A 115,343-nucleotide genomic window follows, 5' to 3' on the forward strand; every position below is an offset into this window, starting at 1 on the left:
TTGCTTATGAGTTCCAGATTTTAGTTCTTTTTTTTTGCAACTCTAAATTGCTAATTTTCTGGAAACTCTTTTTCTAAATAAGTTTAAACAAGTTCGTACTTTAAAATCCTCATATCCAAAAGATTGAATTTCAAATATCTCTTCACTTTTCTCTAAAGTTATTTCTCCGTTTTCTTCTGTATTTTTGTAGTAATGTTTGTCTTTAAAAGTCAGTTTTGCATAAGAAATTGGCTTTTGACTTTCTGCATCTAAAATTTTGATTCGGTTTTGAGAAAAGGCAGTAATACTTAGAATAAAAAGGGTTACAGCTAAAAATTTGGTCATTGTTTTTATTTTGAATGTTTAACGCTTTTTCCTGAGTTTTATTGAATAAGTAAGAGAAAATGTCTCTTAAGATAGATTTATTTTGAATAAAACAAAATTAAAAATTATTGCTAGTAAAAATAAAAAAACCTCCACAAAATGCAGAGGTTCAATACTATTTATATAAATAACCAAAAAAGGTTAGGATGCCACATTTATTCTTTATCTACTTGAATTGGTTTCTTATTAGATTTATTTTTTCGATAAAAGTAAAATAATACACCTCCAATTAATAGAATCGGCCAAATTACAATGAGCCCAATCACAATTCTCTGAATTAAATAATATCCTTCAACAAAAGCATTTTTTGCACTGTAAAAGAAATCGAATTTATATTTATTATCAATGTTTTCTGAATTGGTAATAGCAATTTCTGCAATTCTAACTTTGGGTTCTTTAATGTAAATATCAATGGTACTGTATTTCAGATTGTCGGTAACATCAAGATTTGCGAGTTGCTGTTGGTTTTCTTCAGACATATTTTCATCACTCATTTTTACTTTATCTTTTGTAGTTTTGAGTTCCGAAATATTCTCGCTGGTTTTTTTGATTCTTTTGCCTTCCATTTCAGCGTATTTAATGCTTGAAGTCACATCTTCAGCATTGATAATTCTAGAATTCAGGAAGAGTTTTTTATCATTGATTAAAGTTAAAAGCTCACCCAGTTTTGAGGTGGGTACTCTTACCTGCATCGTGTTTTCGGTCTGATATTTTTTTATAAGCATTGCATTTTCGTCGGAAGTATTATAGGTGTCTTCTGAAATTACTCTGCTTTGTAGATTACTGTGAGTGATAAATCCGCCAAGTTCCTGCACCGATTTTTCGATAGAAATGGTTGTACCGTAAACTTCCTTCACTTCCATATTTACATTCGCCGTTTTGATGAATTGCTTGTCTTTCACAGACATTGTTGCTACCGATGAAACGCTATCGGAAATTTCTACTGTAGCGGAATCTGCAGCTGTTGACATTTCATAATCGCTTACGGTTGCTTCGCCTTTTTTACAGGAATAAATTCCTAATAAAAGTGCTGTTGCGATGGTTAATCTGATGTGCGTTGTTTTCATGATATTTATTTTTAATGTTTTGCTTAATCCAAAGTTCCAGCAGAATCGTTTGTAATGTTTGAATATTGCAGGTAAATATTTTGTAAATAATTATTTGAATTTAAAATATTGAATTTCAGATTTTTGTAAAAGAACTAAAGCTGCTTAGATGGTGTTTCGGATTGATTTTTGCTGATGTTTTACAAATTAAATCTCAAATAATATGTCTAAAACTTTTTCCAAAATCAGAAACGCTATAGAATTATTCAGATCAATAGATTTTGATCAGCTAAGTGCCATTTCTCAAAAGGTAGATTTGCCAAAACTGATGCAGAGTTTTTCAAAATTAGATGATAAACAACTGAAAGGATTGTCGAAAATGCTTGATCCCAACAAAAAGAAAAAGGAACTTCCGCCTATTGATGGTGATTTCTACGATATTTATCACACGTTGACACCGGAGCAAAGAGAAGTACAGCTGAAAGTAAGAGCGTTTATGGAAAAAGAAGTAAAACCTTTGGTGAATCATTATTGGTTGAGAGACGAGTTTCCACATGAACTGATTTCGAAATTCCAAAAACTTGATATTTGCGGGGTCACTTATGAAGGTTATGGTTGCAAAGGAATGCCTTTTTTGATGGAAGGAGTTATTGCAATGGAAATGGCACGAATTGATGCTTCAATCGCTACTTTTTTTGGTGTACAATCAGGTTTGGCAATGGGTTCTATTTATATCTGCGGTTCGGAAGAGCAAAAACAAAAATGGCTTCCTCAAATGCAGAAGTTTGAGAAAATTGGCGCATTTGGTTTGACCGAGCCTGAAGTGGGTTCTGGAGCAGCAGGAGGTTTGACGGCTACCTGCAAAAAAACTCCGGAAGGTTGGATTTTAAACGGTGAAAAAAAATGGATCGGAAATGCCACTTTTGCGGACGTCATTATTATTTGGGCAAGAGATCTTGATGATGGCGAAGTAAAAGGTTTTATTGTTGAAAAAGATAATCCCGGATTTTCAGTTGAAAAAATTAAAGGAAAAATGGCGCTTCGAATTGTTCAGAATGGGTTGATCACTTTGAAAGATTGTTTAATCACAGAAGAAAACAGACTTCAAAATGCCAATTCATTTAAAGACACAGCAAAAGTTCTCAGAATGACAAGAGCCGGAGTTGCCTGGATGGCGACAGGTTGTGCAAGAGGAGCCTATGAAAGTGCTTTAGCTTACACAAGAACACGGGAACAGTTTGGAAAACCGATTGCTTCATTTCAAATGATTCAAGGGCATTTGGTAGAAATGTTATCGAATTTGACGGCGATGCAAACCCTGGTTTTCAGACTTTCTGAAATGCAGGACGAAGGAATTCTAAAAGATGAACACGCTTCTTTAGCCAAAGTTTTCTGTACAATGCGTACAAGAGATGTTGTTTCCAGAGCACGGGAAGTGATGGGCGGAAACGGAATTCTGCTCGAATATGATGTGGCAAGATTTGTTGCTGACGCCGAAGCGATTTATTCTTATGAAGGAACAAAAGAAATCAATTCGCTGATTGTTGGTAGGTCGATTACAGGTTTTAGCGCATTTGTATAATTAATGTGAATGGTCAATTGTCAATTCGCTTTGCTTGTCAATTTTAAAATTCACTTGCGAAGCAATATTCACAATTGACCATTGACTTTTTTATTTCAGCAAAGCTCTATATTTTTCTTTATTATCAATAATCATCCAAAGATTAATTAAGAATAAAACGCCGGCTATTGACATTCCCATTGTTGATTTATCCATCGTGAAAACATGAATCACAATTCCTACCATTACGGGTAAAATGACAATGGCGCCCAAAGCTCTTGTTTTGGGAAAGATAAATAATAAGCCGCCGATAATTTCTACAGTTCCCACTAATGGTATCAACCAAAAGATTTTATCAAATGCGGCAAAAAGTTCCATTTGCTCGGGAGTGGGTTTTTCCATGGGCATGTAATTGAAAAACTTGTTTAATCCTGCATTGATAAACATTAATCCGAAAAGAAGACTGATAATAAGTTTAATAATTTTCATGAGGTGATTTTTTATTAAAATTAAATAAAATTCTATTTCGTTGTGAAAAAATCAATGAAAATTTAGTTTTATAGAAAATGGTTCAGTAATTATTACCAATTACTCATATCCTAATCCATTTCTTTTAAAGTAATATTCTTAGAAATTTTGTAGGATTTTTTCTTTTTATGAGGTTTTTCTTCCTCACCCAGTAATTTTCCCCAAGGTTTTAAACCGTCTACTCTTTCAAAAATAATTTTAATGATCGCAATCGCAGGAATGCAAAGAAACATTCCTGAAATTCCCCAAAGGTGTTCGCCTAAAAGAATTCCAATGAAAGAAAATAGTGCGTTGATTTTTACTTTTGAACCTACCACAAAAGGCAGTACAATATTTCCGTCGATAGCATGAACGATAACATAGCCAATTGCTACATATACGCAGGTAGAAACTGTGCCTGTTGCAAATGCAATAAAACAAGAAATCAATAACGAAATAGCAATTCCGATATAAGGAATCACATTTAATAATCCCGTCAATACACCCAGTAAAATTGCATATTTTACTCCTAAAATGGTAAGAACTATCGTGGCAAGTACAGAAACAATAATTACCTGAAGACAAAGCCCTATAATGTATCTTTTGGTCATGATTCTTACTTCTGAAACCACTTCCTGCACGCTCGCTTTATGTTTTTCGTTGAACACATTGACGATGAAATTATTTAAAATTCTTCTGTAATTTAATATGAAAACAAAAAACAAAATGAAGAATGCCAAAAATCCTAAACTTGTAGAGAATACGCCAAAAGTAAATCCTAAAATTATTCCCGAAGAAGATAAAAGTTTGTTTAAGCCTTGATCCAAATAGTCGAGTTGCTCATGAATTTTTACATTAAAGGTCTGTGATACCCAGGTTTGCAGATTATGAAAAACCAAATTAAACTGTTTGCTTAGATGTGGAAGGTCTTTGCTGAAACTTGATAGTTGTGATCCGAAGAAGTAAAACATTCCCGTAAGAATAATGAGCATGATCATGACCGAGACGATGGTAGAAACGGATCTTGGAAATCTTAATTTTCGCTCCATAAAATTAGCCATCGGTAAAAAAAGCATGGCCATTAAAAATGCCAAAAAAAACGGAGCCAAAATACTCTGTCCTAATTTGATAAGGTAACCGATTCCGATAATAGAAACCACTGCTAATGCAAGTTTCAGGAGAAATGGAAGTTTGATAAAATTCATAATTAAAAATCTGCCGTATAAAAATAATAAAACCCCACCGTTTTCAGGTGAGGTTTTATGTTTATTATTGAATATTTATTTTTCGATGGCCAGTTCCAGTACTTCTTTCATCCAGCTTACGTAGTTTACTTTCAGGTTTTTCAGGTAATCCTGTTTTATTTCTTCTACGTCTTTTCTATTGGCTTCACAAAGAATTACTTCTTTTATTCCTGCTCTTGTTGCAGCTAATAGTTTTTCTTTAATTCCGCCTACAGGAAGTACTTTTCCACGTAAAGTAATTTCACCGGTCATTGCAAGATGAGGTTTTACTTTTTTGTTTTTGAACGAAGAAACCATAGAGGTCAGCATTGCAATTCCAGCAGAAGGTCCGTCTTTTGGTGTGGCTCCTTCAGGAACGTGAACGTGGATGTTTTTCTTTTCCAGATCGTCTTCGCTGATTCCCAGATCTTCATGTTTGGCCTTAATGTATTCCAATGCAATGGTTGCCGATTCTTTCATTACCGTTCCCAGATTTCCGGTCATGGTAAGATTTCCTTTTCCGTTGCTGGTAATACTTTCGATAAATAAAATGTCTCCACCTACGCTTGTCCAAGCTAATCCGGTTACTACTCCAGGAACATCAGTTAATTCAGATAAACTTTTCGGTCTTGGAACGCCTAAAATCTCATCAACTTTGTCAACGGTAATTTTAGCATCATATTCTCTTACTAAAGCCGTTTGCAAAGCAACCCAACGTGCGATGGCAGCAATCCTTTTTTCTAAAGTTCTTACGCCACTTTCTGAAGTATGTGCTTCGATGATATGTTTAAGCTCAGGATTTCCAAGTTTGAAAGATTTTGCTGTCAAACCGTTTTCTTCCTGTTGTTTTTTAATTAAATGTCTTTTGGCAATTTCAATTTTCTCCTCTAAAGTATAACCTGCGATCTGAATGATCTCCATTCTGTCTAAAAGCGGAGTTTGAATCGTTGAAAGCGAGTTTGCTGTTGCCAGAAACATTACTTTAGACAAATCATAACCCATTTCTAAGAAGTTATCGTAGAAAGAACTGTTTTGTTCAGGATCAAGAACTTCAAGCAATGCCGAACTCGGATCACCGTGCATTCCTTTTCCTACTTTGTCGATTTCATCTAAAACAATTACAGGATTAGAAGTGCCTGATTTTTTAATAGACTGAAGAATTCTTCCGGCCATTGCGCCAATATAGGTTTTTCGGTGTCCGCGGATTTCGCTTTCGTCATGAAGTCCACCTAAAGAAACACGTACGTATTTTCTTCCCAAAGCATCGGCAACAGATTTTCCAAGAGAAGTTTTACCAACTCCGGGAGGGCCTACCAATAATAAAATTGGAGATTTCATGTTATTTTTCAATTTTAAAACAGCCATGTGTTCTAAAATCCTTTTCTTAATATCTTCTAAACCAAAATGAGCTTTATCTAAAACTTTTTCTGCCTTTTCAATATCAAAAGTATCTTTTGTGAAGGTTTCCCAAGGTAGATCTGTAAAGAAATCCAGATAGTTTCTCTGAACATTATAATCCGGAGAATTTGGGTTTTGTCTCTGTAGTCGGCCTATTTCCTTTTGAAAATGTTCTTCAACTTCTGGTTTCCAGTTTTTATCTTGTCCTTTTTTTAGTAAATCTTCAATATCGCTTTCCGGACCGCCTCCCAATTCATCCTGAATAGTTCTGATTTGTTGATTCAGGAAATATTCTCTCTGCTGTTTGTCTAAATCTTTAGAAGTTTTTTGATGAATTTGATTTCTCAATTCCAATTTGCGGAAATCCTCGTGCATCATTTCGTAGCACTTTTTGGCTCTTTCCATCAGGTTTTTTTCTTCCAGAAGCTTTTGTTTCTCCAAATAAGGAAAATTGGCATTTGTGCTCACAAAATTCAGCAAATCTTCATTATTGCTGATGTTTTTTATGGCAAAATTGGCAGCATTCGGAATATTGGGATCAAGCTCAATAATTTTTAGAGCTAAATCTTTGATATTTTCTAATAATGCTTCATATTCCTCTTTGTTTTTAGCCTTCGTATCTTTTAATTTAGATATTTCAGCTTTAAAATAAGGTTGAGATTCTACGATTTTTTTAACTTTAAATCGGTGGAATCCTTTTGTGATAGCGGTGATGTTTCCTTCAGGAAGTTTAATGATCTTAATGATTTTCGCTAAAGTGCCTGTGTGATAAAGATCTTTTTCGGTAGGTTGTTCAACGTCAGAGCTTTTCTGACTTACAATTCCGATGTAATCACCATTTTGTTGAGCTTCTTCAAGCAGTTGTATTGATGTCTTTCTTCCTGCAGTAATAGGAATTACTACATTCGGGAACATGACCATGTTTCTTACCGGAAGTATTGGGAAAATATTTTGCTCAGAGCTTTTTTCATTATCCATATCCAGGTCAGAAAGGTTGATTTCTTCGGCTACAATATTAAAACCATCGCCAAGAATATCATCAAAATTTATATCTTCAAATTCTGTCATAATAAATCGAATGACAAATTGTCATTTTCAGTTTAAGTCGTTACAATGATATTTCACAATTTGCTTAAGGAAAGCAATATGTGTGAACTGTATATTAAATTGACAATATTAATGCCATTTGTTAATCATCAAAAAATACGGTCAAAATTTCCATTTTAACAGTATTTGAATTTTAAAAATTAAAAACACCACTTATATTTCTGTAATTTCTTAAAAATGTGTATTTTCGCACACTGATATAAAAACTATATTTATAAAATGGCAATTTTAGGACAGATTAGGAGTAGACCTTGGCTTTTGATGGGAATGATCGCATTGGCGCTTTTAGCGTTTTTGGTAAACCCGGAAAGCCTTGATAAGGTTTTTGGAAAAAACCCTGATGTTTTAGGAAAAGTAAATGGTGAGAAAATTACTCGTGAAGAGTATAATGACCAACTTTTCGTATTACAACAGCAAGCAGAACAGCAAGGTCAACCAAAAAACGGACTTGAAGAACAGGCTTGGCAACTACTTGTACAGTCGAAATTGGTAAAGCAACAATTTGAAAAAATGGGCTTCGAAATGACAGATGATCTATTCTGGAATCAGCTTCAGTTTGATCAAATGTTTGCACAAAACCAACAGCTTTTTGATGAAAAAGGTAATTTCAAGCTTCAAGAGTTAAAAAAAGAAATTGAAACTCTACAAAATACAAACCCTGAAGGATACAATCAATGGTTGAAGACTAAGAAGACTATTGAGTACAGAATTATGGCAAGACAGGTTTTTGCTAATGTTTCTGCGGGTATTACTACAGGTAAAAAAGAAGCTGAAGAATTGATGAAAGAAAGAGATCAGCTTGCTGATATCGATTTTGTAAAAGTAGATTACGCTTCTTATCTTCAAAAAAATAAAATCAAAGTTACGACTGAGGATTTAGCTAATTATATCAAAGCGCATCCGGTACAGTTTAAAACTGAGCCAAGCAGAAATTTAGGAATTGCATTTTTCCCTTCTCAGCCAAGTCCAGCGGATGAAGCTGCAGTACAAAAAGATATTACTAAAATATTCTCTGGAGGTACTGATGCAAGTGGTGGAAAAGAAAACTTCCAAAACACAACTAATGACTCTATGTTTGTAATGGCAAATTCAGATATGCCTTACAATAATGCTTATGTTCAGGCTAACCAAATGCCTCAAGGGCTACAAGGGAAAATCGAAACTGCTGCAATTGGACAGGTTTTCGGACCTTATAAAGAGCAGAATCTTTATGTGTTGTCTAAATTAATTGACAAAAAACCTTCAGATTCTACATTGTCAAATCATATTTTGATCGCTTATAAAGGTGCTGAAAGATCTACAGCGACAAGATCTAAAGAAGAAGCTAAAAAAATTGCTGACAGTTTAATGGCTGGAATTAAAGCTAATCCTGCAAAATTTGCAGAAGGTCTTAAGCTTTCTGACGAGCCAGGTGCTGTTGAAAGAAAAGGAAGTGTGGGTTGGACGACTCCTCAAAGCCAGTTCGCTCCAGGTTACTTAGCATTTTTGGCAAACAATCCTAAAGGTTCTACAGGTTTAGCTGAGACTGAATTTGGTTATCATATTATTAACGTAGAAGATAAAAAAGCTGGAACGATGGGGTACAAAGTTGCTCATATCGTAAAAACAATCAAGCCTTCTGATGCTACTGAAGCTGAGGTTGATAAAAAAGCGAGAAGATTTATCCAGCAGATTCAAGGGAAATCATTCAATGATTTTGTGAACATTGCTAAAAAATCAAACTACCAATATTCTAACGCTAAATCTGCAAAAAGATTTGACGGTCAGCTTCAAGGTTTAGGAACAGATAAAGACGGTGAAATTATCGCTTGGGCTTTCGATAAAAAGAGAGAAAAAGGTGATACAGAATTCTTTACTGTAGAAGGTACAGGAGATAAAGTAGTTGTTTACTTAAACGGAAAACAAGAAAAAGGTCTTGCAGATCCAGAATCTGTAAGAGATCAGATAGAAACAATCGTTCAAAATAAATTAGCTGCTAAGCAGATTTCTGAAAAAATCGGTACTGCAGGTAGTTTAGATCAGGTGGCTACAAAATTTGCTGCAACAAAACAATCTGCGCAGGTTAATATGCTTAACCCTTCAGTAGCGGGTTCTATGGAACCTAAAGTTGCAGGTGCTGCTTTTGGTATCACAAAAGGAAAAGTTTCAAACCCAATTGAAGGAGGTACAGGTGTTTATGTTATCGTTAAAAAGAATGAAACAATTAATAAGCAACCAGGCGATGTAAAACAATTTACAGAGTCAGTTACTCAAAGAAATGCGGGAATGTTTGGTCAGTCTTGGTTAAAGAGTTTGCAAGATAATGCAGATATCGATGATTACAGAATTGAGATTTGGAGTAAAATGGGAAATCAACAGTAGGATTTTAATCTGAAAAATATAAAAGCGCCAAAGTAATTTGGCGCTTTTTTTGTATTTAACCCACTGCATTAAAGAGAAACATTAATTTAAAATGTGCTATATTTGCTACATTAGAAAAAATTTACCAAGTGAAATTCAGTAAAGAATTAAAGGCTGGTTTAATCGCGATTTTAGCTATTGTTGGCTTCGTGATTTTATTTCAGTTTATGAAAGGGAGAAGCCTTTTTACTACCGACAATATATTTTACGCAAAATATGATAATGTGGAAGGACTTACGCAGTCTTCTCCAGTTTCCATTAATGGTCTGAAGGTAGGGCAGGTTGATAAAATAATTCCTCAGACAACTAGTGACGGAAAAATACATTTCATCGTAAAGGTTACCGTGGATAATAATTTTGAGTTTTCAAAAAATTCCAACTTAGAAATTTTTGAGCCAAGCTTAATGGGCGGTAAAGAAATGAGAGTAAATCTTTTTTATGGTGGCCCAACTGCAAAAGATGGAGATACTTTAAAAGGTGCTTTCAAATTAGGAATGATGAACAGTCTTTCTTCACAGGTTGGTCCTGTAAAAGACCAGCTGCAAACTGTTTTACATAGAGTAGATTCTTTGATGGCAAATGCTAATCAGGTAATGAATGCTCAAAACAGAGAAGAAATCAAAGTATTGCTTCATAACCTAAACAAAACAGTAGGTGCGTTAGAAACTACTGCTGGAAGCGTTAACAAATTGGTTGGTAATAATGATCCTAAACTTCAGAAAGTTTTAGATGAAGCCAGCTTAACGATGAAGAGCGGTAAAGTTACTTTAGATAAATACGGAAATCTTGCAGAAAGTATCGATACAAAACAACTGAATCAAACGATTGCTAATCTTGATGCAACAGTTGGAAAGTTGAATGGTGTAATTTCCGGAATTGACAAAGGCGAAGGTAGTTTAGGCAAGTTGATGAAAGATGATCAGTTGTACAACAACCTGAACTCTGCATCTACCAATCTGAATTCTTTAATTGAGGATATGAAAGCGAATCCTAAGAGATATATTAATTTCTCGGTTTTCGGTAAGAACAGTAAAGACTAAAAATCTACGATATGCAGTATCTTGATAATGTATTTTTTCTGATTTTGTTGATTGCTGGCTTCGGACTTTTTGGAAAAAGTCTTCTGAAGATCTATAGAAATATCAGATTAGGACGAGAAATTAATCGCAGCGACAGAAAATCTGAACGTTGGGAAACCATGGCAAGAGTCGCAATGGGACAAAGCAGAATGACTGCAAGACCTGTTGCAGGTGTTTTGCACCTTTTTGTATATGTTGGTTTCGTAATTATTAATATTGAATTAATTGAAATCATTGTTGACGGAATATTCGGTACTCACCGTTTTCTATCTACAATTTTCGGACATACTTTCTATAATTTTTTCACCGCAACATTAGAAGTTTTAGCACTTTTAGTAATTGTAGGGGTTGTTCTTTTCTTTATCCGTAGAAATTTTTATGGAGTGAAAAGATTAACAATGAAAGAACTTTTCGGATGGCCAAAAAATGACGCCAACTGGATTTTGATCATTGAATTTGCTTTAATGGTTGCTTTCTTCACAATGAATTCTTCAGACTTCATCTTACAGCAAAGAGGAGTTTTGGCGGCTCATGGAAGTTTTCCAATTAGTGAGATGACCTTGGTTCCGTTTTTAGAAATTTTCAGTTTTGATAGTATATTTTTAGAAGTTATTGAAAGAGGAGCTTGGTGGTTTCACTTCGTGGGAATTCTGTTCTTTATGAATTACCTTTATTATTCTAAACATTTACACATCATTCTTGCATTTCCAAGTACTTGGTATGCCAATCTTGATTTGTATGGGAAATTCAATAACCTTGAATCAGTTACCAAAGAAATAAAATTGATGATGGATCCGAATGCAGATCCTTACGCCGCTCCGGTTGAAGGTGCTGAAGAAGCTCCGTCAAAATTTGGCGCAGAAGATGTTTTTGATTTGAATCAGGTTCAGTTATTAAATGCCTATTCTTGTACGGAATGTGGAAGATGTACTTCTGTTTGTCCGGCAAATATTACAGGTAAAAAGCTTTCACCGAGGGCTATTTTAATGAAAACAAGAGACCGTTTGGAGGAAGTTGGTAGAAATATTGATAAAAACGGAAAGTTTGAAGACGATGGTAAAAAATTGTTGAATGATTACATAACGAAAGAAGAACTTTGGGCTTGTACCACTTGTAATGCGTGTACTCAGGCTTGTCCGATACTTTTAGATCCGCTTTCTATTATTTTCGAAATGAGAAGATTCTTGGTGATGGAGCAATCTGCAGCACCCCAGGAACTGAATCTGATGATGACCAATGTAGAAAACAATGCCGCACCTTGGCAATACAATCAGGCTGACCGTCTGAATTGGGCAAAAGACTAATTAGATAATTAATCAATTTGAAAATTTGAAAATTGACTAATCTAAGGCATTTTCAAATTCTCAAATTCTCAAATTAAAAAAAATGGATTTCAATATAAAAACAATGGCGGATTACGCAATGGAAGGCAAATCTCCGGAAGTTCTTTTCTGGGTGGGTTGTGCTGGAAGTTTCGATGACAGAGCCAAAAAAATAACTAAAGCGTTCTGCAAAATTTTAAATAAAATAGGTGTTGAATTCGCTGTTTTAGGACAGGAAGAAAGCTGTACTGGTGATCCCGCAAAACGTGCAGGGAACGAGTTTGTTTTCCAGATGATGGCAATGACGAACATTGAAGTTCTGAATGCTTATGAAGTGAAGAAGATCGTTACGGCTTGTCCGCACTGTTTCAATACGCTTAAAAATGAATATCCTAATTTAGGTGGAAACTATGAAGTAATTCATCATACTCAATTTTTAAAGGAATTGATGAATGAAGGAAGACTGAAGATTGAAGGCGGAAGTTTTAAAGGTAAAAAAATCACTTTCCACGATCCTTGTTATTTAGGAAGAGCCAATGATGAGTATGAAGCTCCAAGAATGCTTTTAGAAAAGTTGGATGCCGAATTGGTTGAAATGAAACGTTGCAAAACCAATGGTCTTTGCTGCGGTGCAGGTGGAGCACAGATGTTTAAAGAACCTGAAAAAGGTAAAAAAGATATTAATGTAGAAAGAACAGAAGAAGCGCTTTCTTTCGAGCCGAAGATCATTGCAACAGGTTGCCCTTTCTGTAATACCATGTTGACTGATGGTGTGAAACATTTTAATAAAAATAACGAAGTTGAAGTAAAAGATATTGTAGAACTTTTAGCTGAAGCTGAAGATCTGTAAATATTTATTTCCAGAAAGGATAAATCTTGCGTTATGAAATTAAAATGGGGTTTATCCTTTCTTTTTTTTATTATAGGTTTAAGTTTTCTTACTTTTTCCTGCTATCAGAATAGGGTTTACGATTGGGATATGCCTGGATATTTAGGCAGTGTTTATTCCTGGGAATTTCCTGATGATGCAAAAAAAGCACACGAAAAGGTGTATTCTGATATTGAAAAAGAAGCTTCAAAAACAGAATTCAACGACATTCTTCATTATAATCATGCCAATGAAGTTTTCTACGCAGATTATAAAGCCTTTGGCGAGCAATTGCCCTATTATAAGATTAAAATAGGTTTTAATGCTGCAGTTTATGTATTGTATAAACTAGGATTTACAGGGCCTCATTCGGTTCTTATGGTCAATATTTTCTCCTATTTTATTTGTGGTTTACTAATGTTTTACATTGTAAAACTATTGTTTCCCAAAAACTATTTTATTGCGCCACTACTTTCCTTGTTTGTTTTCTGGTTTCCTCCGGTAAGAGATATGGCACAAAATCCAACACCGGATATGTTCGTTTTTGTCTTTCTAATGCTTTTTATCATTAGTCTTCTGCAAAAAAAATCAGAATTACTACAATTTATTTTCCTTCTTTGCTGCGTTTTAATCAGACCAGATTATGTGCTGTTTGCAATGAGCTATCTTTTTGTAGTTTTTCTTTTTAAATATTTTAAAGAAAATAAACAGATCAATTATAGTTTAATTCTTCAAGGATTTTCAATTGCTGTAATTTATGTTGCGATTATTAAATACTACAATTATCCAGGCTGGAAAGACCTTTTTTATGACAGTTTCTTTTACAGAAGACCAATAATTTCGGCTGAAAAAGCAGATTTTACTTTTCAGAAGTATTTTGATTTTCTACTATTTAAATTAATCAACTTTAAAAAAATAACGCTGTCTTCACTTATTTTAGTAGGATTAACTTTTTATTTTTCAAAAGATTGGTGGATCCGGATCTTGTCTTTATTGTTCTTTATCAATATTTATATCAAGTTTGTATTTTTCCCGGACAGTGCTAATCTGAGATTCTTTTTAGGCTTTGTTCTTCTGCTTTTTATTGTACTTCTGTATGCATTAAGCAAAAAATACAATGGTTTCCAACTCAGGAAAATTCCGTAATTTTACTCTTTAAATTTATTCAGAATGAAAATTGAAGAATCTAATATTGTTGAAGCAAACGATTACAGAGTTATTATATATCCCGCATCAAGACCGTTCACTACAAAAGAAGCCAAAGTAATTACCGAAAAATTATACGATTTCTTGGCAGGGTGGGCAGCGCACGGAAAACCACTTTCATCATCTTTTAAAATTGAAAAAAATCAGTTTATCGTCATCTGTGTAGACGAAGAAAAAGAAATGGCTTCAGGCTGCAGCATCGATGCTTTAGGCAAAATAATGAGAGAGATCGATGAAGAATACCAGTTGGGATTATTCGACAGAATGAAAGCCAGCTTCGTAGAAAACGGAGAAGTAAAGACCTTAAAGCTTATCGATTTTAAAAATAAAATCAGAAGTGGAGAACTTTCAAAAGAAATTGAAGTTTTTGATTTCTCAAAAAATACCTATTTAGAATTTTTAGGAAACTTTTTATTGCCTTTCAGCAAAAGTTGGGCAGTTACCATAAAATAATTCCTTAATAAAATAATGAAAATTCCTCTTGGTTTCTGATTCGTAGAAACTGATGAGGAATTTTTTGAATACGCACTTCCATGCCAAAAATTTTATTCTTAACCACGGCACATAATTTTGATGATGACAGAATCTTTTTTCATCAGGCAAAAGAATTGATTACATCTGGTTTTGAAGTGAAAATTTGTAGTTTAACAACCGAATTTAAAGGGGAAATCGATGGTATTGAGATAGAATCTTTTGATATTTTAAATGAATCTGTACAGACAAAAATTCAGAAATTTACGGAAGTCTGCAATTCTTTTCAGCCGGATTGTATCATCTGTTCTGAACCTATTGCCGTATTTGCAGCAAACAAATTTCATAAAACTAAAAAAGTAAGTATCGTTTACGATATCACGGAATGGTATCCTGCGATGTCGATGCTTCAGAATTACAATTTTTTGATGAAATGGGTTCATGGATTCAAATTTTTTCTGATTCAGTTGTATGCTGGTTTTTTAAGTACTCATTTTATCTTTGGTGAAGAAACTAAAAAGTTCCCATTGGCTTATTTTTTTCCTTTTAAAAAGAAAATCATCCTGCCGTATTATCCTCACGAACGATTCGTTTCTGAAAACATTAAGGAATTAAAGCCAAATGAAATAACGCTTTGTTACACAGGCGCAATTTCAGAAGATAAAGGAATCGGAAATTTTTTCAATGCAGTTGAAGAACTTCATAAAAGAAATCCTCAGTTAAATATCAAAATTTTGATTGTTGGTTCTGCGAGAAAAATAGCGGACGAAATTTATTTCTCGGATATTCTTGCTCAATCTTCAGTCAAAAATATCGAGATCAGAAAACCGACTTCTTTCGAAGAATTTACAAATGCTTTTGCTGATGCAGATATTTGTTTTGACTTAAGGAATTTTAATTTTGAAAATCATCATTCGCTTCCGATTAAACTTTTCTATTATATCGGAGCGGGAAAACCCATTATTTATTCAAATTTAAAAGGAATCAGAAAGCATATGGATGTTTCTGAATTTGGATATTTGGTTAGTCCTAAAGATTTTAATAAAATTGCAGATTATATTGAAGCTTATCTTAAAAATCCAAAATTATATCACCTTCATGCAACTAATGCAGCGGAAGAATTTCAAAGGAATTATAATTGGGATGTAATCAAAAATTCTTTTGTTAACTTTATTAAAAATTCTTTATCAAAAAATAACCCATGAAGCAGCTCAAAGTTGTTCAGACTTTCATTTCGAGGTTCTTGATTTTGATATTGAGCTTTGGTCTGGTCATCTTTTCCACCAATATGTGGGGAAGTGAAGGAAAAGGTACCATTTCGATTGTAATTGCGAATGTTGCTCTGGTTAGTTTTTTCAGCAGTATTTTTTCGGGAAGTAGCACCTCTTATTTTGCGCGAAAATTTAAAGTAGAGCAGGTTTTGGTTTACTCTTATCTTTGGTCATTCATTGTAGGAACTGCAGTTCCTTTGATATTCAGTTTTGCGGCCATTCAGAATGAGTTTCTATATTATTTGATTGGTATTTCTGTTCTTTCATCACTTTTATCGACCAATATTAGTCTGTTTATTGGGACGCAGAATATTCGCTTTTTCAATATTTATACTGTTTTACAGCAGCTTGTTCATGTTTTATTTATCGCAATTCTGATTTATATTGTTAAACTGAAAGATGTTTCGGTTTACTTTTTAGCTCAGATTTTCTGCTTAGCATTTTTATTTCTAACCAGTTTTTTTCTGATTCTTAAAAAATGTAAGCTTTCAGAATTTTCTTTCTCAAAATCAGTCTTTCTTAATATGTTTGAATATGGGTGGAAAACCCAGTTGAGTGCATTTATTCAGTTTTTAAACTACAGACTTTCTTTTTATTTTTTAGAATATTTTGAAGGAATCGCAGTTGTCGGAATCTTTTCTATCGGAATTACATTTTCAGAAGCAATATGGACGATTACAAGAAGTATCGCGGTCGTTCTCTATTCTGATGTCGTAAATAGCGAAAGTAGGGAAGAATCTATTGTTAAAACGAAATCATCACTTAAGCTTTCATTCACATTAATACTTGTTTTTGTCTTAGGAATTCTGATTATTCCGGACTTTGTGTATCCTTTTATTTTTGGAAAAGAATTTAATGAAACCAAACTCATTATGCTTTTATTAGCTCCCGGAATTATGGCAATTGCAGTAAGTGATATGATTGGCTATTATTTTTCAGGAATTAAAGAATTGAAAATATTAAATATTAAATCGATTGTAGGATTATTGATAACGGTTATTTTTTCATTTTTTGCCATTCCAAAATGGGGAATTTGGGGTGCCTGTTTTGTAACGACCTTATCGTATGTAGTTTCAGCAAGCATATTATTCTGGAAATTTTATCAATCTACCGATTTTAAAATTAGAGATTATATTATTTCTAAAGATGAAATCAATGCTCTTATCAAAACTTTTTCAAGGAAATAAACAGTTAATGTTCTCGTATTTTGCTGTAAAAATAGCATTATTAAAAAACATTTGATTTGAATAAAATTCTTTTCTTACGTTAAATTCTTATTTTTACCACTCAATGTAAGAGTTTTCAGATAAGCTTCTGAAAATATCAAATAATATCTGCTGTGCATTTAAAAAAAAAATTGCTAGAGATTCGTCAATTCGAGTGTTTATTCATAGCGAAGTGGAGAAAAAATGTATCGAGAATTGAATTTATCTCTAGAATTACGAGCTTCTCGATACGATTTTTTTCAAAAATCTACTCGAAGTGACGATAGCGAGTCAAGATACGCAATGGGTTTAATAATATATTTTTGTTACATTGAATTTAAGTCCATCAACTGTCAACTAAAAACCATCAACAACTTATGTGCGGCATCTGCGGTTATTATTCATTTAAGAACGAAATTTCTTCTGAAAATATTTTAGAGATGAATAGCGCAATCCGTCATCGCGGTCCGGATGATGAAGGTTTCTGGATTTCTGATGGGTCGAAAGGAGAATCTTTTTCCGGAAGCGATTCTACGAAAAAAATTAAAGAAACTTTTCCTGTTTTAAATAAAACAAATTCGAAAATTGCGTTAGGTTTTCGCAGACTTTCAATTGTAGATTTATCTGAAAAAGGTCATCAACCGATGCTTTCAGATGATGAGAAAATTACAATTACATTCAATGGAGAGATTTATAATTTTAAAAAAATCAGACAAGAGCTTAAAAGTTTAGGCTATCATTTTAAAAGCAATTCAGATACAGAAGTTATTTTAAAATCATACGAAGAATGGGGAACGGAAATGTTTACCCGATTTGACGGAATGTTTGCAATCGCTCTAGTCGATTTAGAAAAACAAAAGCTGATTCTTGGAAGAGATAGAGTAGGTTTAAAGCCTTTGTTTTATTTTAAAAATGAAAATGCTTTAGTTTGGGCTTCCGAAATAAAATCTATTTTGAAGAATGAATACATCAAGCCTGAAATCAATTGGAATGGAGTTTATACCAATTTTCTTTTTCAAGCTACATTAGCGCCGGAAACTTGTTTTAAAAATATATTTTCATTAGATCCTGCTTCTTTTTTAATTTTAGATTTAAATGATTTTACCTTTTCAAAACAGTTTTATTGGAATTTCCCGACTGAAAAATTAGAAAATGTAACAGAAGAAGAAGCGGCTGCAAAAGTAGATGGTTTACTTACTGAAAGTATTAAAGAACAGCTTTTTGCTGACGTTCCGGTCACAAGTATGATGAGTGGCGGAATAGATTCTACCCTGATTACTGCAAAAGTCAAACCTTTTAAAAATGATATTAATGCATTCACAATTTCCTATCAATTTTCGGAAAGTGAAGTGAAAAATGCTTCTTTAATGGCTGAAAAGATTGACATTCAGCATGATGTGAAAAAAGTTTCTGATGAAGAGATTTTAAACCAATTAAAAGAAAATATTCAGCATTTTGAAGAACCTTACAGCAGTCTTGAAGTTCTGATGAACGCTGCGGAATTTGCAAAGAATAGAGGATTTAAAGTTGTTTTAAGCGGAAATGGAGCCGATGAGCTTTTTGCGGGATATTCTCATTCTTTAAAGCTTAATAAATGGCTTTCGATGAGAAAGTTTAATGCAGTCCGTCATTTTATTTTTACCAATGATGATTTTTCAAGAAAAGTAAAAAATTATTTTTCTCAGGATGATATGCTTGATTTTTTCAGACAAAGTCAGGTCGGAATGAAGCCTTTTGAAACTAAAAGTATTTTTTCTGATGCTATTTTTAATACTATTAAAACGAATTTAAAAGATAAAAAATTATCAGAAACTAAAGATTATCACGGTCTTTTTGAATATGATATGAAATATTCTCTGTCTTCGCATCATGTTTTCAGAGATGATTTGAGCGCAATGAAATACGGTGTAGAATTTCGTTATCCTTATCTGAGCAATGATTTGATTGAATATGTTTCTTCTTTACCTGAGAAATTACGATACAACGGAATTCAGAATAAACCGCTTTTAAGAAAAGTTGCAGACCAATATCTTCCTTCAGAAATTTTGAAAATGCCAAAGCGCGGATTTTCTTTTCCACTTGCTCATTTTATTAAAACCGAGCCGAAAGTAAGAACATTTATTATTGAAAATCTAAATAGTTTAAAAAAGCGTAATTTTTTCAATTCTGAAGTCATTGATGAGTGGTGGAACAACCAAAAAAATGAATATGATTTTGTGAAAATCTGGCAATTGGTTACTTTTGAGCTTTGGTATCAGAAATATTTTGAAAATCACTAAACTTATTTTTCATTAATATTTTATCTTTGTAAGAATGAAGAAATTATTTCTTGTTTTGACGCTTATCAGTCTCACCCTTCTTAGCTGCGGAAGTGATGAAGATTCTCTGCAGAAAATTGATCAGCTTTTAAATCTTTATATCAAAGATTCATCCGGAACAGACCTGTTGAAACCTACAGAAATTGGATCTTATACTGGAGTTTCTTTTACTGATCAATTGGCGGAAAAAGATAATGTGAATGTAAGCTATAACCGAAAAATGCTTGAAGACTCTACCTATTATCTCGAGTATCTTGCGGGCGCAACAAGACAGTTTGTAGAAGATACACCGGATGGAAATAAAATTTATAAATCTGAAATTCGAGTTTCTTTGACCAAGAAAATATCAGAAACGCAGAATGATCCTGTAGTTCAGGATAAACTCGAAATATTTTACCGTTCCTCACCCACAGTTTTTGAAGTTTCGAGAGTACTTTATAACAACCAATTGGTGTTTATAAAAGTTCCCGACCAGCCAAATGTGGCTACAATCGTAAAATAATCTTAAATTTGCATAATCGCGGGATATTGATGCTTGAAGACAGACGTTTTATTAAAATTCTTCTTCTTCAGATTAGCATTAAACACCCATCATCAAACACCCAACAACTAACTTATGTTACAGGTTAATTTTTTGCGCGACAATAAAGAACGCGTTTTAGAAGGTCTTAAGAAAAGACAATTCAAGAATCTTGAGTTGGTAGACGAGGCTATCGTTACCGATGAAGAAAGAAAAAGAATTCAGTTTGAATTAGATTCGCAACTTTCCGAGATCAATAAAATTTCCAAAGAAATTGGTATTTTAATGAAAGAAGGAAAAAGAGAAGAAGCTGAAGCATCCAAATCTAAAACAGCACAGTTCAAAGAGTCGAGTAAAGAATTACAGACACAGCTAGAAAACATTGAGAAATCTTTGCTTACTATTTTGTATCAGATTCCAAACGTTCCTTACGAATTGGTAAAAGCAGGGGTTTCCGCAGATGATAACGAAATTATTTATCAGTCCCATGATGTGGAAGGTTTAGATGAAGGAGCCATTCCTCACTGGGAACTGGCAAAAAAATACAACCTGATTGATTTTGAATTGGGTGTGAAAATTGCCGGAGCTGGTTTTCCTGTGTACTTTGGGAAAGGAGCAAGATTGCAGAGAGCTTTGGTTCAATATTTCTTAGATAAAAATACTGATGCAGGTTATCTTGAAGTAAATCCGCCACACGTTGTGAATGAAGCTTCAGGTTACGGAACGGGGCAGTTGCCGGATAAAGAAGGGCAAATGTATTATATCAACGCAGATGATCTATATTTAATTCCTACAGCGGAAGTTCCGGTAACAAATTTATACCGTGATGTTTTGTTGGATGAAAAAGATCTTCCAATTAAAAATACGGCGTTCTCTCAGTGTTACAGAAGAGAAGCGGGAAGTTATGGAGCTCATGTAAGAGGTCTGAACCGTCTTCACCAGTTTGAAAAAGTAGAAATTGTAAGATTAGAAAAGCCTGAGAATTCTTATGCTGTTTTGGAAGAAATGGTAGAGCACATCAAAGGAATTTTAGAAGATCTTGAATTGCCATACAGAGTGTTAAGACTTTGTGGTGGAGATACAGGTTTTGCTGCTGCCATGACTTACGATTTTGAAGTATGGAGTGCTGCTCAGGAAAAATGGTTGGAGGTAAGTTCGGTTTCTAATTTTGAAACTTTCCAGGCAAATCGATTGAAATGCCGTTACAAAGCAGACGGAAAATCTCAGTTAGTGCATACATTGAATGGTTCTGCAATGGCATTGCCAAGAATTATGGCAGCTTTGCTTGAAAATAATCAGACTGAAGAAGGAATTAAGCTTCCTAAAAAGATCGCTGAATATGCGAGATTTGAATTGATTAATTAGAATTTAGAATTTATTTTATATAATGAAACCACCGAAATTCGGTGGTTTTATCTTTGTTGGTAAATTGTAAATTATTGATTTTCAGCTTGAAAAATAATTCTTTTTTTGTTGAAAAAATAAGTATTTTAGTCGCAAATTTTTAATGATGAAATACAAATTTTTATTTTTTACCTTAATGGTAATGATTCTTAATTCATGTGGCGGAAGTGATTCTGATGATTCTACATTTATCAATATTCCAAATCCTATTCCTTCGACACCTCCGAAAACAATCAGTTTACGTACAACAACAGAAATATTTCCTACATCGGCAGTATTCAGAGCTAATATTGTACAACAAGATGGACAAGGTGAAACTCCCGGATTTGTTTATGGTACAACACCAAATCCTACGGTTATCAACAATACTTCTGTGACAACTATTGCACAAGGTTCTACAAACTTTGAGGTAAAGTCTGGAACGTTACAACCCAATACAACCTATTATGTGAGAGGATTCATAAAAACAGGTGAAGGTATTTATACATACACTGCGGAGACAAGTTTTAAAACAACAGGCTATTTCGGACCTGGAGGCGGATATGTTGGTTATGATAAAGGCGAATATGTAAATGGATGGAGGTTTATGGAAATTCATCCTACAACACTTAATTACAGTTCTGGCGGAGTAGGAGGACAATGGGGAAATATGGGCACATTTATTTCCGGTACTTATCCTGATTTCGGAAAAGGTCTTGAAAATACGAATATTATTGTTAGTGCAAATTCTGGCGCTAACTGTGCTGCGAAACTTTGTGATAACCTTGTGCTGAATGGACAATCTGATTGGTTCCTGCCTTCCAGTCAGGAATTGTTAACACTTTATAAAGAACTAAAGAAGGGAAATATTTCCATAAGCTCGAGTGCATGGTCTTCTACGCAAGTTGACGGAAACTCGGCGTATTCTATTTTTTATCAAACATTCGGAATTCCTACTCCTGAAGTTATTTTATCATCAACCCTTAAAAGTATGGGAACTACTATACTTCCGGTAAGAAGGTATTAATTATTATTAAATAATAATGAAAGCCACCTGATTTAGGTGGCTTTTTTTGAAAAAAAATGAATGGATTTGTGATTCTAATTTAAAATTAATACTTGTAACATTAAAACTCCAGTGTCATGAAAAAAGAATTAATTCTATTCTTATTAATTTTTATTTCATTTAAAAATTTTGGATAAAACGATAATTGTAACGAAAATCTAAGATTTAAAGAAGCTTTTTTTTATCACATTAAAATTGTGGAAAGTAATATTGCTATTTCTCAAGATGAAACATTCAGAAAATCAGTTATTTTCATTTATAATTATGCGCCACTATCAGTGGAGCATATTATGAATTATTCCAGAACTTATCCCATTGGTGTATTTAAAAAAGACAAAATAGAGTGGTTGAAATGGTATGAAGAGAATAAGTGTGAAAACATTCAAATTAAAACTGCATATGCAATACCAGAAGTTTATCAACTATCAAATAATAAATGACTAAAACTTTGTTATCTATATTTCTATTTTTAGATTATAAATAATTTTTGAGTGTAAAATTATTATTTTCTGATGAAATAACGCTGACTAGGTAATTCAAATCGTTTGCAATATTATTTGTTCTGTAAACTAAAAAAGTTCCCATAGAAATGATTGATTAATGACAGGTTGCCGGATTATGCTTATGATTCGGGTCTGTGTTGTGACAATTCACATCATGTTCAGTAGAAACCTTCATTGCTTCCGATGGTGGAGAAATGTAAGGTATCCCAAGTTCAAGACCTCTTAGAATAAACAATCCACCAAGGATAATCATTACAACAGGAATTGCTTTTAAAATTTTAATTCTAAATGCCTGATTCATTAGATTTCCTACCAAAACAACGGTGAACATAAATGGAAGTGTTCCTAATCCAAATAATGCCATAAAAGAAGCTCCCTGCCAGATTCCTCCACTTGCAAGACTTGCGGTAAGAGCCATGTAGACCATCCCGCAAGGTAAAAAACCGTTTAGAATTCCTGTGGTAAATCTAGAGCGGTAATCTGCTTTTTGGAGCAGTTTCCCCAGGTTTGATTTAACTTTAAAAAGGAATTTAGAGATAAAAGGAATTTTTGAAGCAAAATCTTTTCCGCCAAACGAAAACAAAGCCATAATAATCAGCAATACGCCCACTCCAATCGTAAGGTATTGTTGAAAACCCGCCATTTCAAATCCCTGACCTACAATTCCTAAAACCGCACCTAAAAAAGCGTAAGTTGCAATTCTTCCAAACTGATAGGTTAGATTTTGAAGATAGTAATTCGTAGCCTGCTTTTTGGTTAAACCCATTGATAACGCAATGGGACCGCACATTCCGATACAGTGAAAACCGGATGCGAAGCCTAAACCAATTGCAGATATGATCAATGCTATTTCCATATCACATCATAATCGAGTCTGTAGTCGATTTTATCTTTTATCCAATGCAGTCTTAAGGTGTAATTTCCATTTTTCAAAACTGAAGCAGGAATGATGAATGCTTGATTGGCATCGAGCTTCACTGTTTTTTTAATATCTAAATTCTGATCATCCGATCTGTTTAACACAAAACTTACCACAGAATTTGAATTGTCGATCCCTTTTGGAAATGTTAATTTAATTCCTTCAGCGGATTGAGAATACGCCGGTTTTTCTTCAAGTAAATCTGCTCTTTTCTTAGCATCAATTACAGACTGGTAAAGAAGTTCTTCTTCATAATATTTGTCGGTCACCATTTCAGAGTTTTTCTGTCCGTTTGGAAAAAGAAAAATCATTGATAAAATAAATATAATAAATGAGGCTAAAGCTAAAAAAATACCGTGTCCCCAAGTGAAATTTTTCATAATTTAAAAATTTAAAACTGTAATTTAAAAGGTCCTTCGAAATACGTTTGATAAGAATCGATCAATTTTCCTTTCATATCATAAACGCCGATGGTAATGTTTTGTTTAGACAAATTCATTTCCGATTCGGGAAAGCTGATGTTGATGGTTCCTTTAGAAATCTTGTCTCGCTCTACAATAATTTTGCTCGATGCGCTGTAACCCACTTCTGCATGAGCAGGTTCTATTACTTTGATCGTAACAATCTTTTTGTCGTTTGTTTTATTCAGGAAAGTATAATTGTAAGTATTGAGAATTTTTCCGTCTCTTACAAAGAAAGTACTTCCTGCAGGTTTGATGAATTTTGCTTCCATTTCTCCACGGCTTGAAAGTAAGTATCCTAAGAATCCTACCAGTAAAACCAATACGACTGCAAAGCCTTTCATTCTTCCGGTAAATTTATACGGCGCTCCGGTTTCTATTTCTTTTTCAGATGCATAGCGTACCAAACCTTTCGGTAAGCCTACTTTTTCCATAACTTCATCACAAGCATCGATACAGGCAGTACAGTTTACACATTCTAACTGTTGTCCGTCTCTGATGTCAATTCCTGTAGGACATACTACAACACACTGATAACAGTCGATACAATCTCCTTTTCCTGCCGCTTTTCTGTCTTCACCTTTTCTCCATTTAGAACGGTTTTCACCTCTTTTAAAATCGTAGAATACGTTGATGGTTTCTTTATCAATTAAAACACCCTGTAATCTTCCGTATGGACAAACCAATGTACAAACCTGCTCTCTGAACCATGCAAATACAAAGTAAAAAGCAGCCGTAAAAAGAATCATTACAATAAAGTTGGTAGGATTGGCAAATGGTCCTTCAGAAATGATATTAAATACCTGCTCATATCCCACAATATACATAAACATAAAGTGGGTAATAATTAAAGAAATAATAACGTAAACAGACCACTTTAAACTTCTTTTCCAGATTTTCTCTGTATTCCACTCCTGTCTATCCAGCTTCATTTGCTTATTTCGGTCTCCTTCAATCAGATATTCTATTTTACGAAAGACAGATTCCAAAAAAATTGTCTGAGGGCAAATCCACCCGCAGAAAATTCTTCCGAATGCGATCGTAAAAATAATAATGAAAATAAGAGATGCAATAGCGCCTAAGGTAAGGATGAAAAAATCTTGCGGATAAAAAGGCTGTCCTGCGATAAAAAATTCTCTATCGATAACGTTAAACAAAAAGAAAGGGTTTCCATTGATTTTAATAAATGGAATGGCAAAATATACGATTAACAGCGTATAACTTACGAGATTTCTGTAATTGGTATACTTACCTTTTGGTTTTTTTGGAAAAACCCATTTTCTTTTACCGGATTGTTCCATTGTGCCTATAGAATCTCTATAGGTTTCAGGGTCTAAAACCTGCCCCTGTCCACCGCGAGCGATGTCTTCATCTATTTTTGACATTTTTACTAGGTTTTAAAAAACGAAAAAACATAATTCGTTACTATTTTTATCTAATAACAAATTATGTTTTTCATATGCTTTATATTTTTTTTAATTACTGTTTTTCCCAATGAGCCTCATCACCGTATGGTGGTGCGCCTCCGTCTTTAGGAGTAATTGGTTTTTTGAGCTGGTTGATAGAGTAAACATATGCTGCAACTTTTTCAATATCACCTCCTGTAAGAACTCCATTTTTACCCCAAGCTTGCATTGCTGTTCCTGTAACACCATTTTCAACTACGTGGAATACGTTTTTAAATAATGTTTTCTCAGGTTGGTTGTGCCAGAAATTATCTGTAAGGTTTGGTCCGATACCTCCTTTACCACCATCTGAATGACAAGATACACAGTTGGTTTTGAAGATTTCTTCACCTGCTGCAATATTATCTTCAGAGAAAGCTGCCGATTCTATAGTTACCGGTGGCTGATCTTTAAGGTATTGTGCAATAGCTGCTTCTTGTTCTTTATATTCTTTATCGTATTCGCTTATAGGGTGTGCAAAATCTGTAAAAGCATAAGCACAGATATAAACGATACAGAATACAGTTCCGAAATAGAATAAACCTAACCACCATTTTGGTAATTGATTATCTAATTCCATAATTCCGTCGAAACCGTGGTCGATAAGAATATCTTTTTCGTGAGTGTCTGATTGCTTTTTGAAAGCTGCATCATACTGTCTTCTCAAGAAAGGGATTTTCTTTTCAGCTAAGTAAGCCGATTTTTCTTCAGCCGTTAATTTTTTAAATTTATTGTTCTCAATCAAATCTCCGATAGCGCTGTGAATGTATGCCAAAATAGCACTGATCACAACAGTTCCCCAGAAATATGGTGAAGCTAAAAACGAGTAGCTCTGAACAAATAAATAATAAAATATTACTAATAATACTGTTATTATTAAAATGTTTACAACAACCGGTGTTCTTTGTCTCATAATAAATAGTTTAATTTTTTAAATTAAAATCATCTTCGTCATCCCCAAGTGGAGCGTGCTCTTCTTCTTTGTAATATTTTTTAGGCCTGCTAAAAACATAGATTATCAAAGCTATGAAAAACAACATAAAGAAAATCAGAGCCAATGTTTGATACAAACCTGCATTTTCAGTATTGGATAATATATCTTTAAAGTTTTGAGGAATCATAGTAAACTTTTAATTTTATTAGTTACTAGCTGTTTTTATTTCTGTCGTTTTAATATCGGTACCCAATCTCTGAAGATAAGCAATAAGAGCAATAATCTCTTTTTTCTCTAGTTCTCCCTGAGGTTTTTTAGCATAAGCTTCTTTAAGGTCAGCCGCTTCTACAAAGATATCTTTTACAATTTTAGCTGCCTGATTATCTGCCCATTTATCTGCAGTATCAATCTGAGCTTTTGTATAAGGTACATCGTAGGTATTTTTCATAAACTTGATCTTGTCTACCATTTGAGAACGGTCAAGGTTATTTGAAATCAACCAAGGGTAACGTGGCATAATAGAACCTGCAGACGTTTGTCTTGGGTTATACATATGCTTATAATGCCAAGAACTTGGGTTTTTACCACCTTCTCTATGTAAATCTGGTCCGGTTCTTTTAGATCCCCAAAGGAAAGGTCTGTCGTAAACAAATTCTCCAGCTTTAGAGTACTGTCCGTTTTTACCGTTAAATCTTACGATCTCATCTCTGAATGGTCTTACCATTTGTGAGTGACAAGCGTTACAACCTTCACGGATATATAGATCTCTACCTTCTAATTCTAATGGTGAATAAGGTTTCACCGCAGAAATTGTAGGTACACTTTTCTTTAATGATAAAGTAGGAATGATTTCTACCATACTACCTATAGAAATAGTAAGTAATGCTAAAACCGTCATCAAAATTGGCATTCTTTCTAACCAAAGGTGAAGACCTTCTCCTTCTTTACGTCTGTTGCTGATGTTAGCCAAAGCTGGTGCTTCTGCAGGAACTTCTTTTTGGAAAGATCCTTTTTTGATTGTCATATAAACATTCACTACCATTAAAAGACCTCCTGAAAGATAGAATAATCCACCTAAGAATCTCATTTTAAAGTAAGGAATAATTGCAGTAACGGTATCTAACCAGTTTTTCCATAATAATGTTCCGTCCGGGTTGAATTGTTTCCACATCAAACCTTGAGTAAATCCTGCGATATACATTGGTACTGCGTAGAAAATAATCCCTAAAGTACCCAACCAGAAATGCCAGTTAGCTAATTTTACAGACCACATTTTGGTTCTCCACATGATCGGTACCAAATAATAGATAACACCGAATGCCATGAAACCATTCCATCCTAATGCTCCTAAATGTACGTGACCGATAACCCAGTCTGTAAAGTGACCAATTTTATTGATGTTTTTTGTTGCCAAAAGAGGACCTTCAAAAGTTGCCATACCATAACAAGTAACTGCAACGACGAAGAATTTCAAAATAGGATTTTCTCTTACTTTATCCCAAGCTCCTCTTAAAGTAAGAAGACCATTCAGCATCCCTCCCCAAGATGGTGCGATAAGCATAATTGAGAATCCAGTTCCCACTGCTTGAGCCCATGCCGGTAATGCTGTATACTGAAGGTGGTGAGGACCAGCCCAGATATATACGAAAATCAATGACCAAAAGTGAATGATTGATAGTTTGTATGAAAATACAGGTCTGTCAGCCGCTTTAGGTAAGAAATAATACATTAAACCTAAAACCGGAGTCGTTAATACGAATGCTACCGCATTGTGACCATACCACCATTGTACGATGGCATCTTTTGCTCCTGCATACGCTGAATAAGATTTCCAGCCAGAGAACGTTAAAGGTACTTCTAAGTTGTTGAATATGTGAAGCATCGCTACAGCAACCCAAGTTCCAAGATAGAACCAAATGGCTACGTAAAGATGTCTTACTCTTCTTTTTGCAATCGTTAAAATCATGTTCGCTCCGAAAATGATCCACGAAACTGCGATTAATATATCGATTGGCCACTCATGCTCAGCATATTCTTTTGAAGTGTTGATCCCCATAAAGAATGTGATAAACGTAGCAACAATCATAAATTGCCATGTCCAGAAATGAATCCACGATAAAGTATCGCTGTACATTCTTGTTTTTAATAATCTTTGGGTAGAGTAGTAAACCCCTACATAAACGATATTACATACGAATGCAAAGATTACCGTGTTGGTGTGTAGCATTCTTATTCTACCAAACCCTAACGCACCGTTGGTATTAATTAACCCTTGTATGTTTCCTGATGCAAGACTGTTGATTGTTGTATCGTCAGTTCCAAACAAAAACTCAGGAAGCTCAGGATAGAAAAGCATCAATGCTGCCGTAAGTCCAAACACGAAACCTATAATTCCAAAAACTATGGTCGCGTATAGGAATGCACGAACAATACTGTTGTCATAACTAAACTTTTGTGTCTCCATATTAACTATTCACTTTTTTCTTCAAATTTATTATTATCTCCTTTTTTCTTATCGTTGTTGTTGCCAGTGCCTTCTTTTTCCTTTATTTCACCGGAATCAAAAAGTATTCTTACAGCTGGAGACTCGTCGTCCTCAAACTGCCCTTTTCTGGCGAAAACTATAAATACGACCAGAAAAACTACAGCCAAAGAAACGCTGCATAAGATCATTAAATATAGAATATCCATTTGACAACAAAATTAACCTATTTTCGGGGTTCAAAATTAGTGAAAAATAATGACAATTATCACGAAATACTAGGTTTGGCTAATTTAAAATCAGTCTAAATAAGGGGTTTTAAAGCTGTTTTTTGAAATATTTCCTCCCAAGAATCCAGGTGGAAATCGTAGTGAACGAAATAACAGTAATCGAACTTGCAGGCATAATTAAAGCTGCAAATAGAGGGCTCATATTTCCTGTAACGGCAAAGGTTAACCCCACTACATTGTATAAAAAACTAATTAAGAAGGTCAATTTTACGATTGTAATAGAACCTTTGCATACATTCAGATAGTTGTCAAGCTGCGATACTTTTTCTCCGTTCATAATGACATCCGAAGATGGTGTAAAGCTGTTACTGTCGTCAGAAATTGCGATTCCTACGTTACTTTGTTTTAAAGCTCCGGCATCATTTAAACCGTCACCAAGCATGATTACTTTTAAACCTTTATCCTGAAGTTCTTTAATGTAATTCAGTTTGTCTTCAGGGTTTTGGTTAAATGCCATCGAACTGTAATTCGGAATAATTTCTTTAAGCTGGTTTTCTTCAGAAGCGTTGTCTCCGCTCAAAATGAAGATTTTATAATGGGTCAGTTTTGCAAAAAGGTTTTTAAGGTTTTCACGGTATTCATTTTTAAAAATAAATTTTCCGATAAACGCATTATTTTTGCTGATGTAGACAGCTGTTTCAAGATTTTTAGATTCTTGATTGTTGTATTTTGCTGAACCTATTTTATAAATGTTACCTCGTACGCTCGCTTCGTATCCTTTTCCTGAGATTTCTTCAAAGTTGTCAACAGGGAAATAATCATCTTGTACTTCCAAAAAATCATATAGAGATTTTGAAAGCGGATGGTTTGAGTTTTTAACTAAACTTTTAATATTTAATAAGTCGAATTCCTGAATTTCAGAACCGTCATATCTGATGTTTGATTTTTTTCTGTGGGTAATCGTTCCGGTCTTATCGAAAACTAAAGCGTCAACTTTTGCAATTTTCTCAATCGTTATGGTGTCTTTTACATAAAATTTATTTCGGCCTAAAATTCTCATAATGTGTCCGAAAGTAAATGGTGAAGACAGTGCTAAAGCGCAAGGACAAGCGATAATCAAAACGGCAGAAATAACCTGGAACATCGTTTCCAGATCAATGAAATACCAATAAATTCCTGCAACAAGTGCAATTCCTAAAATAATAAAGGTGAAATATTTACTGATGTCGTTGATTAATGTATCAAGTCCTGTTTCGTGTTTTTTGAAAGCTTCTTTATTCCAGAGTTGGGTAAGGTAACTTTGGTCGACGTTTTTAATGACTTCGAGCTCCAAAGATGAACCAATTTGCTTTCCTCCTGCAAAGATCTTGTCTCCCGGGTTTTTAGAAATGCTTTCGCTTTCACCTGTAATAAAACTATTGTCAATATTACCATTTCCGCTGATCAAAATAGCATCAACCGGAATGATTTCGTGATTTCTTACTAAAATTCGATCCCCGATTTTAATCTCTGAAAGTAAAATGTTTTCCTGTTTTCCGTTAAAATCAACTTTAGTTACCGCAATCGGATAGAACGATTTGTAATCTCTGTCGTAAGAAAGCGAACTGTACGTTCTTTTCTGGAAAATTTTCCCTAAAAGCATGAAAAATAGAAGTCCGCACAAGGTGTCAAAATATCCTGGACCGTAATCGGTAGCGATTTCATAAATACTTCTTCCGAATAGTACAAAAATACCCAAAACAATAGGAACATCGATATTGACGATTTTGTTTTTTAAACCATACCAAGCTGATTTGTAGTAGTCTGATGCAGAGTAAAATACAACCGGTACAGAAAGTAAGAACATTAAAATCCTGAATAAACCTTTGTAATGTTCCATCCAATAATCTTCTCCGCCGATATATTCCGGGAAGGCTAAAAACATTCCGTTTCCAAAAGCAAACCCTGCAATTGCAAGTTTTATCAATAAAGATTTGTCGAGAGTGTCTTCGTTCTTGTCAACCGTCTCAAGATTAATGGCGGGTTTGTACCCAAGGTTGGTTAGGAATTTAGCTAATTCGCTTAATTTTAGTTCGTTATGATTAAAAGAAACCTGTAAAGTTTTTCTTGTAAAATTAACCTGAGAATAGTGAATGTCTTTATGTAAAGTATGAAGGCTTTCTAATAACCAAATACAAGAAGAGCAGTGGATTACCGGAATCCTGAACGTGACAAGACTTGTATTGCCTTCAGAAAAATCAGTGACTCTGTCAAAAATTTCTTTGGTGTCTAGATAGTCAAATTGAGAAGAGTTTTCTTCAGGCCTGATGCCCGCTTTTTTATTTAATTCGTAAAAATTACTAAGGTTATTAGTATTCAGAATTTCATAAACAGATTTGCAGCCCGTACAGCAGAAAATTTTTTCGTCAAAAGAAATTCTTTCCTTTTCTATCCCTTGTCCGCAATGAAAACAGTTCTCGCTCACCTTCATAAATTATTGACTTACAAAATTATAACATTTTTTTTTTGTTTATCGGTTTAAAATGTTCTATTTTTGTGACAAATGTCATAAAAAATGTCGCAGGAACAACAAATTGCTATTGAGGATAGATTTGCAAGAGTTTTTAATGATAAATCGTTTAAAGAAAGGCTAAACAGCGCAGATTTTGAAAAATATTTTAAAGCTAAAAAAAGCTTGAGTTTTCAGAAGAACGATATTATTTTTGAGGATGGAGAAACGCCAAGAGGGGTGTATTTTTTGGAAAAAGGAGCAGCAAAGCTTTCAAAATCAGGAGCTTTTGGTAAAGATCAGATTTTAAGATTTATTAAAGAAGGAGATATCATTGGGTATAGATCTTTGCTTTGCGGAGAAAATTTTCAGGCTAAAGCTGAGGCGATGACTGATATTGAAGCTACTTTCTTACCTGCAGAAGTTTTTATGTATTTGCTAGAAGTAGATTCGCAATTATCTTTTGTGATGCTTCAGAAAATAGCATACGAACTGGGAGAATCTTCTAATACAATCACATTTCTTGCTCAAAAAACAGTAAGAGAGAGACTTGCGGAAATTCTTATCCTTTTGGAGCAGAAACTAGGAACTGATCCTGAAGGTTTTATCAAAATTTCTTTAACGAGAGAAGAGATTGCAAACATTATTGGAACGGCTACCGAAAGTGCTATTCGATTGATTTCCGAATTTAAAGGAGACAGTCTCATCGAAGTAGACGGTAGAAATATCAAAATTCTCAACCACGATAAATTAATGAAACTAGGACACGTAGTTTTGTAAAATCAAAATATCTAAGTCGGCGAAAGCCGACTTTTTAACTTAAAACAATCATATACATTATGTCTGTTCATTCCGAAATTAAAAGAGTTACTACAGAAACTTTGCGAAAAATGAAATTCGACAAAGAGAAAATAACAATGCTTACCGCTTACGATTTTACGACGGCAAAGATGGTTGATGCAGGTGGTGTAGATACCATTCTTATTGGCGATTCTGCGGCGAATGTAATGGCGGGTTTTGAAACAACACTTCCTATTACTTTAGATCAGATGATTTATCATACTCAAAGTGTGGTGAGAGGGGTAGAAAGAGCATTGGTAATTGCAGATCTTCCTTTCGGAACCTACCAAAGTAATCCTGATATTGCATTAGAATCTGCGGTAAGAATGATGAAAGAAGGTGGCGCTCATGCGATTAAAATTGAAGGTGGAAAAGAAATTTCGAAATCAATTAAAAAGATCATCAATGCCGGAATTCCTATTATGGGACATTTGGGATTAACGCCGCAGTCTATTTATCAATTTGGAACCTATAAAGTAAGAGCTAAAGAAGAAGCTGAAGCTGAAAAACTAATCAATGATGCAAAATTGCTTGAAGAATTAGGTTGTTTTGGAGTTGTTCTTGAAAAAATTCCTGCAGATCTGGCGAAAAGAGTAACGGAAAGTATCTCAATTCCAACAATCGGAATTGGAGCCGGACCTCATTGTGACGGACAGGTTTTGGTATATCATGATATGGTGGGAATGAACAAAGGTTTCTCTCCAAAATTCTTAAGAAGATACCTAGATTTATATACAGAAATTACGGGAGCAGTTTCTCAATACGTGAAAGACGTGAAAAATGCTGATTTCCCTAACCAAAATGAAAGCTATTAATGAAAAGTAATTTACAGGCAACACAAGGAATTTTATCAATTTTAGCAATCGTTTGTTTAGCAGCGGGTTGGTTTAAAATTTTCCCGGATAATATTAACTATCTTCTTTCAGCAAGATTATTTTATATTTTAATTGGAATCAGCTTTATCGTTCAGGGAAGAATGTTGATGCATACTAAATTTATGTATCCTATGTACGCTGCGGCGGGTTTATGTATCATTGGAGCATTTTTACCGATGGATTCAAGTCTTAACGTTATAAAAACGATTGGTCTTTTAGGTGGAGTGGTTATTTCTTTTGTGAGCAGATCACAGAATCGTTAAGGTAGTATGGAAGAGCAGATTGTTTTTGAGGATAATCACCTTTTAGTTATCAATAAAAAAGTAGGGCAACTCGTTCAGGGAGATAAAACTGGTGACGAACCTTTACTTGATTCCATTAAAGATTTCATCAAAAAAAGAGATAATAAACCCGGAAATGTTTTTCTGGGTTTGGTACATCGTATCGATCGCCCAACTTCGGGTTTGGTGATTTATGCTAAAACGTCAAAAGCGCTTTCAAGATTGACTCAAATGGTTAAAAACCGTGAGATTCAGAAAACGTATTGGGCAGTTGTTGCTAAAGAAATGATTCCTCAAAGCCAAAGATTAGTTCATTATTTAAAGAAAAACGAAAAAAATAATAAAGCGATTGTCTTTACAAAAGTTACCGAAGGGGCAAAAGAAGCAATTCTTACCTATAATGTCATCAAAGCATTAGATAATTATCTGCTTTTGGAAATTGATTTGGAAACCGGAAGACATCATCAAATCAGAGCACAGTTATCAAAGACCGGAGTTCCGATTAAAGGTGATCTAAAATACGGTGCACCTCGTTCAAATCCGGATGGAGGAATTAACCTTCACGCCAGAAAACTTCAGTTTATACATCCTGTTACAAAGGAGGAGGTGACAATTGTTGCTCCCGTTCCGCAGAATGACGCAATCTGGAGAGCTTGTGAAGAGTAAATATTAAATTAGAAATAAGTTATAAAATGGAAATTAGAGATGGTCTGATTTCCATTTTTATTTTCTTCAAATCTAAAATTCAGATTTGCTTTTCTACTTTTTAGGAGCTTTTTCCCGCTTTCCACTATATCTTTTGGGTTACGGCTCCGCTTCGCTCCGCCGCAACCCAAAAGGATGCCGTTGCAATCGGGGCTAGATAGAAAGTTATTTGTTTAAATATTTGAAAACCAAATACAAAGATTATCATCTTATAAGAATTTCAACTCAAATCTTTCCAGTATAAAATAAAAAAGACATCTGCGTGATCTGCAAGATCAACGAGATATAAAAAACAATATTTTCAAACATTTAAAACTTCCAGCTTCTATCCCCCAACTTTCATCTCCTTCAAAAAATTTTGCCCATTTTAAAAAAATGGCTAACTTCGCTCCCAACTTTAGGGGTGTCTGTTGACAAAACAGGCTGAGACTTTACCCTTTGAACCTGATTTCTAGATCATACTAGCGTAGGAAAAAGTGAGATGACTTTGCTGTACATTCTATTGTACAATGATGGGCATTCCTAAAGTGTATTTAAAAATTTAGGAATGGAGCTCACGATCAATCACACACTAAGAAATTTTGATGTACTTCCCAAAACGCTGGAAGCACTTATCGCTATGGAATTACCTAAAAAGAAAAAAGGTATTGCAGTAGCGCTCAACAATCGTATTATTCCGCAGTCATTCTGGGCGGAAACTATTCTCAACAACCAAGATTCAATTTTAATTATCACTGCTACTCAAGGCGGTTAAAAAATATTTTTATGGCTCATAAAATCACTCGTTCGCCGTTTCCGAACTCAAAAAAAATCTATGTTGAAGGGAAAATTCATCCAATCAATGTAGCGATGCGCGAAATACATCTAAGTCCGACAAAATTAACCAACGGAAATTTAGAAGAAAATCTTCCTGTCACCATTTACGATACTTCAGGACCTTACACCGATGAAAATTTTGAAATTAATATCGAAAAAGGACTTCCAAGAATTAGAGAACAATGGATTTTGGATAGAAATGACGTCGAAATTTTAGACGGAATTACCTCAGAATACGGAAAAGCCCGTCTTGACAATTCAAAATTAGACGAACTGCGTTTTTCGTATAACCATCAGCCAAAAGTTTCCAGAGATGGAAAAGAGGTTACCCAATTGTATTATGCAAGACAGGGGATTATCACTGCTGAAATGGAATATATTGCTATTAGAGAAAATCAACGAATCGAGCAATTAGATTCTATTTCAAAAGAGATGGCTTTTCAACATCAGGGAAACAATTTTGGCGCAAGAACTCCGAAAAGCAAGATCACTCCAGAATTTGTAAGAGACGAAATTGCAGCCGGAAGAGCGATTATTCCCAATAATATCAATCATCCTGAAAGTGAGCCGATGATTATCGGACGAAATTTTTTGGTTAAAATTAATGCCAACATAGGAAACAGTGCTGTTTCATCGAGCATTGAAGAGGAAGTTGAAAAAGCAGTTTGGGCTTGTCGATGGGGAGCCGATACAATTATGGATCTGTCAACCGGAAAAAATATCCACGAAACCAGAGAATGGATCATCAGAAACAGTCCGGTTCCTATTGGTACCGTCCCGATTTACCAGGCGTTGGAAAAAGTAAAAGGTGTTGCAGAAGATCTCACTTGGGAAATTTTTAAAGATACTTTGATCGAACAGGCAGAACAAGGAGTCTCGTATTTCACGATTCACGCTGGAGTTTTATTAAGATATATTCATCTAACAGCAAAACGTGTTACAGGAATTGTTTCCAGAGGTGGTTCTATCATGGCAAAATGGTGTTTGTTCCATCATAAAGAAAACTTTTTGTACACCCATTTTGAGGAAATCTGCGAGATCATGAAAAAATATGACGTTGCCTTTTCTTTGGGAGATGGTCTTCGTCCAGGTTCAATTGCAGATGCGAATGATGAAGCACAGTTTGCCGAATTGGAAACTTTAGGTGAACTGACAAAAATTGCCTGGAAGCACAATGTTCAGGTGATGATTGAAGGTCCGGGACACGTTCCGATGCATATGATCAAAGAAAATATGGATAAGCAATTGGAGGTATGTGATGAAGCACCGTTTTATACATTAGGCCCTTTAACTACGGATATTGCACCGGGATACGATCACATTACTTCTGGAATCGGTGCAGCGATGATTGGCTGGTTTGGTTGCGCGATGTTGTGTTATGTAACTCCGAAAGAACACTTGGGACTTCCAAATAAAGAAGATGTAAAAGTTGGGGTGATCACCTATAAATTGGCTGCTCATGCTGCAGATCTGGCGAAAGGTCATCCTGGCTCGCAATACAGAGACAACGCTTTAAGCAAAGCCAGATTTGAATTCCGTTGGGAAGATCAGTTTAATCTTTCGCTCGATCCAGATACGGCGAGATCTTATCATGATGAAACACTTCCTGCGGACGGAGCGAAGATTGCGCACTTCTGTTCGATGTGCGGACCGAAATTCTGTTCAATGAAAATCACGCAGGAAATTCGTGAATCTGCAGAAAAAGGAATGTTTGATAAATCTCAGGAATTCATCGAAAAAGGGAAAGAAATTTATATATGATTATCGTCATCACTCCCGAAGATATAGTTCAAAATGAAACTGAATTGATTAATGAGTTGTTTCAGGAAGGCTTGAATTTACTTCACATCAGAAAACCTTTTATCAATGCAGAAGAAATGACGGATTTTATTCAAAAGATAGATTCAAAATTTCATTCTCAATTGGTTTTGCATAGTCATTATAATTTAGCTGAACACTTTAATATCTCAAGATTTCATTTCAGAGAAATTGACAGGCAAAATGGTTTGTTTCAATCTTTCACAGGTAAAATTATCTCAACGTCTGTTCATGATATTAAAACTTTTAATCTATTAAGTGAAGATTGGGAGTATGCTTTTATCAGTCCGGTTTTTCCAAGTATTTCGAAAAAAGGATATGGTGAAAATTCGAATATTTTGAATGATATAAAAAAACGAAATAATACAAATGTAAAACTGATTGCTTTAGGAGGAATTAATGAAAATAATATCAATGAAGTTTTTGAAAGTGAAGTAGATGGAGTGGCTTTGTTGGGAGCAATTTGGGAAAACGATGAACCTTTAGGTGTTTTCAAAAAATGCAGACAGAATGTAATTAATTAAGATTTATTCAAATTTAAAAATGGAAAAGCTGCAATATATTTCTCAAGGTTTTACAAAAGCCGAACAGGAATTAAATATAAAAAAAGCCTTAGACAACGGAATAAAATGGATTCAGGTTCGCTGGAAGAATGCTCCCGAAAATGAGTTTATCAGACTTTGTGAAATTTCAAAAAAACTTTGCGCAGATAATCAATCGGTTTGTATCATCAACGACTATGTTCAGATTGCAAAAGATATTGATGCAGACGGTGTTCATTTGGGTTTAAAAGATACTTCGATTGAAATTTCAAGACAAATTTTAGGAAAAAATAAAATTATCGGTGGAACGGCAAATTCCATTTCAGATGTTTTGCAAAGAATGAATGAATCATGCGATTATATCGGTTTGGGACCTTTACGTTTTACTTCAACGAAAGAACAGCTAAGTCCGATTTTGGGTTTTGAAGGATATCAAAAAATTATTCAGACTTTAAAAGAAAAATCATTAGAAATACCAAAGATGTTCGCCATTGGCGGAGTGGTTTTGGAAGATATCGAACTCTTACAACAAATCGGAATTTACGGAGTCGCTGTTTCGGGGCAAATCACCAATCAACCTTCTATTACCAAAGAATTTAAAACAGTTTTACAATGAACAATCAACCGTTAATTATAGCAGACAGAACTTTTGAATCGAGATTATTTTTAGGAACCGGAAAATTCGGAAACCTTTCAGAAATGACCGATTCTATCATCGCTTCGGGAAGTGAACTGGTGACAATGGCTTTAAAAAGAATCGATTCGCAATCTTCAGAAGATGACTTGTTGAGTGCTTTAAAACCTACAAAATCTCACCTTTTACCGAATACTTCGGGAGCAAGAACTGCTAAAGAAGCGGTTTTGGCAGCGCAATTGGCAAGAGAAGCTCTTGAAACAAATTGGGTAAAACTGGAAATTCATCCCGACCCAAAATATTTGTTACCTGATCCGATTGAAACGTTGTATGCTACAGAAGAATTGGCAAAATTAGGGTTTATTGTGATGCCATATATTCATGCCGATCCGGTTTTATGCAAACGTTTAGAAGATGCAGGAACAGCTGTTGTAATGCCTTTGGGAGCGCCGATCGGAACAAATAAAGGTTTAAGAACTTTAGATTTTTTAGAAATAATTATTGCTCAAAGTAATGTGCCTGTAGTAGTTGATGCCGGAATTGGAGCACCTTCTGATGCTGCAAAAGCAATGGAAATGGGAGCTGATGCGGTTTTGGTAAATACTGCAATTGCTGTTGCAAGAAATCCTGTAAATATGGCATTGGCTTTTAAAGAAGGTGTAATTGCGGGAAGAAGAGCTTTTGAATCTGGTTTGGGAGCTATTGGAAATCATGCACAAGCATCAAGTCCGTTGACTTCTTTCTTGTTTGATTAAACTATGATTTTGCATAAGAATTAGAAAGTCCCGAAGGGACGATTTAATAAAGGATAGGATAAAATCCTATCAATAAGTTATTTTAAACAAAATTATATGAAAAGTTTTAAAGATTTTTTTGAAAAATATCAATGGGATGAAGTGAAAGTAAAACTTGAAAAAGTGACGTTATCTGATGTGGAATATAGCCTTCAAAAAAAGAATAAAACAATAGATGATTTCCTTAATTTTCTTTCACCGGTTGCTGCTCAGAAATTAGAAGTAATGGCAATAATGACGCAGCAACTTACTCAGAAGCGGTTCGGAAAAACGATCCAGTTGTACGCGCCGTTGTATTTGAGTAATGAATGTCAGAATATCTGCACGTACTGTGGTTTTAGTTTAGATAATTCCATTAAAAGAAAGACGCTTTCTGATACCGAATTGATGATTGAAGCGACAGTTTTAAAATCAATGGGAGTGAATCATGTGTTGCTGGTAAGCGGAGAAGCGAATAAAACGGTTGGAATTGATTATTTTTTGAATGCTGTTCGTTTGTTAAAGCCACATTTTGCTAATATTTCAATTGAAGTTCAGCCTTTGTCAGAAGAAGAATACCGACAGCTTCATGAAGCGGGTGTCAATGCGGTTTTGGTCTATCAGGAAACTTATCATCAGGAAGTTTACAAAGAATATCACCCGAAAGGAAAAAAATCAAATTTCAATTTTCGTCTGGAAACACCTGACAGAATTGGAAAAGCCGGAATTCATAAAATGGGACTGGGTGTTTTGCTTGGTCTGGAAGATTGGCGGGTTGATAGTTTTTTCAATGCACTTCACATCGATTATCTTCAAAAACAATATTGGAAGAGTAGATATTCGGTCTCGTTTCCTAGGCTTCGGCCTGCAGAAGGAATTATTGAGCCTAATTTCATGATGTCAGATAAAGATTTACTTCAATTAATCTGTGCGTACCGAATTTGGAATGAAGACTTAGAGATTTCTATTTCAACCAGAGAAAACGAAAAATTTAGAGATCATATCATTTCTTTGGGTGCAACAGCGATGAGTGCAGCTTCAAAAACAAATCCGGGAGGTTATGCGGTGGACAAAGAATCGTTGGAACAATTTGAAACCAGTGATGAAAGAAGTATGGAAGAAATTAAAAGAGTGATTAAGAAATCCGGTTACGATCCTGTGATGAAAGATTGGGATGCTGTGTATAGCGGAGTTTAAAGGTTGAAATTTTAAACAATCTAAAAATAAAAACTCTATCAGAAATATAACGAACGTCACTTCGAGTAGATTTTGCAAAAAATCGTATCGAGAAGTTTTGCTTAATGAAAGTTCTCGATACATTTTTCTCCATTCCATTACGAAAAACAGTCGAACTGAGGTGAGGCTAAAAAACAAATCTCGAACAACCAGATTCAAATAAAATCAAAAAAATGAAAAACGAAGATATTTTCTCAAGATACAGCCGACAGATTTTTATTGAAGAAATCGGTTTGGAAGGTCAGCGAAAAATAATGAATTCAAAAGTTGTGGTGATTGGAGCAGGAGGTTTAGGAAGTCCTGTTATTCAATATTTGGCTGCGGCGGGAGTTGGAACTTTGGGCGTTGTAGATTTTGATGAGGTTGAATTGCATAATTTAAACCGACAAATCATTCATAATGAAAATTCTGTAGGAAAATCAAAGGTAAAAAGTGCGGAAGATTTTGTGAAAAACCTTAATCATCAGGTCAGTTTTATAAGGTTTGAAAGTAAAATAGATGAATCAAATGCTAAAGAAATTATTTCTCAGTTTGATATGATTATTGACGGTTCTGATAATTTTAAAACGAGATATTTAGTTAATGATACTTGTGTAAAGCTAGGAAAGCCTTTGGTTTACGGGAGCATTCTAGGTTTTTCCGGACAGGTTGCAATTTTTAATTATAAGGGAAGTAAGAATTTAAGAGATATTTTCCCGGAACCTCCTTTTGATGAAGATCTTCCGGATTGTGACAGTCTCGGAGTTCTAGGTGCATTGCCGGGAATTGTAGGAAGTATGATGGCAAACCAAGCTTTGAAAATAATAACGGATTTACCATTAAATTTAAATCAAATAACATTAATTGACACTTTAAACTGGAGATTTCAAACGGTGGATTTCTAAACTTAGATTGCACAAGTTAAAATTCCCCTCCTTTGAAGGGGTGTCGAGAATTCAAAAAAATTTTGACGGGGTGGTTTTACTATTGTCAATTTTAAAAGTGAATTGTTTTTTGAATAAATTAGGCATAAAAAAAACGGACTAAAGTCCGTTTCTATTGATAAATATTATATTTTAACTATTGTCCTTGCTGTAAAATTCCTCCATTGCTGTCGCTTTGATTGGTTGATTTAATCATATTCGGATCTTCTTTTGCCAGCTTGTTTTTTGTCGGAATTTTATAATTTACGGTGATTCCGAAACTTCTGCTGTCATATTTATTGGATGTGAAAACATTTCCTCCTGTAGATACGGCCTTGATGACGCTTTTATTTTGATTAAAAATATCTCTTGCATACAATGAAAGATTAAGACGGTCACTCATGAATTTTTTAGATACCGTAATGTCGAATGCGTTATTTAATGGTTTTTCAATTTCAAAATAATAGAAATTTCCACCTTTTGGTATTACATTATAATTTGCCTGAAGTCTGATATCTTTAGGAAGAATAAACTGTCCCATTAAGCTGAAGATCCAGAAACCTTTTGTTTTTACATCGGGCATTTCCTGAAGCTGATAACCAGTATAAACGTATAGTAAATTCATTTTATCAGGATTCACGTTGAATTTCATCAGTTCGCTGAAAGGAGTCGTAAACAGCATAAACGGAATTGGCATTCCAAAGTTAAAGTTATGCGTTCTGATGCTATTTACCTGTACCTGTTCGTTTGTAATAAAATTATCTTTTCTTGAAACTCGCTGTACAATCTGATTTTTTACCCAACTGGTGTTGTAGCCAATATAAGCATAATCAAATGCACTGATTTTGATTTCAGCATTATCATAAATCGTTGGCTGTAAATTTGGGTTACCGGTTGAAGTAACTGTTTCTGTGGTAAGTGTATTGTTATTCGGGTTTAGGAGCGAAACACTTGGTAGACTTATTTTTTTGTTATAGTTAACATTAACGAAAAGCTGTTTCATTAAATTATACTGCACACTTGCGTTTGGAAAGACCTTAAACTTTTTGAATGGATTTAGATTACTTTCCTTTAAATTATCATTGTCATCATAGAATCGTGTAATTCCTGTGATATCATAATTTTCGGCTCTCGCTCCGGCGATGAAATCAAACTTTTTCAGAGTTGCCTGAAATTCTAAATAAGCAGAGGTAGTTTGTCTTGTATAATCAAGATTAATAATATTTTTATCTTTTGTTTCAAAATCTTGCTCGTCGTATAAACCTCCAAAACTTACCTTGCCATCATCTAATATTTTTAAAGGTTGAGAATAATCAACTCTGAAATTATATGAATTAAATAATGATGAGTTATTTAGTGATTGAGCTCCAAACTGATTAAATTCTGAATCACTGTTGGTATAAATTGCTTTAAAATCAAGCTTCTTATTTTTGTCCTCAAACTTTTTTTGATACGTTGCAGCAACTTCTTGTCTTAAACCATTATTATTTGTATAATTAGATGTTGACGTATTAGTTAAAAAATTGTCACTCATAATATCTGCACCTCCGTTATTGTGATTGATGTCGTAGTTCAACAACAATCTGTCTTTTCCAAGCTCGAAAGTGAAAGCAGAGTTCATATAATAGGTTCTTCCCAGAGAATTAGAGTGGTTTCTTGTAAGCCCATCCAATTCTGAAAGCGATAAGCTTTCACGATAGTATTGACCTAAATTGACCTGCCATCCAAACCATTTATTCCTTGAATTTAAAGCAATTGAATTATTAAATCTGCTTCTGTATTTGTCGTAGCTTGAAAAACGATAGCCTCCATTGTAAACTGCAGTCAGATAGTTTTTTGCTGATTTGCTTGTAATAATATTTAAAATAGCACCTCCGGAAGTCGCAGGAAATTCGGCACCTGGTTGTGTAATGATTTCAATTCTTTCAACAGAATTTGCGGGCATTCCTTCCAGAAAAGCATTCAGTTCGTTGCTTGAAATATTCAGCGGTCTTCCGTCCATATAAACATCCAAAGGTTTTCCCTGATACATCATTCCCACCATATCAGAAACAACCAAACCCGGAAGTTTTTTTACTCCTTCCATCAAAGAGCCTGAGTTTAAGCTTGGCTGCTCAGAAAAATCAAAAATGGTACGGTCGGCTTTTTGCTCAACTGCTTTTTTAGTTTTAGTAATAACAACGCTTTCTATTTCCTTTTCTTTTAGTTTGCTATCATTATTGTCTTTGGTTTCTTGTGCAAAACCTAAAATTGAACCTAAAATTGAGAGAGTAAATAAAGTTTTCTTCATGATGTGAGTAAATCTAATCAGTTAGACGATAGAAAATCTTATTTGTTACAAAATTTTATTGTGCTCTGTCTTTTTCCTCAAAACTAATGCTTTTTGTAATCCTTTTCTTTTTGTTGTTTCCTAATGTGTAGTTGACGTTTAAACGGAAGCTTCTTCCATCCCAATAATTATTAAAATGTTGGCTGTTATCTTTGAAATACATATCACCACGATATTTCTGAGCAAAAATATTGGTTACAGTAGCATTAATCTGTAACTGTTTTTCCATTAAGGAAACTTTTATTCCGGAGGTAAGATTAGAAAAATTATGAAAATAGGAATTGACATTTTTATAAGGTAAATCCTGACTATAATTTAGAAAAAAGAAAACCGTTTTGTTTTTGTTTAGAGTGAATGTGTTATTAACTGAATAACTTAGAGAATGCCCTTTCTGAACTTCAGCTTCAATATTAAATATTTTAGAATCTGTAAGTGACCCGTTTAATGAAAGGCTTGTTTCCCAAAATTTGAAAAGTTTATCTGTATAAGAAGCATTAAAACCATAAAAATTATTGTTGTAATAATTAAGATAAGTCCCAATCTGTGAAAGTCCATCGATTAAAGCAACTTGCCCGAAACCATTTTTAAGTTTCAAATAATAAATACTTGCAGAAAATTTACTGTTGTAAGTATATCCCAATTCCAGATTATTAATATATGAAGGAGTCAACAAAGGGTTTCCCGAAGAATAGGAGTAAGGATTTTCATACCATCTGAAAGGATTAAGATTGCTCATACTTGGACGGTTGATTCTTCTCGAATAACTAAGGCTGAAGACAATTTTTTCCTTTTTATAAGAAACAAAAGCCGATGGAAACCACTGTCCGTAATTGTATTTGTTTTTTGAATTGGTTGAAGGAGTAAAGCTTTGCGCCTGAGTATTTTCATAACGAAGCCCTGCTTTGGTTTCCCAGTGCTCACCAAAACTTTTGGCATAACTAAAATAAGCAGCATAATTTTCTTCACGATATTCAAACAAATTGGCTCTTTGTAAATCCGGAATATATTGATTGTTGATGATGTTAAAATATTGCAGATCGGTAGCATTTTTAAACTGATTAAATTTAAGTCCGGTCTCAATTGTACCAAAAGAAAATGGAAGTTCCAGATCTCCTTGCAAAGAAAAAACCTGTGGCTCAACAATTGATCTTGTATTGATATATTGTATTGAATTATCACTCAATTTCAATGTTGAAAAGTTAACGTCTGTATCAGAATTGTTTTTAAAAAAGTTTCCTGTAAAACTCAATTTTTTTCCCAACGAATCTAATTTCAGATCATAATAAGCACTTAAAGTATGAGTTGGAGCTTTTTCGCGGTGAAAAGTTTTTGTTAAAAGGTTTTCTACAGATAAATCGGTGTCTACATTTCGTGTCTCGTTTACAATATCCATCCCAGATTTCTGATGAGAAAAAATGTATTCCATTCCAATTTCGGAGTTTTTATTGAGCTTGTACGAAAGGTTTAGGTTAGGCGTCAATTCTTTCCACATATCTTTTCTTACAGAGCGGCTGTAATTTTGGGAAGCTCCTAAAATACTGTAGTTTTCTTCTGAACGCTTTGCTCCGTCTGCATAGCTTGTTTTTAAAGATAAGCTAAGTTTTTCGGTCTGATAATTTAATGATCCTGTCGAATTTCCACCTGAGTAGGTTCTTTGGTTCAATCCTGTATTTACTGAGCCACTCCAACCCAAGTTTGGGTTTTTCTTAAGGATAATATTGATTAATCCGCTGTTTCCCTGAGCTTCATATTTTGCTGGTGGAGTAGTGATCACTTCTATTTTGGCAATGTTTTCCGAGCGTATGGTTTTCAGATAATTAACAAGATTAGTTCCTGAAAGATTCAGCATTCTTCCGTTGACCATTACATTGACACTGCTTTTTCCGGTAATGGATATATTTCCTAAATTCTCGTCTACTTTCAACATCGGAACATTGGCTAATGTTTCTGCGCCATCCATTCCCTGCGAAGCTACAGAAGCTTCAACATTAAAGATAAGTCGGTCTGCTTTTCTTTCAAGAAGAAGTTTTTTCTTTCCCTCAATCGTAACAGATTCGATAGTTTTCAGTTGTAAAGTATCTTGTTTTTGAGCAAATGAAGATAAATATAGGAAGGAAGCAGCAATAATGAATGTCTTTTTCATGAGAAATGGATGGTTTAGATTGATGAGGTAAGAAGATTATTTTTTTGAATCTAAAGATGAAAATTCAACGTAATCATATTCAGGAGAAATAGTGAAAAGCTGTCTGAAAACTGTAGCATGACCGTTTCCTGCAATTACCAAAATTCTGTCTTCTGAGTTTTTTGGAATCTCCTGTATTTTTCTGAACATTCTAAGATTTCTATTGTACCAGTATAAAGCAAGCAAATCTGCGCCGTCGTGTTCTCTCAATTTAAAATCTCCTGTTAAATATGCTCCATATTCATATTGATGATACTCTTTGCTGTTCATATATTTGAACATGTCAAGAATAGATTTGAAGTTTTTTCGCTCAGTATTCTTAATGAAAGTAGTATACTGTTGAGAGATGCGGTCATCATTCAAAAAATCATAATCTTTAAGCATATTTTTAAAATATAATGAGTCTGTCTTGCCAAATTTTTCTACAAACTCATCCAACATCGAATTCGCATCAATACTGTACAGCTCACTGATCTTAAGTTCTGTTGCAAGGCGCATTGCAAGTTGATAACGCTCATCTCTTTGATCTCTGTGTTTTCCTTCTTTGTATTCTTTTAATTTTTCGTTTGCTTTCCAATCTGGCCAGGCTTCAATAGCAATTTTTGTAGGTTTAAATTTTTTGATGTAACTGATCAGCTCTGTTACTTCAGCAGCTGTCTTAGGTTCTAAAACATTTACTTGGTCACTTTTTTCTGTTTTATGAGCATCCTGATTGGGATAATCAAAATGAAATGAGCCAACAACCAAAACTTTGGTTTTAGGATCAGGGAAATATTCTGAAGGTTTTTTTTGCCCGAATAAGAATGTTGACATTGTTATTAACACGATCAATATTGATAATTTCATAATAATTTGTTTTAAATATTTTTGACAAATTTAGATTTCACCACGATTTGATAAAACAGCGTTTCGACCAAGTGGAAAATATATCTGTTTAAAATATTTTCATCGGAAAAAAACGGGTGTTTGTAGATTTTGGAAGGTCTGGTTATGCTATTGTATTTATTTTTGGTGAATGAAAAATATAATTCTCCTTTTAAGTTTCGTTTTTATGCAATCCTTTGGTAATCATAGGGTAGATGTTTGGAAAATAATTACGATTGCTCCGAACGAAAGCATTACTATTAATAAAGTAAAAGCGCCAGTAACTTTAGAAATAAAAAATCTTTCAGATGAAAAAATAGCTTTAGTTTCTGAGCTGAAAATACCTTCTGAAGTTTTGGGTAAGTCTGAATTTAAATATAGATTACCTAAAAAAAGTAGTTTAAAGCTGGAGAATAGAAATACAAAACCGGTTTCAATATATTTGCATTATTACTCTTCTCAAGCAATCATCGTTAACGACAAAGAATTAAAATGAAAAAAAAGCAAGTTATCCTTTTGCATCTTTTATATTGGTTATTTTTTATTTATTACCAATTTAGATTTGCATTTGTACCGAAAGAATCAGATGCAGAACTTCAAAGTTATATTTTAAGTTATTCTTTTCTATTCGTTAATCTGTTAACTTTTTATGCTAATTATTTCATTTTAATGCCTTGGGTATATAAGAAGCAGAAATTGTACGCAATCATTGGCGGGATTGTAAGTATATTTTTGTTTTTTAGTTTGTTACGATATTCTATCGAAGAGGTTCTTTTTCCTATTTTATTTGGTTTCAGAAATTATCATGAGAAAACAAGTTTGGTTTATTATATTTATGATAACGTTTTCTTTGGTTATACGACTATTTTTGTTGCTACTTTAATTTGGTTATTAAATAATGCATTGAAAACTGAAAAAGAAAAACGTAAGTTGATTGAAGAAAATAAAAACTCGCAACTCCAAGCCTTAAAAACCCAAATTAATCCACATTTTATTTTTAATACTTTAAATAATATTTATTCTTTAGTCTATCAAAATTCAGATAAAGCTTTGCCTGCCATTGAAGAATTAGGACAATTATTAAGATACAGCACAAAAGATCTTGAGAAAGATTTTATTACTTTAGATAAAGAAATTGGTTATCTAGATAGTCTCATTGCTTTAGAAAAACTAAGAATTAAAAATCCTGAATTATTAAATGTTGAAAAAAAATTGTCGCATCCAAAACTTAATATTTCGCCGATGCTTTTGGTTCCTTTTGTTGAAAACGCTTTTAAACACGGAGATTTTAGAAACAAAGGTTTTGATATGAAAATTTCAGATAGCAATAAAATTCTGCATTTTTATCTTTCAAATTTTAAAAAAGAGAAAATGAAGGATTCTGTTTCCGGAATCGGGATTGAAAATGTAAGAAAAAGACTCGAAATTTTGTATCCTAAAAAATACGAGCTGAATATGATTGAAACGGAAACCAATTTTACCGTAGATTTAAAGATTGATTTGAAGAATGAAGAAAATTAAATGCATTATTGTTGATGACGAACCGCTCGCAGTATCACTCCTCGGAAGTTATGTAGAGAAAATTCCTTTTCTTGAGCTTGCTTTTTCTACTGAAAATCCTATTGAAGCGTTAGAGTTTATTCAGAAGAACGATGCAGATCTTGTCTTTTTAGATATTCAAATGCCGGAATTAACGGGGATTAATTTCATGAAAATTGTCGGCGATAAAATGAAGTATATTTTGACTACGGCTTATTCAGAATATGCTTTAGAAGGATATGAGCACAATGTTGTCGATTATCTTTTGAAACCGATTTCTTTCGATCGTTTTAGCAAAAGTGTCATGAAGGCTCAGGAACGTTTTCCTGTAGCTGAAGCTAGTGAAGCTGGACATTTTTTCGTGAAATCTTCCGGTCAGCAACATCGCATTAATTTTGATGAAATTCTTTATGTGGAAAGCATTAAAGATTACGTCAACATCAAAACAGAAACTCAGGAATACATTGTTTTAGATACTTTAAAATCTCTCGAAAATCAGCTTCCGGCAAACTTTATAAGAATTCACAAATCTTTTATTTTAAATTTAGATAAAGTAAAAAGTCTAAATTCAAAAAAAGTAGTATTAATTTCTGAACATGAAATTTCGGTAGGAGAAATGTATAAATCTAATCTTCTAGAAAAGCTGAAATAAAAAAGCAACTTCAATGGAAGTTGCTTTTTCTGTATGATAAAAACTAAATTTTAGTTTTCCTGTTGTTTAATCAGATTCAAAGCAGAACCTGCTTTAAACCAATCAATTTGTTGAGTGTTATAAGTATGATTTGCCAAGATAATGTCTTTTGTTCGATCAGCATGTACAAATTCTAAAGTCAATTGTTTTCCTGGTGCAAACTGATCAAGATCTAAGAAGTTAACGGTGTCGTCTTCTAAAATTTTATCATAATCGGACTCATTAGCAAAAGTAATTCCCAACATTCCTTGTTTTTTAAGGTTGGTTTCATGAATTCTTGCAAATGATTTTACCAAAACGGCTTTTACACCAAGATGTCTAGGTTCCATTGCTGCATGTTCTCTTGAAGAGCCTTCACCATAGTTTTGATCTCCTACAACAATCGTCGGAACGCCTGCAGCTTTGTAAGCTCTTTGTACAGCCGGAACTTCACCATATTCACCAGTTAATTCATTCTTAACGTGGTTGGTTTCCATGTTGTAAGCATTGACTGCCCCAATCAACATGTTGTTTGAAATATTATCGAGATGACCTCTATATTTTAACCATGGTCCTGCCATAGAAATATGGTCGGTCGTACATTTTCCGAAAGCTTTAATTAAAACTTTAGCTCCGGTAATATTCTTGCCATCCCAAGCAGGGAATTCTTCCAATAACTGAAGTCTGTCTGAAGTTGGGCTTACATTGACCTGAATACCAGATCCGTCTGCAGAAGGTGCTTGATAGCCATTATCATCTACAGCAAATCCTTTTGCTGGTAGCTCAAAACCTTGAGGTTCGTTTAATTTTATTTGTTCACCTGATTCATTAGTTAAAGTATCAGTAATTGGATTAAAATCTAATCTTCCGGAGATTGCAACTGCAGCTACCATTTCCGGAGAAGCTACGAAGGCATGGGTATTTGGATTTCCATCGGCTCTTTTTGCAAAGTTTCTGTTGAAAGAGTGAATGATCGAGTTTTTCTCTCCTTTTTCAGCACCTTCTCTGTCCCATTGTCCGATACAAGGTCCGCACGCATTGGTAAAGATTCTTGCATTTTCAAATTTTCTGAAAGAATCTAAGAAACCGTCTCTTTCTGCGGTAAATTTCACCTGCTCAGAACCCGGATTGATTCCTAAAATAGCTTTAGGTTTTACCCCTTTTGCAACTGCATCTTCTACAATAGAAGCTGCTCTCGATAGATCTTCATAAGAAGAGTTGGTACAAGAACCGATTAATGCCCATTCTACTTCAAGAGGCCATCCATTTGCTTCAGCTTTTGCTCTGAATTCAGAAACTGGAGTCGCCAAATCAGGAGTGAAAGGTCCGTTCAAATGAGGAGCTAATTCAGAAAGATTGATTTCTATTAATTGATCGAAATATTGTTCTGGGTTTGCATACACTGCAGCATCACCTGTTAAATGTTCAGCAATTTTATCAGCCGCATCTACAACATCCTGTCTTCCGGTTGCAGCCAAATATCTTCTCATTGAATCATCATACCCGAAAGTAGAAGTTGTTGCGCCAATTTCAGCACCCATGTTACAGATTGTTCCTTTACCTGTTGCTGAAAGAGATTCTGCTCCTTCTCCAAAATATTCTACGATACATCCTGTTCCTCCTTTTACGGTAAGAATTCCTGCCACTTTTAGAATAACGTCTTTGGCGGAGGTCCAACCAGACATTTTTCCGGTTAATTTTACACCGATTAATTTTGGCATTTTCAATTCCCAAGCCATTCCTGCCATTACGTCTACCGCATCAGCTCCACCAACTCCGATGGCAACCATTCCTAAACCTCCCGCATTTACCGTATGAGAGTCGGTTCCAATCATCATTCCTCCAGGGAATGCATAGTTTTCTAAGACAACTTGGTGAATAATTCCGGCTCCTGGTTTCCAGAAACCGATTCCGTATTTATCACAAACTGAACTTAAGAAGTTAAAAACTTCAGAGTTTTTATTAATTCCTTCCTGTAAGTCTGCTTCTGCACCCACTCTTGCCTGAATAAGGTGATCCGCATGAGCAGTTGAAGGAACTGCTACTTTGGCTTTTCCAGCCTGCATAAATTGTAAAAGTGCCATTTGCGCAGTGGCATCCTGCATTGCAACTCTATCTGGAGCGAAATCTACATAAGAGTTTCCTCTTTCATATTCTTGTGTTGCGTTTCCTTCCCATAGATGGGTGTAAAGGATTTTTTCTGAAAGTGTCAATGGTTTTCCTGTAATTTTTCTTGCCGCAGCAATTCTTTCAGGATAACGCTCGTACACTTTTTTGATCATGTCAATGTCGAATGTCATATCTATTTTAATTTTTCTTTTCTAATAGTTTTCCGGGTTTTTAATTAAAACTAAAGTCGGAAATTTTTTCAATAAAGGTTCATCAAATACTATTCCTACCATTCATAAAATAGGATTAATTAGATGAATAACTAATATTTTTTATACCTATGAAGTTAAGAAAAAATAAAATTTCAGTTGTTGACATAGGTTAAAATAATTCTTATTGCTCTTAAATGGAAAGATTCTAAACAAAAAAATGGAAGACTTCAAAAAGAAATCTTCCATTTTTTTTGTTTAAAAAGTCTTACGACTTTAATTTAAAATCTATTAATGACCCACGGTTACCAATTCTTTGATAGAAGGAACGAAAGTCGTTAAATCGATACCTTCAACCGCAGCTTTGTATTCGTCGATATTTGGAATTCTACCAATAATCGCTGACAATACAACAACCGGAGTAGAAGCTAATAAAGATTCACCTTTTTTACGTTCCGAATCTTCCACAACTCTTCCTTGGAAAAGTCTTGTAGAAGTTGCCAAAACAGTATCTCCTTTTTCAGCTTTCTCCTGGTTACCCATACAAAGGTTACAACCTGGACGCTCAAGATACATCATATTTTCATACTGAGTACGAGCTTCACCTTTTGGAGCATTATCATTAAATTCAAAACCTGAATATTTTTCTAATAATTCCCAGTCACCTTCAGCTTTTAATTCGTCAATGATATTATAAGTAGGAGCTGCAACAACCAATGGCGCGTTGAATTCTACTTTACCATTTTTCTGTTCAAGATTTCTCAACATCTGAGAAACGATTTTCAAATCGCCTTTGTGAACCATACAAGAACCTACGAAACCAAGGTCAACTTTTTTCTCACCACCGTAGAAAGTAAGGTCTCTGATGGTATCGTGCGTATATCTTTTAGAAACGTCGTCGTTGTTTACATCCGGGTCAGCAATCATTGGTTCAACAATAATGTCTAAGTCAACAACTACTTCAGCGTAATATTTTGCATTAGCATCTGGAGTCAACGCCGGTTTATCACCAGTTCTGATTTCCTCGATTCTCTTGTTTGCTTTGTTGATTAGACCTTGAAGAACATGATTATGATTATCCATTCCTTTGTTAATCATAATCTGGATTCTGCTTTTCGCAATTTCCAATGATTCGATCAAAGTATCGTCTTCAGAAATACAGATTGAAGCTTTCGCTTTCATTTCTGCAGTCCAGTCTGTGAATGTAAACGCTTGGTCAGCAGGAAGAGTTCCGATGTGAACTTCGATAATTCTACCTTGGAAAACATTTTCTCCGTCAAATTGCTTCAACATCTGAGCTTGAGTTGCGTGAACTACATCACGGAAATCCATATGCTCTTTCATATCACCTTTGAAAGTCACTTTTACAGATTCAGGAATCGGCATTGAAGCTTCACCTGTTGCCAAAGCAAGAGCTACCGTTCCAGAGTCAGCTCCGAAAGCAACACCTTTAGACATTCTTGTGTGAGAGTCACCTCCGATGATGATTGCCCATTCGTCAACCGTAATATCATTAAGAACTTTGTGAATAACGTCTGTCATTGCATGATACTCACCTTTCGGGTCACGAGCTGTGATTACTCCGAAATCGTTCATGAATTTCATTAATTTAGGAATATTAGCCTGCGCTTTTTTATCCCAAACTGAAGCCGTGTGACATCCTGACTGATAAGCTCCGTCTACGATTGGAGAAATCACGGTTGCAGCCATAGATTCTAATTCCTGAGAAGTCATCAAACCTGTTGTATCCTGAGAACCAACAATGTTTACCTCTACACGAACGTCTGAACCGGCGTGTAATAATTTACCATCAGTAACACCCACTGCATTTCTGTTAAAGATTTTTTCAACAGCAGTCAAACCTTGTCCTTCGATAGAAATTTCTTTAGAAGGAGCGAAAACTGCAGGAGCCGTAATTCCTAAAGTTTTTGCTGCGAAAGTCTGGATTTTTTTACCAAAAACGATGGCGTAAGAACCACCCGCTTTGATAAATTCTAATTTTTGAGGAGTAAATGATTTTGAAATATCTTTCAATTCAGTATCTCCGTTGTATAATTTCTTTTCTTTAGTATTGATTGTAAGAACAGTTCCTGTAGCGATAGAATATTTTTCTTCCAAAACAATATCACCATTTTCATTACGAACAGGGTTTCCGTTTTCGTCCACTTTTTTCACCCAGTTTTGAAGGTCGATTCCGATACCTCCGGTTACGTCAACTGTTGTTAAGAAGATTGGAGAAATACCATTTGTTCCCGCTACAATCGGAGCAATGTTTACGAAAGGTACATAAGGACTTGCTTGTTTCCCAGTCCAAAGTGCAACGTTGTTTACACCCGACATACGAGAAGACCCAACTCCCATTGTTCCTTTTTCTGCGATAAGCATTACACTTGCATCAGGATGTTGAGCTTGAAGCATTTTGATTTCGTCCTGGGCTTCAGGTGTAATCATACATTTACCGTGAAGTTCTCTGTCTGAACGAGAGTGTGCCTGATTTCCCGGAGACAATAAATCTGTAGAAATATCACCTTCACCAGCGATGAACGTTACTACTTTAATTTCTTCTGCAACTTCAGGAAGTTTAGTGAAAAACTCTGCTTGTGCATAGCTTTCCAAGATGTCTTTAGCAATTACATTACCAGATTCGAAAGCTTCTTTTAAACGTGCTGTATCAGCATCATATAAGTAAACCTGAGTTTTAAGAACTTCAGCAGCCGGTTTTGCAGTTGCCTCGTCGTTTCCTAAAGCTAAATCAAGTAAAACCCCAATTGAAGGTCCACCTTTCATATGAGATAGTAATTCGAAAGCGTAAACTGGAGTAATTTCTTCAACCACAGATTCGCCAAGAATAATTTCCTTTAAAAACTGAGCCTTTACTCCTGCAGCACTTGTTGTACCCGGTAAAGTATTATAAATAAAAAATTTAAGAGAATCAGCTCTGTATTCGTTTGCTGTATCTTTAATCTGCTCAATAATTGCGCTTAATAGATCTGCGCCGTCAATTGGTTTTGGGTGGAGTCCCTGATTTTTTCTTTCTTCGATTTCTTGGATGTAATCCTGATAAATATTCATAATTCTAGAAGTCTTTTCATTTTTAAACGCGTCTTCGGGATTTAATGAAATTCCTAATACGCATCACTTTCAAATAGATTACGATTTATTCGTAAATCTTTCTAAGTTTGTTACCGGAAATTGAAGCTGTTTATTGAAAATCTTTTCTGAAATAAAAATTTAACAGATTAAGAACTGATGTTTTTTTTAGATTTATCAAAAAAATCTTCAAAATTTAGTTTTCCGTTGTTAAACACTTGAAAATGTTTTCAAATTTACGAAATTTTACTATTTTGTAAGGTTGAAATTATTTAGATTCTTTATAAATATGAATTTTATATTTTCTATTTTTGACACAAAATAAACATACAATGATTTTAAGGAAATTGAAGCTGGGTTTTTTGATAACATGTTCTGTTTTTGCTTTTTCGCAATCTAAGCCTTTGAAAAAAAGTAATTTAAGTAAATCTAAAAATACTGCAAAATCGAATGTTGTTAAAAGTACAGTCGCAAAACTTCCCGTACTTAGTGAGGAAGTGCCATTGTTGATTCCTCAAAAAAAGAATGGAAAATCGGGTTTTGTTAATCAAAAAGGGAAATTTGTAATTCAGCCCGAATATGATTTGGTTATGTTTTTTGGTGAAGATTGCAATCTTTTAAACTCACCCAACGAGAAAGTTAAGAAGTTTGGAAGTGGAGATTTTGCTACGGTAGAAAAGAGCGGAATTGCTTTCAGAATTAATAAATCGGGAAAAAAAGTTTATCAATATAAAGAGACTGATTTGGGAAGATGTGGGCTGGAATTGAAAAAAGCATTATTTCATGCTTATATTTTAAATGGAAAGTATGGAGTCATTGAAGATTCGAAGTTTAAAAACCCATCCGACCGCAGTCAGTTTGCAATTTATCCAAGTTATCAGTATCTCTACATTTTGGAAGGTAATGATTTGGAAAATCCAATGATCGTAGCGACTTATAATGATAAATTTGGAGTGATTGATGTGAATAATAAAATTATTATTCCATTTGAATATTCAGATATAAAAAGAAATTACAGCTGGAAATTGGGGAAAATGTTTGAAGTCACCAAAGATGATAAAAACTATTATTATATTGATTCTTACAATCGATCTTACTAAGTTTTATAGTTAAATTTCAATCATAAGTTCAGAATATTTCAATTCAAATATTTTTAGTAATTTCGCGGCTGAAATAAAGGGGTGCTCCAAGCGGGCTGAGATTATACCCAATGAACCTGGAACGGGTAATGCTGTTTAGGGAAACATTCATTATAATTGATGAATGATAAATGATAAACTATAAATTAAAATCACTTATCAATCATAATTTATCGATTATAAATATAGTCGCCCCTTTTATTCCATTAAATTTTTAAAATTTATAAGAATGAAAGGATTGTTTTTTTTAGGACTTACCGCAAGTTCCCTGAGTTTTGCACAAACTCTAAATAATGATTCTCTGAAAATCAGAGAAATTGAAGCTGTCAACTTTACCAAAAGACTTCCCGTTGCTAAAGAAATCATCAATGTTCAGAAAGATCTTGACGGAAGAAATCTTGGACAGGATCTTCCTATTCTTTTGAAAAATCAAACATCTATTATTTCCACTTCAGATGCCGGAAACGGAGTAGGTTACACCGGATTTAGAATTCGTGGAGTTGCCGGGAGAGGAATTAATGTGATGATGAATGGCGTTCCGTTCAACGATTCCGAAAGTCAGGGAACTTTCTTCGTGAATGTTCCGGACCTTACGAGCTCGGCATCACAAATTGTGATTCAGAGAGGTGTGGGAACATCTAATAATGGAGTTTCTGCCTTTGGAGCAAGTATTAATGTGATTTCTAAAGAGCCGGAAGAAAAATTTTATATTAAAACAGATGACAGCTACGGATCATTTAATACTTATAAATATTCAGCTGAGGTAGGTTCCGGTAAATTCTGGAAAGACCGTCTTTCTGTGATGGGAAGGTATTCATATATTCATTCTGATGGCTATATCGATAGGGCTTTTTCAGATTTAAATTCATATAATTTTACTGCCCTATTTGAAGAAGGAAAAACAAAACTTCGCTTGATGGCTTTTGGAGGAAAAGAAAAAACGTATCAAGCCTGGAACGGAATCGACAGACAAACCTGGGAAACTTCTCCTAAACTGAACTATTCTGGTCAGTACACAGATCTTTTTACAGGCGAGGAAAAATTTTATGATAACGAAACCGATAATTACAGACAAAATCATTATCAGTTTTTATGGGAACAAAACATCAACGAACGCTGGAATCTTGAAACGACTCTTCATTATACTAAAGGAAGAGGGTTTTATGAAAATTACGTAAGAGTAAACGAAGAAGATGAGGATGCAACACATTATTCCAATTATAATCTTCCCGTGTTTCAATTGAACGGAACTCAGGTAAATCAAACCGATTTTATCAGAAAAAAATGGTTGAATAATGATTTTTATGGCTTGGTTTCTACTTTGTATGGGAAATTTGAAAATGTAGATTTAAATTTTGGCGTGGTTGGAAATCAATATTACGGAAGACATTATGGAAATGTTACCGGAGTGTATTTTCCCAATATTAATGAGTTTGAATATTACCGAAATCGTTCGGTAAAAACTGAAGTAGCGGGTTTTGCCAAAGCTTTGATTAAAGTAAATGATTTTGAATTCTTCGGTGATCTTCAGCTTCGAAATATCGATTACGATACAAAAATCTTAATGGAAGGTGATGGTGAAGGCGCCAATCTTAATAAGAACTGGTTGTTTTTTAATCCAAAAGCGGGAGTTAATTATAAACTAGGAAACGGAAAAGTCTTCTTTTCTTATGCGCATGCACAGCGTGAGCCGAATCGTGATGATTTAATATCAAACAATGATGTGAAATCAGAAAAGCTTCATGATTTTGAAGCAGGAATTGAAAAGCAATTTGGAAAAGTCGCTTTTACAGCCAATCTTTATTATATGTATTACCTGAATCAGTTGGTTTTAAACGGTCAGATCAGTAATATCGGTGAATTTATCCGGACCAATTCCGGTAAAAGTTACCGAAGAGGAATTGAAATTGGAGCTTTGGCAAAACTTTCAAAACAATGGGAGATTTCTGGAAACGTAAGTGTAAGCCAAAACAGAAACCTTGATTTCAGAATTAAAAATAAAAAAGAAATTACTGAACTAGGGAACACTGAAATTTCTTTTTCTCCTAATTTAATAGCTAATCTTAGTCTGAAATTTAATCCGACTAAAAATTTCCAATTGGCATTGATGAATCAGTATGTAGGGAAACAGTATCTGGATAATACAGAAACTCAGAGTTTACAGCTTGATGATTATTTACTTACAGATTTTAATGCGCAGTATGACTTTAAAATTGCAAAACATGAAGTTGCTTTAAAGCTTTTGGTGAATAATATTTTTAATCAGAAATATGTAAACAACGGGTATGTTTACAATGGTCCGGTTTATTTTTCTCAGGCAGGAACCAATTTTATGTTTGGAATCAGCTGGAAAATTCAATAATTAAAATTCGACACCATTTCATATCATTATATTTCAAGTTAGTTCAGATTAAATTTTTTAAAGACTGTTTCGGCAGTCTTTTTTAGTTTTAATTTTTTGAACTTATTACTTGTTATACATTATAAATAAATCTCTCAAAAAGTCACGAAAAAGTCATAAATTTGCCACCAAATGAATATTTCAGCTTACATTTTAGACTATTTGAAACAATTTGGAACTGTTACTGTTCCAAAGTTTGGTGTATTTTCTCTGGAAAATTCTAAAGCGGTCATCAACTCAGACAACGGAAGTATTCTTCCACCTTCTACAAAAATTGCGTTCCATTCTGATTATCAGGTTTCAGCTGATGATCTGGTAGGATTTATCAGCAACAAAAAAGCAGTTTCAAAAGAAGCAGTTGAAAATGAATTGCAGATTCAGACTGATTTTTGGAAGAAAAAACTTCAGGCAGAGCATACTTTGGAGATCCAGAATCTTGGAACTATTTTTCTTGAAGACGGAGAACTTCATTTCAAAGGAAATCGTTTAGAATCTGATCATCCGGATTTTTATGGTTTGGAAGAAATTCGTTTTTCTGATATCAACGAAGGAGATTCTTTCGAGAGCCCTGTAAACAAAGAGAAAGATTATAAGTTTAATAAATCGATTCTGTGGATTTTCCTTTTTATTATTCCGGTTTTAGGAATATTGTATTTAGGATACACTCAACAAGAGTTTCTCTTCGGGAAGAAATCTTTTGATGATGTTTCGGTGCAAACCAAAACAAAGAGAATTGAAAAGAAAATGCCGGTAAAAATAGACTCGGCACAGATAAAAAGAGCAGATTCTGTAAAAGCTTTTAAAGCGGATTCTCTTAAAAAAGATTCAATAAAACAGGCTGCAAAAACTTGGAAACCAAATTCCAATAAAAAGTAAATCAAAATGGCAAAAATAAAAAAAGCGTCAGAATCTCTGACGATAATGACCAATATTGTACTTCCCAATGATACCAACCAACTGAGAAATCTTTTTGGAGGTGAATTGTTGGCAAGAATGGATCGTTGTGCTTCTATTTCAGCAACAAGACACTGCGAAAGAAGAGTGGTAACAGCTTCTGTAAACCACGTTTCTTTTGATCATCCAATTCCGGAAGGTGGAATTGTTGTGATGGAATCTAAAGTTTCCCGAGCATTCGGAACTTCTATGGAAATTTATGTAGATGTTTGGTTAGATGACCCAATTAATCATAAAAAAATTCAGACCAATAAAGGGATTTATACTTTCGTTGCGGTTGATGAATTCAACAGGCCGATTCCAATTCCACAAATGGAACCCGAAACCGAGCTTGAAGTAGAAAGATTTGATGCAGCGTTAAGAAGAAAAGAATTATCGTTGATTCTTTCGGGAAGAATGAAGCCGACAGATTCTGTAGAATTGAAGAAGTTATTTGCAGGAGAAATTGAACAATAATTTACAACGGAAGATTTTTCTTCCGTTTATTTTTAAATGTAAGTTACAAAAATGAGAATCTTATTATTAGATAAAAATCACCCTTTTATTACCGAACAGCTTTTAGCGAAGAACTTTATTTTGGAAGAAGATTTTACGTCTTCGTATGATGAGGTTTGTGGTAAAATTCAAAATTACGATGGGGTCATTATTCGAAGCAGAATTCCTTTAGATCAAAACTTTTTAGAAAAAGCAACTTATCTGAAATTCATTGCAAGAGTAGGAGCCGGAATGGAAAATATTGATATTCCTGTTGCTGAAAAACTGGGAATTCAATTGATTAATTCTCCGGAAGGAAACAGAGATTCTGTTGCGGAACATGTGGTGGGAATGCTTTTGATTTTAATGAACCGTCTTTTCATTGCATCAAATGAAGTGAAAAAAGGAATTTGGTTGCGTGAAGAAAACCGAGGCGACGAATTATTAGGAAAAACAGTTGGTCTTATCGGCTACGGAAATATGGGGAAAGCTACTGCAAAAAGACTTTCGGGTTTTGGATGTAATGTGATTTTTCATGATATTCTTTCTGATCTTTCAGACGAATTTGCAACGCAGGTTTCTTTGGAAGAATTAAAAGAAAAAGCAGAAGTTTTAAGCTTGCATATTCCAATGACGGAAGAAACTCATTATTTGGTTAACTCAACGTTTATTAAAGAAATGAAAAACGATTTTTATTTCGTCAATACCGCAAGGGGAAAAAATGTTGAAACGAAATATTTAGTTGAGGCTTTGAAGTCAGGAAAAGTGAAAGGTGCATGTCTTGATGTTTTAGAATACGAAAAAGCTTCTTTTGAAAATTTAGAATCAGAAAATGAAGATTTGCAATATCTGTTAGATTCAGAAAAAGTAATCGTAACACCACATATTGCAGGCTGGACGCATCAAAGCAAAGAGAAATTAGCACAAGTAATTGTAGATAAAATTATTGCATCGTTTTGCTAGTTTAAAAATAAGCGAATTAGATTACTCTTTTAAGGTGTGAAATTTTATGTTAAATAATTCATAATTCATAACAGCCTTTTCATATTTGTATAGAGTTTTGTTAAATTGCCGTTCATTTTTTGAATCCATGAAGAAGCTAAACTTTGTACTTGTTACCACTCTATTTTTATTCCTATTTTCCTGCAAAAATAAATCTGAAAATAATTCTGCAACAGCAGAATCTACGACCAATCTTCCTAACTACGGGAATGTAGATTTAACTAAGGTTTTTGCTTCAGGAGACTTCAATCTTGTAGATAAAGACTACGCAGTAAGTTATATCGACCAGTATTACAAAAAAGTTTGGGAAAGAGGGAACCTAAGTGGAAGTTTTTTGGTCGCGCAAGGTGATGAGATTTTATATGAAAATTACAGAGGCTTTGCACGAGAAGGAAATCAAAATCCTATAGACAAAAATACGCCGTTGCATGTCGCATCTGTTTCAAAAACGATGACGGCAATGGCGATGATGAAATTAATCGAAGCCGGAAAAATAAAATTGACCGATCATTTAACACAGTTTTTTCCTGCATTCCCTTATCCTCATGTGACGGTTCAGACTTTATTAGACCAGAGAAGCGGACTTCCAAAATACGAATACTTCATTACTAAAATTCAGCCTGCTCCTGCAGAACTTTCAAAAACTTACATTACCAATCAGGATGTTTTGAATATGATCATCAAATACAAACCTGAATTGGCGAGAGATACCGATACAGGATTTATGTATTGCAATACCAATTATGCGCTTTTAGCTTTATTGATTGAAAAAATTACTAAAACACCTTTTCCGCAGGCGATGAAAGAGATGGTTTTCACTCCGCTGAAAATGACGAATACTTATATTTTTCAGGAAAAAGATATTCCGACGGCATCACAATCGTTTTATTTTGGCGGGAATAAATTGTATCCTTTAGACCGATTAGACCTTATTTACGGTGATAAAAATGTGTATACAACGCCAAGAGATTTGTATAATTTTTCTAAAGCAATGTTTTCTAAAGATTTTTTAAAGCCGGAATTAATGCAGATGATTTTTACACCTTACAGCAATGAAAAGGCTGGCCAAAATAATTATGGTTTAGGTTTCAGAATGAAAATTTTCGATAATGGAGAAAAACTGACCTATCACAACGGTTGGTGGCACGGAACAAATTCTGTTTTTGCTCATCTTTTAAAATCAAAAGTTACCATTATAGCGATCGGAAATAAATATTCAGGTAGAGTTTATTCGGCTCTAGCTTTGTCGGGTCTTTTCGAAGATTTTCCACCTCAGAAAGATAAGCTTCACAGCATTATGAATGATAATCAGGACACTTTGAAAACAGGAACTGAGGTTTTTGGAGAATAATGTTTATTTTTGCTCAAATAATTTCATGAAAAGATTTCTTCTTTTATTCATCATCGGAATTCTTGTACAGTCTTGTGCAAGAGTAGGCTCACCAATCGGAGGTCTTAAAGATACTTTGGCTCCTGAGGCTATAGGTTCAAATATAGATTCCGCAAGAGTCAATGTAAGAAGAGATATTAAAGAACTTCGTATTGATTTTAATGAATATATTACCTTAAAGGACATTAATAAAAATCTTAATATTTCGCCACCTATAAAGAATATCAAAAGAATTCTACCTTCCAATATTGCCAATAAATATATGGTGATTCAGTGGACCGATACTTTACAGGCAAATACAACGTATAATTTTAATTTTGGAAATGCAATCGTTGATAACAGCGAAGGTAATGTATTGAGATATTATAATTTTGCGTTTTCTACAGGTGAAAAGCTTGATGATTTATATATAAGTGGAGTGGTTACAGATGCATTAGCTTTAAAAAAGAAAAGCAGTTCTGATAATAAAATGGTGGTTGGTCTTTATCAATTGAAAGATAGTATGGACTATAAACAGAAACCGTATTACATTACAAAAGTAGATGACGACGGTTATTATGAGCTCAATTATCTTGCTAAAGGAAAATACAAAATTATTGCTTTTGATGACGATAACGAAAATTCTATCTACAATCCTGGAAAAGAGAAAATAGCATTTCAGAAAGATACGGTCGTTGTTGAGAAATCTATTTCAGGCTTAAATTTAAAATTATTTCCGTCTAAAAAACCATTTAAAAATCCTGAATTAAAAGAAATGCCGGGAGGAATTTTAATGACTTTTGAAGGGAATCCTGAAGAGGTAAAAGTACTTTCTATAAATGAAAAACTGAAAGACATCAAAGTAACTCACAAGCCAAAATCAGATTCTGTAAAGATTTGGTTTGACGCTGTGAAAAGTGATGTTGGGCAAACTGTAAACGAAAAACTAGAATTCAGCTACGATACCGGAACAAAGCAGGATACTGTTGTTTCTTTTTATAAGTACAATAAAAAGAACGTGATGGATGTTATCAGCGAAAATGGAGGGTCTTTATTGCCTCCGAAAACTACTTTCAAAATTTCGTCTAATTACCTTATTGATAAAATTAATCCAGAGAAATGGACTTTGAAAATTGACAGCACAATTGTACAGCCATTTACGGCAAAAATATCTCAGACCAATCCTTATCAGATTTTGATAACATCAGATTTTGTATCCGGGAAAAAATATCAATTGACCATTCCTAAAACGACTATTTCTTCTTATTATGATAAAAATTCTGAGTCAAAACGTTTTGATTTTGAAGTTGATAAGATTGAAAATTATGGAAATCTGTCGATTACATTGGAAAATGCTCCAACTAAAAAATATTGGCTCCAACTTTTAGATTCTTCAGAAAAAGCAATATATCAAGTATATACAAGTGGAAATTCGGTCATGTTTGATGTATTAAAACCTGCAGAATATATTATCCGTATTTTGGTAGATAATAACGAAAATGGATATTGGGATCCTGCAGATTTTGAAACGTCTACTTTTGCAGAAGACTCTTATACTTATTACAAGACTGCAGTTATTCGACCTTTATGGACGTCAAAAGAAACTTGGGATTTGAAAGATACACGAGTACTGGACATCAGTAAATTTGGTACCGCTACCAGTACGGCAAAAGGGCAGGCTGGCGAAAATAAATCAACGATAAATCCATCCAATAATAGCTCTATTCAGAATACTAATTCTGGAACTAGAGGTGGGAATAATGACTTACAATTGAGAAGATAATGCAGAAGTTTAAGAAAATAGTTTTTTGGTGTTTAGTAGGCTTTGCAATCATTCAGTTTATTCCTGTGGATAAGGTAAATAAGCCTGTAGATCAACGCAAAAACTTTATTAAGGTTGAAAATGCTCCGAAAGAAGTAGTTACATTACTTAAAAATGCATGCTATGATTGTCATTCCGATGAAACGGTTTACCCTAAATATGCATATGTCGCTCCGTTTTCCTGGTCAATTAAAAGCCATGTGAACGATGGAAGAAAATATTTAAATTTCTCTATTTGGGATACATATAATAAAGATTTGAAGCACAAAATGCTTACCCGAGCAATCGAGATGGTTGACAATAAAATGATGCCAATGCCTGCGTATATCATTTACCACGAAAAAGCTAACCTTTCAACCAATGAAAGAAAGCTTTTAAATGTTTATTTTCAAGAAGTCTTAGACTCTAAAAAGTACTAAAGAAAAGATTAACTAAAATTTTTCAAATACTCTTCAAAGAATTTTTTCTGAGAATCAAAAGCGATATCATCGAAATTAATTTCGGAGATATGAATCCATTGAGTTTCTGAAATTTCAGATAATTCTATATTGACTTCAAATTTCTCTGAAACTCGATATTCATAAAACAAATCAATTGTATTGTAATCAATTTCTTTGTATTGATATACATTTGGAAGGCTCGTTAAATATCTCAGGTTTTTAATGTCAATTTCAAGCTGTAATTCCTCAAAAAGTTCCCTTTTGCAAGTGTTTTCTGCGCTTTCTTTAGGGTCAACAAATCCACCGGCCAAATCTAATTTTCCTTTTTTAGGCTCCTGATTTCTTCGCGTTAAGTAGATTTCGTTCCCACAGCGAATTACTACAGCAACAGCTCCCGCAACATTATTATATAAAGTGAAGCTGCACTCAGGGCAGCTCCATTTTTTTTCTCCGTCCCAATTGAGGGTTTTATTTCCGCAATTCGGACAAAATTTTAATATTTTCATTAAGCAATATTAGAGTTTCTCGGGTGATAGTTTAATATCACATCTCGAAGTTCTTCTGTTTTTAAATGGGTGTAAATTCCGGTTGTTGTAATGCTTGAATGCCCCAGCATTTCCTGGATATAGCGTAAATCGGCTCCGTTTTGCAATAAATGCGTAGCAAAAGAATGTCTGAAAGTATGCGGAGATATTTTCTTGCTCACTCCTGCTTTATCGGTAAGTTCTTTAATGATTATAAATACAATCACACGAGACATCGAAGTTCCTCTACTGTTAAGAAAAAGAGTGTCTTCGTGCTTTTTATTGACCTTACTTTTAGAACGTACGTTGCTGATATATTCTTTTAAAAGTTTGGCAGTGAATTGAGCTAAAGGTACAAAACGTGTTTTGTTTCCCTTTCCAATTACTTTAATGTAGTTTTCCTTGAAATTGATATTAGAAATTTTAACATCAATCAATTCAGAAACTCTTAGTCCGCATCCATAAAGTACCTCAATAATGCAGTGATTTCTTTTACCTAAATCTGAACTTATTTCGATAGCTTGGATAATTTTTTCAATATCAGCTAGGCTTAAAGTATCAGGTAAGTATAAACCTAATTTTGGCCCTTCCAGTAATGTTGAAGGGTTGTCGATACGAATTTCGTCTTCTAATAAATACCTGAAAAAAGCTTTAATGGAAGAAATCCATCTTGCCTGCGATCTTTCACTGAATTTTTGTTTAGACAACGTGAAAATATATTCCTGTAGATTATCATAGGTAATCTTTTCAGGACCAGTGTTATCAAGGTCGCCTATTGCGTAGTCTTTAAGTTTTTTGATGTCGCGGATATAAGCGTCAAGCGTGTTTTCTGAAAAATTTCTTTCAAAGCGAAGAAAGATTTCGAAATCTTTAATTTTTTCATCCCAAGTCATTGTGTTGTGTTTTTTTTAAATTTTTAACTCTCTTTCTGAAACCTGTATTATTTCAATTTGATGTTCTTTTAAGAAAGCAATTCCCTCATCATCCGAGTAAGCATTGATATAAACTAGTCTTGAAATACCTGCCTGTAAAATCAGCTTACTGCATTCTTTACAAGGTGATAAGGTAAGGTACAATGTTGCACCCCGAGCAGACTGTGTAGAGCCTGCTAGTTTCAAAATAGCATTTGCTTCTGCGTGTAAGACGTACCAATGCGTTTTGCCTGTTTCGTCCTCACAGCAGTTCTCAGAACCAGATGGGGTACCATTGTATCCATCAGAAATAATCATCCTATCTTTTACGATAAGAGCTCCTACTTGTTTTCTTTCACAGTAGGAAAGTTTTGCCCACTCCTGAGCCATTTTTAGATAAGCTTTATCAAACTTATTATACGTCTGCATCGTTTATTTTCGAAATAATTTGTGTTGGTATATTAGAAGTTGGGCTTTCTTTTTTCAATAAAAGCTGAAACTCCTTCTTTTTTGTCTTCTAAATCAAAAAGTTCGCCAAAATATTTAATTTCAGCTTCAAAACCTTTGTCGGTATCAGACAGATTGGTTGCTTTAATAGCGCGGGAAATTGCCATTGGAGAATTATTAGCAATTGTTTTTGCCAGTTCTTCTGTTTTAGAAAGAAGCTCACCAATAGGGAAGATCTCATTTACCAAACCAATTTCTTTTGCCTTTTGTGCAGGAACCATTTTTGCTGAAAAAATCATTTCATTAGCAATTCCTTTTCCTACTAATTTTGGAAGCCTTTGGGTTCCTCCATACCCAGGAATAAGTCCTAAAGTTACTTCAGGAAGACCAAGTCTAGCATTATCTGATGCATATCTGATGTGACAAGCCATTGCCAATTCTAAACCTCCGCCTAAAGCAAAACCATTTACTGCAGCAATTACTGGTTTAGACAGGTTTTCTATTTTGTCAAAAAGAATGTTTTGTCCGTTTCTTGCTAATTCTTCTGCTTTTTCCTGATTAAAGTTACTAAATTCTTTTATATCTGCACCAGCTACGAATGATTTTTCTCCGCTTCCGGTTAAAATAATTACTCTCACCTCATTGTCAGATTGTAATTCATCCAATGCACTGCTGATTTCTTTTATGGTTTGTGCATTGAGTGCATTTAAACTTTCAGGTCTGTTGATTGTAATTACAGCTGTTTTTTCGTTTTTCTTTACCAGTATATTTTCGTAAGTCATTATTCCCTTAATCTTTAAGAACTTGCAAATTAAAAATTTTTTACAAATAAAAAGGGAAAAAAATGACTTTTTTCCCTTTTAAGTGTTTATTATTTAATAGTTTACTTTAAATGATTCATCATGTTGGCGTCTATATTGACACTTAATCCTGATGCCACTTTCATGCCAAGCTCAATATTTGCCCTGAAAAAATGGCATAACTGGCGGTTGATAATCTCGTCTTTTTTAGGCCCGTCAATTCCTCTCATGCTGCCTATGATATTGTTTGCCAGATGTTCTCTGTCTTCCTGGCTCATTGCTTTTGTATATAAAAGGCCAGGTTGAGTATAATGGTCGTCATCATTTTCATTTCTGTTAAAATTAGCCACATGATTGCTGTCTAATTCATATTCGAAATTTTTGTATGAAGAATCCGGTTGGATGTTATCAAAACTATTTGGGTGATAGTTGGGTTTATCCTGATATCCGCTAGAATCAGCCATAAATCCATCTCTTTGATAATTGTTGATGGCAAAAGGACATCTGTTAACTTCAAGATGGTGAGCATTCACTCCCACTCTGTATCGATGTGCATCTGGATAAGAGAATAATCTTCCTTGAAGCATTTTGTCCGGTGAAAAACTAATTCCGTTTATTAAATTACTTGGGGAGAATGTAGATTGTTCAACATGAGCAAAATAATTGACGGGAACTTCATTCAGTTCCATTTCGCCAACTTCAATTAGCGGGAAATCACCTTGAAACCATACTTTGGTTACGTCAAAAGGATTCCATCTGAATTCGTTTGCTTGCTCTTCGGTCATTACCTGGATATACATGGTCCATTTTGGGTAATCACCGTTGTCGATAGCATTGCAAAGATCTTCCTGTGCAAAGTCAGGATTTTCGCCAGCCATTTTTGTAGCATCAGCATCATTAAAATTTTTGATGCCTTGTTTTGTTTTAAAATGAAATTTCACCCAAACTCTTTCGTTCCTATCATTGATCATCGAAAAAGTGTGAGAGCCAAATCCGTGCATGTGTCTAAAACCATAAGGAGTTCCTCTATCTGACATTAGAATAAGAACTTGGTGTAGCGATTCCGGGTTTAAACTCCAGAAATCCCACATCATGGTGGCGCTTTTCAAATTGGTTTTTGGAACTCTTTTTTGGGTATGTATAAAATCAGGAAACTTTTTAGCATCTTTAATAAAGAAAACCGGGGTGTTGTTCCCTACTAAATCCCAATTTCCGTCTTCAGTATAAAATTTTAAAGCAAATCCTCTAGGGTCTCTTGCCGTATCTGCACTTCCTTTTTCGCCACCAACGGTAGAGAAACGGGCAAACATTTTGCAAGAATTTCCTACCTGAGAAAATAATTTAGCCTTTGTATATTTTGTAATGTCATGAGTGACTGTAAATTTTCCGTAAGCTCCACTTCCTTTAGCATGAACTATTCTTTCAGGAATTCTTTCTCTCACAAAATGAGCAAGGTTTTCCTGTAAGATAAAATCTTGTAACAATACCGGACCACGTGTTCCGACTGTTTGAGAATCCTGGTGTTCATAATAAGGTGCTCCGCTGCTTGTCGTTAATTTTTTATTATCCATATAGTTATGATTTGAGATTCATTCCATTTTTCAGAATCAAATTTAGTTGAATTTTTAATGGCTTCTGCCAAAAACGTTATATCTTTGTCATAGATAATATTAATCAAATGAACATTCAGCAATTGGAATATCTTATCGCTGTAGATAAGTATAAGCATTTTGGGAAAGCCGCTCAAGCGTGTTTTATCACTCAGCCAACATTAAGTGCAATGATACAGAAGTTTGAAGATGAGCTGGATGTAAAGGTTTTTGACAGAACAACTCATCCAATCAGAACCACGGATGTAGGACTGCAAATTATAGACCAAGCTAAGGTAATCATCGAGGCTGTAAATGAGCTTAAAAACAAGGCTAATTTATTGAATAATATTTTGGGAGGTACCATTAACTTAGGGATCATTCCGACAGTTTCGTCGTTTATTTTACCTACGGAAATTTTCCATTTTCTACAAGATAATCCTAAAGTCCAGATGAATGTAAAGGAAATGACGACGGATAACATTATCAAAGCTCTGAAAGCTGGAGAGCTAGATGCGGGAATTATTTCTACGCCTTATGATAATGCCAACGAATTTTATCAGGATTTCTTATTTAATGAAGAATTGATGATCTACAGTTCAGATACCGAAGCAAATAAAAAAAATACGTTTATCGTTCCTGAAGAATTAAATGTAGAAAAGGTTTGGCTTTTGGAAGAAGGTAACTGTCTGAGAAATCAGTTTGAAAATATTTGTCATTTAAAAGAAAATACGTTGAAACCTAAAAATTTAGACTTCTTAGCGTCCAATATCCAGACTTTGGTTCATATGGTTGACAAAGTGGGCGGAATCAGTATTTTACCTGAATTAGCATTAAATCAACTTTCAGAAGAGCAAAAAGGTAAAGTTTACAGGTTTAAAAAACCTTTCCCATACAGAGAGATTAAGATCATTTATTATAAGCCAACATTTAAGCAAAAAATCATTGACGAGTTGAGTTCTTTTATAAAAACTTCTTTAGAAACGAAGCTTAATTTCAATAATGCTCCAAAAGATTTTGTAAGCATCAAGCCTCAATAATTGTATTTTGAGGCAATTTAAAGCATGTTTCAATAAAAATATAATAATCGATAAAAGTTTTTGAGTATTAAAAAATAGTACTTAACTTTGCAGACGTTTATTAACGAGGAAAAATTTGACCTGATTGCAACCTCTCTAAAAAAATGCTAAAACAGTAATTCTATTTTAGCATTTTCGGGCAATTATTCATTTTTTCTTCACATTTTTAATCTAAAAAATACAAAGAATAATATGTCTTATTTATTTACATCTGAATCTGTTTCAGAAGGACATCCGGATAAAATTGCCGATCAGATTTCCGACGCACTTATCGATAACTTTTTAGCCTACGACAAAACTTCAAAGGTAGCTTGTGAAACTTTGGTTACTACAGGACAGGTGGTTTTGGCAGGAGAGGTAAAATCTGATGCTTATTTAGATGTTCAGACTATTGCAAGAGAAGTAATCAACGGAATTGGTTATACAAAAGGAGAATATATGTTTAATGGTGATTCTTGTGGAGTAATTTCTGCAATTCACGAGCAGTCTCCGGATATTAATCAAGGTGTTGACAGAATTGTTGCTGACGAAACTTTCGAAACAAAAGCAAACGCACAAGGAGCGGGAGATCAGGGAATGATGTTCGGGTATGCTACAAACGAAACGGCAAACTATATGCCTTTAGCTTTAGATTTGGCTCATACTATTCTTAAAGAACTTTCTGCAATCAGAAGAGAAGATTCTGAAATCAAATATCTTCGTCCAGATGCAAAATCTCAGGTAACCATTGAGTATTCTGACGATCACAAACCGGTAAGAATTGATTCTATTGTAGTTTCTACTCAGCATGACGATTTCGGAGCTGAAGAAGAAATGTTAAATAAAATCAGAGAAGATATTAAAACGATTTTGATTCCTAGAGTTGTAGCATTGCAGACTGAAGAAATCAAGGCTTTATTTAATGATCAAATTAAATATCACATCAATCCTACAGGGAAATTCGTAATCGGAGGTCCTCACGGAGATACAGGTCTTACAGGAAGAAAAATCATCGTTGATACGTACGGTGGAAAAGGTGCTCACGGTGGTGGTGCTTTCTCTGGAAAAGATCCTTCAAAAGTAGACAGAAGTGCTGCATATGCTACAAGACACATTGCTAAAAACTTGGTTGCTGCAGGTGTTGCAGATGAAGTTTTGGTGCAGGTTTCTTATGCAATTGGTGTTGCTGAACCTTGTGGTTTATACATCAATACTTACGGAACTTCTAAAGTTGGTTTAAATGATGGTGAAATCGCTAAAAAAGTGTCTACCGTTTTCGATTTGAGACCTTACGCTATCGAGCAAAATTTAAAATTAAGAAATCCTATCTACCAGGAAACTGCTTCTTACGGGCACATGGGAAGAGAGCATTTCGTTGCAGATAAAACCTTTAATAAAGGTCATAAAAATGAGTTGACTCTTACTGGGTTAGAGTTTTTCACATGGGAAAAATTAGATAAAGTAGAAGAAATTAAATCCGCTTTCGGAATTTAATTCTGCTTTTCGGTATAGAAACTGCTTTAACATGAATATGCTAAAGCAGTTTTTTTTATTTTTACACTTAAATATTTTACAATGAATATGCGATCTGCAATCTCTATACTTTTTATTTTTTTTGTAAGCACTTTTGTAAAAGCGCAGTACACGGTACATAAAATGATCAATGTAGGATACGTTTACCAAAACCAAAGCTTCGGTGAAGTAGGAGGGAAGTTGATGTTTCTTAAGAATGATGATGTCATTTATCGTTTGGGAGCTTCTGCTTTAATGGGTTCTGCGAATTCTGAGTTTGCTATTATGCCCAAATTACAGGCAGACATTTTGCTGAATTTCGAAAGAAATGTAGATTTCTATCATTCCTATTATTTTCTTGCTGGAGTTGAGGGAACCAATAAATATGTGGCTCCCAAGATTGGGGTTACTCTTTTTGGAATTTTAGATTTAACAGGTGGTTATGCTTTCCCTCTTGGAAATTCTGGTCTAAATGGTAAAGAATTAAAAGGGGTAAATGTAAATTTCACACTAAATATTCCAACAGCTTTCTTACATGATATGTTAAAGTAGTTTTTTTTAAATAATTCTTTAGAATATTTAATAATTGGTTAACAGTTATTAAAATTTTATTTATATTTACAGCATAATTGAATGCTTATAGATAAGACTTTACTCTAATACTGTTTTGGCAAACTAAAATAACTTGATTCTAATCAGGAAAATGTTTGTCGACGGATAATAATGAGAAGAGTTATGAAATCAACGGATAGTCTATTAATTTCTCTGTACCAAAAAGGAGACGAAGAAGCATTATCAACCCTAATACATCGCCACCAAAGAGAATTGTTTACGTTTATTTTATATAAAATAAATGATCAGGATTTGGCGAATGATATTTTCCAGGATACCTTTATTAAAATTATTGTAATGCTTAAAGAAGGGCGTTACAATGAAGAGGGGAAATTTATTCTTTGGGCAAAAAGAATTGCACAGAATCTTATTATCGATCATTTTCGTGCAAAAGCAAAAAACATAAAAGTTTCAGAAACTACTTTTGAAAGTGACGAATTTTCTATTTTCGATTTAATTAGAGAACCTTCTGAAAATATTGAAGATCAGTTGGTTAGTTTGCAGATTCAAGAAGATTTGCTAAAAATGTTGCAGTTTTTACCTGAAAACCAACAAGAGGTGATAAAACTCAGGTTTTTCGACGGATTGAGTTTTAAAGAAATTGCGGATCATACAGATATGAGCATTAATACGACTTTGGGGCGTGTTCGGTATGCATTGATCAACCTAAGAAAAATAATGGAAGAAAATAATATTGTCTTGACGAGATAATAATTCAATATTTTTCACGTTTTAAAGAAAAAGTAATTTTTGCCTATGAAAAATAACGATTCTTTAAAAATGAAAAGTTTGAAACCTAAAAAACGAACTATTGATTTTTTGCTAAATTTCTCAAAAAATCTTGAGGTCGTAAAGATTAAAAAAAATCATTACCATCTTTCAAAAAATTAAAAATCATTAATTTTGTGCTGTATGAAAATTCAGCACATTTTTTTTGATCTCGACAATACGCTTTGGGATCACCGCAGAAATGCTTATTTGACAATCAAAGATCTTTTTGATAAAGAAGAAATTACTTTAAAATACAATGTTGATTTTGAAGCATTTCATTCTGTATATCACAAAATCAATGAAAAACTTTGGGAACAGATCAGAGACGGCGAAATTGATAAAGAATACCTTAGAAAACACCGATTTTACGATACATTCAAGCGTTTTGGAATTGATGATTTAGAATTATCTATGTTCTTTGAAGAACATTTTTTAGATAAAATTCTGAATTATAATCATTTGGTTGAAGGCGCACAATATATTTTAGACTATTTAAAAGCTAAAGATTATACGCTTCATATCATTTCAAACGGTTTTCAGGAAGTAACGGAAAGAAAATGTATTCTTTCAAAAATTGATCATTATTTTCAGACGATTACCAGTGCAGACTCGGTTGGAGTAAGAAAACCTAATTCTGCTATTTTTGAGTATTCGTTAGGACTTTCTGATGCTAAAAAAGAAGAAAGTATTCTGATTGGCGACGATTGGATTGCGGATGTAATCGGTGCTCAGAACTTCGGCATGGATGTTATTTTCTTTGATCTTTTAAATGAAAATAAAGAAGTAGAAGATCTGAAAGTGATAAAGCATCTTTTTCAGATTAAAGAATATTTGTAAAGACATATTTAAATAGTTTCGGCGGCACCTTTGGTGCCGCCGAAACGTATTATTTATCAGAAAATTTCAGAATTAAATTCCCAAACTTTCTCTCACTCTTTTAATCGTTTCCGTAGCAATAACTCTTGTTTTTGCTGCTCCTTCCTGAAGTTTTGCTTCAAGCTCTTCAAGATTGTTCATATAGTAAGAAAACAATTCTCTTTCTTTTTCAAATCTTGTTAAAATTAAGTCTAAAAGTTCTTTTTTAGCATGACCATACCCAAAATTTCCAGCTAAATATTTTGCTCTTAATTCTTCTGTTTGTTCAGGCGTCGCAATCAATTCATAAATGGCAAAAGTCTTGTCTGTAGAAGGATCTTTCGGTTCTTCTAAAGATTTAGAATCGCTTTCGATGCTCATTATTTGCTTTTTCAATTCTTTTTCTGGTAAGAAAATATTGATGATGTTTCCTCTTGATTTAGACATTTTATGACCATCAAGTCCGGGAACGTATTTGGTGTCTTCCTGCAATTCGGCTTGAGGTAAAACCAAAACTTCACCCATCTGATTATTGAATCTTGAAGCAACATCACGTGCAATTTCCAAATGTTGAAGCTGATCTTTTCCTACAGGAACAATTTCTGCGTCGTATAATAAAATATCTGCAGCCATCAAAATAGGATAGGTAAACAACCCTGCATTTACATCCTGCAAACGGTCTGCTTTATCTTTAAATGAATGTGCTAAAGTCAATCTTTGATAAGGAAAAAAACATGATAAATGCCAAGAAAGTTCACAGGTTTCAGGGATGTCGCTCTGTCTGTAAAAAAATGTTTTTTCGGTATCAAGTCCGCAAGCAAGCCAAGCTGCAGCAATTTCGTAGGTGTTATTTTTAAGTTCTTTTGCATCTTTAATCTGAGTCAACGAATGTAGATTCGCAATGAATAAAAATGATTCGTTTCCTGCTTGCTTAGAAAGCTCTACTGCAGGAATAATTGCACCCAAAAGGTTTCCAAGGTGCGGTGTTCCGGTGGCTTGTATGCCGGTAAGAATTCTTGACATTTGTTTAAAATTATTTTAAAAAATTAATGAATTGCAAATTTAAGGAAAATTACTTTCTAATTGCGTTGTAGTATTTGATCTCAATTTTCTTAAAAATCTGTGGCGAAATGATTTTATATTCTTTTTTATCTAGATTTGTAATCACAGTTCCAAAAATATAAATCAAATATGTGTATTTTCCATCATTAATAATTATGTTGTAATCTGAATTTGTACCAAAAAAAATTAAATTCTGTGTATTTGTAAGTTGATTCTTGAAAGCGCCGAAAGAATATTCTTTCTGATAACTAAATAGATGTCGGATTTTTTGTAATGATTTTGTGTCGAAAATTTTGCGTGGATTATCTTTTTTCAAATAAACCATTTTCTCATTGATCAAAACTTTCTCTATCACAGAAGGTTTTTTCATTAGACCATCATTGTAGGTTTGAAATATTTTAATTGCATCTAAATATGGAATGTAATTGTAAATATAACCTTTCGTGTTGAGATTGATTATATTAAATTTCGATAGGAATTGAACTTCTTCTTGTTTTATTTCCAAATCTTTTCCAGATGTTATTTGAGAAGGATAATTAGCTAAATAATTTTCAGAAATCTCAGAGTTTGAATTTATATAAAGTGTATTACCTATTCTGATTATCTTTCTTAATCCTCCAAGTGAAACGTCATTTCGATCATATTTTTTATTTCTAAAAGAACTATAAAAGTTTACAACTTTTCCGGTATGATTATCTACAACAATTATTTTTTCTCTGAACCATTCATCAAAAGCTTTTTTATCTTCAGGCTTAAGACTGTATTCTAAAGATATTTCAAAAATTCTATTTCTAATAGAATCGAGATTGCTTTTGTACGATGTTGAATCTAAAGTTGTATAAATTTTTAAATTCTTCTCTTTTGTATCAATTTTAAGTTTTTCGAGTTCTTCATCCACAAAACGAATGACCGTACTGTCTTTAATTGGTTTGTTGTCAGAATAATAATAAATGTTTTCTTTTTTACAGGAAAAAAGAATCAAACAAACTGTGAAGAATTGTAAAAGTTTCATTTACGGAATCAAAATTTTCTCCCCACCAAATTTCGGTTCAACACCAAAAATAAAATCCCAGAAAACCTTTGCTCTCGCTAGTTTCTCTCTTGCATTGGTTTTTATTCCGGCATATTTATTTACATCTGCAGCATTGTAACCCCAAGCTTCAATTCCGTTTTTCCTTGCAAGATAAACCGCTCTTTCGTTATGAAATCTCTGAGAAATAATAATGTATGAATTTTGCCCAAATATTTCTTTAGCTCTTAAAACAGAATCCAAAGTTCTGAAACCTGCAAAATCTTCAAAAATTTTATCAGCGGGAACTCCGGCTTTGATAAGCTCGTTTTTCATTTCTTCCGGCTCGTTATAATCTTTCTTAGAATTATCACCACTCACGATGATATTCTGAATTTTCCCTGATTTATATAATTGCGAAGCTGCCTCAATTCGATTGAAGAAATAAGCATTCGGTGCTCCGTTGGATAAAGTTTTACTTGTTCCTAAAAGAAGTCCGGTTTTTTCATTTGGTAAAGTTGAAATATTAGACGTTACGTAATCTTCTGACTGATTATTAATTGTAAAATTTGACCAGATGATAAAAATAATTCCTGCCACAAAAAGTAGCAGGAAAATTTTGAATATATTTTTTATAATTGTTTTCATACATTGTAAACCTTGAAGGTTTCATAAAAGTATGAAATATTTTAGAACTCGAGTCCGTTTGGAAAAGCTTTTTTTCTGAAAATTAAAAGCAATGCAGCCCCCACAGTGATAGCAGAATCTGCAACATTAAAGATGTATTTAAAGAATTCGAGATGCTTTCCTCCAATTAAAGGCCAGCTTTCCGGAACGTACCAATCTACCAAAGGGAAATGAAGCATATCAACAACGCAACCTTTCATAAATGTAGAATATCCTTCACCGAAAGGAACCAGTTTAGAAACCCCACCGTAACCAATCCATTGATTTACGTTTTCGTCATAGATCATTCCACTGTCGAAAATTAATCCATAAAACATTCCGTCAATTAAATTTCCAATAGCTCCGGCAAAAATAATAGCCATTGGAATAATCAGATAATTAGATTCGCCTCTTTTCAGCCATTTATTAAACAGATAAACCATTCCTCCAATCAGAAAAATACGAACAATCACCAAAAAATATTTACCAAGCATTCCTCCAAAATGAAAACCATACGCCATGCCCGGATTTTCTACAAATGTCAGTTTAAAACCCGGAAAAACAGGAATACTGTCATTCAGGTTAAAATTCGTTTTGATGTAAATTTTTGAAGCCTGATCTATTAATAAAATAAGAAAAGTGATGAGTGCAATCTTCTTCATTACCTATTCGTCTTTGGTTTGTCTTTAAAATCCTTACCAGTATTTTCTTTCTTAACAGGAGCTTTTTTCTCAAAAGTTTGAGTTTTTGCGCCTCTGGTATGAAATTTTTCATATCGAATTCCCATGTCTTTCATCACACTTTTCAGCGCATTCAGCTCCATTTGATTTTTTGGGTGTACAATTAATGCTTCCATTTTAATTTATTATTTGTAGTCTTGCTAAAACGTAAGTTCTAGCAGTGCTTATTTAATGCTTAGAAAGTTCGTCTAGTCTTTTTCTGTCTTTAGCAGAAAGGTCATTGATTCCGTTCTTGCCCATTTTGCTGAGAAGTCTGTCGATTTCCTTTTCCCTTTCTCGTTTGTCTGAGTTGAATTGCTGATCGATTGTCAGATTTTTAGGCTTATCAGTATAGAATCTGTTTTTGATCCGATCTTTATTAAAAAACCATAAAACGGCAACGAGGATAATACCTAAAATCAAAAATTCACTCATAGATATAATTAAAAATTAGGTTTATACAATGCTGTAAAACATTATATAAACCCAATTAATTATTTACAAAAATAAGATAAAAATAATTATCTCTTCATATTTTTAGCTTCAATACTCAAAGTAGCGTGCGGTACAGCCAAAAGTCTTTCCTTTGGAATCAGTTTACCTGTTACTCTACAAACGCCATAAGTTTTGTTTTCAATTCTTATCAAAGCATTTTTAAGATCTCTTACAAACTTTTCCTGTCTTCCTGCCAAAATAGAGTTTTGCTCTTTGCTCAGCGTTTCTGCACCTTCTTCAAAAGCTTTGAAAGTAGGCGAGGTATCATCTGTTCCGTTATTTTGATCATTGATAAAGCTTTCTCTGATTAGCTGTAAATCTTTCTCTGCTTTCTCAATTTTTTCTTTGATTATCTTTTTAAACTCTTGTAAATCAGAGTCGTTGTATTTTACTCTTTCGTCTTGCATTGTCTTTTTCTTTTTTAATAAATTTATGATTTGGAAATTGAAAAAACAATAGTTATATATTAATTTTTTTCAACATTCACTTTAAATTTAATCTCATCGATGTCGATTTCGTTAAAATTTGAAAGTGAAGATACAATTTCTATTTTATTTGACAAGACCTCAGATGAAATATATTCTTCATTTTGCTTAATCTGTTCCCAAAACGGAGTGTTTTCTTCCAAAACGATGCTTATTCTGTCTGTTAATTCAAAATCTTTCTCTTTTCTAAGATTTTGGATCCTGTTGATAAATTCTCTTGCGATACCTTCAGATTTCAATTCATCAGTCATCTTCAAATCTAGTGCCACAGTTGTTTTCCCGTCGGAAGTTACCGTCCATCCCGGGATGTCTTTCGTAGAAATTTCTACATCTGCAGTTGTTATTTCGTAGCCTTGAATTTCGATGCTTCCTTCTTTTTCTAAAGATGAGATTTGTTCGGCAGAAAGATTAGTGATTTCACTACCAACCGCTTTCATGTCTTTTCCAAGTCTCGAGCCTAAAGTTTTAAAGTTGGGCTTAATCTGTTTTACAATTAAATGTGATGCTTCTTCAGCATTGATTAACTGTAATTCTTTAACGTTAACTTCTTGTTTAATTAATTCTGCAACGGCTAAAATTTGCTCTTCCGTTTTCTTGTCTAACACAGGAATCAACACTTTTTGCAACGGTTGACGCACCTTTACGTTTTCCTTTTTTCTCAAAGAGAAAACCATACTTGTAATGTTTTGTGCCAAATGCGTTTTTTCAACCAAATCTTGATCAATTAAACTTTCATCTGCAACCGGAAAGTCTGTTAAATGCACAGATTCTACGCTGTCTTTTCCTGTTACTTTGTTCAAATCCTGATACAATTGATCCATAAAGAACGGAGCGATTGGCGCTGATAATTTGGCAACAGTTTCAAGACAAGTATATAAAGTCTGGTAAGCAGAGATTTTATCATCAGAATAATCTCCTTTCCAGAAACGTCTTCTGCATAATCTTACGTACCAGTTTGATAAATTGTCATTTACGAAATTGCTGATCGATCTTGCCACTCTTGTTGGCTCGTAATCTTCGTAGAATGCTTTTACTTCTTTGATTAAAAGATTCAATTCAGATAAAATCCAACGGTCGATTTCTGGACGATTTTCAACATCTTTTTCAGAATAATTAAATCCGTCGACATTTGCATATAAAGAGAAGAAAGAATACGTGTTGTAAAGCGTTCCGAAGAATTTTCTTCTCACTTCATCAATTCCATCTTTGTCGAATTTCAAATTTTCCCAAGGATTTGCATTGGAAATCATGTACCAACGAGTTGCATCCGGACCGTAAACCGCAAGAGTTTCAAACGGATCAACTGCGTTACCTTTAGATTTTGACATCTTCATACCGTTTTTATCCAAAACGAGCCCGTTACTCATTACATTTTTATAAGCAACTGAATCAAAAACTGCTGTTCCAATAGCATGAAGCGTGTAGAACCATCCACGAGTCTGGTCAACACCTTCAGCGATGAAATCTGCCGGGAAAGCTTTATTGGTGTCAATTAATTCTTTGTTTTCAAAAGGATAATGCAATTGCGCATAAGGCATAGACCCTGAATCGAACCAAACGTCGATCAAGTCACTTTCGCGGTTCATTGCTTTTCCTGAATCTGAAACTAAAACAATTTTATCAACAATATTTTTATGTAAATCAACCAAAGAATAGTTTTCTTCAGACATATTTCCAATCTCAAAACCTTTGAAAGGATTTTCTGTCATAAATCCTGCTGCGATTGATTTTTCAATTTCATTGTATAATTCTTCAATAGAACCGATGATTTTTTCTTCTTTTAAATCTTCTGTTCTCCAGATTGGCAATGGAATTCCCCAATATCTTGAACGGGAAAGATTCCAGTCGTTTACATTTTCAATCCAATTGGCAAAACGTCCTTCTCCTGTTGATTTAGGTTTCCAGTTGATTTCTTTGTTTAATTGAACCAATCTATCCTTTACAGCGGTCATTTTTACAAACCAAGAATCTAATGGATAATATAAAACTGGTTTATCGGTTCTCCAACAATGCGGGTAGCTGTGAACATATTTTTCTACTTTGAAGGCTTTGTTTTCTGTTTTCAACAAAATCGCCAATTCTACATCCCAAGATTTTTCAGGTGCAGTTCCTTCGTCGTAATATTCGTTCTTAATATATTTCCCTGAGAAAGTTTCCGGAACATTATTTCCTTTGATAAATTTACCTTGTAAATCAACCAATGGAACTAAATTATTACTCTCATCTTTTATCAACATTGGAGGGATTCCTGCATCTTTAGCAACTCTCGCATCATCTGCACCAAAAGTAGGGGCAATGTGTACAATACCTGTACCATCTTCCGTCGTTACAAAATCTCCAATGATTACTCTGAACGCTTTTTCGGGAGTTTCATCGGGCGCAAACCAAGGAATTAATTGTTCGTATTGAGTTCCTGCAAGTTGTTCACCCGTAAATTCTTTTAAAACTTTAAAAGGAATTGTTTTGCTGTCTGAAGTATAGTTTGCCAAATCTTCATCACTTCCTTCCACGAATTTTTTGCCGAAATTCTTTTCCAATAAAACTCTTGCCAAAACAACGGTTATCGGCTCGAAAGTATATTGGTTGAAAGTTTTTACGACAATATATTCAATATCTCTTCCCACCGCCAAAGCTGTGTTTGAAGGCAAGGTCCAAGGAGTTGTCGTCCAAGCTAAAATATTTACATCTCCTTCAACATCGTTGAATAATTCAGAAGATTCTTTTTTAACTTTAAACTGGGCTACAATCGTTGTATCGGTAACATCATGATAAGTTCCGGGCATATTTAATTCTGCAGAAGAAAGTCCGGTTCCTGCTTTTGGAGAATAAGGTTGAATGGTGTAGCCTTTATATAACAATTCTTTGCTGTACAATTGCTTCAACAACCACCAAACAGTCTCCATATATTTTGACTTGTACGTGATGTACGGATCTTCAAGATCTACCCAATACCCGATTTTTTCGGTTAGGTGATTCCAAACATCTGTGTAGCGCATTACCGCTTCACGACAAGCTTTGTTGTAATCTTCAATCGAAATTTTTTTGCCAATATCTTCTTTCGTAATTCCGAGTTCTTTTTCAACTCCTAATTCCACAGGAAGTCCGTGTGTGTCCCAACCCGCTTTACGGAAAACCTGTTTTCCGTTCTGAGTTTGGTAACGACAGAAAATATCTTTCAACGCTCTTGCCATAACGTGGTGAATTCCGGGCATTCCGTTGGCTGAAGGCGGACCTTCGTAAAACACAAATTCAGGATTTCCCTGACGTGTTTCTACACTTTTTGCGAAAGTGTCGTTTGCTTTCCAGAATTCCGAAACATTCTCGGCTACATCTATAAGGTTGAGGTTTTTATATTCTTTAAATTGGCTCATTGTAATTTCTCAATTTCGTTGATTAATCAAGGTGGCAAATTTAGTGATTTTTGTCGGTTTATAATATATGTTTTATTTTGATTACGTCTATTGAAAAGTTGTAAGAAAAATATGTGTGTTTGAAGTGAAAATTAACTGTTCAACAAATCGCACAATTTTATTTAAAAATTTTAAAACTGAACCATTAAGGAGATTTAAGAAGTTAAGTTTTTTTAAGAAAAATCAAATAGATTTTTTGAGAAGTATTCTGCTTAAAGCGAAGCGATACTTAATATTCTTAACTTCTTAATAGAAATCTTAATGGTTCAATATTTCAATACGTCGAAATTTTACTTTCAATTGTATGCGTTCTCTGTGCGAGAAAAATTTTCCTTTTGCTTTGCTTCAATCTTTTAATTTTAATTAAATAAATTTGTCTTCTAAATTTAAACTATTGAAACTTTTCCCATCTATCGAGAAAGCAGACATTCAGGATATAAAAATATTTCAGGAAGAAAAACTTCAGGAGCTTTTGGCTTATCTGGAAGCAAATTCTACTTTTTATCAAAGATTATTTAAGGAAAATAATATTCAAATTTCTGAAATTCAAACTTTGGAAAATTTGCGGAAAATACCAACGACCTCGAAAAACGATATTCAACAAAATAATGATGATTTTTTCTGTATTCCACAGAATCAAATTGTTGATTACAGCACAACTTCTGGAACTCTTGGTGATCCTGTAACTTTCGGTTTGTCAGATAAAGATCTTGAAAGATTAGCTTACAACGAAGCGATTTCTTTTGCCTGTGCAGGAATTCAGAAAGGTGATGTTGTACAGATGATTACAACGATCGACAAAAGATTTATGGCTGGACTTGCTTATTTTTTAGGTTTAAGAAAAATGGGCGCAAGTGTTGTTAGAATGGGACCTGGAATTCCCGAACTTCAATGGGATTCTATTTTCAGGTATCAACCGAAATATCTGATTACTGTTCCTTCTTTTCTTTTAAAAATGATCGATTATGCTGAAAAACATGGAATTGATTATAAAAATTCAAGCGTTTACGGAGCTGTTTGTATTGGTGAAAGTATCAAAAATCAGGATTTTACAGATAATATTCTTTCACAAAAAATTAAGGAAAAGTGGAATATTCAATTATTTTCAACGTATGCTTCCACAGAAATGAGCACTGCATTTACAGAATGTGAATTTCAAGTTGGTGGTCATCAACATCCGGAATTAATTATCACAGAAATTCTTGATGATGAAGGAAATTCTGTGAAAGATGGAGAAAGCGGAGAGTTAACCATTACAACTTTAGGAGTAGAGGCACTTCCTTTGTTGAGATTTAAAACGGGGGATTTAGTTAAAGCTCATTATGAGCCGTGTAAATGTGGTAGAAATACAATGAGATTAGGACCTGTTGTCGGAAGAAAGCAACAGATGATCAAATATAAAGGTACGACGTTGTATCCGCCTGCAATGAATGATATTCTGAATGATTTTGAAGGGATTTTATGTTATCAAATTGTTATTCAGTCCAATGAAATCGGTTTGGATGAAATTATCATTAAACTAAGCACAGAAAGAGAAGACGAAAATTTTGAAGGGGAAGTGAGAGACCATTTCAGGGCGAAACTTCGTGTTAGTCCGAAAATTGAAATGGTGAATTTTGATATTTTGTCTAAAACAGTTTTCAACCCAAACAGCAGAAAACCGATTACGTTTATTGATTTAAGATAAAAAGCATGAAAAAAAGTTTATTACTATTACTAATTGCTCTTTCTACAAATTTGGTAGCTCAAAGAGTCAAAGTGATTTCCGGCGATTATATTTTTTTAAAGGGAGAAAAATTTTTAAAAGTAATATTTAAGTTCAATGGAGTTACTTTTGAAAAAAATAAGATAAGCGAAGATGAATTTATTGCTAAAAGAGTTGCTGAAATTGAAAAAAATAAAGGCAAAGATGAGGCGGGAAAATGGAAAGAGGATTGGGAATATTCAAAAACAAAAACTTTTCAGGACAAATTTTTAGCTTCTTGGAATAAAAATACTGACATAGAAGCGTCTGTCAATTTTAAAACAACAAAATATACTTTAATTGTTGAACCTACTTTGATTTCTCAAGGTTTTTTTGGCGGAATAGGAAGTATTCCTGCTGAAATGAGTTCTAAAATGACTTTCGTGGAAACCGAAAACCCAAACAATATTTTAATGGTTGTGGAAGGTATAAAAGCGACAGGCGACAACGTTATCGGAATTGCGAATAATAACGACAGAATTGCGGAATGTTATGCTAAAACTTCAAAAATGCTTGCTTTAAAGGTCAATCATTATGTAAATAAAAAATAAAGGTTTCTATTAGATAATTCTTTTTAATCACATATTTTAAACTATGAAAAAAATATTTCTATTGGTGTGCTTAACAATTGCCACAACTATTTTCGCTCAAAATAAACTGACCGTAGAATCTGGAAATCTGAATTTTTTAAAAGGTCAGACAGAAGTTAATGTTGAACGTAATTATGGAGAGCCTCTTTTTCAGGCTGATAATTTTACGGAAACTGAATATATAGAAAGAAGACATAAAGAAACGGTAGCCAAAAAAGGGGAAGAAGCGTGGAAAAAATGGATTGATATTTGGGAGCAGCATGTGGAAACGATTTGGACTGAAAAATTTATTGAAGGTTTAAATAAATCAAAGAAAATTAAATTCAGTCAAAATATTGAAGCTAAATATACTCTAATCATTCATCCAAAATGGATGTACGCAGGATGGAGTGGTTTTGTAATGCAACCCGGAAAATTATCATCAGAAATAACAATTGTTGAAACTGCAAATCCTTCAAATGTTTTAGCAACAATAAAAGGAGATAAAATCGAAGGCACCGGAAGTAAAGTAGATTACGGAATGGAATACGGTAGGATCTCTGCAGCTTACGAAAAGACAGGTAAAGAGTTCGGGAAGGAACTTAAAAAAGCTTTAAAATAAAACAAAAACGGTCTGAAAATTTTCAGACCGTTTTTTATGCTTTTTGTTTTTCTGCTTTAATGAAGTTGGCAAGATTTACAACTGCAGTATCGTGTATTCTCACAAAAGTATTTTTCTTGTCCCAGACATAGCCCGCTAAAACTGCACAAATTTTTCTTTTGACATCAGGATTTTCCGGTTGGTGGAAAAATAATTCCTGAAGATTTCCGGTGTACCATTCTTTCACATAGGTTGTAAAAACGTTTACACCGTATAAGATATAATCTGAATATTCTTTTTGCCAGTCGATGGTTTCTCCGTTCAGCTGTCGGATTGACAATTTAGCAGCCAACATTCCTGATTCTGTAGCGAATGCCATGCCTGAAGAAAAAACTGGATCAAGGAATTCTGATGCATTTCCCGTCAAAGCAAATCCATTTCCGTAAAGACTTTTTACCGAGCAAGAATAATCTTTTAAATGTCTTGGTTCAAAAAGAAATTCTACATCTCCGAAACGTTTTACGTAATAATCAGAAAGAGAAATAGCTTTTCTCAAAGCTTCTGTAGGGTCTCCGTTTTCAGATAATTTTTCAATATAATCAGTCGGTCCAACGATTCCAATACTTGTATTTCCATTAGAAAAAGGAATTACCCAAAGCCAGACTTCCGTTTCTATAATATCAAAAGAAATTAAAGTTCCTTCTACGCCTTCTTCTCTGTTAATATCTTCTACATGAGCAAAAATAGCAGAGTGGGGAGAAAGTTTCGATGGTTTTTCCAAATCTAAAAGTCTTGGTAAAACTCTTCCGTAACCGCTAGAATCAATCACGAATTTTGCGTGGATCTCTTTCGTTTTTCCGTCTTTGTTCTTTACGGTGGTGATAGAATCTGTTCCGTTAAACTCAATTCCGATTACTTCGGTTTCGAATTCAAGGTCAACGCCTTTATTAATAACTTCCTGAGCTAAAGTATTGTCGAAATCTGCTCTTGGAACTTGCCACGTCCAGTCCCATCCTTCTCCAAATTTGTTGCTGAAATCAAAAATGCAGACCTCATTTCCTCGCATAAAGCGTGCTCCCAATTTTTTTTCGAAGCCCATTTTATCTAAGGCAGGAAACAATCCGGCTTCATCGAAATGATCCATCACTCTGGGAATAAGGCTTTCACCGACTACCAATCTTGGAAATTTTGTTTTTTCAACAACTTTCACATTGATGTTATTCTTCTTCAGATAAGCAGAAGATACGCATCCGGAAGGTCCAGCTCCAATTACTAAAACATCAACAATTTCTTTGTCCATTTGTTTAATAAAACTTTTTATCTTTGCGCAAAATTAGTGACAATTAATTATATTCTACAAAATTATATACTATTACTTTTAATTGATGAAAATAAATAACTTTTTAGAACTGAGAGATTTTCAAAGAATTATTATTGAAAACGAAAGCATAGAATTAGATCAATCACTTCTCCAGAGGGTGAATGAGAGTTTTTCTTTTCTAAAAGAGTTTTCAAAAAATAAAGTAATTTATGGTGTCAATACCGGTTTTGGGCCAATGGCGCAATTTAAAATCAGTGATGAAGATACACACCAACTTCAGTATAATCTGATTAGGAGCCATTCTTCGGGTATCGGAAATCCTCTTCCTGCTGATGAGGTAAAAGCTTGTATGTTAGCAAGATTAAATACATTATCATTAGGGAATTCTGGAGTTCACGAATCTGTTGTAAATTTACTTAAAGAATTAATTAACAGAGGTATTACGCCGTTGATTTTCGAACACGGAGGTGTTGGAGCAAGTGGTGATTTGGTGCAATTGGCACATTTGGCTTTAGTTTTAATTGGTGAGGGTGAAGTTTTCTATAAAGGTGAAAGGAAATCTACGAAAGGAGTTTTTGAAATTGAAGGTTTAGAGCCGATTCAGGTTGAAATAAGAGAAGGTTTAGCGTTAATGAACGGAACTTCTGTTATGACTGGGATAGGTGTTGTTAATGCTTATAAAGCCAATCAGTTAACTGATATTTCATTAAAATTATCTTGTGCCATCAACGAAATCGTTCAGGCTTACGATGATCATTTTTCTGAAGTGTTGAATGGAACAAAACTTCACGCAGGTCAGCAAAAAATTGCAGAAAAAATGCGTCATCATTTATCTGATAGTAAATTGATCAGAAAAAGAGCAGATCATTTATATACTCATTTTGAAGAGCAGGAAAAGGTTTTCAAAGAAAAAGTACAGGAATATTATTCTTTAAGATGTGTTCCGCAAATTTTAGGTCCGGTTTTAGATACTTTAGAATACACTGAAAAAGTATTAGAAAATGAGATCAATTCAGCAAACGATAATCCAATTATCAATGTAAAAGATCAACATGTTTATCATGGCGGAAATTTCCACGGAGATTATATTTCTTTAGAAATGGATAAGCTTAAAATCGTTGTAACGAAGTTGACTATGTTGGCTGAAAGACAATTGAATTATCTTTTAAACTCGAAAATCAACGAAATTCTGCCTCCATTTGTCAATTTGGGTAAATTAGGTTTCAATTTTGGTATGCAGGGTGTTCAGTTTACAGCGACTTCTACAACGGCAGAAAGTCAGATGTTATCAAACCCGATGTACGTTCACAGTATTCCTAATAATAATGATAATCAGGATATTGTAAGCATGGGCACAAATGCCGCCGTGATTTGCAGAAAGGTAATTGAAAATGCTTTTGAAGTTTTGGCGATTGAAGCGATTACTGTTGTTCAGGCGATAGAATATTTGGGTTACCAAGATCAAATTTCATCAAAAACAAAAGAATTGTACGATGAAATCAGAAAAATCATTCCGGCATTTTCAAGTGATATGGTGATGTATCCTTATTTGGAGGAAGTGAAAAAATATTTAAAGACAATGTAATTATTGGCTGCTTCTAGTTGTCAATATATAAATAAACCGAAACACATATGAAATGTGCAATTGTAACAGGTGGTTCCCGAGGAATTGGAAGAGCAATCTGTATAAAACTGGCTGAAGAAAAAATTGAGCATATTTTAATTAATTATACCTCAAACGAAGCTGCAGCAAAGGAAACTTTAGCTAAAGTGGAAGGATTGGGTTCTACAGGCGAAATTCTTAAATTCGATGTAGGAAATGCTGAGGAAACTCAAAAAGTTTTAAATGAATGGCAGGAAAATAACCCAAATTCTGTAGTCGAAATTATCGTAAACAACGCAGGAATCACAAGAGACGGATTATTCATGTGGATGCCGATTGAAGACTGGAATTCTGTGATTAACACAAGTTTAAATGGTTTCTATAATGTGACGAATTTTTTCATTCAGAAATTGTTGAGAAACAAATATGGCAGAATTATCAATATGGTTTCTGTTTCTGGAGTAAAAGGAACGGCTGGACAAACCAATTATTCTGCGGCAAAGGGAGCTTTAGTTGGAGCTACAAAAGCTTTAGCACAAGAAGTTGCAAAAAGAAATATCACTGTAAATGCAGTTGCTCCGGGTTTCATAAAAACAGATATGACGCAGGATTTTAACGAAGATGAATTGAAAGCAATGATTCCTGCAAACCGATTTGGTGAAGCAGAAGAAGTGGCAGATTTGGTTGCCTTTTTAGCATCAAAAAAATCTTCGTACATCACAGGTGAAATTATTAATATTAACGGAGGAATTTATTCATAAATTAGGTAACAGATAATAGGTAACAGTAATTAGCTGTAACCTAAAAACCTGAAACCTGTAACCTAGAATTTAGATGGAAAATAGGGTAGTCATTACCGGAATGGGAATTTATTCTTGCATCGGAACTTCTTTAGAAGAAGTGAAAGAATCCCTGTATCAAGGAAAGTCGGGAATTGTTTTAGTGGATGAAAGAAAAGAATTTGGTTTCAGATCAGGTCTTAGCGGAGTTGTTCCCAAACCTGATTTAAAGAATCTTCTCAGCAGACGTCAACGCGTAAGCATGGGTGAAGAAAGCGAATATGCTTACATTGCCACATTAGATGCTCTAAAACAGGCAAATATCGATCAGGATTTTTTAGACCAAAACGAAGTCGGAATTTTATACGGAAACGACAGCGTTTCAAAAGCGGTTGTTGAATCTATCGATATTGCAAGAGAAAAAAAAGATACTACTTTAATGGGTTCAGGAGCGATTTTCAAATCGATGAACTCCACGGTAACGATGAATCTTTCTACAATTTTTAAATTACGAGGGATCAATCTCACCATCAGTGCGGCTTGTGCAAGCGGTTCTCATTCTTTGGGACTGGCTTATATGATGATTAAAAACGGCTTTCAGGAGATGATTGTTTGCGGTGGCGCTCAGGAAACTAACAAATATTCGATGGCAAGTTTTGATGGTTTGGGTGTTTTTTCGGTAAGAGAAAACGAGCCAACAAAAGCATCAAGACCTTTCGATTCCGAAAGAGACGGTTTGATCCCGAGCGGTGGAGCAGCAACTTTAATTGTTGAAAGCCTTGAATCAGCTCAAAAAAGAGGAGCAACTATTTTAGGCGAGATCGTGGGTTACGGTTTTTCTTCAAACGGAGGACATATTTCTACTCCGAATGTTGACGGTCCGGCTTTAGCGATGAATCGGGCTTTAAAACAGTCGGGTTTAGAAGTAAATGATATTGATTATATTAATGCTCATGCGACCTCAACGCCAATTGGTGATGCGAACGAAGCAAAAGCAATTCACGAAATCTTCGGAAGCGAAGTCCCGGTAAGCTCTACAAAATCAATGACGGGTCATGAATGTTGGATGGCGGGTGCAAGTGAAGTGATCTATTCGATTTTAATGATGCAGAACGATTTTGTGGCGCCTAACATTAATTTAGAAAATCCTGACGAAGACGCTCAAAAGATAAATTTAATCTCCGAAACTAAAAATCAAAAAATTGACGTATTTTTGTCGAATTCTTTCGGCTTTGGGGGAACCAATTCCGCATTAATCGTTAAAAAATTTGAATAAAAAAACATGGAAAGAGAAAAAATTGTTGCCATTGCTAATGATTTTTTAATCAATGAGTTTGAGGTAGATGGTGACGAAATCAGTAATGATGCCCATTTCAAGAAGACTTTGGGCTTAGACAGTTTAGATTATATAGACTTGGTGGTGGTAATTGAGTCTAATTTTGGAATAAAATTAGGTGAAACAGACTTTAAAGAGATCATTACTTTTAATGATTTTTACTCTACAATAGAAAACAAAATCACTCAAAAAAACGCATAACTATCGATTAAAAATTTACTCAAAAAAATGTAACGATATAACAATTTAACAGTTTACCAATGTTTTAAATATTGTTACACTGTTAAACTGATACATTGTTAAATTAATACTATGAACAAGTGGAAAGGCAAATCTAAAGGCACCATTTTAGGGTATAGAATATTCGTCTGGTGCATTAGAAATATCGGGATCCGAAGTTCTTATTTTGTCCTTTATTTTGTTGCTTTTTACTATTTTTTATTCGAAAAAAATAGCAACAAATATTATCGATATTACTTCCAGAAAAGACTCAATTACGGTTTTTGGAAAACAAAAATCTCCTTATTTAAAAGTTATTTTACTTTCGGAACGATTTTAATTGATAAGACTGCAATTTCAGCTGGTTTAAGAGATAAATACACCTACGAATTCGACGGAATAGAAAATCTCAGAAATCTTTTAGTCGAAAAAAAAGGCGGCGTTTTGATCAGTGCACACATCGGAAATTTCGAAATTGCAGAACATTTTTTTGCAGAAATTGATTTCGATTGCCAAATTAATTTAGTAACAACAGATCAGGAAGTTACCGTAATCAAAGAGTATCTTGAAAGTGTTTCTGTGAAGCAGAGCAATATCAAATTCATTTATGTAAAAGATGATATGTCGCATATTTTCGACATTAATGAAGCATTGTCAAAAAATGAATTAATCTGTTTTACGGGTGACCGTTATTTTGAAGGTTCTAAATTCCTCGAAGCAGATTTACTGGGAAAGAGTGCTAAATTTCCGGCAGGGCCTTTCATGATTGCTTCGAGATTGGGCGTTCCGGTGGTCTATGTATATGTAATGAAAGAAAAAAATCTTCATTATCATTTGTATGCAAGAGTCGCTGAAAACGTTAAAAAACGTGATGCACAGGGACTTTTAAATTCGTACACTCAAAATCTTGAATCGATGATTCAAAAATATCCGCTTCAATGGTTCAACTATTTCGATTTTTGGGATGATATTGATTAGTTTTCAATATTTTTAGGGCAATTATTTGACGGTGTCGAATAGCAGTTTAATATTTTTTTATGGCAGCTATTTCCGCCTTCCGCTCCCAATGTTTTTTGCCAAAGCTTTCCCAAAGCAAAAAAAAGGATTTCCGCTCAAGTCGGGCTGCATGCAATTCAATAATACAGGAGCCAAGGTAAAAGTTTAAAGATTCAAGATTAAAACATCTATTAAATTAATGTATTGTAAGTTTTTGATAAACAGGATTATAGAGTGCTGTTCCTTTGCTAAGTGAAACGCCTTTGCTAACGAAAAATATTTTCAATAATTTTAAAAAATCTTTGTGTCCTTTGCGTTTAAATAATGCAATATAAAATGAGTTTTTTGTAAATATTTTTAGACACATTATTCTAAACAGTTTGATAAACTTTTGTACCTTTTGCCGTTAAAACTATAATCAGAATTTGAAAAAAACATACGACATATTGATTATCGGTAGCGGAATAGGAGGTCTTGTTTCGGCGCTTATTTTGGCAAAAGAAGGCTTGAAAGTCTGCGTCTTAGAGAAAAACAATCAATATGGCGGAAACTTACAGACCTTTTCCCGAGACAAATTGATTTTCGACACCGGAGTTCATTATTTGGGTGGACTTTCAAAAGGCCAAAACCTACATCAGTTTTTTTCATATCTGGAAATAATGGAGGATTTAGAACTCCAGAAAATGGATGAAAATGGCTATGATAAAATCACTTTCGGAGACGATGAAATTGAATATCCACACGCACAAGGTTATGATAATTTTGTTGAGCAATTATCCAAATATTTTCCTGAAGAAAGAGAGAATTTAGAAGATTATTGTGAAGAAATTCAGCGCATTTGTAATCATTTCCCTAGATATAATGTGATAGGGAAAGATAGTTACAGCGAAGAAATCCTTCATTTAAATACCAAAAGATTCATCGAATCGATTACTCAGAATACAAAACTACAATCTGTTTTATTGGGTTCCAATTTTTTATACGCAGGAGATTCTGAAAATATTCCCTTTTACGTTCACGCATTGACAGTGAATTCTTACATTCAAAGTGCTTACAAATGTGTGAAAGGAGGAAGTCAGATTTCAAAACTTTTGATTCGAAAATTAAGAGAATACGGAGCAGATGTTCATAAGCATTCGGAGGTTTCTGAAATTATTTTTAATGAAAATAATGTTTTAAGTTCTGTAAAAACAAAATCAGGAAAAGAATATTTCGCCAAACAGTTTATTTCTAATATTGAAATTCATACTTTAACTAAATTAATCGGTGAAGAGAGGCTGAAGAAATCTTTTTTAAACAGAGTCTTAAGTTGGGAGCCTGTTTCGTCGTGTTTCAGCGTTTATTTGGTTTTAAAACCTCAGACAATTTCTAATTTCAATTATAATATTTACCATTATTCGTCAGAAGAATCGGTTTGGAATGCCTATCGTTACGATGAAAAAGCGTGGCCAGAAACCTATATGCTCTCTTCCACACCTTCAAAGCATCATCCTGAATTTGCAGAAAGCTTAACTGCCATTTCTTATATGGATTTTGAGGAAGTTAAAGCTTGGCAAAATACCGTAAATACAATTGCTGAAGAACGGGAAAGAGGAAAACAATACGAAAAATTTAAGCTCGAAAAAGCAGAAAAAATGATTGATGCTTTAGAAAAGAAAATACCGAATTTAAGAGGTTCAATTAAAAATATTTATACCTCTTCTCCTTTGTCTTACCGTGATTATATCGGAAGTTTTGAAGGAAATATGTACGGTTACATCAAAAGCTCAGAAAATCCTTTGAAAACGATGGTTTCTCCACGCACAAAGATTAGCAATCTCTTTCTGACTGGGCAAACTGTCAATATGCACGGGATTTTAGGCTGTACAATCGGAGCTTTCAATACCTGCGCTGAAATTTTAGGAAAAGAAAAAATTGATGAACGTTTGACACAAATGATTAAAAATAATAATGAAATCTAAACACACTTTTGTCATTCAGAGTGAAGCGAAGCGTAACGATGAATCTAATTTTAAGATAAATTTTTCCTTTCGCCGAAGTGACAGAGCTGTAATTTTATTTTTTCTCAGCCTTATCCTTATTCTCAACCTGAGCTCTTGCGGTGTCAGAAAATCAATCAAACACATTCCGGATGTAAGCCAATATTCTTTAGAAGTCCCAAAAGTTAATACAATCAACGATTCCACTTTTAGTTTTAATCAAAATTATTTAACCAAAAATAAACAACAGCTTTGGGAATTGTACATCAAAGGAAACCCTTTGCAGTTGGGCTATAACAATGGAGCTTTAACGCAAGATTTAATGCAGAAACAGGAAGAAATTTTCTTTTCTAAAGTAGAAGGTTTTGTTCCGTCAAAATTCAAACAAAAATTGTTAAGAGGTTTTCTGAAATGGTACAATCGGAAAATGTATCTCAACGTAAGAGAAGATTTTCAGGCTGAATTATACGGTTTATCTCAATATTCTTCAGATAAATATGATTTTATTGCTCCAAAATTCAGAAGAGCGATGTATTTGCACGGAGCGCACGATATTGGTCACGCAATGCAGGATTTGATGGTTGTTGGCTGTACTTCTCTTGCGGTTTGGAATGAAAATACAGAAGATGGTGATTTGTTGATTGGGAGAAATTTCGATTTTTATGTAGGTGACGAATTTGCTAAAAATAAATTGGTCGAATTTATAGAACCCGAAAACGGAATTCCATATCTGTCAGTAAGTTGGCCAGGAATGATTGGCGTGGTTTCGGGGATGAATAAAGAAGGAATTACGGTGACAATCAATGCGGGGAAATCGAAAATTCCGTTGACCGCGAAGACTCCGATTTCTTTTGTGACAAGAGAAATTCTGCAATACGCTACAACGATTGACGAAGCGATTGCAATTGCGAAAAAAAGAAAAGTTTTTGTTTCCGAATCTATTTTGGTCGGAAGTGCGAATGATAAAAACGCCATAATTATTGAAGTTTCTCCGGATAATTTTGGGGTTTACAGAGTTGAAAATTCAAGTAAGGTTTTTTGTACCAATCATTTTCAATCTGAAGCTTATAAAAATGATAAAAGGAATCAAAAACACATTGTAGAAAGCCATTCCGAATATCGTTACGAAAAACTTCAGGAACTTTTACAAGAAAACAAAAAACTGAATCCTGAAAAAATGGCTTCCATTTTAAGAGATAAATCCGGTTTGAAAGATGAAAAAATAGGTTATGGAAATGAAAAGGCGATTAACCAGCTTTTAGCGCATCACGCCGTGATTTTTTCGCCACAGAAAAGACTGGTTTGGGTTTCTTCAAATCCTTATCAATTGGGAGAATTTGTCTGTTATGATTTAAACGAAATTTTCTCCGATAAAAGATTAAAAAGCGGTGAATTAGCAAAGTCAAATTTAAATATCGCAAAAGATCCTTTTCTGGATTCTCAGGAATTTGAAAATTATGAAGAGTTTAAATTTGCTCATTCTGAAATACAAAATGCAAATGATTCGGATAATATGATTCTTACCGATGATTTTATTCCGCATTATCAGTCATTAAATCCTGATTTTTGGTTGGCTTATTATCAATCTGGGAAATATTATTTTAAACAAAAAGAATATTCAAAAGCAAAAATAGAATTTGAAAAAGCTTTGACAAAAGAAATTACGACAATCTCTGATAAAGAAAATGTAGAGAGATATTTGAAGAAAGTGAATAAATATGTGAAATAAACCTTTTTTTAGAACAAAATATTTTATTAGAATAGAGCTATGAGAAGCAATTTTCATAGCTTTTTTAGTTTTAATTAAATTATGTTTATAGTCGTATTTTGTTGTGTTGTTCGTGAATTTCGTGTTTATTAATTTGTTTTGTTGAATTATTCTAAATATAATTATTTGTTTTTTGTGAAAATGTTTGGTGGTGATTGTGTTAAATATCTATCTTCGTTTTTCCAATACCATTGAATTAATGAAAAAAATCTATTTTTTAATTTTATCTTTTTTACTACTTCTTTCATGTAAAACTGATGAAAAAATGGAAACTGTAGAAACAGAAAGTTCCCTTGTTAACTTTAATATTGACGCAGTTCCTTATTCAAAGCTTTCAACGTATTCTTTTTTTACGGGAGATTTAAAAAACTTAAATCCATCAAAAAAAGTGATTCCTTATGAACCTGCAAGCTCACTTTTTACAGATTATGCTTTAAAAAAGAGATTTATCTGGATGCCGCAATCTACCAAAGCAAGTTATGTCTCAGATGATCAGTCATTGAATTTTCCTGTTGGAACAGTTTTAATTAAAAACTTTTATTACGATACGGTTCAGCCCAATAACACTACAAAAATTATTGAGACAAGATTAATGATTAAAAAAGCGAGCGGTTGGATATTTGCGGAATATTTGTGGAATGATGATCAAACTGAAGCAAATTTGGTAACAGGAGCAGATTTTACAAGCGGAAGTTCAAAAAATATTACATTTAAGAAAAGTAATAATGATGTTATTACTACAGCTTATAGGATTCCTTCGGAATCGGAATGTTATGCATGTCATAAATTGGATAACCAGCCAGTTCCGATTGGTGTAAAGCCTCAAAATCTTAATGTTTCTTATAACTATCCAAACGGACTAAAAAATCAGTTACAAAAGCTCGTCGATGAAGGTTATTTACAAAGTTATCCTTCAAGTATTGTTTCTACAGTTGATTACAGAGATACAAGTAAACCTGTAGATATTCGCTTGCGTTCATATGTTGATATCAATTGTGCGCATTGTCATCAGGAAAAGGCTCGTTGTGATTATAGAGCTATACGACTGAGCTTTAATAAAACTACCAACTTTGCAAATATGGGAGTTTGTGTAACAGCAGATGAGCCTATCGATCAGTCTTTGGAAAGGATTATTACTCCGGGAAATCATAATAAATCTGTAATGAACTATAGACTGAATTCTGTGGACGAAAGTATGAGAATGCCTTTATTGGGAAGAACCGTTGTTCACGATGAAGGGGTAGATCTTTTAAAACAATGGATAAATTCTTTGAACCAAAACTGTCCATAAAACCAAAACCAAACGAAAAATAACCATGAAAAAAAAACTATCCTTTTTTGTTGTATTATTTAGTATAACATGGGGAAATGCACAATTAAGCTGTGCTACAGCAATGAATCTTTCAACGGGAACATATACTGCTCCTGCAGTTACAGGTACACCTCTTCCGACAGTCTGTACGCTTGCTAATTCTGGAAATGCAGCGTTATGGTATAAATATACTGCAACTCAAAATATTAATATTACTGTTTCCACGGCTTTGCCAGGACAAAATGTAGATACAAGAATAATTGTTTTTAAAGGAAATTGCGGAAGTCAAACTTGTGTGACTGCAAATGATGATTTTTTAGGTTTGGCTTCTCAGGTAACTTTTGGAGTAACAGCAGGAACCACTTATTACATCACTTTTGATAATAGATGGACAAGCTCAGGATTTAACTTTACAGTCGCTGAAACTATTCCTGTACCAAGTCGTTTATCGTTTAATCAACAGTCTGTAAATGCTCCGGGAATCTATAACCACTGTGTGGTAGATATGAATGGTGATTATTTAGATGATATCGTTTCGGTAGTCAATAATACTCAGATAGTAGTTTCATATCAACAACCGGGAGGTACTTTTAATGAGGTAACTCATACGATTCCTAATACTTCAGTTTTACCATATTGGAGTATTGCTGCAGGAGATTATGATAATAATGGCTTCAATGATCTTATCTATGGTTCTGCCAGCGGAATTGCTTTTGTAAAAGCCAATGCAACGGGAACAGGCTTCACCGTAGACAGAAAGCTTCAATCTTTTCTTACGCAGCGTACCAATTTTGTAGATATCAATAAAGACGGAAAACTAGATGCCTTTGTCTGTGATGATAATGCTCCCAACAGATTTTATATGAATGACGGAACCAATTTGAATCATAATCAGGGTGGCATGGGAGACTTTCCTTCAGGTGGAAATTATGGTTCCATTTGGGTTGACTATGATAATGATGGTGATATGGATTTATTTATCGCTAAATGTAGCGGGGGAGGTTCCGGACCTGGTGGAAATATTGATGAACTTCATCGAAATAACGGTGATGGAACTTTCACGAATGTAGCGGCAATGGCAAATATGGCAAACCCTGTTCAGACTTGGTCTTCAGCTTGGGGAGATTTTAATAATGATGGTTGGATGGATGCAGTAGTGGGAATGAATTCTACAGCAAATGGAGCCAGCAAAGTGATGAAGAATAATGGTGATGGAACTTTTCTAGATGTTTCTGCGGGTTCGGGCTATGATATTACAAGTGGTTTAAGCAGAGAGTATGTTGCCTACGATTTTGATAATGATGGGTTTTTAGATATTTTAGGAGCTGGAAATAATATTATGTTTGGGGATGGAAATTTTAAATTTACTCCTAATGCAAACCAATATAATTTAAATTACAACAACAGACCGATTGGGGATCTTAACAATGACGGTTTTCTTGATATTCAGAATGGAAATACCATTATGTTGAATGCGGGGAATACCAATAAATGGCTAAAAGTAACTTTACAAGGAACTCAAAGCAACAGAAACGGAATTGGTGCAAGAGTAGAAATTTATGGCGCTTGGGGAAAACAGATTCGCGATGTACAAAGTGGAGTAGGATTCAGAAATATGAATACTTTAAATACGCATTTCGGGATTGGTCAGGCAACGGCAATTACAAAAGTGGTGATAAAATGGCCTTCCGGATTGGTAGATATCATCAATAATGTTATACCAAATGCCACCCTTCATGTTGTAGAAGGAACCCATTTAGGAACTAAAGATATCGAGAATATTCAAGATCTGTTTACGGTATATCCAAATCCGGCTTTTGATATTATTAATTTTAAATCGAATAAAAACTTTGCTCCGATTGAGGCAAAAATCTATGAGCTTAGTGGAAGAATGGTTTTACATGCAAAAGTTGAAAGAGAATCAATCTCTGTGAAGCAATTAAGCACAGGAAATTATTTATTAGTTTTAATCGATAAAAATGGGAAAACACATTCTCAGAAAATAATTAAAAAATAAGAGCCAATTATAAACTTAAATTAATGCTGCAAGTCGAAAGGCTTTGCAGTTTTTTTATGAAAATTAATTATTCTCAGGGTTCACTTTATTCAGAAAAAGAAAAGCAGCAATTCCCGAAATTACAGACATTGTACTCGATAAAATTAGGCTTCCGATAATATATTGAAAGATATTATTTTTCACCAAATCAAAATTCCATTCTTGATTGAAAATGTCGCTATTTCCATTTACAAAAGGAACTCCTAATAATAATGAAGCAGCAATGATAAATGGCATAAACGGCGGTAAGCTAACATTCGATCCAACAAAAGCAAGAACTTTATTGAGTTTGAAGAGTATTGATAAAGAAATTACGAGTAGCGTATGATATCCTGCGAAAGGTAAAAAACCAACAAAAACACCCAAAGCAATTGAAAAAGCTTTCACTCTATTTGTGCCTTCACTTTCCAGAACATCTTCTTTGATAAATTTTTTAAAGCTTTTTTTTTTGAAATTATTCACAAAATTCCTCGGAATAATATACAATAAAGTGATGGTTACTAAAATAGTATTCAGAATACTGATTCTCGTAAAATCTTTAAACGGTCTGAAATGTGAAACCCTTTCTGAAGGGTCATACAAAACTTTTATAGGAACATTTTTTACGGTAATGTGTCTCCAGGCTGTTCTTACGATAATTTCAATTTCAAATTCGAATTTTGGAGTAAAATATTTCTTTGGAATTTTATGTAAAGGATAAAGACGATAACCGGATTGCGTGTCCTCAAGCTTGATTCCGGTCTCAAACCAAAACCAAAAATTAGAAAAACGGTTTCCAAAACTACTTTTTTTCGGAATGCCGTCTTGCGACATATTTCGGTTTCCAATCAGTAAAACATCTTCGTTTTCACTCAATAGATTTTCTACAAAAACAGGAATGTCATCGGGATAATGTTGCCCGTCTGAATCGATGGTTATGGCGTAATCGTAGCCTATTTCTTTTGCCTTTCTGAAACCTATTTTAAGCGCATTTCCTTTTCCTTTGTTTTCTGATAGATTAATAATCGTAATCGAATATTTTTCTAAAATCTGTAAAGTAGAATCGGTAGAGCCATCATTGATAACGATAATATTTTCGGTGTAATCTAAAACGCCGTCAATCACTCTTTTCAGAGTTTTTTCGTTATTGTAACTAGGAATTAAAACGCAGATTTTTTTTTCAAAAATTGCATTTTGCACTTCAGGAAGGGTCATTGTTTTATTTTAACATTGCTTTTTCTGCGTCTGTCATTGTCTTAGACTGCATTGAAAACTTTTTAATATACGTTTTCAGCGCTGAATTTTGTTTGCTGTAATTATTTAAAAGAAAAGCTTTGTCGTCTTTCAAACTTCCGCGATAACCTACAATTTTCGGGATATTTTCCTGAACGCTCATTCTTATAACTCTCAATTCTGCGTTATTCGGATTGCTTTTAATAATACTTTCGAGACTTGTAGCGCCAGATTTTACGAGGGCTTTTCTGTTTTTGGTTACAATTTTAGCTTCCATAATTTTCGCAGCAGCTTTGTATCCATTTGTTACTGCATCAGAACCGGTCTGTTTCTCGGCGATATCAATGAAACTTTGCGTGTTTGCTGTTGACGAATTGGCCTTTTCATAGCTATTTCTCAAAGCATCAAGGTCTGATTGAAAAAACAGAAAAAAAGCGGTCAAAAACGAGAAAATCAGTTTCATACGTAGATAATTTTATTTTTAAAGGTCATATGTAATCGCTGTCATTTTCATTGAAATTTAGTTTCAAAAATAAAGGCGATTTCATAATGTCTATTTTTTATAGTTTACCGACATTTTTAATGCAATAGTCTCGCCAAACGAAGTGGTGTTTTTTACTTTAATTTCCTCTTCGCCTTCGTTAATATCCAGTTGTAACGTTAAATCAGGCGTTTCAAAAGGATCGATGATTGCCATAAATTTTACATTGGAAGCCGATTTAAGAAACAATTTTTTACCTATAAATTCTTCAGTTAGTTCTTTCACGATCTGCATCATACAAACTCCCGGAGTTACAGGATTTCCTGGGAAATGTCCTTTGAAAATATCGTGATTTTTATTCAGAGAAATATGAGCAATAAAACTTCCGTTTTCTGCCTTTTCATAGGATTCTAAAGTGTAAAAATCTGTAAGAATGGTCTGCATTATTTATTCAGTTTCAGTGATTTGAAATAGTTTAATATTGATTTTGAAATCTTTATGTTGAAGATTCAAACTATCTGCGAAGATATGTTTTTTTGCATCAAAACTAAAATCGATTTTTTCCTTATTGTTCTTTGTATAAATGATTTGCTTCAGCAGATTATTTTCTTTGTTGAAAAATAAATAATAGTTTTTCTTCTCAATTTTTGAAAGATAAATTTTAGAATTTTCATTTTCAAAACTTTCATTCACAGGATATTTTTGTCTTAAAAGTTCCTGAAAATCATTCTTCAAAAAATTAATGACGATTTTTTTATCTAAATCCGGAAGAACGTAATTCAGTTTAAAATCATTTTCCGAAACTTCAAAATCAATCAATTTATTTCCAAAATCAGAAGTTAATACGACACGATGTGTTGTTTCCTTGATCTTTTTGATAATTAAAATTCCGCTGACGTGATTTTTATAAATATCCATTTGGCATTTATAAACATAATCTTCGTTAGAAGAAAAGTATAGATTTTCAACTGTTTTTTCAGAATTTGAAATCGGTTTTACGTCTGTAAGTTGATAAGTTTTGCAAGAAACAAACAGCAAAAAAATCAGACTATAAAGAAAACTCTGAAGCAGGAATCGGCGCATTGATTTTTGTATTTTTGAAAACAATATTCGTTGTATCTCCCGAAGCTTCCGTCATATTTACCTGTGAAACCGTCGTTTGATTTTTAGGAAAATGAAGCTCAATTTGTTTGATATATTTCAATAATTGAGCAGATTTCGGAGTGAACTTTGCGATATTTGAAGTTCCGTTTTTAAAGTAAGCAACTGCAAATTCCGGGTCGCTGAACATTTTTCCATTTGAACTTCCGACAATTAATTTATTGATTTTTTCAAAAGTTTTGCTCTTTGTATCAACCGAGGATTTTTTTCCCTGGTCATTGATGAAGATTTTATTTTCCTTAAAAATAATACTGTATTGATAGGGTTTTGTGTATTTCCAGCTCAGCGTATTTGGCGATTTTAAAGACATTTTACCTGACGTAATAATGCTTTTATCCAAAAAATCCATCTTTTTGGTTTGAATAAAATCGGCTTGTAAAGTTTTTATTTCTTTTGTTTCCGATGAAACTTTTGTTACGAATGCTTTTGCTTCCGCTCCCGACATTGCTGTGTTTTGAGCAAAAAAGAAGCTTGAAATTAATAAAAACGCTCCGAAAGCAATATTTTTAATCATTATTTTATTGTTTAAGTTTAACCGCAAAAGCGGCAAAAAGTTTTTTATAATACATAAGTTAAATGAAAGTTAGCAATTCGCTATATTAAAAGAACACATTAGTTTTTTGAAAATCTTTGATTTTCGTCTTATGTGAACTTCTGTTTTCAAAGTATTAAACTTAAAAAAAACTAACGTGTTCAAAAACTTTTGTGACTTTTGCGGTTAAAAAATTATTAATCAACCGTAAAAGTTGAATACTTTTTGTCCTTCAAAAATAGCAATAAATCTACCAAAACATTATACGTTTTTTCCGAAGTATCGTGAAGTAAAATAATGCTTCCTTTTTTTAGATTTTTCGTGATTCTTTTGTAGATTTTCTTTTCATTTTCTGTGATTGTATCCAAAGAACGTACATTCCAGCCGATGCTTTTTTTGTGAGTTTTCTTCATTGCTTTTGCAATATTCGGATTGGTAACTCCGAAAGGCGGTCTGTACAAATCGGTTTTTATGTTTGCGACTTTCAGCATCATTTCATCACATTTTTCGATTTCTTCAATCATTTTTTGAGTTGACAGAAAACCGGTGTTGTTAGAATGTGAAAACGTGTGATTTCCAATCGTATGACCTTCCGAAATAATTCGTTGAAAAGTTTCAGGATATTTTTCAATCTGTTTTCCGATACAGAAAAAAGTAGCTTTTACGTTATTCTCTTTTAAAATATCTAAAAATTTCGGAGTAAATTCTGTAGGCCCATCATCAAAAGTCAATGCAACTTCTTTGATTTTAGTTCTTTTATGAGTGAAACTGTTGACAAAATATCCTAATGTGATATCAAAAGAACCCCAAACTACAACCGCTGAAAACACTAAAAACCAAAAAAGATACACCCAAAAACTCCCTTGAAACGCATAAATAAATACGTTGCAGAAAAGATAAAATAGGATAAATGGGTAGTGTTTCATCTTTTATTGTTTAATTGTTTCTTTTTATTATGCTCTGTTTGTCATTGTGAATGTAGCAAAGCGAAATGAAGAATCTAAATATTGAAGTTAAGATTCTTGCTTCGTCAGAATGACAAACACTCTGTTTTACTTTACTGAGTGAAACGCCTTTGCGAACAAAAAATGTTTTCAATATTAAAATGAAAATCTTTGTGAACTTTGCGTTTAAAAATTAAGCTTTCCCCAACAAAACCAAACTATGGTCATTTCCACCCAAATGATTATATAAAAGAATATTTTTAATTTCTTTTTTCTTTAAATCATTAATCATCATCACTTCAGGAATTTCCTGATTTTTCAAAATATGGCAAGCCATAAATGTTGAAAAACCACTTGCCGTATTATATTCTCCGCTCAAGTGTTTGTAATAGAGCAACGCTGAACTTGAAAATAAATGCATTGCTTTTGTATAATAAACATCAGATTTTGCATCTCCGCTGAAACCTAAAACAACAACATCAATATCTTGAGTTATTAAATTGTTTTTAGCTAAAAAATCTTCAATGAATTTTTGAGTTTCTTCTAAATCTAATCTATTGCTTAGTTGAATATCTTTTAGTTGAGCATAAGAATTTTCTGCCTTATCTTTTCCTAACACAAAAAAACTTGCGCCTTCACCCCAAATAACGCCTTCAGTTTTTGAGTTTAAATAATCAACGGTAAGATTTTCTTCTTTTTTAATAGTACTGTTGAGTTTGTACAATTCCATTGTTCGGTCGGTTTGTTCGTCTGTAGAACCGACTAAAACATTATCTGCTTCACCATCATTAATTTGAAGTTGAGCATCCAACATAGAAAATTCCAAAGACGAAGACGTGTTCACATATGTAAAATTGTAGCCGTGACATTGCAATCCTAAGGCGATTTGTCCTGCAACGGTATTGTGAGTCGATTGAATAAAATAGGTTGGAGTCAAGAACTCTTCATTATTTTCCAAAACATTTTTCAGAAACTTTTCAGAATCCTGCGAACAACCCATTCCGGTTCCAACAATAATGGCATCGGGTTTTTCTATTCCTGCTTCTTTCAAAGCATATTGAGAAGCAACGGTGCTCATTTTTACCGTTTTAGACATTCTTCTGCTTGCTGCAGGCGGAATGAATTCTTTGTAATTGGGTTCAATCGCTTTTACAATCTGAACTGAATTTTCAGGTTGTAAATTTTGAAAAAAATTTTCGTTTAAAGTGTCCTGAACTGAGATGCAGGCTGCACTGTTGATGTAAACGGCACTCACGATTTTGAAAAAATTAAGGTTGAACAATTTCCTCCAAAACCAAACGAATTGGAAAGAACGTGATTGATATTTTTCTCTTTGAGTTCAGTAACCGGAGTCAAATCAAATTCTTCCATCTTGGTTTTAAAATTAAGATTCGGGAAAATCAGATTATTTTGCATTGCCAAAATCGAATAAACTGCTTCAATTCCTGCAGCTGCAGCCAAAGTATGACCGGTAAACGCTTTCGTAGAACTGAATTCCGGAACTTGGTTTTCACCAAAAATTCGAATCATCGCAATTCCTTCCGACAAGTCATTGTTTGGCGTTGCTGTTCCGTGAACGTTGATGTAATCGATATTTTTTTTATCTAAACCTGAAACTTTCAAGGCTTTTTCCATTGCTAAAAACGCACCTTGTCCATTTTCCGAAGAAGCAGTTTGATGATGCGCATCATTGGCATTTCCGTAACCGGAAAGATATGCGAGTACTTTTTTGTTTTCTTTTTTAACGACTTCTTCAGATTCCAAAACAATAAAAGCGGCTGCTTCGCCAAGATTTAATCCTTTTCTGTCGTTATCGAAAGGTGTGTTATAAGAATCCGTGAGAATCATTAACGTATTGAAACCATTCAAAGTAAATTTTGAAAGAGAATCTGTTCCACCGACAATTACACGATCCAAAACACCGTTTTTAATGAGTTTTGCCCCCATCATAATGGCATTGGCTGCAGATGAACAGGCCGTACTGATGGTAGAAACCATCCCTTTTAGACCTAATGAATCTGCAATGGCAAGTGATGAGCTTCCGGCATCGTGAGAGTCGATATATTTTTGCTTTTCAGGGAAATCTTCGTAGGTGTAGAAATATTTTTCGGTGATATCCATTCCGCCAACACTTGTGGAGGAAATGAGCCCGGTTTTGTATTTATTAATATCCGAAATTCCGGCATTTTCTACAGCCTCTTTTGCGGCAACCATTCCTAACAAAGCGGTTCTTGTGACATTGTTATCTTCAGCAAGCTGAAGTTTCTGTATCAATTCTTCATTAGACAATTTTATTTCGCCTGTTTTAATATTTCCGGCGTGACGTGTTTCAAACATTTCAATGTCGGAAATCCCGTGTTTACCGGTCGTCAACGAAATGAAATTTTCCTCAACATTCTTACCAATGGAGGAAATAATGCCCATTCCTGTAATGGCAATTTTTTGACTCATCTTTTAAATAATGTAGCAATGTATCAATTTAACAGTGTAACAATATTGGAACATTGCTAGATTGATACATTGTTAGATTGAATTATTTTGTTCTGTTTTCTTCGATGAATTTTGCCATCACCTCGATAGATTGGAAGATTTCTTTTCCTTTTTTAGGGTCAGATAATTTGATTCCGTAGTCTTTGTCAAGAAGCACAATTAATTCCAAAGCATCGATAGAATCTAATCCAAGACCGCCACCAAATAATGGGTCTGTATCTTTGATTTCTTCTACTGCAACGTCTTCAAGATTAAGAACTTCTATAATTTTTGTTTTTAATTCTAATTTTAAGTCTTCCATTTCTTTTAAATTTACCAATGTATCAATGTACCAGTTTACCAATTGGGACTGAATAGTATTGTTACATTGTTATACTGTTATATTGTTAAATTACGTAGTTAGCAAATATACAAAAGCTTTATAACTTTCCTGATAAAGTTCCACCCAGCCGCATAAGACTTTTTCAGCTTTTCCTGAGTCTAAAATCTGTTTTGCATAAGCGTTTAAAAAATCCTCATCGAATTCATCCAAAACAAAAAAAGCATTTTCGGTCTGCATTTTATGTTTAATACTGATTTCACCAACGCAAATATTAGGTAAAGTATACACAAAAACGGCAGGACTCGGGAAATAATTGTCCTGAGAATTGATACTTTCCTGATATTTAAAATCTGTGTCGAGGCTTGAGGATTTGTTGGCGAAAACCAAAGCAGTCTTGTTGTGATCCTCGTTTTTTAAAATCATTTCAGAAGCAAGAAAAGCGAGTTTGCTTAAGTTATCCATTTTATGAAATTTAGGATAACTCAGTTCTAAACTTTTATAGGCTTCTTTCGCAAAATCTGAAAAGTTTTCTGTTTGAGATTCAAAAATAATTTCGTTGTTGAGAATGATTTTTGAATTTTCTATAGTGCAAATGTCTGTTTTCTTCATTAATAAGTTTCAAAAGTTTAAGGCTTTTTCTCTGGGTTTTGGTAGGTGTTGAAAACAGAGAAGACTACAATTTCGTTGTCTATAATTTCATAAATGATAATGTAAGGAAATTTTTGAATGTATGCCTCACGAAATTGATTACTCTTTAAAGGGTAATGAAGCGGATTTTTGGTAATTCTGTCAAAGAACTTTTGAACACATTTTAAAAATTTAAGACCTAAACCTTTTCTTTTACTTTGGTAATATTCAATTGCTTCTCCTAAATCATTTTCAGCCTCGGGTTTTAAAATTAACTTATAAACCATAATTTTTCATCAATCTTTCTTTTACCTCTTCCCAAGAATAGGATTTCGTCTCGCCTTTCAGATGTTTTTCTCTCCTTTTGTCTAATTCATCATAAAACCATTCCGGAACAGTTGGATTTGATTCTGAAATTACCTCTTCTTCTGCATCAATAATTCCATTGATAATACGTAAGATTCTTTCATCTGCAATATCAATGAATTCGTGAATTCTTTTTCTGATTTCTAAAGTAGATTCCATTTCCTAAAACTTTAATTCTATCAAAATTACAAAATTATTTTATGCTTTTTCCAAAACAATTGCTGCATTACATCCACCAAAACCTGAAGCTGTTTTCAGAATATATTTAATTTCTGCAGGTTGATTTTTTTTAATAATATTTAAATCTTGAGAAACTCCCATTTCTTCAAAGTTTTTAGATGGAATCAACGTGTTATGTAAAGCAGATTCCATAGAAATAATGCTTTCCAATAAACCTGAAGCTCCTAAACAATGTCCGTAATATCCTTTCATACTGTTCAAAGGAACATTTTGTAATTCCATTCGGTTGAAAGCAATCGCTTCCATTTCGTCGTTGTAAATGGTTGCTGTTCCGTGAGCGGAAATAAAATCGATTTGTTCTGCTGAAACTCTCGCTTCTTTCATTGCATTTTGAATGCTTGCAAACAATCCGTCGCCGGTTCTTGAAGGTCCCGAAATATGATTGGCATCATTAATGGCTGAGTCGGCTAAAACTTTAAACTTAAATTTTTCGTTCTGATTTAATTCTGAAGTGATGTAAACCGCTGCTGTTGCTTCACCCAGATTAATTCCGTTACGGTTTTTATCATAAGGTTTGCAAGGTTCGCTTCCAATTGCCTGAAAAGAATTGAATCCTGAAATCACAAACTCTGAAATTTCATCTCCGGCAACGACAAAAGCATCTTTGTATTTTCCTGCCTGAATCATATTTTTCGCTACAGAAATTGCCATAACTCCGGAAACACAAGCGTTGGAAACAACAATTGGTTTGGTTTTAAATCCGAAAAAATCAGCTAATTTTTGGGCTAAATTGGAAAGGTAAACGCCTTCCGGTAAAGTGGTTTTGTTTTTTAATAAACTGATATTTCCTTTTGTTGTAGATAAAATAAAAGCAGTTTCTTCTGTAATGTTATGTCTTTCTACCAAAGGTTTTAGGCTTAGTAAAAACATTTTTTCAAGTCTTGTAAAATTGTCATTGGCTGAACGCCGAATCTTCGATTTCTGAGCGGAGTCGAAGAATCTTTTAAATTCAATTTCTAATTTCTCAGAATCAATTTTAGAAACAAAAAAAGCTTCGTGATTATCGCTAATTTGATGTAAAGCTACGCCCGATTTCCCTTCTAAAAGCGCTTTCCAGTTTGATTCTACATCAAAACCTAAAGGTGTGACGCAGTTATAATCTGTAATGTAAATTTCCTTCATTATAATCCCATTTTATCTTTCCAGGTCTGAAAAAACTCAGGATTGTACAGACATAAGTTATTGTCAGAGTCCAAAAAAACCTGAATGGTTTCGCCACTGCAAACCAATTGATTTTGCTGATTAAAAATCTCGTATTTATAAATCAATTTCGCTGAAACTGAATTCACAAAAGTTGTTACGATATTAAATGTTTCGCCATATTTTAAAGGAAGAAAATGTTCACACGTACTTTTCACAATTGGCGTTACAAATCCAGCTTTCTGAATATCGAGATAAGTTAAACCGTGCTGTCTTCCGAAAGCCTCCCTTCCGTCCTCAAAATACACGATGTAATGACCGTGCCAAACAATTCCCAGTGGATCTGTCTCATTGAAACGTACGCGTACTTCTTCGGTACAAGTTATGTTTTTAGACTGCATTTAGAATTCTATTTTTTGTGATGTCCAATTCCCTTTTGTTGAAACTTTCCATAATTTCCAATGGTTGTTAGAAAAATTAAATGGAAGATTTAGTTTTAATTTTTTAAAATATTCTTTTTCATATTCAGTTATTTTTTCGAAAGGAAAAGCGAACCAAACAGACATTGTTGATTTTTCTGCCATTCTCAAATATATCTGAGAATTCCTAATTCTGAAATCAATCTGAGGAATTAAATTTTGGTTAGGCAAAACCTCCTTAGTTGTAGAATTTTTAAAATAAAAATTCCATTTGATATTTAATGAAATTGGACCAAAAGGATTATTGGGTAGTTGTTGATTTAATTGTAAAAACTCAAACCCTTTCTCAATATTTTTTTGAGATAAATTCCAACTCCAAGATTTAAGAAATCCATCGTTTCTCATTTTCGGAAATCCAAAACTAAATATTAGTTTGATTAAATATTTTAAAACTGAATAATTTTTATGTGCAGATTCATAAATGGTAAGTTCTATTTCTTCTGCTTTAATTTGTGTGAAATCATTCAAAAATTCCAGAGTCTTATTATAGTTTTCCTTTTGGTTTTTATTAGTTAAAGTGTGCGCGCCACCAGATTTTATGGGTAAGCCTTCATATGATATAAATGCTTTCATAAATCAAACACTATTTTGTTTCCTTTCATACAACAACGAAATCGTTACCATCGCAATATAAAATAAAAATAAGAAAATCAATTCTTTAGCAATTTCGCCAAGTCCACTATTTCTCAAAATAATATCGTAATAGGCATTCAGTCCCCAATTCATCGGGGAAAACTGCGCAATTTTCTGCATAAATTCGGGCATCAAAAAAACAGGAACCCAAATTCCACCAACCGCTGCCAAAACTACGACTGATGTTGCACCAAACGGTGCTGACTGTTCCTGCGTATTAGACATTGTTCCTATTAAAACCCCAAATCCAATCGCTGCCAATCCTGCAAATAAAGTTACAATCAGAAGATGAAACATTTTTCCCGTAACGTCAAATTGAGGTAAATCCATCAACGGGAAAAGCCAGATTCCCACTGCAACCATCAGCAAAAACTGAATGACACAAATAATTAAATAAATAAATGTTTTTCCTAAAATATGAATGTAATAAGGAGTCGGGCTCACACGAACTCTCACACTCGTTCCCTGACTTTTTTCTTTAACTAAATTAATTGATAATGGAACGACAATAAAGAAAATCGCAAACAATGCCCAAGCCGGAACATTGTGCTGAACCGAATTTGGCATTAATTCTTCTTTTCCTTTGTTCGGAGTGATTTCTTTAAAAGTAATTAAACTTTTATTTTCAAGGTCTTCGGTTGTTCCTAATTGATCTTGAAAGGCTTTGTATATTTTTTTATTCTCAATTTCAAAAACCATTTTGTTAATGGCATTCATTACTGAATTTTTGAAACCTGCGTTGGTTGCGGGGTCGAAATAGAGATGAATATCTTTGGTTTTTGAAGCCACAGCTTTTACTGCCGTCGAATCGGTTTCCAAGCCAAACGAACTGACAATAGTCTGAACTTTAGAATCTATATTTGAATTTAAATCTTTCGTTAAATTTTCAGGAATGACAATTGCCATTTGATAATCACCTGAAAAAACTGCATTTTGCGCAGATTTTTCATCATAATTTGTCAGTAAATCAAAAGTTTTACTGCGTTGTAATTCCAGCTTTATATTCTTAGAAATTTCAGACTTATCATTATCAATGAAAATAATTGGAATTTTTGAACCTTCCAGATTTTTAAATGTCGAATCCTGAATTAAAGTGATGGTAATTATCAGCAACAAAGGCATTAAAAATATAATGACAATTCCACCCGAATCTCTTTTCAATAACTGAATTTCCTTGATGAAACTTCTCCACAATTTATACAACATCTCTCAATTCTTTTCCGGTTAATGAAATGAAAACATCTTCTAAGTTTTCGGCATTGGCAACTCTTTCAACCAACTCTTCCGGTGTTCCTGTCGCGTGGATTTTTCCGTGGTCTATGATGGCAATTTTTGTGCAGAATTCTTCCGCTTCCGAAAGGTGATGTGAAGTATAAATAATGCACGTTCCTTTTTTATTTAAATCTAAAAGATAATCAATAATTGCTTTTTTGGACTGTACGTCAACACCAACAGTCGGTTCGTCCAGAAACAATACTTTTGGGTTGTGAAGTGTTCCGGCAATTAGATTGCAACGGCGTTTCATTCCACCTGAGAACTGGTCGACTTTTTTATTGGCAAATTTCGTTAAGCCCATTAATTCTAAAGCATCATCGATTTCTTTATGAAGATTTTTATGTTTTAAACCATACAAACTTCCAAAAAACAAAAGGTTTTCTTTCGCCGTCAAAGTCGGGTAGAGCGCATATTCCTGAGGAACAACACCAATGATTTGTTTAATTTTCGAACTGTCTTTTTTAGGTGACAATCCGCTGATGGTAAAACTTCCTGATGTCGGTTTAATTAAACCTGAAAGCATAGAAATCAAGGTGGTTTTTCCAGCTCCGTTGGGACCGAGAATTCCGTAGATTTCATTTTTATCGATGTTCAAAGAAATATCATTAACCGAAAAGTCTTCCGAATTTTTGTATTTCTTGTAAAGGTTTTTTATTTCGATGATATTTTCCAAACTATATCGCTTTTCTCAGTTTTTTATAAAAAGCTTCCTCCAAATCGGCAATATGCAGCATTGATTTTGAAAGCTGATTGTAAATATCGCTTTTCGAATTTCTGTTTTTGTAAACTCGTGCAATATCTACGGCAAAATCTCTCCAAAGATCTCCGATTGCGGTAATTTCTTTAGACAATTCTTTCAGTTCGTCATTTTTAAGAATAACGGCAGCTTCTTGTAAAAAAGCTCCGTAAATAAACCTGAATCCGCCACCGCCGGTTCCTATTTCTTCCTGCATTCTGATTAATTGTCCTAAGTAATGGTTGGTCACTTTTGTGCCTTTTTTATCTGCCCATTTCGGGATACTTTTTGCGACCCAGCGCATTGCTTTTACTCCAATTAATGGAACTGGAGCCAACATATTTTTGCAGGTATCTTTAATTCCTTTTTTAATCGCTTCTTCCAGATTTACATTTTCCGGAATGTGAGTTGGAAAGTACATATGACCTTTTGGAGCGAGTGCTCCTTTTGCATAACGTACTTTTTCCAGTTCTGCTTCAGACAATGTTGTTGCGAAATCCATTACAGGATCACTGATGAGAAATTTTCCGTTTTCTTTTCCGTACACCACGAGATTGTGAGCATTGAAATGGAATTTATATTCTTCAGGAAAATAAGTAAGATTGAAAACGCCTACCTGTAAACCAGTTGGTATATTTTGTTCTAAATTTTTCTCTAAAGCCGTTTGAGCTTCCTGAGGATTTGAGAATTTTTGTCTTTTAATTTTAATTCCCAGTCTTTTTGCCGCCTTGCTGAAAATAGCACCCGGCATCGGGCGGTAACTAAAACCCGGAGCAAAATTAACTTTCAAAAAAGGAAGATATACAAAAAACAGACCCGACCCGATTCCGAAAATCATAGGTTCGCTGAGTTTCAGACCTCTGTTGAGAAGTAGATTGGAGGCAACACCGTTTTCGCAATGTGCAGTTTGGTGGTGTTCAAAATTGATCTTCATTTTTATTTGCCGTTGAAATTTTTTAATTCATCTACCGAAATCTCAAATGCATCTGCATATTTTTTGAGGGTAGAATCGCTGAGTTTTTTAAAAATTTTGGGTTTTGCGTGTCTTTTCACAGTCCATTGCCACATATTAACGTAAGCTGCTAAAACCTGCATATCCATTTTATTTAATTCCATAAAATAGACGATAGGACTTACCAAATTGTTTGCCACATTTTGTTTTGCTTCTTCGATGCGTTCATTAATGAGCTCCATCGATTCTTCGAGAGCTGCTTTTTTGGCATCCCAACCAATGCTGTTTGCTGTGGTGTAATTGTCATTTTCATCAGTCACATACAACACTTCGGTCATATTTGCTGATTGTAAATTACTCTCGTCCTGAGGAAGATCTTGCTTTTTCACCCGAAAATATTGATGTTAATTATCTTTAAAATCTAATTGGCTAAAATAATAAAAATGCAGGACATAAGATTGTGCTATTTTTTTAAACCAAAATAAAAAAGCGCGAAGAAAATCTCAGCGCTCTAACAATAAAAAAGGAATTAAAGTTTATTGACGTACTCTCTGAAGTTTTTTTGTCAGAGAATTTATTGGAAGATAAATTACAGATATTGCTAGAAACAGCATGGTCATCATTGCAAAAAATTCTGTAAAGCGCATTGTCATGCTTGGTTCTTTCACATCGCCATCCATAAGAAAGCCGATTGTTGTAATAATTGCAGAGACCGTAAAAATGTTTAAAAGTTTTCTTTTCATTGTTTAGATTTTTAAATTGTATATCAAACGCAAGTGAACTTGTTTTATTGTATGAACGATTTGTAACGAAACAAATATTATAAAGACTAATGTAATTAAAATAATTAATTTCAACATGAAGAAAATTTTTATTTCTCTTTCTCTTTTTGTGATGTTGCAAGCTGCTGCACAAAAATTTGAAACGCAGAAACAAACGGATGCTCAGGGCTACAGCTTCGAAACTGTGAAAAATGACCAGTCAGGAGTAAGAGTCTATACTTTGAAAAATGGTTTAAAAGTATATCTTGCTAAAAATGACGATGCACCGAGAATTCAGACTTATATTCCAGTAAGAACAGGTTCTAATAACGATCCTAGCGACAATACCGGTCTTGCTCATTACTTAGAGCATATGGTTTTCAAAGGGACTTCACATTTGGGAACTCAGGATTGGGCAAAAGAAAAAGCTATTTTAAAGCAAATTTCTGATCTTTACGAACAGCACAAAGCGGAAAAAGATCCTGAGAAGAAAAAAGCACTTTATAAAAAAATAGATGAGGTTTCTCAGGAAGCTTCAAAATATGCAATTGCCAACGAATACGACAAGGCAATTTCATCTTTGGGTGCAACAGGAACTAATGCTCATACCTGGTTAGACGAAACTGTTTACAAAAATAACATCCCTGCAAACGAGCTTGAAAAATGGCTTAAAGTAGAAAAAGAGCGTTTCTCTGAATTGGTTTTAAGACTTTTCCATACAGAATTGGAAGCGGTTTACGAAGAATTCAATAGAGCGCAGGATAATGACGGACGTTTGGTAAATTATGCATTAATGGATGCACTTTTCCCAAAACATCCAAACGGTCAGCAAACAACAATTGGTACTTCAGAGCATTTGAAAAGTCCTTCAATGGAGGCAATTCATAAATATTTTGATACCTATTATGTTCCTAATAACATGGCGGTAGTTTTAGTTGGAGATTTAGATTTCGACAAAACTATTAAAATGGTAGACCAGTATTTCGGTTCATTCAAATACAAAGAATTGCCGATGAAGAAAATGGTTTCAGAAGAACCAATGACTTCTATTGTAACAAGAACTGTAAAAAGCCCATCTACACCAAGAATGACAATCGCTTGGAGAACAGATTCTAACGGAACTAAAGAGGCTAGATTGGCAACAATGGTAGGTGAAATCTTGAGCAACAACGGTGATGCAGGATTAATCGACCTTAACATTAATCAAAAACAAGCGACTTTAGGAGCAGGAGCTTATGCTTCACCTTTAAAAACATACGGATCTTTTAATATGTATGTAACTCCGAAAGATGGGCAGAGTTTTGATGCTGCTAAAAAATTACTTTTTGCTCAGATTGATTTAATTAAAAAAGGACAGTTTCCTGAATGGATGTTGAAAGCTATCATTAATGATATGAGAGTACAGCGTATGAAAGGTTGGGAAACTGCGGATGGTTTAGCAACAACACTTTACGGAGCTTATATTGGTGAAAGAACCTGGGAGCAGGAACTTGACGAAATTAATCAGTTTGAAAAAATTACAAAATCTGACGTTGTAAAATTTGCCAATGATTTCTTTAAAGATAACTATGTTGTGATCTACAAAGAGAAAGGGGTGAATGATAAATTGGTTCGTGTAGAAAACCCGGGAATTACACCAATTAAACTGAACAGAGATGTACAGTCGCCTTTCCTTAAGGATATTTTAAGTACAAAAGTTGCAGAAATAAAACCTCAGTTTGTTGATTACAAAACTGCCATTGCAACGACTGAAATCAAAGATAAGAAGATAAGTTTCGTTAACAACAAATACAATAAAGTTGCTCAGGTAAGTTATATTTTCCCATTCGGAACAGATAACGATAAAGAGCTTTCTTTAGGTGTAAGTGTTTTACAGTATTTAGGAACGGATAAATATACTCCTGAGCAACTGAAAGAAGAATTCTACAAATTAGGAATTTCAAACAGCTTCAGAACAACTAATGATCAAACTTTCATTACATTAAGCGGTCTTGAAGGGAATATGAAAAAAGGGGTAGAATTGTTGGATCACTGGTTGAAAAACGTAAAAGCAGATCAGACAATTTACAATCAAACGGTAAAGACTATCCTTGAGTCTAGAGATGTTGCTAAGAAAGACAAGAACAGAATTATGGCGGCACTTTCCAACTATGCTAAATACGGGAAAGATTCCAGAATGACCGATATTATTTCTAAAGAAAGACTTCAGAATATCAATGTAACTGAACTGATGTCGAAAATCAAGACTTTAAATAATTATCCTTACGAAGTTTTCCTTTACGGAGAAAGCCAGAAAGATCTTGAGAAAGCGGTAAAACCATTTATTGCAAACGCAACTTTACAGCCTGCAAAAGCGAAAGTATATGCAGAACCTGCAACGGGAGGAACTGTTTATTTTGCCAACTACGACATGGTACAAATGGAAATGTCTAAAATCGCAAAAGGAAGTGATGTAAATCTTGCTAACTTTGGTAAAGCCAATGTTTTTAACGAATATTTTGGTAGAGGTTTGTCTTCAATTGTCTTCCAGGAGATCAGAGAGAGTAAATCTTTGGCATATTCTGCTTACGTTTCTTATGCTACAGCAAACGAAAAAGACCATCCGAACTATGTAACCAACTATATCGGAACTCAGTCTAATAAATTGCCTTTAGCGGTAACTGCAATGAATGAATTGATGGCAGATTTCCCACAAATTCCTGCTCAGTTTGAGAATTCTAAAGGTTCGGCTTTAAAGCAAATTGCATCTAATAGAATCAACAGAACAAATATTTTCTATAATCAAATGGCTCTTAAAAAACTGGGAGTTGATTATGATATCAGAAAAGATGTTTATTCTGAAATTCAGTCATTGACTTTGCCTCAGTTGACAGGTTTCTACAACACAGAAATTAAACCATTGATGTACAATACGGCCATTATCGGAAAAAGAGAAAACCTGAATATGGAATCGATCAACAAAATGGGTGACTTTAAAGAAGTGACATTAGAAGAAATCTTTGGATATTAATTTTCATTAATATAAATTGTTTGAAGTGAGGCAGAAATGTCTCACTTTTTTGTTTTAATAATATAATTAACGTTTCAGAAAATTACCAACAATCTTTAAAAAAAGAATAATTGCCTCTTAAACCATATGCAATATAACCACTTTTATCGTAGTAGTATGTTTTCTTTCCATTCTTCTTATATAACCATGATTTAAGGCTGAAATCTGTATATAATGTATCAATGGAATTTTTATTAGGAACTAAAAAACAGTAATTGTAATTCTTGAAAGTTTTAGAATCTGATATATTTAGTTCCAAAACTTTATCTTTTACATTTAAAATTTTTTCAGGATCATCTTTGTCTCCCCATTTCATGTCAAGATTCATGAATGCGTGTTCCTCAGGATTATCCCAAAACATTTTTTCACCATAATCAAAAAGATATTCTTTTGAATACATGAATTTAACTACTTTGATTTCATTTGTTTTTGATGATACGCTGTATATTTTTAAAGAATACAAAGTTGTTAAAGAAAGTAATAAAGGGATAAATAAATTTTTAAAATTCATTTTTAAAAGTTTGAGCTAAAATAAATCATTTTCTCTAAAGAGCTTTTTATCATCAACCATTATTAAAAAAGCAAACGAACGAATGCAACAAATTCTAAAATTTTTATGATAAAAGAAATTGTAAATACAATTTTGCTGTTAAAAACGAAAACTTCAATAGTTTTTACCTCCTCTTGTATTTCAGTTGCGCCAAAAGATAAATTTCATTCTTTTCTAAATCATTACACCAGGTTCGTTCTACAACCAAGGCGTTGTTATATAGGCCAAGATCTTCCATGTTTTCATAATATTTTATTCTTTCGGAGGTTTGATACTTAAAAAAAGAAATCAGGTTTACCTCATCACCAACTTGTGGTGCTACAGGAAATTCTACAGAGTTTTCAAACTCAAATTCAATGTCATACGAATAGAATCTTACCTTTATGCTCATAAC

The 115,343-nt window shown here is 33.8% G+C and carries 108 protein-coding genes and 1 riboswitch; of the genes, 54 read left to right on the forward strand and 54 right to left on the reverse strand.

Annotated elements, in window-relative coordinates; genetic code table 11:
• Nucleotides 1-42: 42 nt before the first annotated feature.
• A complete protein-coding gene (locus B5X64_RS11840; RefSeq protein ID WP_079465452.1) occupies nt 43-324 on the reverse strand; it encodes a hypothetical protein in 282 nt (93 codons plus the stop codon).
• A gap of 194 nt (nt 325-518) precedes the next feature.
• Complete coding sequence (locus B5X64_RS11845; RefSeq protein WP_079465453.1) at nt 519-1,430, reverse strand: DUF4349 domain-containing protein; 912 nt, start codon at nt 1,428-1,430, stop codon at nt 519-521.
• A 202-nt stretch (nt 1,431-1,632) separates the two neighbouring features.
• Between B5X64_RS11845 and B5X64_RS11850 the strand changes: the two genes are divergently transcribed.
• Nucleotides 1,633-2,991 (forward strand): acyl-CoA dehydrogenase family protein, encoded by a 1,359-nt coding sequence (locus tag B5X64_RS11850; protein ID WP_079465454.1) that lies wholly within the window; start codon nt 1,633-1,635, stop codon nt 2,989-2,991.
• Nucleotides 2,992-3,081: 90 nt separating this feature from the next.
• Here B5X64_RS11850 and B5X64_RS11855 read toward each other — a convergent pair whose 3' ends face one another.
• The 3 genes from B5X64_RS11855 to lon form a co-directional block, all read right to left on the reverse strand.
• Nucleotides 3,082-3,459: a DoxX family protein gene (locus tag B5X64_RS11855; RefSeq protein ID WP_079465455.1), complete on the reverse strand. Its 378-nt coding sequence runs from the start codon at nt 3,457-3,459 to the stop codon at nt 3,082-3,084.
• Between the two features lie 110 nt (nt 3,460-3,569).
• Nucleotides 3,570-4,682, reverse strand: coding sequence for an AI-2E family transporter (locus B5X64_RS11860; protein ID WP_079465457.1), 1,113 nt, complete (start codon nt 4,680-4,682; stop codon nt 3,570-3,572).
• 75 nt (nt 4,683-4,757) lie between these two features.
• Nucleotides 4,758-7,166, reverse strand: coding sequence for an endopeptidase La (gene lon / locus B5X64_RS11865; RefSeq protein WP_079465458.1), 2,409 nt, complete (start codon nt 7,164-7,166; stop codon nt 4,758-4,760).
• Between the two features lie 258 nt (nt 7,167-7,424).
• On the opposite strand from lon, the gene B5X64_RS11870 reads away from it, so the two are divergent.
• The 13 genes from B5X64_RS11870 to B5X64_RS11930 all read left to right on the forward strand — a co-directional run bounded on the left by B5X64_RS11870 (nt 7,425) and on the right by B5X64_RS11930 (nt 22,754).
• Nucleotides 7,425-9,566, forward strand: coding sequence for a peptidylprolyl isomerase (locus tag B5X64_RS11870; RefSeq protein ID WP_079465459.1), 2,142 nt, complete (start codon nt 7,425-7,427; stop codon nt 9,564-9,566).
• A 128-nt stretch (nt 9,567-9,694) separates the two neighbouring features.
• Complete coding sequence (locus B5X64_RS11875; protein ID WP_079465460.1) at nt 9,695-10,645, forward strand: MlaD family protein; 951 nt, start codon at nt 9,695-9,697, stop codon at nt 10,643-10,645.
• 11 nt (nt 10,646-10,656) lie between these two features.
• A complete protein-coding gene (locus B5X64_RS11880) occupies nt 10,657-11,988 on the forward strand; it encodes a 4Fe-4S dicluster domain-containing protein (RefSeq protein ID WP_079465462.1) in 1,332 nt (443 codons plus the stop codon).
• An 82-nt stretch (nt 11,989-12,070) separates the two neighbouring features.
• Complete coding sequence (locus tag B5X64_RS11885) at nt 12,071-12,856, forward strand: (Fe-S)-binding protein (RefSeq protein ID WP_074230390.1); 786 nt, start codon at nt 12,071-12,073, stop codon at nt 12,854-12,856.
• Between the two features lie 33 nt (nt 12,857-12,889).
• Entirely contained in the window at nt 12,890-14,020 is a 1,131-nt protein-coding gene (locus B5X64_RS11890) for a hypothetical protein (RefSeq protein WP_079465464.1), read from the forward strand.
• A gap of 24 nt (nt 14,021-14,044) precedes the next feature.
• Nucleotides 14,045-14,533, forward strand: a complete 489-nt coding sequence (locus B5X64_RS11895; RefSeq protein WP_079465465.1) for a hypothetical protein — start codon at nt 14,045-14,047, stop codon at nt 14,531-14,533.
• An 80-nt stretch (nt 14,534-14,613) separates the two neighbouring features.
• Entirely contained in the window at nt 14,614-15,756 is a 1,143-nt protein-coding gene (locus B5X64_RS11900; protein ID WP_079465466.1) for a glycosyltransferase, read from the forward strand.
• Entirely contained in the window at nt 15,753-17,009 is a 1,257-nt protein-coding gene (locus B5X64_RS11905) for an oligosaccharide flippase family protein (RefSeq protein WP_079465467.1), read from the forward strand. Before B5X64_RS11900 ends, B5X64_RS11905 begins: the two co-directional genes overlap by 4 nt.
• Nucleotides 17,010-17,404: 395 nt before the next feature.
• Entirely contained in the window at nt 17,405-19,306 is a 1,902-nt protein-coding gene (asnB, locus tag B5X64_RS11910) for an asparagine synthase (glutamine-hydrolyzing) (RefSeq protein WP_079465468.1), read from the forward strand.
• Nucleotides 19,307-19,340: 34 nt separating this feature from the next.
• Nucleotides 19,341-19,847 (forward strand): hypothetical protein, encoded by a 507-nt coding sequence (locus B5X64_RS11915; protein ID WP_079465469.1) that lies wholly within the window; start codon nt 19,341-19,343, stop codon nt 19,845-19,847.
• A gap of 114 nt (nt 19,848-19,961) precedes the next feature.
• Nucleotides 19,962-21,230 carry a serine--tRNA ligase gene (gene serS / locus B5X64_RS11920; RefSeq protein WP_079465470.1) on the forward strand — a complete coding sequence of 423 codons (1,269 nt, stop codon included), beginning with the start codon at nt 19,962-19,964 and terminating at the stop codon, nt 21,228-21,230.
• Between the two features lie 145 nt (nt 21,231-21,375).
• Complete coding sequence (locus tag B5X64_RS11925) at nt 21,376-22,275, forward strand: hypothetical protein (protein ID WP_123921037.1); 900 nt, start codon at nt 21,376-21,378, stop codon at nt 22,273-22,275.
• A gap of 236 nt (nt 22,276-22,511) precedes the next feature.
• Nucleotides 22,512-22,754, forward strand: a complete 243-nt coding sequence (locus B5X64_RS11930; protein ID WP_079465472.1) for a hypothetical protein — start codon at nt 22,512-22,514, stop codon at nt 22,752-22,754.
• A 157-nt stretch (nt 22,755-22,911) separates the two neighbouring features.
• Here B5X64_RS11930 and B5X64_RS11935 read toward each other — a convergent pair whose 3' ends face one another.
• From B5X64_RS11935 to B5X64_RS11970, 8 genes are all read right to left on the reverse strand, one after another.
• Nucleotides 22,912-23,673, reverse strand: coding sequence for a sulfite exporter TauE/SafE family protein (locus tag B5X64_RS11935; protein WP_079465473.1), 762 nt, complete (start codon nt 23,671-23,673; stop codon nt 22,912-22,914).
• Nucleotides 23,664-24,116 carry a FixH family protein gene (locus B5X64_RS11940; protein ID WP_079465474.1) on the reverse strand — a complete coding sequence of 151 codons (453 nt, stop codon included), beginning with the start codon at nt 24,114-24,116 and terminating at the stop codon, nt 23,664-23,666. Before B5X64_RS11940 ends, B5X64_RS11935 begins: the two co-directional genes overlap by 10 nt.
• Nucleotides 24,117-24,127: 11 nt before the next feature.
• Nucleotides 24,128-25,582 carry a cytochrome c oxidase accessory protein CcoG gene (gene ccoG, locus B5X64_RS11945; RefSeq protein WP_079465475.1) on the reverse strand — a complete coding sequence of 485 codons (1,455 nt, stop codon included), beginning with the start codon at nt 25,580-25,582 and terminating at the stop codon, nt 24,128-24,130.
• 94 nt (nt 25,583-25,676) lie between these two features.
• The gene (locus tag B5X64_RS11950) at nt 25,677-26,555 is read right to left on the reverse strand and encodes a cbb3-type cytochrome c oxidase N-terminal domain-containing protein (protein WP_079465476.1); all 879 of its coding nucleotides are present in this window, start codon (nt 26,553-26,555) and stop codon (nt 25,677-25,679) included.
• Between the two features lie 10 nt (nt 26,556-26,565).
• The gene (locus B5X64_RS11955; protein ID WP_076561990.1) at nt 26,566-26,763 is read right to left on the reverse strand and encodes a cbb3-type cytochrome oxidase subunit 3; all 198 of its coding nucleotides are present in this window, start codon (nt 26,761-26,763) and stop codon (nt 26,566-26,568) included.
• A gap of 18 nt (nt 26,764-26,781) precedes the next feature.
• Complete coding sequence (gene ccoN / locus B5X64_RS11960; protein ID WP_079465477.1) at nt 26,782-29,040, reverse strand: cytochrome-c oxidase, cbb3-type subunit I; 2,259 nt, start codon at nt 29,038-29,040, stop codon at nt 26,782-26,784.
• A 5-nt stretch (nt 29,041-29,045) separates the two neighbouring features.
• Entirely contained in the window at nt 29,046-29,267 is a 222-nt protein-coding gene (gene ccoS / locus B5X64_RS11965) for a cbb3-type cytochrome oxidase assembly protein CcoS (protein WP_066675103.1), read from the reverse strand.
• Nucleotides 29,268-29,376: 109 nt separating this feature from the next.
• Nucleotides 29,377-31,752: a heavy metal translocating P-type ATPase gene (locus B5X64_RS11970; protein WP_172459118.1), complete on the reverse strand. Its 2,376-nt coding sequence runs from the start codon at nt 31,750-31,752 to the stop codon at nt 29,377-29,379.
• Between the two features lie 90 nt (nt 31,753-31,842).
• On the opposite strand from B5X64_RS11970, the gene B5X64_RS11975 reads away from it, so the two are divergent.
• From B5X64_RS11975 to B5X64_RS12025, 11 genes are all read left to right on the forward strand, one after another.
• Nucleotides 31,843-32,556: a Crp/Fnr family transcriptional regulator gene (locus tag B5X64_RS11975; RefSeq protein ID WP_079465479.1), complete on the forward strand. Its 714-nt coding sequence runs from the start codon at nt 31,843-31,845 to the stop codon at nt 32,554-32,556.
• A gap of 59 nt (nt 32,557-32,615) precedes the next feature.
• Nucleotides 32,616-33,431, forward strand: a complete 816-nt coding sequence (gene panB / locus B5X64_RS11980; RefSeq protein ID WP_066675094.1) for a 3-methyl-2-oxobutanoate hydroxymethyltransferase — start codon at nt 32,616-32,618, stop codon at nt 33,429-33,431.
• A complete protein-coding gene (locus B5X64_RS11985) occupies nt 33,431-33,754 on the forward strand; it encodes a hypothetical protein (RefSeq protein ID WP_079465480.1) in 324 nt (107 codons plus the stop codon). The genes panB and B5X64_RS11985 overlap by 1 nt, the downstream gene beginning before the upstream one ends.
• 6 nt (nt 33,755-33,760) lie before the next feature.
• The gene (locus B5X64_RS11990) at nt 33,761-34,438 is read left to right on the forward strand and encodes an RluA family pseudouridine synthase (RefSeq protein ID WP_079465481.1); all 678 of its coding nucleotides are present in this window, start codon (nt 33,761-33,763) and stop codon (nt 34,436-34,438) included.
• A 428-nt stretch (nt 34,439-34,866) separates the two neighbouring features.
• Nucleotides 34,867-34,967: riboswitch (TPP riboswitch) on the forward strand.
• A gap of 57 nt (nt 34,968-35,024) precedes the next feature.
• On the forward strand, nt 35,025-35,231 hold the full coding sequence (thiS, locus tag B5X64_RS11995) for a sulfur carrier protein ThiS (RefSeq protein WP_079465482.1): 207 nt from the start codon (nt 35,025-35,027) through the stop codon (nt 35,229-35,231).
• Nucleotides 35,232-35,242: 11 nt separating this feature from the next.
• The gene (gene thiC / locus B5X64_RS12000) at nt 35,243-37,054 is read left to right on the forward strand and encodes a phosphomethylpyrimidine synthase ThiC (protein WP_079465483.1); all 1,812 of its coding nucleotides are present in this window, start codon (nt 35,243-35,245) and stop codon (nt 37,052-37,054) included.
• Nucleotides 37,051-37,635: a thiamine phosphate synthase gene (locus B5X64_RS12005; RefSeq protein WP_079465484.1), complete on the forward strand. Its 585-nt coding sequence runs from the start codon at nt 37,051-37,053 to the stop codon at nt 37,633-37,635. Before thiC ends, B5X64_RS12005 begins: the two co-directional genes overlap by 4 nt.
• A 19-nt stretch (nt 37,636-37,654) precedes the next feature.
• Nucleotides 37,655-38,269 carry a thiamine phosphate synthase gene (gene thiE, locus B5X64_RS12010; RefSeq protein ID WP_079465485.1) on the forward strand — a complete coding sequence of 205 codons (615 nt, stop codon included), beginning with the start codon at nt 37,655-37,657 and terminating at the stop codon, nt 38,267-38,269.
• Entirely contained in the window at nt 38,266-39,042 is a 777-nt protein-coding gene (locus B5X64_RS12015; protein ID WP_079465486.1) for a thiazole synthase, read from the forward strand. The genes thiE and B5X64_RS12015 overlap by 4 nt, the downstream gene beginning before the upstream one ends.
• 96 nt (nt 39,043-39,138) lie before the next feature.
• Complete coding sequence (thiH, locus tag B5X64_RS12020; RefSeq protein WP_079465487.1) at nt 39,139-40,257, forward strand: 2-iminoacetate synthase ThiH; 1,119 nt, start codon at nt 39,139-39,141, stop codon at nt 40,255-40,257.
• Nucleotides 40,258-40,469: 212 nt separating this feature from the next.
• A complete protein-coding gene (locus tag B5X64_RS12025; protein WP_079465488.1) occupies nt 40,470-41,180 on the forward strand; it encodes a HesA/MoeB/ThiF family protein in 711 nt (236 codons plus the stop codon).
• A 175-nt stretch (nt 41,181-41,355) separates the two neighbouring features.
• Here the strand turns inward: B5X64_RS12025 and B5X64_RS12030 are convergent, their stop codons facing one another.
• Genes B5X64_RS12030 through B5X64_RS12040 form a run of 3 tightly spaced genes read right to left on the reverse strand, consistent with a single transcriptional unit; the run spans nt 41,356 to nt 46,555 of the window.
• A complete protein-coding gene (locus B5X64_RS12030; RefSeq protein WP_079465489.1) occupies nt 41,356-43,488 on the reverse strand; it encodes an outer membrane beta-barrel protein in 2,133 nt (710 codons plus the stop codon).
• 55 nt (nt 43,489-43,543) lie between these two features.
• Entirely contained in the window at nt 43,544-45,670 is a 2,127-nt protein-coding gene (locus B5X64_RS12035) for a TonB-dependent receptor domain-containing protein (RefSeq protein WP_079465490.1), read from the reverse strand.
• 36 nt (nt 45,671-45,706) lie between these two features.
• Nucleotides 45,707-46,555: a DUF5694 domain-containing protein gene (locus B5X64_RS12040; protein ID WP_079465491.1), complete on the reverse strand. Its 849-nt coding sequence runs from the start codon at nt 46,553-46,555 to the stop codon at nt 45,707-45,709.
• 169 nt (nt 46,556-46,724) lie between these two features.
• Between B5X64_RS12040 and B5X64_RS12045 the strand changes: the two genes are divergently transcribed.
• The 3 genes from B5X64_RS12045 to B5X64_RS12055 are packed head-to-tail and all read left to right on the forward strand — an operon-like array spanning nt 46,725 to nt 48,764.
• Nucleotides 46,725-47,069, forward strand: coding sequence for a hypothetical protein (locus B5X64_RS12045; protein ID WP_079465492.1), 345 nt, complete (start codon nt 46,725-46,727; stop codon nt 47,067-47,069).
• Nucleotides 47,066-48,094, forward strand: coding sequence for a sensor histidine kinase (locus B5X64_RS12050; RefSeq protein ID WP_079465493.1), 1,029 nt, complete (start codon nt 47,066-47,068; stop codon nt 48,092-48,094). The genes B5X64_RS12045 and B5X64_RS12050 overlap by 4 nt, the downstream gene beginning before the upstream one ends.
• Nucleotides 48,081-48,764, forward strand: coding sequence for a LytR/AlgR family response regulator transcription factor (locus B5X64_RS12055; protein ID WP_079465494.1), 684 nt, complete (start codon nt 48,081-48,083; stop codon nt 48,762-48,764). The genes B5X64_RS12050 and B5X64_RS12055 overlap by 14 nt, the downstream gene beginning before the upstream one ends.
• A gap of 50 nt (nt 48,765-48,814) precedes the next feature.
• Here B5X64_RS12055 and B5X64_RS12060 read toward each other — a convergent pair whose 3' ends face one another.
• Entirely contained in the window at nt 48,815-51,082 is a 2,268-nt protein-coding gene (locus B5X64_RS12060) for an aconitate hydratase (protein ID WP_079465495.1), read from the reverse strand.
• Nucleotides 51,083-51,391: 309 nt separating this feature from the next.
• Nucleotides 51,392-54,172, reverse strand: coding sequence for a bifunctional aconitate hydratase 2/2-methylisocitrate dehydratase (locus B5X64_RS12065; RefSeq protein WP_079465496.1), 2,781 nt, complete (start codon nt 54,170-54,172; stop codon nt 51,392-51,394).
• 422 nt (nt 54,173-54,594) lie between these two features.
• Between B5X64_RS12065 and B5X64_RS12070 the strand changes: the two genes are divergently transcribed.
• The 8 genes from B5X64_RS12070 to B5X64_RS12105 all read left to right on the forward strand — a co-directional run bounded on the left by B5X64_RS12070 (nt 54,595) and on the right by B5X64_RS12105 (nt 63,770).
• Nucleotides 54,595-55,290, forward strand: a complete 696-nt coding sequence (locus B5X64_RS12070; RefSeq protein ID WP_228418897.1) for a WG repeat-containing protein — start codon at nt 54,595-54,597, stop codon at nt 55,288-55,290.
• 268 nt (nt 55,291-55,558) lie between these two features.
• Nucleotides 55,559-57,691, forward strand: a complete 2,133-nt coding sequence (locus tag B5X64_RS12075) for a TonB-dependent receptor (RefSeq protein WP_079465498.1) — start codon at nt 55,559-55,561, stop codon at nt 57,689-57,691.
• Nucleotides 57,692-57,862: 171 nt separating this feature from the next.
• Nucleotides 57,863-58,606 (forward strand): HU domain-containing protein, encoded by a 744-nt coding sequence (locus B5X64_RS12080; protein WP_079465499.1) that lies wholly within the window; start codon nt 57,863-57,865, stop codon nt 58,604-58,606.
• Nucleotides 58,607-58,612: 6 nt separating this feature from the next.
• Entirely contained in the window at nt 58,613-59,140 is a 528-nt protein-coding gene (locus tag B5X64_RS12085) for an acyl-CoA thioesterase (protein ID WP_079465500.1), read from the forward strand.
• 51 nt (nt 59,141-59,191) lie between these two features.
• Entirely contained in the window at nt 59,192-60,121 is a 930-nt protein-coding gene (locus B5X64_RS12090; protein WP_079465501.1) for a 2-hydroxyacid dehydrogenase, read from the forward strand.
• A gap of 127 nt (nt 60,122-60,248) precedes the next feature.
• Entirely contained in the window at nt 60,249-61,511 is a 1,263-nt protein-coding gene (locus tag B5X64_RS12095) for a serine hydrolase domain-containing protein (protein WP_079465502.1), read from the forward strand.
• A gap of 25 nt (nt 61,512-61,536) precedes the next feature.
• On the forward strand, nt 61,537-63,312 hold the full coding sequence (locus B5X64_RS12100; protein WP_079465503.1) for an Ig-like domain-containing domain: 1,776 nt from the start codon (nt 61,537-61,539) through the stop codon (nt 63,310-63,312).
• Nucleotides 63,312-63,770 carry a heme-binding domain-containing protein gene (locus tag B5X64_RS12105; RefSeq protein WP_079465504.1) on the forward strand — a complete coding sequence of 153 codons (459 nt, stop codon included), beginning with the start codon at nt 63,312-63,314 and terminating at the stop codon, nt 63,768-63,770. The genes B5X64_RS12100 and B5X64_RS12105 overlap by 1 nt, the downstream gene beginning before the upstream one ends.
• Nucleotides 63,771-63,778: 8 nt before the next feature.
• Here the strand turns inward: B5X64_RS12105 and B5X64_RS12110 are convergent, their stop codons facing one another.
• The 5 genes from B5X64_RS12110 to B5X64_RS12130 all read right to left on the reverse strand — a co-directional run bounded on the left by B5X64_RS12110 (nt 63,779) and on the right by B5X64_RS12130 (nt 68,044).
• On the reverse strand, nt 63,779-64,297 hold the full coding sequence (locus tag B5X64_RS12110) for an NUDIX hydrolase (protein ID WP_079465505.1): 519 nt from the start codon (nt 64,295-64,297) through the stop codon (nt 63,779-63,781).
• Nucleotides 64,297-65,208 (reverse strand): site-specific tyrosine recombinase XerD, encoded by a 912-nt coding sequence (gene xerD / locus B5X64_RS12115; protein WP_079465506.1) that lies wholly within the window; start codon nt 65,206-65,208, stop codon nt 64,297-64,299. The genes B5X64_RS12110 and xerD overlap by 1 nt, the downstream gene beginning before the upstream one ends.
• Nucleotides 65,209-65,223: 15 nt before the next feature.
• Nucleotides 65,224-65,655, reverse strand: a complete 432-nt coding sequence (locus tag B5X64_RS12120) for a deoxycytidylate deaminase (RefSeq protein WP_079465507.1) — start codon at nt 65,653-65,655, stop codon at nt 65,224-65,226.
• A 32-nt stretch (nt 65,656-65,687) separates the two neighbouring features.
• Nucleotides 65,688-66,455, reverse strand: a complete 768-nt coding sequence (locus B5X64_RS12125; protein WP_079465508.1) for an enoyl-CoA hydratase-related protein — start codon at nt 66,453-66,455, stop codon at nt 65,688-65,690.
• 101 nt (nt 66,456-66,556) lie between these two features.
• The gene (locus B5X64_RS12130) at nt 66,557-68,044 is read right to left on the reverse strand and encodes a catalase (protein WP_079465509.1); all 1,488 of its coding nucleotides are present in this window, start codon (nt 68,042-68,044) and stop codon (nt 66,557-66,559) included.
• Nucleotides 68,045-68,151: 107 nt separating this feature from the next.
• Here B5X64_RS12130 and B5X64_RS12135 point away from each other — a divergent pair, with 107 nt between their 5' ends.
• The 5 genes from B5X64_RS12135 to B5X64_RS12155 all read left to right on the forward strand — a co-directional run bounded on the left by B5X64_RS12135 (nt 68,152) and on the right by B5X64_RS12155 (nt 72,852).
• Nucleotides 68,152-69,102, forward strand: a complete 951-nt coding sequence (locus tag B5X64_RS12135; RefSeq protein WP_079465510.1) for a LysR substrate-binding domain-containing protein — start codon at nt 68,152-68,154, stop codon at nt 69,100-69,102.
• A 231-nt stretch (nt 69,103-69,333) separates the two neighbouring features.
• On the forward strand, nt 69,334-70,614 hold the full coding sequence (gene metK, locus B5X64_RS12140; protein WP_079465511.1) for a methionine adenosyltransferase: 1,281 nt from the start codon (nt 69,334-69,336) through the stop codon (nt 70,612-70,614).
• Between the two features lie 87 nt (nt 70,615-70,701).
• A complete protein-coding gene (locus tag B5X64_RS12145; RefSeq protein WP_079465580.1) occupies nt 70,702-71,184 on the forward strand; it encodes a hypothetical protein in 483 nt (160 codons plus the stop codon).
• Nucleotides 71,185-71,367: 183 nt separating this feature from the next.
• Nucleotides 71,368-71,955, forward strand: a complete 588-nt coding sequence (locus B5X64_RS12150) for an RNA polymerase sigma factor (protein ID WP_079465581.1) — start codon at nt 71,368-71,370, stop codon at nt 71,953-71,955.
• A gap of 201 nt (nt 71,956-72,156) precedes the next feature.
• Nucleotides 72,157-72,852 carry a YjjG family noncanonical pyrimidine nucleotidase gene (locus B5X64_RS12155; RefSeq protein WP_079465512.1) on the forward strand — a complete coding sequence of 232 codons (696 nt, stop codon included), beginning with the start codon at nt 72,157-72,159 and terminating at the stop codon, nt 72,850-72,852.
• A gap of 72 nt (nt 72,853-72,924) precedes the next feature.
• Here B5X64_RS12155 and trpS read toward each other — a convergent pair whose 3' ends face one another.
• From trpS to ileS, 8 genes are all read right to left on the reverse strand, one after another.
• The gene (trpS, locus tag B5X64_RS12160) at nt 72,925-73,893 is read right to left on the reverse strand and encodes a tryptophan--tRNA ligase (RefSeq protein WP_079465513.1); all 969 of its coding nucleotides are present in this window, start codon (nt 73,891-73,893) and stop codon (nt 72,925-72,927) included.
• Between the two features lie 49 nt (nt 73,894-73,942).
• A complete protein-coding gene (locus tag B5X64_RS12165) occupies nt 73,943-74,944 on the reverse strand; it encodes a hypothetical protein (protein WP_079465514.1) in 1,002 nt (333 codons plus the stop codon).
• Nucleotides 74,945-75,589, reverse strand: coding sequence for a SanA/YdcF family protein (locus B5X64_RS12170; RefSeq protein WP_079465515.1), 645 nt, complete (start codon nt 75,587-75,589; stop codon nt 74,945-74,947).
• A gap of 41 nt (nt 75,590-75,630) precedes the next feature.
• Nucleotides 75,631-76,269, reverse strand: coding sequence for a lipoprotein signal peptidase (locus B5X64_RS12175; protein ID WP_079465516.1), 639 nt, complete (start codon nt 76,267-76,269; stop codon nt 75,631-75,633).
• Nucleotides 76,269-76,463 carry a DUF2683 family protein gene (locus B5X64_RS12180; protein ID WP_066678196.1) on the reverse strand — a complete coding sequence of 65 codons (195 nt, stop codon included), beginning with the start codon at nt 76,461-76,463 and terminating at the stop codon, nt 76,269-76,271. Before B5X64_RS12180 ends, B5X64_RS12175 begins: the two co-directional genes overlap by 1 nt.
• Before the next feature lie 52 nt (nt 76,464-76,515).
• Nucleotides 76,516-76,761: a DUF6576 domain-containing protein gene (locus tag B5X64_RS12185; RefSeq protein WP_079465517.1), complete on the reverse strand. Its 246-nt coding sequence runs from the start codon at nt 76,759-76,761 to the stop codon at nt 76,516-76,518.
• A gap of 86 nt (nt 76,762-76,847) precedes the next feature.
• On the reverse strand, nt 76,848-77,228 hold the full coding sequence (locus tag B5X64_RS12190; RefSeq protein ID WP_066678201.1) for a TraR/DksA family transcriptional regulator: 381 nt from the start codon (nt 77,226-77,228) through the stop codon (nt 76,848-76,850).
• A gap of 59 nt (nt 77,229-77,287) precedes the next feature.
• Nucleotides 77,288-80,677, reverse strand: coding sequence for an isoleucine--tRNA ligase (ileS, locus tag B5X64_RS12195; RefSeq protein ID WP_079465518.1), 3,390 nt, complete (start codon nt 80,675-80,677; stop codon nt 77,288-77,290).
• A 433-nt stretch (nt 80,678-81,110) separates the two neighbouring features.
• Here ileS and flxY point away from each other — a divergent pair, with 433 nt between their 5' ends.
• From flxY to B5X64_RS12210, 3 genes are read left to right on the forward strand one after another with little or no spacing between them, the layout of a single operon-like run.
• Complete coding sequence (gene flxY, locus B5X64_RS12200; RefSeq protein ID WP_079465582.1) at nt 81,111-82,403, forward strand: flexirubin biosynthesis putative acyl-CoA ligase FlxY; 1,293 nt, start codon at nt 81,111-81,113, stop codon at nt 82,401-82,403.
• 5 nt (nt 82,404-82,408) lie between these two features.
• Nucleotides 82,409-83,011 (forward strand): hypothetical protein, encoded by a 603-nt coding sequence (locus B5X64_RS12205; protein ID WP_079465519.1) that lies wholly within the window; start codon nt 82,409-82,411, stop codon nt 83,009-83,011.
• 43 nt (nt 83,012-83,054) lie between these two features.
• On the forward strand, nt 83,055-83,651 hold the full coding sequence (locus tag B5X64_RS12210; protein ID WP_079465520.1) for a hypothetical protein: 597 nt from the start codon (nt 83,055-83,057) through the stop codon (nt 83,649-83,651).
• A gap of 34 nt (nt 83,652-83,685) precedes the next feature.
• On the opposite strand, the gene B5X64_RS12215 is transcribed toward B5X64_RS12210, so the two are convergent.
• Nucleotides 83,686-84,930, reverse strand: coding sequence for an NAD(P)/FAD-dependent oxidoreductase (locus B5X64_RS12215; RefSeq protein WP_079465521.1), 1,245 nt, complete (start codon nt 84,928-84,930; stop codon nt 83,686-83,688).
• A gap of 85 nt (nt 84,931-85,015) precedes the next feature.
• On the opposite strand from B5X64_RS12215, the gene flxA reads away from it, so the two are divergent.
• From flxA to B5X64_RS12260, 9 genes are all read left to right on the forward strand, one after another.
• Nucleotides 85,016-86,536: a flexirubin biosynthesis tyrosine ammonia-lyase FlxA gene (flxA, locus tag B5X64_RS12220; protein ID WP_079465522.1), complete on the forward strand. Its 1,521-nt coding sequence runs from the start codon at nt 85,016-85,018 to the stop codon at nt 86,534-86,536.
• A 47-nt stretch (nt 86,537-86,583) separates the two neighbouring features.
• Nucleotides 86,584-87,315: a flexirubin biosynthesis SDR family reductase FlxB gene (gene flxB, locus B5X64_RS12225; RefSeq protein ID WP_079465523.1), complete on the forward strand. Its 732-nt coding sequence runs from the start codon at nt 86,584-86,586 to the stop codon at nt 87,313-87,315.
• 73 nt (nt 87,316-87,388) lie between these two features.
• The gene (locus B5X64_RS12230) at nt 87,389-88,609 is read left to right on the forward strand and encodes a beta-ketoacyl-[acyl-carrier-protein] synthase family protein (RefSeq protein WP_079465524.1); all 1,221 of its coding nucleotides are present in this window, start codon (nt 87,389-87,391) and stop codon (nt 88,607-88,609) included.
• Nucleotides 88,610-88,615: 6 nt separating this feature from the next.
• A complete protein-coding gene (locus tag B5X64_RS12235; protein ID WP_079465525.1) occupies nt 88,616-88,870 on the forward strand; it encodes an acyl carrier protein in 255 nt (84 codons plus the stop codon).
• A gap of 111 nt (nt 88,871-88,981) precedes the next feature.
• A complete protein-coding gene (locus B5X64_RS12240) occupies nt 88,982-89,866 on the forward strand; it encodes an LpxL/LpxP family acyltransferase (RefSeq protein ID WP_079465526.1) in 885 nt (294 codons plus the stop codon).
• Between the two features lie 443 nt (nt 89,867-90,309).
• Entirely contained in the window at nt 90,310-91,845 is a 1,536-nt protein-coding gene (locus B5X64_RS12245; RefSeq protein WP_079465527.1) for a phytoene desaturase family protein, read from the forward strand.
• A complete protein-coding gene (locus tag B5X64_RS12250) occupies nt 91,835-93,592 on the forward strand; it encodes a C45 family autoproteolytic acyltransferase/hydrolase (RefSeq protein WP_079465528.1) in 1,758 nt (585 codons plus the stop codon). Before B5X64_RS12245 ends, B5X64_RS12250 begins: the two co-directional genes overlap by 11 nt.
• A gap of 304 nt (nt 93,593-93,896) precedes the next feature.
• Entirely contained in the window at nt 93,897-94,922 is a 1,026-nt protein-coding gene (locus tag B5X64_RS12255) for a hypothetical protein (RefSeq protein ID WP_228418899.1), read from the forward strand.
• A 25-nt stretch (nt 94,923-94,947) separates the two neighbouring features.
• Nucleotides 94,948-96,960: an FG-GAP-like repeat-containing protein gene (locus B5X64_RS12260; RefSeq protein ID WP_079465530.1), complete on the forward strand. Its 2,013-nt coding sequence runs from the start codon at nt 94,948-94,950 to the stop codon at nt 96,958-96,960.
• 63 nt (nt 96,961-97,023) lie between these two features.
• Here B5X64_RS12260 and B5X64_RS12265 read toward each other — a convergent pair whose 3' ends face one another.
• The 20 genes from B5X64_RS12265 to B5X64_RS12360 all read right to left on the reverse strand — a co-directional run bounded on the left by B5X64_RS12265 (nt 97,024) and on the right by B5X64_RS12360 (nt 111,332).
• The gene (locus B5X64_RS12265; RefSeq protein ID WP_079465531.1) at nt 97,024-98,193 is read right to left on the reverse strand and encodes a DUF2062 domain-containing protein; all 1,170 of its coding nucleotides are present in this window, start codon (nt 98,191-98,193) and stop codon (nt 97,024-97,026) included.
• A 4-nt stretch (nt 98,194-98,197) separates the two neighbouring features.
• A complete protein-coding gene (locus B5X64_RS12270; protein WP_079465532.1) occupies nt 98,198-98,674 on the reverse strand; it encodes a hypothetical protein in 477 nt (158 codons plus the stop codon).
• Nucleotides 98,675-98,764: 90 nt separating this feature from the next.
• On the reverse strand, nt 98,765-99,136 hold the full coding sequence (locus tag B5X64_RS12275) for an ApeI family dehydratase (protein WP_079465533.1): 372 nt from the start codon (nt 99,134-99,136) through the stop codon (nt 98,765-98,767).
• A 3-nt stretch (nt 99,137-99,139) separates the two neighbouring features.
• Nucleotides 99,140-99,775 carry a flexirubin biosynthesis protein LolB2 gene (gene lolB2, locus B5X64_RS12280; protein ID WP_079465534.1) on the reverse strand — a complete coding sequence of 212 codons (636 nt, stop codon included), beginning with the start codon at nt 99,773-99,775 and terminating at the stop codon, nt 99,140-99,142.
• On the reverse strand, nt 99,741-100,367 hold the full coding sequence (gene lolA2 / locus B5X64_RS12285; protein WP_079465535.1) for a flexirubin biosynthesis/transport protein LolA2: 627 nt from the start codon (nt 100,365-100,367) through the stop codon (nt 99,741-99,743). Before lolA2 ends, lolB2 begins: the two co-directional genes overlap by 35 nt.
• Before the next feature lie 215 nt (nt 100,368-100,582).
• Nucleotides 100,583-101,311: a polysaccharide deacetylase family protein gene (locus B5X64_RS12290; protein WP_079465536.1), complete on the reverse strand. Its 729-nt coding sequence runs from the start codon at nt 101,309-101,311 to the stop codon at nt 100,583-100,585.
• 211 nt (nt 101,312-101,522) lie between these two features.
• Nucleotides 101,523-102,584: a beta-ketoacyl synthase N-terminal-like domain-containing protein gene (locus tag B5X64_RS12295; RefSeq protein ID WP_079465583.1), complete on the reverse strand. Its 1,062-nt coding sequence runs from the start codon at nt 102,582-102,584 to the stop codon at nt 101,523-101,525.
• Complete coding sequence (locus B5X64_RS12300) at nt 102,581-103,780, reverse strand: beta-ketoacyl-[acyl-carrier-protein] synthase family protein (protein WP_079465537.1); 1,200 nt, start codon at nt 103,778-103,780, stop codon at nt 102,581-102,583. The genes B5X64_RS12295 and B5X64_RS12300 overlap by 4 nt, the downstream gene beginning before the upstream one ends.
• A gap of 82 nt (nt 103,781-103,862) precedes the next feature.
• Nucleotides 103,863-104,120 carry a phosphopantetheine-binding protein gene (locus tag B5X64_RS12305; protein ID WP_074230319.1) on the reverse strand — a complete coding sequence of 86 codons (258 nt, stop codon included), beginning with the start codon at nt 104,118-104,120 and terminating at the stop codon, nt 103,863-103,865.
• Nucleotides 104,121-104,210: 90 nt separating this feature from the next.
• Nucleotides 104,211-104,750, reverse strand: a complete 540-nt coding sequence (locus tag B5X64_RS12310; protein ID WP_079465538.1) for a beta-ketoacyl-[acyl-carrier-protein] synthase family protein — start codon at nt 104,748-104,750, stop codon at nt 104,211-104,213.
• Between the two features lie 17 nt (nt 104,751-104,767).
• Nucleotides 104,768-105,055 (reverse strand): type II toxin-antitoxin system RelE/ParE family toxin, encoded by a 288-nt coding sequence (locus tag B5X64_RS12315; protein ID WP_079465539.1) that lies wholly within the window; start codon nt 105,053-105,055, stop codon nt 104,768-104,770.
• Nucleotides 105,045-105,293 (reverse strand): addiction module protein, encoded by a 249-nt coding sequence (locus B5X64_RS12320; RefSeq protein WP_079465540.1) that lies wholly within the window; start codon nt 105,291-105,293, stop codon nt 105,045-105,047. Before B5X64_RS12320 ends, B5X64_RS12315 begins: the two co-directional genes overlap by 11 nt.
• 39 nt (nt 105,294-105,332) lie before the next feature.
• Nucleotides 105,333-106,499, reverse strand: coding sequence for a beta-ketoacyl synthase N-terminal-like domain-containing protein (locus B5X64_RS12325; protein ID WP_079465541.1), 1,167 nt, complete (start codon nt 106,497-106,499; stop codon nt 105,333-105,335).
• The gene (locus tag B5X64_RS12330) at nt 106,496-106,915 is read right to left on the reverse strand and encodes an acyl-CoA thioesterase (RefSeq protein ID WP_079465542.1); all 420 of its coding nucleotides are present in this window, start codon (nt 106,913-106,915) and stop codon (nt 106,496-106,498) included. Before B5X64_RS12330 ends, B5X64_RS12325 begins: the two co-directional genes overlap by 4 nt.
• The gene (locus B5X64_RS12335) at nt 106,916-107,566 is read right to left on the reverse strand and encodes a hypothetical protein (protein ID WP_079465543.1); all 651 of its coding nucleotides are present in this window, start codon (nt 107,564-107,566) and stop codon (nt 106,916-106,918) included. It abuts the gene before it with no gap.
• A gap of 3 nt (nt 107,567-107,569) precedes the next feature.
• Complete coding sequence (locus tag B5X64_RS12340) at nt 107,570-108,832, reverse strand: ABC transporter permease (RefSeq protein ID WP_079465544.1); 1,263 nt, start codon at nt 108,830-108,832, stop codon at nt 107,570-107,572.
• On the reverse strand, nt 108,822-109,574 hold the full coding sequence (locus B5X64_RS12345; protein ID WP_079465545.1) for an ABC transporter ATP-binding protein: 753 nt from the start codon (nt 109,572-109,574) through the stop codon (nt 108,822-108,824). Before B5X64_RS12345 ends, B5X64_RS12340 begins: the two co-directional genes overlap by 11 nt.
• Nucleotide 109,575: 1 nt before the next feature.
• Nucleotides 109,576-110,571 carry a BtrH-related acyltransferase DarH gene (gene darH, locus B5X64_RS12350; protein WP_079465546.1) on the reverse strand — a complete coding sequence of 332 codons (996 nt, stop codon included), beginning with the start codon at nt 110,569-110,571 and terminating at the stop codon, nt 109,576-109,578.
• Nucleotides 110,572-110,573: 2 nt separating this feature from the next.
• Nucleotides 110,574-110,978 carry a flexirubin biosynthesis protein DarG gene (gene DarG, locus B5X64_RS12355; protein ID WP_079465547.1) on the reverse strand — a complete coding sequence of 135 codons (405 nt, stop codon included), beginning with the start codon at nt 110,976-110,978 and terminating at the stop codon, nt 110,574-110,576.
• A 147-nt stretch (nt 110,979-111,125) separates the two neighbouring features.
• Nucleotides 111,126-111,332 carry a hypothetical protein gene (locus B5X64_RS12360; protein ID WP_079465548.1) on the reverse strand — a complete coding sequence of 69 codons (207 nt, stop codon included), beginning with the start codon at nt 111,330-111,332 and terminating at the stop codon, nt 111,126-111,128.
• A 115-nt stretch (nt 111,333-111,447) separates the two neighbouring features.
• Between B5X64_RS12360 and B5X64_RS12365 the strand changes: the two genes are divergently transcribed.
• Nucleotides 111,448-114,360, forward strand: coding sequence for a M16 family metallopeptidase (locus B5X64_RS12365; RefSeq protein ID WP_079465549.1), 2,913 nt, complete (start codon nt 111,448-111,450; stop codon nt 114,358-114,360).
• An 82-nt stretch (nt 114,361-114,442) separates the two neighbouring features.
• On the opposite strand, the gene B5X64_RS12370 is transcribed toward B5X64_RS12365, so the two are convergent.
• Nucleotides 114,443-114,910 (reverse strand): hypothetical protein, encoded by a 468-nt coding sequence (locus B5X64_RS12370; RefSeq protein WP_079465550.1) that lies wholly within the window; start codon nt 114,908-114,910, stop codon nt 114,443-114,445.
• Nucleotides 114,911-115,073: 163 nt separating this feature from the next.
• Nucleotides 115,074-115,340: a hypothetical protein gene (locus B5X64_RS12375; RefSeq protein WP_079465551.1), complete on the reverse strand. Its 267-nt coding sequence runs from the start codon at nt 115,338-115,340 to the stop codon at nt 115,074-115,076.
• Nucleotides 115,341-115,343: the final 3 nt, after the last annotated feature.

The sequence above is a fragment of the Chryseobacterium balustinum genome (assembly GCF_900168205.1).
In the GTDB taxonomy this organism is placed as follows: Bacteria; Bacteroidota; Bacteroidia; order Flavobacteriales; family Weeksellaceae; genus Chryseobacterium; species Chryseobacterium balustinum.

Coding starts and splice junctions, on each gene's coding strand:
- B5X64_RS11840 (WP_079465452.1), bottom strand. CDS start 324: ATGACCAAATTTTTAGCTGTAACCCTTTTTATTCTAAGTATTACTGCC.
- B5X64_RS11845 (WP_079465453.1), bottom strand. CDS start 1,430: ATGAAAACAACGCACATCAGATTAACCATCGCAACAGCACTTTTATTA.
- B5X64_RS11850 (WP_079465454.1), top strand. CDS start 1,633: ATGTCTAAAACTTTTTCCAAAATCAGAAACGCTATAGAATTATTCAGA.
- B5X64_RS11855 (WP_079465455.1), bottom strand. CDS start 3,459: ATGAAAATTATTAAACTTATTATCAGTCTTCTTTTCGGATTAATGTTT.
- B5X64_RS11860 (WP_079465457.1), bottom strand. CDS start 4,682: ATGAATTTTATCAAACTTCCATTTCTCCTGAAACTTGCATTAGCAGTG.
- lon (WP_079465458.1), bottom strand. CDS start 7,166: ATGACAGAATTTGAAGATATAAATTTTGATGATATTCTTGGCGATGGT.
- B5X64_RS11870 (WP_079465459.1), top strand. CDS start 7,425: ATGGCAATTTTAGGACAGATTAGGAGTAGACCTTGGCTTTTGATGGGA.
- B5X64_RS11880 (WP_079465462.1), top strand. CDS start 10,657: ATGCAGTATCTTGATAATGTATTTTTTCTGATTTTGTTGATTGCTGGC.
- B5X64_RS11885 (WP_074230390.1), top strand. CDS start 12,071: ATGGATTTCAATATAAAAACAATGGCGGATTACGCAATGGAAGGCAAA.
- B5X64_RS11890 (WP_079465464.1), top strand. CDS start 12,890: ATGAAATTAAAATGGGGTTTATCCTTTCTTTTTTTTATTATAGGTTTA.
- B5X64_RS11895 (WP_079465465.1), top strand. CDS start 14,045: ATGAAAATTGAAGAATCTAATATTGTTGAAGCAAACGATTACAGAGTT.
- B5X64_RS11900 (WP_079465466.1), top strand. CDS start 14,614: ATGCCAAAAATTTTATTCTTAACCACGGCACATAATTTTGATGATGAC.
- B5X64_RS11905 (WP_079465467.1), top strand. CDS start 15,753: ATGAAGCAGCTCAAAGTTGTTCAGACTTTCATTTCGAGGTTCTTGATT.
- asnB (WP_079465468.1), top strand. CDS start 17,405: ATGTGCGGCATCTGCGGTTATTATTCATTTAAGAACGAAATTTCTTCT.
- B5X64_RS11915 (WP_079465469.1), top strand. CDS start 19,341: ATGAAGAAATTATTTCTTGTTTTGACGCTTATCAGTCTCACCCTTCTT.
- serS (WP_079465470.1), top strand. CDS start 19,962: ATGTTACAGGTTAATTTTTTGCGCGACAATAAAGAACGCGTTTTAGAA.
- B5X64_RS11925 (WP_123921037.1), top strand. CDS start 21,376: ATGAAATACAAATTTTTATTTTTTACCTTAATGGTAATGATTCTTAAT.
- B5X64_RS11935 (WP_079465473.1), bottom strand. CDS start 23,673: ATGGAAATAGCATTGATCATATCTGCAATTGGTTTAGGCTTCGCATCC.
- B5X64_RS11940 (WP_079465474.1), bottom strand. CDS start 24,116: ATGAAAAATTTCACTTGGGGACACGGTATTTTTTTAGCTTTAGCCTCA.
- ccoG (WP_079465475.1), bottom strand. CDS start 25,582: ATGTCAAAAATAGATGAAGACATCGCTCGCGGTGGACAGGGGCAGGTT.
- B5X64_RS11950 (WP_079465476.1), bottom strand. CDS start 26,555: ATGAGACAAAGAACACCGGTTGTTGTAAACATTTTAATAATAACAGTA.
- B5X64_RS11955 (WP_076561990.1), bottom strand. CDS start 26,763: ATGATTCCTCAAAACTTTAAAGATATATTATCCAATACTGAAAATGCA.
- ccoN (WP_079465477.1), bottom strand. CDS start 29,040: ATGGAGACACAAAAGTTTAGTTATGACAACAGTATTGTTCGTGCATTC.
- ccoS (WP_066675103.1), bottom strand. CDS start 29,267: ATGGATATTCTATATTTAATGATCTTATGCAGCGTTTCTTTGGCTGTA.
- B5X64_RS11975 (WP_079465479.1), top strand. CDS start 31,843: ATGTCGCAGGAACAACAAATTGCTATTGAGGATAGATTTGCAAGAGTT.
- panB (WP_066675094.1), top strand. CDS start 32,616: ATGTCTGTTCATTCCGAAATTAAAAGAGTTACTACAGAAACTTTGCGA.
- B5X64_RS11985 (WP_079465480.1), top strand. CDS start 33,431: ATGAAAAGTAATTTACAGGCAACACAAGGAATTTTATCAATTTTAGCA.
- B5X64_RS11990 (WP_079465481.1), top strand. CDS start 33,761: ATGGAAGAGCAGATTGTTTTTGAGGATAATCACCTTTTAGTTATCAAT.
- thiS (WP_079465482.1), top strand. CDS start 35,025: ATGGAGCTCACGATCAATCACACACTAAGAAATTTTGATGTACTTCCC.
- thiC (WP_079465483.1), top strand. CDS start 35,243: ATGGCTCATAAAATCACTCGTTCGCCGTTTCCGAACTCAAAAAAAATC.
- B5X64_RS12005 (WP_079465484.1), top strand. CDS start 37,051: ATGATTATCGTCATCACTCCCGAAGATATAGTTCAAAATGAAACTGAA.
- thiE (WP_079465485.1), top strand. CDS start 37,655: ATGGAAAAGCTGCAATATATTTCTCAAGGTTTTACAAAAGCCGAACAG.
- B5X64_RS12015 (WP_079465486.1), top strand. CDS start 38,266: ATGAACAATCAACCGTTAATTATAGCAGACAGAACTTTTGAATCGAGA.
- thiH (WP_079465487.1), top strand. CDS start 39,139: ATGAAAAGTTTTAAAGATTTTTTTGAAAAATATCAATGGGATGAAGTG.
- B5X64_RS12025 (WP_079465488.1), top strand. CDS start 40,470: ATGAAAAACGAAGATATTTTCTCAAGATACAGCCGACAGATTTTTATT.
- B5X64_RS12030 (WP_079465489.1), bottom strand. CDS start 43,488: ATGAAGAAAACTTTATTTACTCTCTCAATTTTAGGTTCAATTTTAGGT.
- B5X64_RS12035 (WP_079465490.1), bottom strand. CDS start 45,670: ATGAAAAAGACATTCATTATTGCTGCTTCCTTCCTATATTTATCTTCA.
- B5X64_RS12040 (WP_079465491.1), bottom strand. CDS start 46,555: ATGAAATTATCAATATTGATCGTGTTAATAACAATGTCAACATTCTTA.
- B5X64_RS12045 (WP_079465492.1), top strand. CDS start 46,725: ATGAAAAATATAATTCTCCTTTTAAGTTTCGTTTTTATGCAATCCTTT.
- B5X64_RS12050 (WP_079465493.1), top strand. CDS start 47,066: ATGAAAAAAAAGCAAGTTATCCTTTTGCATCTTTTATATTGGTTATTT.
- B5X64_RS12055 (WP_079465494.1), top strand. CDS start 48,081: ATGAAGAAAATTAAATGCATTATTGTTGATGACGAACCGCTCGCAGTA.
- B5X64_RS12060 (WP_079465495.1), bottom strand. CDS start 51,082: ATGACATTCGACATTGACATGATCAAAAAAGTGTACGAGCGTTATCCT.
- B5X64_RS12065 (WP_079465496.1), bottom strand. CDS start 54,172: ATGAATATTTATCAGGATTACATCCAAGAAATCGAAGAAAGAAAAAAT.
- B5X64_RS12075 (WP_079465498.1), top strand. CDS start 55,559: ATGAAAGGATTGTTTTTTTTAGGACTTACCGCAAGTTCCCTGAGTTTT.
- B5X64_RS12080 (WP_079465499.1), top strand. CDS start 57,863: ATGAATATTTCAGCTTACATTTTAGACTATTTGAAACAATTTGGAACT.
- B5X64_RS12085 (WP_079465500.1), top strand. CDS start 58,613: ATGGCAAAAATAAAAAAAGCGTCAGAATCTCTGACGATAATGACCAAT.
- B5X64_RS12090 (WP_079465501.1), top strand. CDS start 59,192: ATGAGAATCTTATTATTAGATAAAAATCACCCTTTTATTACCGAACAG.
- B5X64_RS12095 (WP_079465502.1), top strand. CDS start 60,249: ATGAAGAAGCTAAACTTTGTACTTGTTACCACTCTATTTTTATTCCTA.
- B5X64_RS12100 (WP_079465503.1), top strand. CDS start 61,537: ATGAAAAGATTTCTTCTTTTATTCATCATCGGAATTCTTGTACAGTCT.
- B5X64_RS12105 (WP_079465504.1), top strand. CDS start 63,312: ATGCAGAAGTTTAAGAAAATAGTTTTTTGGTGTTTAGTAGGCTTTGCA.
- B5X64_RS12110 (WP_079465505.1), bottom strand. CDS start 64,297: ATGAAAATATTAAAATTTTGTCCGAATTGCGGAAATAAAACCCTCAAT.
- xerD (WP_079465506.1), bottom strand. CDS start 65,208: ATGACTTGGGATGAAAAAATTAAAGATTTCGAAATCTTTCTTCGCTTT.
- B5X64_RS12120 (WP_079465507.1), bottom strand. CDS start 65,655: ATGCAGACGTATAATAAGTTTGATAAAGCTTATCTAAAAATGGCTCAG.
- B5X64_RS12125 (WP_079465508.1), bottom strand. CDS start 66,455: ATGACTTACGAAAATATACTGGTAAAGAAAAACGAAAAAACAGCTGTA.
- B5X64_RS12130 (WP_079465509.1), bottom strand. CDS start 68,044: ATGGATAATAAAAAATTAACGACAAGCAGCGGAGCACCTTATTATGAA.
- B5X64_RS12135 (WP_079465510.1), top strand. CDS start 68,152: ATGAACATTCAGCAATTGGAATATCTTATCGCTGTAGATAAGTATAAG.
- metK (WP_079465511.1), top strand. CDS start 69,334: ATGTCTTATTTATTTACATCTGAATCTGTTTCAGAAGGACATCCGGAT.
- B5X64_RS12145 (WP_079465580.1), top strand. CDS start 70,702: ATGCGATCTGCAATCTCTATACTTTTTATTTTTTTTGTAAGCACTTTT.
- B5X64_RS12150 (WP_079465581.1), top strand. CDS start 71,368: ATGAAATCAACGGATAGTCTATTAATTTCTCTGTACCAAAAAGGAGAC.
- B5X64_RS12155 (WP_079465512.1), top strand. CDS start 72,157: ATGAAAATTCAGCACATTTTTTTTGATCTCGACAATACGCTTTGGGAT.
- trpS (WP_079465513.1), bottom strand. CDS start 73,893: ATGTCAAGAATTCTTACCGGCATACAAGCCACCGGAACACCGCACCTT.
- B5X64_RS12165 (WP_079465514.1), bottom strand. CDS start 74,944: ATGAAACTTTTACAATTCTTCACAGTTTGTTTGATTCTTTTTTCCTGT.
- B5X64_RS12170 (WP_079465515.1), bottom strand. CDS start 75,589: ATGAAAACAATTATAAAAAATATATTCAAAATTTTCCTGCTACTTTTT.
- B5X64_RS12175 (WP_079465516.1), bottom strand. CDS start 76,269: ATGAAGAAGATTGCACTCATCACTTTTCTTATTTTATTAATAGATCAG.
- B5X64_RS12180 (WP_066678196.1), bottom strand. CDS start 76,463: ATGGAAGCATTAATTGTACACCCAAAAAATCAAATGGAGCTGAATGCG.
- B5X64_RS12185 (WP_079465517.1), bottom strand. CDS start 76,761: ATGAGTGAATTTTTGATTTTAGGTATTATCCTCGTTGCCGTTTTATGG.
- B5X64_RS12190 (WP_066678201.1), bottom strand. CDS start 77,228: ATGCAAGACGAAAGAGTAAAATACAACGACTCTGATTTACAAGAGTTT.
- ileS (WP_079465518.1), bottom strand. CDS start 80,677: ATGAGCCAATTTAAAGAATATAAAAACCTCAACCTTATAGATGTAGCC.
- B5X64_RS12205 (WP_079465519.1), top strand. CDS start 82,409: ATGAAAAAAAGTTTATTACTATTACTAATTGCTCTTTCTACAAATTTG.
- B5X64_RS12210 (WP_079465520.1), top strand. CDS start 83,055: ATGAAAAAAATATTTCTATTGGTGTGCTTAACAATTGCCACAACTATT.
- B5X64_RS12215 (WP_079465521.1), bottom strand. CDS start 84,930: ATGGACAAAGAAATTGTTGATGTTTTAGTAATTGGAGCTGGACCTTCC.
- flxA (WP_079465522.1), top strand. CDS start 85,016: ATGAAAATAAATAACTTTTTAGAACTGAGAGATTTTCAAAGAATTATT.
- flxB (WP_079465523.1), top strand. CDS start 86,584: ATGAAATGTGCAATTGTAACAGGTGGTTCCCGAGGAATTGGAAGAGCA.
- B5X64_RS12230 (WP_079465524.1), top strand. CDS start 87,389: ATGGAAAATAGGGTAGTCATTACCGGAATGGGAATTTATTCTTGCATC.
- B5X64_RS12235 (WP_079465525.1), top strand. CDS start 88,616: ATGGAAAGAGAAAAAATTGTTGCCATTGCTAATGATTTTTTAATCAAT.
- B5X64_RS12240 (WP_079465526.1), top strand. CDS start 88,982: ATGAACAAGTGGAAAGGCAAATCTAAAGGCACCATTTTAGGGTATAGA.
- B5X64_RS12250 (WP_079465528.1), top strand. CDS start 91,835: ATGAAATCTAAACACACTTTTGTCATTCAGAGTGAAGCGAAGCGTAAC.
- B5X64_RS12255 (WP_228418899.1), top strand. CDS start 93,897: ATGGAAACTGTAGAAACAGAAAGTTCCCTTGTTAACTTTAATATTGAC.
- B5X64_RS12260 (WP_079465530.1), top strand. CDS start 94,948: ATGAAAAAAAAACTATCCTTTTTTGTTGTATTATTTAGTATAACATGG.
- B5X64_RS12265 (WP_079465531.1), bottom strand. CDS start 98,193: ATGACCCTTCCTGAAGTGCAAAATGCAATTTTTGAAAAAAAAATCTGC.
- B5X64_RS12270 (WP_079465532.1), bottom strand. CDS start 98,674: ATGAAACTGATTTTCTCGTTTTTGACCGCTTTTTTTCTGTTTTTTCAA.
- B5X64_RS12275 (WP_079465533.1), bottom strand. CDS start 99,136: ATGCAGACCATTCTTACAGATTTTTACACTTTAGAATCCTATGAAAAG.
- lolB2 (WP_079465534.1), bottom strand. CDS start 99,775: ATGCGCCGATTCCTGCTTCAGAGTTTTCTTTATAGTCTGATTTTTTTG.
- lolA2 (WP_079465535.1), bottom strand. CDS start 100,367: ATGATTAAAAATATTGCTTTCGGAGCGTTTTTATTAATTTCAAGCTTC.
- B5X64_RS12290 (WP_079465536.1), bottom strand. CDS start 101,311: ATGAAACACTACCCATTTATCCTATTTTATCTTTTCTGCAACGTATTT.
- B5X64_RS12300 (WP_079465537.1), bottom strand. CDS start 103,780: ATGAGTCAAAAAATTGCCATTACAGGAATGGGCATTATTTCCTCCATT.
- B5X64_RS12305 (WP_074230319.1), bottom strand. CDS start 104,120: ATGGAAGACTTAAAATTAGAATTAAAAACAAAAATTATAGAAGTTCTT.
- B5X64_RS12310 (WP_079465538.1), bottom strand. CDS start 104,750: ATGAAGAAAACAGACATTTGCACTATAGAAAATTCAAAAATCATTCTC.
- B5X64_RS12315 (WP_079465539.1), bottom strand. CDS start 105,055: ATGGTTTATAAGTTAATTTTAAAACCCGAGGCTGAAAATGATTTAGGA.
- B5X64_RS12320 (WP_079465540.1), bottom strand. CDS start 105,293: ATGGAATCTACTTTAGAAATCAGAAAAAGAATTCACGAATTCATTGAT.
- B5X64_RS12330 (WP_079465542.1), bottom strand. CDS start 106,915: ATGCAGTCTAAAAACATAACTTGTACCGAAGAAGTACGCGTACGTTTC.
- B5X64_RS12335 (WP_079465543.1), bottom strand. CDS start 107,566: ATGAAAGCATTTATATCATATGAAGGCTTACCCATAAAATCTGGTGGC.
- B5X64_RS12340 (WP_079465544.1), bottom strand. CDS start 108,832: ATGTTGTATAAATTGTGGAGAAGTTTCATCAAGGAAATTCAGTTATTG.
- darH (WP_079465546.1), bottom strand. CDS start 110,571: ATGAAGATCAATTTTGAACACCACCAAACTGCACATTGCGAAAACGGT.
- B5X64_RS12360 (WP_079465548.1), bottom strand. CDS start 111,332: ATGAAAAGAAAACTTTTAAACATTTTTACGGTCTCTGCAATTATTACA.
- B5X64_RS12365 (WP_079465549.1), top strand. CDS start 111,448: ATGAAGAAAATTTTTATTTCTCTTTCTCTTTTTGTGATGTTGCAAGCT.
- B5X64_RS12370 (WP_079465550.1), bottom strand. CDS start 114,910: ATGAATTTTAAAAATTTATTTATCCCTTTATTACTTTCTTTAACAACT.
- B5X64_RS12375 (WP_079465551.1), bottom strand. CDS start 115,340: ATGAGCATAAAGGTAAGATTCTATTCGTATGACATTGAATTTGAGTTT.